The following is an 85,629-nucleotide window of genomic DNA, read 5'->3' as shown; positions in this document are numbered from 1 at the left end:
ACCCACCGCGGACGTTCATGCGGATCAGGCACCGCGGACGTTTCACGCAGATCAGGCACCGCGGACGTTCATGCGGATCAGGCACCGCGGACGTTCATGCGGATCAGCCACCGCGGACGTTCATGCGGATCAGGCACCGCGGACGTTTCACGCAGATCAGGCACCGCGGACGTTCATGCGGATCAGGCACCGCGGACGTTCACACGGGCCGGCCTCCATGGTCGTTCACGCGGGTCAAGTCCCGGTCGTCAACGCGGGCCCGCCGCCGCTCAGTCGTTCAGCAGCGACAGGTCCTCCGACGTATGCGGAACGGCGACCGTCCCCCGGTCGTCCGGGAGCGTCTGCACCGTGAACATCGGCACGCCTCCCTTCGGGAGTTCCAGCATCCGGGACGCGTGCACGGCGCCGCCCGACTTCGGTACGACCGTCACGGCGTATCCCCCCTTGACACCCGACGGGACCGGTGGGGCAACGGACATACTGCTGCCGCCCTTGACCGTGTACGTCTTGCTCACGGCAGTACCGCCCCGGCTTCCCGCCGAGGAGATGACCTTCACCGTCGCCGTCCTGCCCGGTGCCACGAGGGAGAGGACCGACCCCTTGGCACGGTTGTCGGCGGCGGTGGCGCGCTCCTCGATTGCCGTCGTCGCGGGGATGAAGGCCGTCTCGCGCTTGCCCCCCTTGCCGCGCGTGACGCGCACAGCGGCCACGAACGGGGCCGGGGAGCTGCCTTCGGCGGGGCTCAGAATCAGCGAGCCGGGCTCGCCCTTCGTAACGTCGCCGAGGTCCACGGAAGTCGTCATGCCGCTCTTGACGTTGAGCGTCTCGTGGCCGGCCGGGGTGATCGGCCGGGACGGCGTGGCGAGCCGCACCTTCAGGTCGGCGTCCTCGTCGCCCGTCGCCAGCGCCACCAGCTCCACGGACGTGGCGTCCGAGGGGATGCCGGGCAGCACGGCGGACCCGGACGGATCGGCGGCGGACGGCAGCCAGTCGCCGCCGCGCTTGTCGTCGGTGGACTGCACGGAGGCGCCCACGCGGCCCGCGCGCGCGACGACATGCAGCGCGGCTCCGTCGGTCCGCTCGTCGGTCACGGTCGAGAGCAGCACCGGGATGCTGGACCGGGCCGGGACCGTGATCTCCTCCCCAGCAGCGGTCTTCAACGCGCCCTTGTTCCCGTACATCTCGAGGTCCACGACGGCCGCCGTGTCGTCGGGGTTGGTGAGGTGGATGTAGTCCTGCCGTTCCCTTGCGGTGGAGACACCCGGGAACCAGAAGTCGGTGTCCGGAGCCGTGCAGGCGGTGCCGGAGACCGAACGCCCGCTGCCCGAAACGATCACCGTGGTCTGCTGAGTGCTCCAGCCGGGCGCGAGCGCTCCGTCGGCCGTGCCGATCAGCGCCGGGGCCTCCGGGTCGGAGGTGGTGGCGGTCACCGGCGCGCCCGGCTTCTTCACTGCCACGACCGGCTTCGGCTCGCCGCCCTTGCCTTTCCGCTCCTCCTTGCCGTCCTTCTCCTTCGGCTCGCCGCCCTGCGCCTTCTCCGCGGCCAGCAGGTCCGCGCCGGCCTTCTGCGCGGCCGAACCGCCGCCCTCCCCCTTCGGCGTGAAGGAGGTGTACGTCGTCTCGGCCAGGTCGGACGTGGACGGCGCGGGGCACAGCAGCGCCGAACGCTCGACGGGCAGCCGGGCGGTGGTTGCGCGGGAGCCGACCGAGGCGTCGCCCGGGGCGGTGAGCGCGGCCACCCCGGTGGCCGCGGCCAGTGCCGTGGCCGCGGAGATCAGGGAGAGGGTCGTGCGGTTCACTGCTGGTCGCTCCCGTCGCGGCGGGGGCCGGGCTCGGTGCCGTCCCCGTACGTCGTGTCGCCGTACGCCCTCTGCCCGTAAGCGGGATCGCGGTAGTCAGGACCGCCGTACCCCGGATCCGGCTGGACCGGACCGCCGTAGGCTGCCGGATCGCCGTAGGCCGGGCCCCCGGGATCCGGGTTCGCATGGTTCCCATGGCCCGGGTCACCGTGGTTCCCGTGGGCGGCCGGACCACCGTGGTTCCCGTGGGCGGCCGGACCACCGTGGTCTCCATGGCCCGGGTCACCGTGGTTCCCGTGAGCGGCCGGACCACCGTGATTCCCATGGGCGGCCGGGTCCCCCACCCCCTGGCCCTGGTCACCCTGCGGCGGGTAGGCGCCTTCGGAGTAGGGCTGCTGGGCGGAGTAGCCGTACGGGTCGGTGTACTGACCGGCACCGTACTGGCCGTACTGCCCTGCCTGCGGCTCGTAGGTCCCGCCCCCGTAGGCGTCGGCCGGGTAGGGCGCGCCCTGGTACTGGTCCTGATAGCCGGCGTACGACGTCTGCGTCCGGCCCGCGTAGGCCTGCGGATCCCAGTCCCCGTACGGCTGTTGTTGCTGCGGGACACCGGCGTAGGCGTCCTGCCCGGGCGCGCCCGCCGGCTCCTGCGCCCGCGCGGGCTCGCCCGGCCCCGGCGCATCCGGCGCCACCGCTCCTCCGTCCGGACCCTGCGGTCCGGCCGAGGGGTCCTGGGCGGCCTGCGCCGCCTGATCCGCCTCCGCGGCGGCCCGCAGCCTGCGAGCCCGGCGTCCCTCGCCCTCCCCGGCCTGAGCCGGAACGGTGGCGACCGCCGGCTCCTGGTCGGGCATGTCGTCGTCGACGTCGCGCCGCCGGCCGGGAAGTGCCAGCACCAGCACGACGAGCGCGAGGAACCCCTGGGTCCACACCCATGCGGTGCGGGTGAACGGCGTCTCGTAGGTGAGGTCCAACCGGCCGCCGGACGCGGGCAGTTCGAATCCCTGGGCCCAGCCGTCGACGGTCGTCCCGGTGAGCGGCTTGCCGTCGAGGGTGGCCCGCCAGCCCGGTGCGGCCCGGTCCGCGATGCGGAGGATCCGGCCCTCCGTGCCGTCGGGGATGTCGGTGTGGGCCTCGACGGACTGGGCCGCCACGGGCAACGCTTCCGCCACCGTGCCGCTGCCGCCCGTGCCGCCGCCCCCCGCCCGGGCACCCCGAACCGGGAGGATCGTGATGCGTGCGACCTTCTCGTCCACGCGCCACAGGGCGCTGCCGTCCTGCTGGCTGAGCCGGGTCAGCCCGGGCGTCGAGTCCAGCACCCGGCTCATCTCGCGGGGCGCGCCGTCCCGTACGAGCACATAGCGCACCGCATAGCCGCCGAGCTGGCGGGTCTGGTCGGCGCCGGAGCCGGCGACGAGGTTGGCGACGATGCCGTCGAGGCGGCCGTCACCGCCGCTCGCCACGGACAGTTCGGCGTCGCCGAGGCGCGCACCGGACCCGCGCACCAGCGCGTACGAGACGTCGGCCGCCTGCTCGCCGCCGATGACGAGCGTGCGGGGCTGGTCGCGGGTGCCGCTCTCCTCGGCCACGAATGCCGGGACCTGGACCGGTTCGCTCCGCTCGAGGGGGCCGTCGGCCCCGCTGAACATCCATCCGAACGCGGCGAGCACCGGGGCCGCCGCGGCGGCAAGCGCGATCAGGGCCGCGACCGGCTGCCGCCAGCCGAAGTTCTGGGCGGCGACACGCTCGCGGGCACCCTCGGCGCCCACCGTGGCCGCCGTGATGAGCGCGATGCCGTAGACGAGTGTGGCCGGACCCGCCCAGCCGGAGCCGTTGGCGATCGCCGCGAAGAGCAGGCCGGTCAGCGCCACGGCCCAGGCGGTGCGGATGGTCCACTGCCGCTCGCCGCGCAGCAGGGCGGCGAGTCCCGCCAGCACCAGGCCGATCAGCAGCAGTCCGCCCGTGGCCTTCGGTCCGCCGGGGCCGACCGCCAGCAGGTCGAGGGCGGTCGCCGAGCCCTTGCCGTAGTCGAGCCCGGCCTCGCGGAGGAACGCCGACGGGCCGGTCAGCAGGGACAGGGACCAGGGAGCGAGGACGAGCAGGGGTGTCAGCTGCGCAACCGCGAACCGCAGCCCGTAGGCCGTCGGGTTCTCCTGCCGCCGGGCGCGCAGGACCAGCAGGGCGATGCCGAGCACAAGAGCGATCGGCCAGACGATCGGGGTGAAGGCGGTGGTCAGAGTGAGCAGGAGTGCGTAGGCCCATGCAGCGCGCCAGCTCGGTCGCGCGCCCCCGCCGCCCTGTCGCGGCAGCCGGAGTCCGCCCGCCGCCACGGCCGCACGTGCCATCAGCGGCAGCACGACGGCGAGGACCGCGGTGCCCAGTCTGCCGCCCGCGAGCGCGCCGGTGGCCGCAGGAAGGAACGCGTACGCGACGCTGCCCCAGGCGCGCAGCAGCCGGGAGTCGGTGAGGGGCCGGGACGCGAAGTACGCCGTCAGCCCGGCCAGTGGGACCGAGCAGACGAGCAGCAGGGTGACGGCGAGGCCGGTGCTGCCGAACAGCACGGTGGCGAGCGAGGCGACGACGGCGAGGTAGGGCGGCGCCGACTCCGTGCCGCCGACGCCGACCGCATGCCATCCCGCCGTGTACCGCGCCCAGAGTTCGGAAGCGTCGGCCGGGGCGGGCAGGAGGGCTCCGCCGGACAGCGCGCCGGGGCCCAGAAGGCCGCGGCAGGCGATGAGGGAGACCAGCAGCAGGACGAGGAAGAGCACCGGGGCCGGCTTGCGGGCGATCCGCTTCAGCCGCGCGAACTGCTCGATCTCCAGGAAGTCGGCGTCGTCGCCGCCGGGTCCGGATTCCACGGCCCCGTGCCGGCCGCCGGATGCCAGTTCGGGCTCGGACCGGCCGCCGAAGTTCCCCGCGACCGACTCCACGGTGGCCCGCAGGGTCGCTCCGGTCGGCGGGAACAGGTGGCGCAGCTCGCCCTGTTCTACCGCGGCCCGGCCGCGCCGTCTGCGGGCGGCGAGGACTCTGCCCGGCCGCAGCAGGACCGAGAGGAGACCGGTGACCTCGTCCACTGCCTGTCCCGGCACCTTGCCGACGAGATAGGCGAGCGTGCGCAGCAGGGTGCCGAGGACGAGCCGCAGCATCACGTACGGCAGCAGGGCGCCGCGGCTGTTGACGAGCATCGTGTAGACCGCGCCTGCCTTGTCGACGCGGTGCGGGCCGGCGACGGAACGGCCGGCGCAGTCGATGGGGCGCCGCTCGCGCGCGGACGCCTCGGCGTGCCGCAGGACGGCGTCGGGCGCGACGAGCACGCGGTGCCCGGCCGCCTGGGCGCGCCAGCACAGGTCGACGTCGTCACGCATGAGCGGGAGCCGCCGGTCGAAGCCGCCGAGCTCCTCCCATACGTCACGCCGGATGAGCATGCCGGCGGAGGAAACCGAGAGGACGGGCCTGACCTGGTCGTGCTGGCCCTGGTCCTGCTCGCGCCGGTCCAGCCCGGTCCATCGGCGGCCGCTGTTGGCGATGGAGACGCCGACCTCGAGGAGCTGCCTGCGGTCGTACCAGCCACGGAGTTTGGGCCCGATGATGACGGCCGAGGGACTCGCCTCGACGACGCGCAGCAGCTCGGCGAGCGCGCCGGGCTCGGGGGCGCAGTCGTCGTGCAGCAGCCAGAGCCACTGGACAGGCTCGCCGTGCGGCAACTCCGGCATGTCATAGGCCTCGTCCCGCCAAGTGCGCGTGACGGGATCCCAGCCGCTGGGCCGCCTCAGATAGGGCAGGTCCTCCGGCGTGAGCACGCCGGCGGTGCGGACCGCTTCGTCGACGGCCGCGCCGAAGCTGCTGCGGCGGGCGAGGTGGAGCACCCGGTCGGGACCGAGGGTTTCGGTGAGCAAGGCGGCCGATTCGTCGGCGCTGCCGGTGTCGGCGGCGATGACGCTCTGGACGGGGCGCTCCTGGCCGAGGAGGCCGGAGAGCGCTTGGGGCAGCCAGCGGGCGCCGTCGTGCGAGACGAGCACGGCAGTGACGACGTGCCGCGGAAACTCGGGAGCGGCGGCCCCGTGGTGGGCCGTCGGGTGGCTGTGCACGGACATCGAGGTACGGGCCCCTCCGGCCGGGGTACGGGGTCGCCCCCGGAAGACGGCTGTGCTGACTGCGGTTCGACGCGCTCCACCCGCACGGGTGTTGGCACGTCTCGGACGGGCCCCCACACTAACGGCTCGTCCGGACCGGGCCACCGCCCCTGTGGACAACCACCCTGTGGAAAGCAATCCGCCTCCCGTGCGCGGGGCACGGGAGGCGGGCGAGTTGAATTGTCGTGAATGACCGAACCGCCGGACTCATCCCGGGCCGGGGGCGCCCTTCGCCTCGGCTTCTCCGCAACAGCCTTGTCCCGCACGGCGGATGAAAGGCACAGAAGAGAAGACGGCGCCCCGAATCTGCGGGCGAACGCCGGTACCGCACTTCCCCGCCGTCATCCGCGCCCTCGACCGCCGGTCGACGACGACGGGGCCCGGGCCCGCGATACGAACGGGGCCCTGCGGGAACTGCGCAAGGTGCAGGAGCCCCAGGAGCCCGGGCCGGGAGCCGCTTCCGGTGAACGCGGCTCAGACCGCGGCCTTCTTCAGGCGGCGCCGTTCACGCTCGGAGAGGCCGCCCCAGATGCCGAACCGCTCGTCGTTGGCGAGGGCGTATTCAAGGCACTCGGACCGGACCTCGCAGGCAAGGCAGACCTTCTTTGCCTCACGCGTAGATCCACCTTTTTCCGGGAAGAACGACTCGGGATCGGTCTGGGCGCACAGCGCGCGCTCCTGCCACCCGAGCTCCTCGTCCGCCTCCTCGACCAGCAGTTGCTGGAACAGCTCGGTCATGTGCGCCCCTCGTCAGTCTTTGCTTCCCCGTGATGCTGCCGTTACCGATTACGGCCGAACGACACGAGTGAAATTACAAGTGCGCGGATCCAGGCCAGTCAAGCCGAGATCTGCTATTGGGGCCCTTATTCACTCTGCGGAACCAAGGCCATGCGGAAAGTGTTCAAATCGGCATAAACCATGACACCACCGCGGGACCCGCATCCGCGGTCCCGCCCTCCCACAAGAGGACGCAACCTTCGCGGATCCCGTTGCAATCCGATCACGGAAACGAAGCGGATCACGATGAGGTCACGAGACGGCAACGCCGTTTCCCCATAAGGGTGCTGACCGAACGGTGTGCCGCTGTCGCGCGACCTCTCCCGCTCGGACCGTGAACAAACCTTTCAGCAGGGAGGGCAACCGGATGAGGTGAAACATTGCCGCCGAATCGCGCATCAAGTTGACACCGGGCGGCGGAACCGCTCCACTTATGGACATGCCAGTGACGCACGCGCCCTTCCGGACACGGTCTCGCACCTCGTGCGACGCCGCGGTCCGCTGCGCCGTGCTGTCTCACTGTCGCTGTTTCAGCTGTTGATGCCCCCGCGCTCCAGCCATCTGTGCCCAAGACCTTCTCCCAGGGAAACCTCCGCACAATGAACAGCGACGTCCAGATCGCCGGCGATCCGCTTGCCATCCCTCACCTCCTGCCGCCCGCCCCGGCCCACCCGGCCACCGTCGCCGAGTTCTCCGGGCTCGCCCGTACGATCGCAGCCGACCGCGCGAGCTGGGCGCATCTCGTCGAGTACGACGCGACCACCCGCTGGTACCACCGACTGCGCACCGGGCCCGGCTACGAGGTCTGGCTGCTGAGCTGGGTTCCCGGTCAGGGCAGCGGTATGCACGACCACGGCCGCTCGTCCGGTGTACTCACCGTCCTCGAAGGGGAGTTGACCGAGCGCACCGCGCGCGGTGAGCGTGCGCTGGGCGCCGGCGCGCAGCGCGCCTTCGCGCCCGGATATGTGCACGAGGTGGTCAACGACGCGCTGACACCCGCCGTCAGCCTGCACATCTACTTCCCCGGCCTGACCGAGATGACGATGCACACCGCCCAGTGCCGCACCCCCGACGCCCTGGAGGGCGTGCACGCCTGACGCGCCTTCGCCCCGTCCACGACCCGGCCCGCGCTCTCGCGACCGCGAGGAAACGATCGCCCTCCGGCTGACACACTGTCCCCATGCGCATTGTGGTTCTGGCCGGCGGCATCGGCGGCGCCCGTTTTCTCCGCGGTCTCAAGTCGGCCGCTCCCGACGCGGACATCACCGTCATCGGCAACACCGGTGACGACATCCATCTGTTCGGGCTCAAGGTCTGCCCGGACCTCGACACGGTGATGTACACACTCGGCGACGGCATCCATGAGGAACAAGGCTGGGGCCGCGCCGATGAGACGTTCGCCGTCAAGGAGGAGCTGGCCGCCTACGGCGTCGGCCCCGAGTGGTTCGGGCTCGGCGACCGCGACTTCGCCACCCACATCGTCCGCACCCAGATGATCGGCGCCGGTTATCCCCTCAGCGCGGTGACCGAGGCGCTGTGCACGCGCTGGGAGCCGGGCGTGCGGCTGCTGCCGATGACGGACGACCGCGTCGAAACGCACGTACTGATCGACACCGCGGACCTCGCCGGGGGCGACGGCGGCGAGGGCCGCAAGGCGGTGCACTTCCAGGAGTACTGGGTGCGGCTGCGCGCCTCCGTGCCCGCGTACGCCGTCGTGCCGGTCGGGGCCGACCAGGCCAAGCCCGCGCCCGGTGTGCTGGACGCCATCGCCGAGGCGGACGTCGTCCTCTTCCCGCCGTCCAATCCGGTCGTCAGCATCGGAACGATCCTTGCCGTACCGGGAATTCGGGAGGCCATCGCCGACGCGGGCGTGCCGGTGGTCGGCCTCTCCCCCATCGTCGGGGACGCGCCCGTGCGCGGCATGGCGGACAAGGTGCTCAGCGCTGTGGGCGTCGAGTCGACCGCCGCCGCGGTCGCCCGGCACTACGGATCCGGACTGCTCGACGGCTGGCTCGTCGACACGGTCGACGCCAAGTCCGTGGACGAGGTCGAGGCGGCGGGCATCCGCTGCGTGGCCGTTCCGCTGATGATGACGGACCTCGAAGCCACCGCCCGTATGGCCGCGGAGGCCCTCGCGCTGGCCGAAGAGGTACGGGCGTGAGCGGGGGCGCGGCGGAGGTGCCGTCGTACCGGGTGTGGGCGCTGCCCGGGCTCCCCGAAGTCGCGGCGGGCGACGACCTCGCCAAGCTCATCGCCGACGCGGCCACCGTGAAGGGCTTGCCGGGGCTCGCGCACGGTGATGTCCTGGTCGTCACCTCGAAGATCGTCAGCAAGGCGGAGGGGCGGATCGTCGAGGCACGGGACCGCGAGGCGGCGATCGACGCTGAGACCGTACGGGTGGTGGCGCGCCGCGGGCCGCTGCGGATCGTCGAGACGCGGCACGGCTTCGTCATGGCGGCGGCCGGGGTCGACGCGTCCAACACCCCTGCGGGAACCGTGCTGTTGCTGCCCGAGGACCCGGACGCCTCGGCCCGCAGGATACGGGAGGGCGTACGGGACGCGCTGGGTGTGGATGTCGGCGTCGTGGTCACCGACACCTTCGGACGGCCCTGGCGTGACGGACTCACGGATGTCGCGATCGGCGCTTCCGGTGTGCGCGTTCTGGACGATCTGCGCGGCGGAACCGACGCCCATGGCAATCCGCTGAGCGCGACGGTCGTCGCGACGGCCGACGAACTGGCAGCCGCCGGGGACCTGGTGAAGGGGAAGGCCGACGGACTGCCGGTCGCCGTCCTGCGCGGGCTGCCGCACCTCGTGGCGGAGGAACACGGCGAGGGCGCGCGGGCGGTGGTGCGCTCCCCCGCCGACGACATGTTCCGGCTCGGGACCTCGGAGGCCGTACGGGAGGCGGTGACGCTGCGGCGTACGGTCCGGGAGTTCACGTCCGACCCGGTCGACGGCGCCGCCGTCCGTCGCGCCGTCACTGCGGCAGTGACGGCGCCCGCACCGCATCACACGACGCCGTGGCGGTTCGTCCTGCTGGAGTCGGCGGAGGCACGGGAGGGGATGCTCGACGCGATGCGGGACGCGTGGATCACCGATCTGCGCGGGGACGGGTTCTCCGAGGAGAGCATCGCGAAGCGGGTACGGCGCGGTGATGTGCTGCGCAAAGCCCCGTATCTGATCGTGCCGTGCCTGGTGATGGACGGCTCGCACACCTACCCCGACGACCGGCGGAACTCCGCCGAGCGGGAGATGTTCGTGGTGGCGTCCGGAGCGGCCGTGCAGAACCTGCTGGTGGCCCTGGCCGGAGAACGGCTGGGCTCGGCCTGGATCTCTTCCACGATGTTCTGCCGCGAAGTGGTGCGGGAGAAGCTGGGGCTGCCCGGGGACTGGGATCCGATGGGTGCGGTGGCGGTCGGGCATGCGGCGGCGCCGCCGAAGGACCGTCCGGCGCGGGACGCGGCGGCGTTCCTGGAGGTCCGCTAGCCACCGGGCGCCCGACCGGGGTTCAGCGGGCGCCCGACCGGGGTTCAGCGGGCGCCCGACCGGGGTTCAGATCGTGCTGATGTCCTTCGGGGCGAAGCGCGGCGCCCTGCGCGGCGGGGTGCGGCCCGACAGCAGGATCAGCCGGCACGCGCGGTGACGCTGCCCGTCGCCCTGCTCCCCATAAGGGGCGAGGAGTTCGAGCATCCTGGCGTCGTCGGTACCGCGTTCGCCGGTGAGCGCATAGCCGACGATCTTCGGCACATGCACGTCGCCGACCGTGACCGCGTCGGCGGCACCGTTGCTGCGCTGCAGCGTCTCGGCCGCCGTCCAGGGGCCGATGCCGGGGATCAGTTGGAGCCGGTGGAGGGCGGCGGGCAGGTCCATGGACACCGCCTCCTCCAGGCGGCGGGCGACGCGGGCTGCTCGGACGATCGTCGCAGAGCGCTTGCCGTCGACCCCCGCGCGGTGGAACTCCCAGGACGGGAGCATCGCCCAGCCGCGCGCGTCCGGCATCACGTACAGGCGGTTCTGCGGGCCCGGGGCGGGTTCGCCGTGGCGCTGCAGCAGCAGCCGCCATGCGCGGTACGCCTCGTCGCTGGTGACCTTCTGCTCCAGGATCGCCGGCACGAGGGACTCCAGGACCAGACCCGTACGGGTGAGCCGCAGGCCCGGGCGGAGGCGGTGCATCTCGTGGACAAGCCGGTGGCGCGGGACGAACGGCGACGGGTCGTCCTCGGCTCCGAGGAGGGCCGGGAGACCCTCGAGCAGCCAGTCGGCGCCGGGCCCCCACGCCTCCGCCTCGACCTCTCCGCCACGGACGCCCAGCCGCAGCGTGCCCGGCCCCGCGGGCGTACGGGTGGCCCGCCAGATCGAGCCGTCCGGGGTCACGCGGAAAGAGGGGTCGCCGGGGCCGCGGCGCAGGGGCCCGACGGTCAGCCCCAGGTCGAGCGGTCCGGGTGGTGCCCAGCGGCGGGTCGCCGGGGCCGTGTGCCGCCGGGGCGCCGGCACGCGCAGCGCTCCGCCGCGCACAGTGGTGCGCGTGAGCCGGTCGGCGTCGGGGTTCACGGGTCCTTCCTCGGGGTCGCTCTACGAGCCTAGGCCGCATTCCGGACCGCCACTCGTCCGGCCGGCCACTGGTCGGGCCGGTTACTCGTCCGAGGAGAAGCGGATCGCGCGCTCGGGGATCGTTGCATCGCACCACACGCGTACGCCGTCCCGCAGCTCGTTCTCCGGGCCGACCTCCGCGCCGTCGCCGATGACCGCGCCCGCCAGGACCGCACGGGCACCGATCCGGGACCGCGCGCCGATCAGCGAGTCCTGGATCTGCGCACCCGGTTCGACGACCGCGCCGTCGAGGACCGTGGAGCCGTGGACCCGCGCGCCCTCGCCGACGACGGCGCCGGCGCCGATCACGGTGCCCCCGGTCAGCTTTGCGTCGGCCGCGACCCGCGCGCCCTCGAGGACGAGCCGTTCGCCGCACCGCCCGGGGACGGCCGGGGACGGCGCATGTCCGAGGACGAGGTCGGCAGAGCCCCGGACGAACGCCTGCGGGGTGCCGAGGTCGAGCCAGTACGTCGAGTCGACCATGCCCTGGAGGTGTGCTCCGGCGGCGAGCAGGCCGGGGAAGGTCTCGCGTTCGACCGAGACGGGACGTCCGGCCGGGATCGAATCGATCACGGAACGGTTGAAGACGTACGCGCCCGCGTTGATCTGGTCGGTGACGATCTCCTCGGGGGTCTGCGGCTTCTCCAGAAAGGCCGTGACCCTGCCGCTGCCGTCGGTGGGGACGAGGCCGAACCTGCGCGGGTCCTCTACCCGCGTCAGGTGCAGGGAGACGTCCGCACCGGAGGAGGAGTGGGTGTCCACCAGGGCGGGGATGTCGAGCCCGGTGAGGATGTCGCCGTTGAAGATGAGCACCGGCTCGTCGGGGCCCGAGTGCAGGCGCGAGGCGACGTTGCGGATCGCTCCGCCCGTGCCGAGCGGCTCCACCTCGGTGACATACTCGAGGTGCAGGCCGAGCGAGGAGCCGTCGCCGAAGTGCGGCTCGAACACCTCGGCGAGATAGGACGTGGCGAGCACGATGTGCTCCACGCCTGCGGCCCGGGCACGAGCCAACTGGTGGGTGAGGAACGGCACACCGGCCGCCGGGACCATGGGCTTGGGCGTGTGCACCGTCAGCGGACGCAGCCGCGTGCCCTTGCCGCCGACCAGGAGGATCGCTTCTGTCACCGTGTCGTCTCTGCTTCCTGCCGGGCCGGTCGGGGTCGATGCGTCAGTGTATGCAGACGGTGAACCACCGGCGTGGACTGACGCACGTACGTGCGTGGGGAACGGGACGGCCCGCCGGCGCACCGGGGGTTCCGGTGGGTCCGGCGGGCCGGTTCCGTCCCGATGCGGATCAGCGCCCCTGGAGTTTGGCCGAAGTGGACCGGGTGCTGCCGAGCTTGCCGTAGAGCCTGGCTCCGGGGCACTCGGTGACGAAGCCGTCGCGGTGCCCGGAGATGACATTCATGGACACCCGGGTGCCCTTCCTGTACTTGTTGCTGCCGCCCGAGACGAGGGCGACCTTCCCCCGCGGGTTCGCCCCGAACAGGCCGAGCTTCCAGGCCGTCAGCTTGGAGACGCCGGCGACGGCGGCTGCGGGCGGGTTGGAGCTGGAGTACGTCCCGAGGACGGCGATGCCCATGGTGTTGGTGTTGAAGCCGAGGGTGTGCGCGCCCATGACGGGCCTGGCGACGCCGCCGGCACGGCCCTCGTAGATGGTTCCGCACTTGTCGACGACGAAGTTGTAGCCGAAGTCCCGCCAGCCGCTGCTTTTGACGTGGAAGCGGTAGATGCTGCGCAGGATCGCGGGAACCTGCTTGCAGGTGTAGTAGTTGCCGGTCGCGCTGTGGTGGACGAACGCGGCTTTCACGGTCTTGGTGTAGAGGAACTCCCGCTCGCGCAGCTTCTCGTCCGCGCCCCAGCCCGCGCGGGTGACGATGCCCGGGCGTGGACCGATGTACGGGCGGGCGGCGGCGGAGCCGCTGGACCCCGTGACCTCCTCCGCCTCCTGCTCCGTCTCCTCCTTGTCGAGCGGGGTGATCTGGGTGGCCCCCATCGAGGCGAATTCGGCGTTGACCGCGGAGCTGGCCGACTCCTCGGGCGACAGGGTGCGTCCCTTGGGAGCCTCGCTCTCGCTGCCCGGCTCCTCGTCCTCCGGGTCGTCACCGGGGTTGACCAGTTCGATGCGCAGCCCGCCGGGCAGGCCCGCGGGGCCGGAGCGGCCGGACGCGTCCTCGCCCAGCGCCCGTACCTGCACGCCGACGGAGTCGCCGACCCACAGCGGGGCGCTGCTGCCGCGTGCGTGTCCGGAGGTACGTTCCGGCGAGCCCTGGTCGGGCATGTCGTCGTTGTGGGTCTGGATGTCCTGCCAGGGCGACCACTTGTGCGTACCCGCGTCCTTGGTACGCACCTGGGCCCGGCCGTGGAACACCTTGGTGGCGTCGTCCCAGACGATGCCGACGAGCGAGAACGGCTTGACGTCCCGGGCCGCCACTCCCGCCGCGGCGGCACCTTGGGGTACGGCGGCGCGGGCGCGGTCGGAGGCTCCCAGCGGGCCGAGCGGCAGCGACTGGGTGCTGCCGGGCACCCGGGAGGGCTTGGCGGCGCGTTGGGGGTGTGCGGCGGTCGCTCCCGCCGGCAGGGCGAACGGAAGGGCGAGTGCGGCCGCGCAGGCCACGCCGATCGAGGAAGCAAGTAGTGCACGCATGGTTCAGATCGTGGCCATGAACCGACAAATCTGCCATTCGTAACTTGACGGACAGTCTGCGGAACCCTGGTCCCCGATGCGTACGGCCGCCCGGCCCAACCGATCCGGTACGCGTACGCTTGCGCGGGTGAACGCCACCGATCGCACCCCTGCCGACCTGCTGCGATCCGCGCTCGCCGCGGACCCGGCCCGCCCGCTGGTCACCTTCTACGACGACGCCACCGGGGAACGCGTCGAACTCTCCGTGGCGACCTTCGCCAATTGGGTGGCGAAGACGGCCAATCTCCTGCAGGACGACCTCGCCGCAGAACCGGGTGACCGGCTGGCGTTGCTGCTGCCAGCGCACTGGCAGACGGCCGTCTGGGTGATCGCGTGCTCCTCCACCGGCGTCGTCGCGGACGTCGGCGGCGACCCGGCGTCCGCGGACGTGGTGGTCGCCGGACCGGACTCGCTGGAGGCCGCCCGCGCCTGCTCCGGTGAGCGCGTGGCGCTCAGTCTGCGCCCGCTCGGGGCGCGCTTCCCCGAGGCGCCGCCGGGGTTCGTCGACTACGCGGTGGAGGTGCCGAGCCAGGGCGACCGCTTCGCGCCGTACGCGCCGGTGGATCCGGACGCGCCGGCGCTGGCCTTCGCGGGAAGCGGCGAACTGACGGGCGCCCGGATGGTGGAGCGAGCCCGGGCCGACGCGGTGGCGCGCGGCCTCACCCCGGTGTCCCGCCTGCTGTCCGGCCTGCCGTACGACACCTGGGACGGGATGTCGGCCGGGCTGCTGGCCCCGCTGGCGGCCGGGGGGTCGGTGGTGCTCTGCCGGAACCTCGACGAACTGGCCCCGGACGCGCTGGAGCAGCGCCGGGAGAACGAGCGGGTCACCGTCACCGCCGTCTGAGCGCCGCGTCGCGGGCGGGGCGTCTAGGACGAACGGGTCACCTGGGCCGCAGCCTGACGGGTCTTCGCCCTGCCGGGGGCGATGATGGGCCTACGTACAACCATTGGCGTACGTACAACCATGCGAGGCGCTCGGCGGTCTCCTCCACTGACCCGGGGGCCCGTGCGGCATTCGCCGCCCCAACGCCATAAGAGATGGACGCAGACGTGACCGAGAGCGCTGGCACGCCCGACGGCTCGAAGGGTGAAGGTTCCGGGGGACCCGCGCAGAGACGCCGGCGGCGCCTGTTGCGCTGGGGTGCGCTGGGCGCCTCGGTGGTCGTGCTGGCGGCGGCCGGCGCGGGCTGGTGGCTCTACCGGAAGCTCGAGGGCAACATCACCACGGACACGGGCACGGCCGCCGAGCTGAAGCGGTACGAGCGGGAGCGCCCGGCCCCGATGGTGCACGACGCCGAGAACATCCTGCTCATCGGTTCCGACAGCCGCGCCGACAAGAACGCGAAGTACGGCCGCGACAGCGGCACCCAGCGCTCGGACACCACGATCCTGCTGCACCTGGCCGCCGACCGGAAGAGCGCGACCGCCGTCAGCATCCCGCGCGACCTGATGGTCGAGGTGCCGCGCTGCCGCGCGCCGGGCGGTAACGAGAACGAGGGGCGCTTCGACCAGTTCAACTCGGCGTTCGAGCTGGCGGGTGCGGCCTGCACGATCCGTACGGTGGAGAACCTCACCGGCATCCGCGTCGACCACCACATGATCGTGGACTTCACCGGCTTCAAGCGGATAGTGGACGCGGTGGACGGCGTCGAGGTCTGCCTGAAGGAGCCCATGGACGATCAGGAGGCGCATCTGAAGCTGCCCGCGGGCCGCCAGAAGCTCGACGGCGAGGAGGCACTGGGGTACGTACGGGCCCGCTACAGCCTGGGCAATGGCAGCGACACCGAGCGGATGGAGCGGCAGCAGCAGTTCCTCGGCGCACTGGTGAAGAAGGTGCAGAGCAACGGCGTCCTGCTCAACCCCGCCCGGCTCTACCCGGTGCTGGACGCGGCGACGTCCTCGCTGACCACCGACTCCGGCATGGACTCGCTGCGCGAGCTGTACGAGCTCGTGCGCAGCCTGCGCCATATCCCGACCGAGAAGGTGCAGTTCATGACATTGCCGCGCCGACCATACTCACTCAATGCAAATCGGGACGAACTCGCACAACCTGATGCGGCACAGCTGTTCAATCTGTTGCGGAACGACCTGGACGTAAAAGTGTCCTCCGGGCCGGAGGGCGCGCAGGAGCGGAAGCCGGGCGCCTCCTCGGACGGACCGGGCGGTGAGCCCACCGGAACGGCACCCACGTACAAGGGCACGACTGCCGCCGGCGGCACATGCGGATAAAGAAACCGAAGGGTTCAGGAAAGACTCGAAGAGATTGCACGGATTGCCCAGTTGTAGGGGAGTGGAATTTGTCACCGGCGTCGCTGAACGCTGAACTGGGCGGATAGTGTGAGCGATCCCGTGGACAGCGACGGAGGATTCAGACAGCCGTGGACGCGCAAGGACGTGGGCGGGCGGGCGACATCGACCCCGCGGACCAGTGGGTGTTGAACCCTGACACCGGCGACTACGAGCTGCGACTGGGGCCTCCCGCAGAGCACTCGGCGCCTCCCACCCAGCGCAGAGCGGCGAACGGGGCAGCCTCCCGTACGAACGGCGCGGCCTCCCGTACGGGTGCCCCGGCGACCCAGCCCTCGCGCCGTCGGCGCGATGTGCCGCCGCAGCGCAAGCGGACCGAACCGACGCCGAGCCGCCGCAAGCCCAAGCCGAACGCGGAGGGCAAGAAGAAGGCGCTGTACTGGACGGGTGGCGTGATGGCCTTCGTCCTGGTCGCCGGAGGCAGCGGAGCGCTGTACCTCTACCAGCGCTTCAACGGCAACATCAGCAAGATCGACGTGGGTGACGCCGGTAGCGGCAGCGCGACGAGCGACGGCCCGGTGAACATCCTCGTCATCGGCACCGACGTGCGGACCGGCAAGGGCAACCAGGGCTACGGCGACTCCGGCAGCGTCGGCCACGCCGATACCTCGATCCTCTTCCACGTCTCGAAGGACCGTACCAACGCCACGGCGCTGAGCATCCCCCGCGACCTGATCACCGATGTGCCCGCCTGCCCGACCAAGCAGAAGGACGGCTCGACCAAGACCATCCCGGGCACGCAGCAGACGCGCTTCAACAACAGCCTCGGCCAGGAGGGCCGCGACCCGGGCTGCACGATGCGCACGGTCAAGAAGATGACGGGACTGTCGGTCGACCACTTCATGATGGCCGACTTCAACGCGGTGAAGACGCTTTCGTCGGCGGTGGGCGGCGTGGATGTGTGCCTGGGCAAGGACATAAACGACCCGGACTCGCATCTGAAGCTGTCCAAGGGCCACCACACCGTCGAGGGTGAGCAGGCCCTGGCCTTCGTACGGACCCGCCATTCCGTGGGCCTGGGCGGTGACTTGAGCCGGATCGAGATCCAGCAGCAGTTCCTCAGCTCGATGATCCGGAAGATGAAGTCCGACGACACCCTGACCGATCCGCGGAAACTGTTCGGCCTGGCCGAGGCCGCCACCAAGGCCCTGACCGTCGACACCGGGATAGGCAGCATCGACAAACTGCGGCAGCTCGCCCAGGACGTGGGCCGGGTCAACCCCAAGAACATCTCCTTCGCGACCATCCCGGTGCTCGACAATCCCGCCGAGAAGGTCCCGAGCACCGTCGTCCTCAACGAGAAGCCGTCGGAGCAACTTTTCTCGATGATCCGGAACGATGTCTCGCTCACCGAGGTCAAGAAGAAGGAGAAGGCGAAGGAGGCGGCGAAGCTCAAGGGACCGAAGGCCGATCCCTCCGAGGTACGCGTCGAGGTGCTGAACGGCGGGGGGCCGTTCGGCGCCGCACAGGACACCGTCGACTGGCTGCAGAACAGCGAGAACGTGCTGAAGTCCAGCAACGGTGGCAATGCAACGGGACCGAAGCAGAAGAAGACCACGCTGAAGTACGCGCCGAACCAGGCCGACCAGGCACGCCGCCTCGCCGACATGATGGGCCTGCCCGCCTCCGCACTGAAGCCCGGCACCGAGGACGCCGAGCCGAGGGCGGACATGACCCTCACCCTCGGCGCGGACTTCAAGGGCGCGGGCACACCGCTGTCCGGTCCGGCGAAAGCGCCGGACGAGGTCAAGAAGGTGAACGCGGCCAAGCAGGTCTGCGCCAAGTAGCCAGGCCCGCCCGGGGCCTGGACCACGACCATGTGAACGGGGGAAGCCATGCGACAGGACAGCGTTCGTGTTCCGGGACCGCGCAGTGGCCCCGGAGCCGAAGAGCTGGGCTGGGACGACGGCCTCTACGAACGGGACGGCGGAGGTCGTGATCCTTCGCCGCCCGGCGGGGGGCACCGCCGCGGCGGCCCCAAGCGTGGGGGCCCGAAGAAGGGCAAACGCCGTGTCCTGCGCTGGTTCGCCGCCACGGTGTCGCTGCTGATACTCGTGACGGCGGGGGCCGGATACCTCTACTATCGGCACCTCAACGGCAACCTCGGCAAGGACGACCTCAACCTCGGGGACAGCAAGCTCGACAAGAGCACGCCGAACGCCGCGGGCCAGACCCCCCTCAACATCCTGCTGCTGGGCTCCGACAGCCGTAACTCCAAGGAGAACGTCCGGCTGGGCGGCGCCCGCGCCGAACGGGGCCGCAAGCCGCTGGCCGATGTGCAGATGCTGCTGCACGTCTCGGCCGACCGCAGCAGCATGTCGGTGCTCAGCGTGCCGCGCGACACCAGGGTGACCGTCCCCAAGTGCACCGACACCGATGACGGCCGGGTCTACCCGAAGACCAGCGCGACGATCAACTCCAGCCTCCAGAACGGCGGCCCGGGCTGCACGGTGGCCACCTGGGAGGAGCTGACCGGAGTCCCGATCGACCACTTCATGATGATCGACTTCGCCGGTGTGGTGGACATGGCCGACGCCGTCGGCGGCGTCCCGGTCTGCGTCGACAACAACGTCTACGACAGCAAGTCCGGACTCCGCCTCAGGAAGGGGGAGTCGGTCGTCAAGGGCGAACAGGCACTGCAGTGGCTGCGCACCCGCCACGGCTTCGAGGACGGCAGCGACATCGGCCGGGCCAAGGCCCAGCACATGTACATGAACTCGATGGTGCGTCAGCTCAAGGCTGGCACCAAGCTCACCGACCCCGGCAAGCTCCAGGACCTCGCAGAGGCGGCCACGAAGGCGCTCACGGTCGACCGCGGCCTCGGCACGGTCAAGAAGCTCTACGACCTCGGCAACGACCTCAAGCGGGTTCCGACGGGACGCATCACCATGGCGACCATGCCGTGGGTGCCGGACCCGCAGAACGCCGCACACATCGTGCCGAAGCCGGACGACGCGGACCGGATCTTCTCCATGCTGCGCAACGACACGGCGCTCGACGGCAAGGACAAGAAGAAGGGTCCCAGGAAGAGCCCCGTCCCCAGTGACCCGGCGGCGCCGAAGGCCGAGATCCCCGTGACCGTCCAGAACGGCACCGGTACGGCCACCCAGGCCGCCGTCACGGGCCGGGCCGCGCTCATCGCCGACCGGCTCTCCCAGCTCGGGTTCACCCAGGCCGCGGCGGATGCGACTCCCAAGTCCCGTGCGGACACCACGATTTCGTACCGCAACGGCTCGCAGCGCGGCGACGCGCTCGCGGTGGCGAAGGCGCTCGGGCTGCCCCCGGGCGCGGTCCGGCACTCCTCGTCCGTGCCGCAGATCACCGTGGTCCTCGGGGCCGACTGGCGCACCGGGACGACCTATCCGAAGTCGGCTGACGGCTCCGGCGGCCCTGACGGCGGGAAGGCTCCGGAGAGTGCGGACACGCTCAACGGCAATGACAAGTCGGCCTGCATGAAGGTCAACCCGGCGAACGTCCAGTAATCCGTAGGGCACTTGACGACCCGTAGAACACGAGCACCGATGCGTACGACACGAGCACAGCGGCCGGCGGTGGCCTCCCCCTGAGGAGGCGCACTGCCGGCCGCTGAGGTCGTGTGCCGACGTGCCGACGTGCCGCGTCAGGCTGGGGTGACGACCGCCGGGCGGCGACTGGCGATGACCTTCCGCGCCAGCGCCCGCGGGCTCGTCAGGAATCCCCAGCCCCAGGACATGTGCATCGTGGCCAGCGCCACCGGGATGCGCAGCCGCGCCGCGAGCGGCAGGCCGCGGCCCGCCGGGACCGATCCCGCGACGATCGCCGCGAGATAGCCGGCCGGGACGGCGAAGCCCCACGCGAGGGCCGGTACGCCCGCGGACAGTCCTGCCGCGCCCGCCACGAACCCCGCCGCGACGGCCGTCAGGGCGGTCGGCGGGGCGAGGTAGCGGAGGTTGATCGAGCCCTCGTGGTAGCGGGCCACCACATGCCGCCAACGGCCGTAGTCCTTGTACTGCTTGGCCAGGGCACGCATGCTCGGCCGGGGCCGGTAGGAGACCTTGAGCTCGGGCGAGAACCAGATCAGGCCACCCGCCTCGCGGATCCGGAAGTTCAGCTCCCAGTCCTGGGCACGGATGAACTCCTCGTTGTAACCGCCCTGCTGCTCCAGCGCCTCGCGCCGGAAGACGCCCAGGTACACGGTCTCGGCCGGGCCCGCGGCGCCGCCCGTGTGGAAGGCCGCATTCCCCACGCCGACCTTCGAGGTCATGGCGGCGGCGACGGCCCGCTCCCAGTCGTTCTCACCCTCGGCGTGCATGATGCCGCCCACGTTCTGCGCGCCGGTCTCCTTCAGCAGCCGTACGGCCGTGGCGATGTAGTCCGGCGAGAGCATCCCGTGGCCGTCCACCCGCACCACCACCGGGTGCCGGGACGCCTTGATCGCCGCGTTGAGGGCGGCGGGCGTACGGCCCGTGGGGTTGGGCACCGTGTGCACCCGACCCCAGGAATTCGACGCCGTCTCGCGCACCAGCTCGGCGGCGATCTCGTCCGTACGGTCCGTGGACGGGCCGAGGGCGATCACCACCTCCAGCGCGCCGGCGTACTCCTGCTCCAGGATGTGGCGCACCGAATTGCGCAGGTGTCGTTCCTCGTTGAGCACCGGCATGATCACGGAGACGGCCGGAGCCCGGGGTTCAGGGGATGCGTTCATCGTGCCTCACGTTACCGCGAACGGAGGACACGCCCGTACGCGGCCGAGTGCAGCCCCGGCCGCCGGCGGCGTGGGTCCTCGGCCGGGCGTACCGCTCGGGCCTAGCGTGGCGCCGGTCGCCCCTGCTCCGCCGAGGAGTCCTTCTCTTGACCGCACCGGTTCGCGCACCCCGGTCGCAGCCCCGCACCCGCGCCCGAATCCGCCGCGTCCCCGGGCCCCGCCGCCCCCGCTGGGGGCTGCGGCTGGCCACGGGCGTCTCCGCGCTGCTGCTGGCCGCCGGCGGCTGCGGGCACGCGGTGGTCTCCCGGCTGGACACGTCCATCGGCCGCATCGACCCCTTCGAAGGACTGAACAACCGGCCCCGCGGGAGCGACGGCCAGAACTTCCTGCTGGTCGGAACCGACGGGCGCGACAAACTGACCCCGGAGCAGCGGAAGCGGTACCACCTCGGCGGTGCGCCCTGTCACTGCACCGACACGATCATGCTCGTCCACCTCTCCGGGGACCGGGGGCGGGTCAGCGTCATCAGCATTCCGCGCGATTCCTACGTCAAGCTCCCGGCGCACACCGACCGGGCGACCGGTGAGCGGCTGCCCACCCGGCCCGGCAAGATCAACGCCGCGTACGCGCAAGGCGGTCCGCAACTGACCATCCGCACCGTCGAGGACATGACCGGGCTGCACATCGACCACTACCTCGAGGTGGACTTCACCAGCTTCATGGAGACGGTCGACGTGCTCGGCGGGGTCGAGATCTGCTCGGCCCGCCCGATGCGAGACCACTACACGGGGCTGGACCTCCCTGTCGGCACGAGCCGGCTGGGCGGCGGCGAGGCGCTGCAGTACGTACGCTCCCGGCACATCGACGGTGCAGCGGACCTCGGCCGGATGCAGCGCCAGCAGCGCTTCCTCGCGGCATTGGTGGCGAAGGTCACCGGCGGCGGTGTGCTGATGAACCCGGCGAAGTTCCATCAGGTCGCCACCACGCTCCTCGGCTCCGTCCGCGCGGACCGCGGCTTCGGCACGGACGAGATGGTGGACATCGGGCGGGCCATGCGGCACTTCGAGCCGTCCTCGTCGGAGTTCGTCTCGGTGCCGGTCGCCGATCCGAACCATCCGGTGCCAGGCCTGGGGGCGACCGTGAAATGGGACACGGAGAAGGCCGGGAAGATCTTCCGCGCGCTGCGCGCCGACCGGCCGCTGGCAGCGCGCGCCGCTCACCGTCGGGCCCCCGCGCTGGTCGATGTGGCGCCCGAGCGCATCCAGGTCCGGGTCGACAACGGCACGGGGCGCGAGGGCCTCGGGCACCGCGTGACCCGTGCTCTGCGCGCCACCGGGTTCGTGACCTCCGGCGCCCCTCGTGACGCCGGCTCCACCCGCCGCACCGTCGTCACGTACGACCCGGGCTGGGACCGGTCGGCGCGTACGGTCGCTGCCGCACTGCCGGGCGCACGGCTGAGGGCCGAGTACGGGAACGGCCCGGTGATGAAGGTCACGGTCGGCGAGGACTTCCGGCAGGTGCGGAAGGTGCGCGCGGAGGATCCGGTTCAGCAGACCGCGGGCCCGGGGGATGCGGATGTGACGGCGGTCACCGGCGACCAGGTGCTCTGCGAGTAGCGGGCCGGGGGCCGCTACCGCACCCAGAGGACCGACGGCGGGCGTGAGTCCCGGGGGCCGCTACCGCACCCAGAGGACCGACGGCGGACGTCAGTCGCCGATGCCCTCGGCGAGGCGCTTGGCGCGCAGTTCCTTGATGGCGCGGCGGCGCGCGAGCCGGTGCGTACGCCGGATCTGGGCTTCCTGGTAGCGACGCTTGTCGCGCTCGGTCTCCGGGATCACGGCGGGCACCGCGCGCGGCTTGCCGTCGGAGTCGACCGCCGCGAAGACCAGATAGGCGCTGCCGACCTGGGTGGCGGGGGTGGACTCGTTCCAGCGCTCGGCCATGACGCGCACGCCGATCTCCATCGAGGACCGGCCGGTCCAGTTGCACTGCGCCTTCACGTGCACGAGGTCGCCGACATGGACGGGCTCGAGGAAGACCATCTCGTCCATGGAGGCCGTGACCGCGGGCCCGCCCGAATGCCGCCCGGCCACCGCTCCCGCCGCGTCGTCCACCAGTTTCATGATCACGCCACCGTGGACGGTGCCGAGGAGATTGGTGTCGCTCGCCGTCATGATGTGACTGAGGGTGGTACGGGAAGCGGAGGTGGGCTTGCCCGGAATCGCTTCTTCCGCGGCCGCTGCCTGATCAGTCATGCCCACCACCCTATGCGGCGAAAAACCGTGACCCCGCCTCTGTGCCTTTGCATCAGATCTGCTACAGCGGCGGTGCGATTCGCCACTCTCCCTGTATGACAGTCGGCCCGAGAAGGCACACTGCCGGGTATGAACGAGTGGCCTCCGGGATGGACCGGCGACAGCAGGGGCGGCTACGGGCGCGGCAGCGCCGGCCGTCCGGAGTCCGCGCGCACCATGCGCCACATCCAGCGTGGCGGAGGTGACAGCGGATACGGCGGGTACGGCGGAGGCCCGTACCGGGCCGAGCCGCCCATGCCGCCCGGCATGTCGCCGCACCGCCCCGCCGTCCCGGGCCAGCGCGGGTACGACTACGACGACTACGCGGACGACGGCTACAACACGGGCCAGGTCTACGGCGGTGGCCGCGGCGGCGGCGACGGCTACGACCCCTACGGCCGCCCCGCCCCGAACTGGCGCCGCCGCTTCAAGATAGGCACCCTGACGCTGCTCGTCGTCTTCCTCGGTGTCTCCATCGCCACGTACTTCTGGGCCGACTCCAAGCTCGACCGTGAGGTCGATCTCAGCAAGGTCATCGAACGGCCGGAGGCCGGCTCGGGCACCAACTACCTCATCGTGGGCTCCGACTCGCGCGAGGGCATGTCCGCCGCGGAGAAGAGGAAGCTCCACACCGGCTCCGCCGAGGGCAAGCGCACCGACTCGATGATGATCCTGCACGTCGGTGACAACGGCAGCACCATGGTCTCGCTCCCCCGCGATTCGGACGTGGAGATCCCCTCCTTCCGCGGCTCGGAGTCCGGCAAGCTCTTCCCGAACGAGGGCCGGCACACCAAGCTCAACGCGGCGTACGCGGAGGACGGCCCGGAGCTGCTCGTGCGCACCGTCGAGGCCAACACCGGTCTGCGCATCGACCACTACGCGGAGATCGGCTTCGGCGGCTTCGCCAAGATCGTGGACTCGGTCGGCGGCGTCGAGATGGACATCCCCAAGGGCTTCAAGGACGAGAAGTCCGGCGCGGACTTCAAGTCGGGCACCCAGACCCTCAACGGCGAGCAGGCGCTGGCCTTCGTCCGGACCCGCTACGCACTGCCCGGCAGCGACCTGGACCGTACGAAGAACCAGCAGAAGTTCCTCGCGGCGCTGGCCAATCAGACCGCCACACCGTCGACCGTGCTCAACCCGTTCAAGCTCTACCCGACCATGGGCGCGGGTTTGGACACCCTGATCGTCGACAAGGAGATGGGCCTGTTCGACCTGGCGGAGATGTTCTGGGCGATGAAGGGCGTCACCGGCGGCGACGGGAAGTCCATGAACATGCCGATCTCGGGCAACACCCCGAACGGCAACCTCCAGTGGGACCGGACCAAGGTCAAGCAGCTCGTCCAGCAGCTCAAGAACGACGAGAAGGTCACGGTCACCAGCAACCGCTAGTGCCGACGGCGCACGGCGTACGAAGGCCCCGGACCGCGGGCGGTCCGGGGCTTTCGCGTGCCGCAGCCCCCGCCGGGGCGGGTGCCTACTTCGGCAGGTTGCGCGCCATCACGATCCGCTGGACCTGGTTGGTGCCCTCGTAGATCTGCGTGATCTTGGCGTCGCGCATCATGCGCTCCAGCGGGTAGTCGCGCGTGTAGCCGTAGCCGCCGAGGAGCTGCACCGCGTCGACGGTGACCTCCATGGCGACGTCCGAGGCGAAGCACTTGGCGGCGGCACCCTGGAAGGTGAGGTCGCTGTCGCCGCGTTCGGACTTGGCGGCGGCCGCGTACGTGAGCTGGCGGGCGGCCTCGATCTTCATCGCCATGTCGGCGAGCATGAACTGGATGCCCTGGAAGTCGGCGATCGGCTTGCCGAACTGCTTGCGCTCCTGGACGTAGACCTTGGCGTAGTCCAGGGCGCCCTGCGCGATGCCCAGCGCCTGCGCGGCGATGGTGATGCGGGTGTGGTCGAGGGTCTTCATGGCGGTGGCGAAGCCGGTGCCCTCGGCGCCGATGATGCGGTCGGCGGGGATGCGGACGTTGTCGAGGTAGACCTCACGGGTCGGCGAGCCCTTGATGCCGAGCTTCTTCTCCGGGGCTCCGAAGGAGACGCCCTCGTCGCCCTTCTCGACGACGAACGCGGATATCCCCTTGGAGCGCTTCTCCGGGTCGGTCACAGCCATGACCGTGTAGAACTCGCTGACGCCGGCGTTGGTGATCCAGCGCTTCACGCCGTTGAGGACGTAGGAGTCGCCGTCGCGCACGGCCCGGGTCTTCATGCCCGCGGCGTCCGAGCCCGCGTCCGGCTCGGAGAGGCAGTACGAGAACATCGCGTCGCCCTTGGCGAGGGGGCCAAGGTACTTCTTCTTCAGCTCCTCGGAGCCGGAGAGGACGACCGGCATGGAGCCCAGCTTGTTCACCGCGGGGATCAGGGACGAGGACGCACAGACGCGGGCGACCTCCTCGATGACGATCACGGTGGCCAGCGCGTCGGCGCCCGCACCGCCGTACGACTCGGGTACGTGCACGGCGTGCAGGTCGTTGGTGACCAGCGCGTCCAGCGCCTCCTGCGGGAAGCGGCCCTCCTCGTCCACCTCGGCGGCGAAGGGTGCGATCTTCGCCTCGGCGAGCGAGCGCACCGACTCACGGAGCATGTCGTGCTCCTCGGACGGCCGGTAGAGGTCGAAATCTGTCGAGCCCGCCAAGGTGTCCTCACTCCCCAGAGCTGCTAACTACCGTTAAGTAACTCGATTCTAGGGGCGGGCATGGGCCGGGCATACGTGAGCTTCACGTGAGCTTGGTGACAGCTCGCTCCCTTCACCGGCCACGTGCCCACCACGGGGCCCGACTATGCTCGGGGCCGCAGTCCAGCCCGACGCCCCGTGGAGCACGCATGGCCCCGAAGATCACTGTGATCGGCACCGGATACCTCGGTGCGACGCACGCCGCCGCCATGGCGGAGCTGGGCTTCGAGGTCCTAGGGGTGGACATCGTCCCGGAGAAGGTCGAGATGCTCGGCGAGGGCCGGGTGCCGATGTACGAGCCGGGGCTGGAGGATCTGCTCGCCCGGCACGTCCAGGGCCTGGAGGGCTCCACGGGCCGGCTGCACTTCACCACCTCCTACGAGGAGGCCGGCGCCTTCGGCGACATCCACTTCGTCTGCGTGAACACCCCGCAGAAGCACGGCGAGTACGCCTGCGACATGAGTTACGTCGACGCCGCCTTCGAGTCGTTGGCCCCCCGGCTCACCCGCCCCGCCCTCGTCGTCGGCAAGTCCACCGTGCCGGTCGGCAGCGCGGCCCGGCTGGCGAAGCGGCTGGCCGAGCTCGCCCCGGTGGGCGAGGATGCGGAGCTGGCCTGGAACCCCGAGTTCCTGCGCGAGGGCTATGCCGTGCAGGACACCCTCCACCCGGACCGGATCGTGGCCGGTGTCACGAGCGAGCACGCCGAGAAGCTTCTCCGCGAGGTCTACGCGAAGCCGATCACCGAAGGCTCGCCCTTCGTCGTCACCGACTTCCCGACCGCCGAGTTGGTCAAGACCTCCGCCAACTCCTTCCTCTCCACCAAGATCTCCTTCATCAACGCGATGGCCGAGGTCTGCGAGGCGGCCGACGGCGACGTGGTGAAGCTGGCCGAGGCCATCGGCTACGACGACCGCATCGGGAGGAAGTACCTCCGCGCCGGGATCGGCTTCGGCGGCGGCTGCCTGCCCAAGGACATCCGCGCCTTCATGGCCAGGGCGGGCGAGCTGGGCGCCGACCAGGCCCTGACCTTTCTGCGCGAGGTCGACTCGATCAATATGCGCAGTCGCGCCCGCATGGTCGAGCTGGCCCGCGAGGTGCTGGGCGGTGGCAGCTTCCTGGGCAGGCGGGTCGCGGTGCTCGGCGCGACCTTCAAGCCGGACTCCGACGACGTACGGGACTCCCCCGCCCTGAACGTGGCCGGGCAGATCCATCTCCAGGGCGGCCAGGTCACGGTCTACGACCCCAAGGGCATGGACAACGCTCGCCGCCTCTTCCCCACCCTGGGCTACGCCGCGACCGCGCTGGACGCGGCCCGCGGCGCGGACGTGGTGCTGCATCTCACCGAGTGGCGCGAGTTCCGTGACCTGGACCCCGCGGCGCTGGGCGAGGTCGTCGCGGAGCAGCGGATCCTGGACGGGCGCAACGCGCTGGACCCGGACGTGTGGCGCGAGGCGGGCTGGACGTACCGCGCCCTGGGACGCCCACGGGCCTGACCGGGCCCCGCCCTGGCCGGGCGTCAGGTGGGGTCGGCCGCCCGCCGCGGTGATCCGGTGCCGGTGCCGTCCTTGCGGTCGGCCCGGCGAGTATGGACGTAGAGCGCACTGCGGTCACCGATGTCCACCGGGCGCGGCAGCGGGAGCTCGTAGCGGACCGGGCGGCGGTGGTCGGCGATTGGCGCTCGGCGTTGTAGACCCGGTTGAAGCGCCACAGCATGCGGGCGAAGTTGGTCTGCCCGCGCAGCAGGTTGCCACCGAGGCCCCGAGGGCCCCGAGCGCGGTGGACAGACCCAGATCTGCCCAGGGCCTCGGGGCGGAAGGAGGCGATCTCCTTGTGCAGCGCCGCGGGCCGAAGGACCTGGAGGTCCACCACGCGTACGTCGTGACCTGCCTCGCGAGCGGCACCGGCCACCCGCTCCAGCCCCAGCGGTTCCAGCCGCAGGAAGATCTCGGAGTACATCAGGGGGCTGGGGTGGACGAGCAGCAGACGTAGGGGGTGACCTCGGTCCTTCGGGGGCGGTGGCGGCACTAGCCGTCCAGGCGCCCGATCGTGACCGTCGAGGGGGCGCGGCGGTGCTGGGTCGACCGAGCGGTGAACTCCGTGTCACGCATCATCCGGAGGGTGTTCTGCCAGGTCAGCTTGGCCAGGTCGGCTTCGGACCAGCCGCGCTCCAGCAGCTCCGCGATCAGCTTCGGATAGCCGGAGGCGTCCTCGAGCCCCGCCGGGTGCGGGCTGCCGCCGGTGTCGTAGGAGCCACCGAGGCCGACGTGGTCCGGCCCGGCCACGACTCTGATGTGGTCGAGGTGGTCGGCCACGTCCGAGACGGTCGCGACGCCCGCCCCCTCCCCGCACACGTACTCCGACTCGAAGGTGACCTTGCAGACGCCGCCGCCGGCGGCCATGCGCTCCAGCACGTCGTCCGGCACGTTCGCGGGGTGGTCGCTCATGGCGAGGGCCGCGGAGTGGGAGAAGACGACCGGGGCCTTGCTGACGGCGATGGCCCGGCGCATGGTGGCGGGCGAGCTGCCGGAGAGGTCGATGAGCATCCCGATCCGGTTCATCTCCCGGACGACCTCCTCCCCGAAGAGGGTGAGTCCGCCCGCGCGCGGCTCGTCGGCCGCCGCGTCCGCCCACGGGGTGTTCCGTCCCTCGGCGAGGGCCATGCGTCGCACGCCCAGCTTGAACAGCGATCGCAGCGCGCCCAGCGAGCTGTCGATGCACTGCCCGCCGCCCGCGGCCAGCAGCGAGGCGATACGGCCGCGCTTGCGGGCCTCGATCATGTCGTCCGCGGTGAGTGCCAGCCGGAACGCCTCGGGGTACGCCCGGATCAGGGCGTGCACAAACTCGATCTGCTCCAGCGCGACACTGACCGCACGGTCCCCGACGACGACGTCGGGAACGGCGACCGACCAGAACTGCGCGGCCACATGCCCCGCCCGGAGCCGGGGAATGTCCGTGCTCACCCCGCCCTCCCCGGTGTCGAGGTCGAAGCGGGTGGGGGTCAGTTCGTGGCCGGACCGCAGCCGCAGCTCCCAGGCGAGCCCGTTGAAGCCGTCCGCCACCGGATGCCGGGCGAGGAACACCCGGGCCCGCGCCGCCGTATCGGGTGCCCCCGGGTCGGGCGTGGGCTCCACCTCGTCACCGGCCGGTGCGGCCGGGGCGCCTGAGGGGGCGAGCGCGTCCAGGAGGGCAGGGGCGAGGTTGGCCATGGCGCGGACTCCGTGCTCGGCGATCGAGGTACGTCGTCACCTTGGCACGGGGGTCCGGGCGTTTCGCGGTGGGAGAGGCGTACGGGTGGTGCGGCGGCGGCCGGGCCCGGCGGGTCTCCTGCGTCCTCGCCCGCCGCAGCGCCTGACAGCGCGTCAGCCGTCCAGCTCCTCGATGGTCGCGTTCGAGGGGGTACGGCTCGGGTCGGACTGGATCCCGCGCGCCACGTCCTCGGCGGAGCGCAGGACCCGTACGGCGTTGTGCCAGGTCAGCTTGGCGATGTCGGCCCGGGACCAGCCGCGGCGGAGCAGCTCGGCGATCAGGTTCGGATAGCCGGAGACATCGTCCAGGCCCGATGGCGTGAAGGCCGTGCCGTCGTAGTCGCCGCCGATCCCGATGTGGTCGACACCCGCCACCTCACGCATGTGGTCCAGATGGTCGGCCACGGTGGCCGCGGTCGCGACCGGGCGGGGATGGGCCTCCTCGTAGGCGCGCTGGACCCTCAGGCCGGCCTCCGTGGTGTCGAGCGGGTGCAGACCGTTGGCCCGCATGTTGGCGTCGGCCCCCTGGGTCCACTCGATCGCGGCGGGGAGGATGAACTTGGGGACGAAGGTGACCATGGCGACACCGCCGTTGTCCGCCAGGCGGTCCAGCACGTCGTCGGGGACGTTGCGCGGGTGGTCGCAGACCGCGCGGGAGGAGGAGTGCGAGAAGACCACGGGGGCTTCGGTGACCCGCAGCGCGTCGCGCATGGTGTCGGCCGAGACGTGCGAGAGGTCGACCAGCATCCCGGTCCGGTTCATCTCGGTGACGACCTCCTCGCCGAAGCGGGTGAGGCCGTGTGCCTGCGGCTCGTCGGTCGCCGAATCCGCCCACGGGATGTTGTCGTTGTGGGTGAGCGTCATGTAACGCACGCCGAGGGTGTGGAGCGCGCGGAGCGTAGCCAGGGAGCAGTTGATGCTGTGACCGCCCTCGGCGCCCATGAGCGAGGCGATGCGGCCCTCGCCGCGGGCGGTTTCCAGGTCGTCGGCAGTCAGCGCGCGGCGCAGATCGGCCGGGTAACGCTCGATCAGCCGCCCTACGACATCGATCTGTTCGAGGGTGGCGCTGACGGCCGCGTCCCCGCTCAGGTCGCTACGGACGTACACCGACCAGAACTGCGCGCCCACACCACCCGCCCGCAGCCGCGGGATGTCGGTGTGCAGGTGTGCGCTCTGATCGGTGGCGATGTCGCGCCGGCCGAGGTCGTAACGGACCTGCTCGCGCAGGGCCCAGGGCAGGTCGTTGTGACCGTCGACGACGGGGTGGGCCGCGAGCAGTTCGCGGGCGAGGTCGCCGTGGTCGGTCATCGCCCCGGCCCTCACCGGCCGAAGCCGAAGCCGGTGCTGCCCTCGACCTTGGCGCGCAGCCGCTTGCCCTTCTCGGCCGCCTGCTCGCCCAGCTCCTCCTGGAACTTCCGCATGCGACTCAGCAGTTCGGGATCGTGGGCGGCCAGCATCCGCACCGCGAGGAGGCCTGCGTTCCGGGCGCCCGCGACGGACACGGTGGCCACCGGGACCCCGGCCGGCATCTGCACGATGGAGAGCAGGCTGTCCATGCCGTCGAGGTGCTTCAGCGGCACGGGGACGCCGATCACCGGCAGCGGGGTCACCGAGGCGAGCATGCCGGGCAGGTGGGCGGCGCCGCCCGCGCCCGCGATGACGGCCTTCAGGCCGCGCTCGGCGGCCTGTTCGCCGTAGGTGAGCATCTCGCGCGGCATGCGGTGCGCGGAGACGACGTCGACCTCGTACGGCACTTCGAACTCGTCGAGGGCCTTGGCCGCGGCCTCCATCACCGGCCAGTCCGAGTCGGATCCCATCACGATCCCGATGACGGGGGACGCCCCCCTGCGGTCCAACTCAGTCATTCCAGCAGTGTCCCTCGCAGATAGTCGGCGGCGTGCCGGGCGCGCTCGCGCACGTCGTCCAGATCGTCGCCGTAAGAGTTGACGTGCCCGACCTTACGGCCGGGCTTCACGTCCTTGCCATACATATGGATCTTGAGCTGCGGATCCCGGGCCATGCAGTGCAGATACGCGGAGTACATGTCGGGGAAGTCGCCGCCGAGGACGTTGGCCATCACGGTCCAGCGCGCGCGGGGGCGGGGGTCGCCGAGCGGCAGATCGAGCACGGCCCGTACGTGGTTGGCGAACTGCGAGGTGACAGCGCCGTCCTGGGTCCAGTGGCCGGAGTTGTGCGGGCGCATGGCCAGCTCGTTGACCGCGATGCCGTGGGTGCCGTCCGGCTCGACGGTCTCGAACAGCTCGACCGCCAGGTGCCCGACGACGTCCAGTTCCTTGGCGACGGTCAGCGCCAGCTCCTGCGCCCTCAGCGACAGTTCCTCGGACAGGCCGGGGGCCGGGGCGATCACCGTGTCGCAGACGCCGCCGACCTGGATCGACTCCACGACCGGGTAGGCGACGGCCTGGCCGTGCGGGGACCGTACGACGTTGGCGGCCAGCTCTCGGACGAAGTCGACCTTCTCCTCGGCGAGGACGGGGACTCCGGCCTTGAACGGGTCGCCCGCCTCCGCGGCACTGTTCACCACCCAGACGCCCTTGCCGTCGTAGCCGCCGCGGACGGTCTTGAGGACGACGGGGAAGCCGTCGCCCTCCTCCGCGAAGCGCGCCGCATCGGCCGGATCCGTCACGATCCGGTGGCGCGGGCACGGGATGCCGATGGCCTTCAGCCGGGACCGCATCACGCCCTTGTCCTGGGCGTGGACCAGTGCCTCGATGCCGGGGCGGATCACGATCCCGTCGTCCTCCAGCGCGCGCAGATGCTCGGTGGGCACATGCTCGTGATCGAAGGTGATCACATCGCAGCCCTGTGCGAAAGCACGAAGGGTGTCGAGGTCGCGGTAATCACCGACGACGACGTCGCTGACGACCTGCGCCGCAGAGTCCTGCGGACTGTCGCTGAGGAGCTTGAACTTCAGGCCGAGGGGGATGCCCGCCTCGTGGGTCATGCGGGCGAGCTGGCCGCCGCCGACCATGCCGACTACCGGGAACGTCACTCACCCAGGGTATCCGCACTCCCGGACCGCCTCCGCCGCCGGTTCGGACGATCCTCCATGTGAGTCCATGTGAAGAAGTCCATATGAGACGGCCGGTCATTCGCGGGTGTCGGCCAGCGGCGAGAGATGCCCCTGGTTAGCATGAGGAACCGGGCAGAGCCGGATCCATGCCAACTACGGAGCCATACGATCACTATGAGTGAACGGCGCACAGGTCGTTCGCGGCTGGAGCAGCTGAAGCAGCTCACACGCGAACTCGCCAAGTTCGGGACCGTCGGCGCCGTCGGCTTCCTGGTCAACTTCGTCGTGTTCAACCTGTGCATGCACGTGATCGGCCTGGCCGTGGTGCGCTCCGGGGTGATCGCCACCTTCATCGCGATCTGCACGAACTACGTCGGCAACCGCTACTGGACCTACCGCGATACGGACAAGAGCCGCCGCACCCGCGAGCTCACGCTCTTCTTCCTCTTCAGCGGCGTCGGCCTGGTGATCGAGAACGGCATCCTGGCGATCTCGCACTACGGCTTCGGCTTCACCTCGACCGTCGCGGACAACATCGCCAAGAACGTGATCGGCCTCGGCATCGCCACGGTCTTCCGCTTCTGGTCGTACCGCACCTGGGTCTTCCGGGGCGCGCCCGGCCGCGAGGCCGTCGCCACGGCCGAATCGTTCCTCGAGCAGGACGCCCTCAACCGGACGAAGTGATCTCGTCCGGCTGGACCGCCTCACGGCTCAGGAAGAGCGCGAAGACCGGCGGGCGCTGCTGGAGCAGTTCCAGCCGTCCGCCGTCCGCCTCCGCGAGGTCCCTGGCCACCGCCAGTCCGAGCCCGGTCGAGTTCCGCCCGCTGACCGTCCGTTCGAAGACCCGTGAGCCCAGGTCAGGCGGGACACCGCGGCCCTCGTCCGTGACCTCGACCACGACCTGGTTGCCGGTGACGCGGGTGCGGATGGCGACCGGACCGGCGCCGTGCATCAGCGAGTTCTCGATCAGCGTTGCCAGGACTTGGGCGACCGCGCCCGGGGTGCCGACGGCCCGCAGGCCCTTCCTGCCCGAGCCGACGATGATCCGCCCCGCGTTGCGGTAGGCCGGCCGCCACTCCTCGATCTGCTGCTTGACGACCTCGTCGAGGTCGAAGCCGACGGCCGATCCGCTGTGCGGATCACGGGAGTTGGTCAGCAGCCGCTGGACGACATCGGTGAGCCGCTCGACCTGCCCCAGTGCGATCGACGCCTCGTCCTTCACGGTCGCCGGGTCATCGGTGGCGGTGATCTCCTCCAGCCTCATGGTGAGCGCGGTCAGCGGCGTACGGAGCTGGTGGGACGCGTCGGCCGCCAGCCGCCGCTCGGCCGTCAGCATCCGCCCGATGCGCTCGGCGCTGGCGTCGAGGACGTCCGCGACGCGGTCCAGCTCCGGGACGCCGTACCGCCGGTGGCGGGGCCGCGGGTCGCCGGAGCCCAGTCGCTCGGCGGTCTCGGCGAGGTCGGTGAGCGGGGCGGTGAGCCGCCGCGCCTGGCGTACGGCGAGCAGGACGGCGGCGACGACGGCGAGCAGGGCGACCGCGAGGATGATCAGCAGCGTACGGCCGATCTCGCCGCTTACCGTGCTCGCGGGCTCCTGGACGACGACCGTCTCGCCCTCCTCGCCGCGCTCCGTCGCCTCGATGACATCGCCAGAGGGCCGCGTCCCGACCTCGACGGGCGCCTCGCCGGGCATCTCGATGCGGGCGTAGCGGTTGGGCGTGATCTGGTTGTTCAGCACCGGGGCGCTGACCCGCTCGCCGCCCAGCAGGCGGCTGTCGACGATGCTGACCAGCCGTACGGCCTCGGAGTCGACGCTCTCCTGGGCGCTGCTCTCGATCGTCCGGGTCTCGACGATCACCAGGGAGATGCCGAAGACGGCGATCACGACGAGGACCACGGCGAGCGTGGAGTTGATCAGTCGGCGGCGCACGGGGCCCTCCGGGCAGGCTCGGAGCGCACTAGCTCTTCTCGAACCGGAAGCCGACGCCGCGCACCGTGGCGATGTAGCGCGGGTTCGCGGCGTCGTCGCCGAGCTTCTTGCGGAGCCAGGAGATGTGCATGTCCAGGGTCTTGGTGGAGGACCACCAGGTGGTGTCCCACACCTCGCGCATCAACTGGTCGCGGGTGACGACCCGCCCCGCGTCCCGTACGAGGACGCGCAGCAGGTCGAACTCCTTGGCGGTGAGCTGCAACTCCTCCTCGCCCATCCAGGCCCGGTGCGACTCCACGTCGATCCGGACGCCGTGAGTGGCCGGCGGCTGCGCCTGGGTGTCGGCCGCGCCGCGGCGCAGCAGCGCCCGTACGCGCGCGAGGAGCTCGGCCAGCCGGAAGGGTTTGGTGACGTAATCGTCGGCGCCGGCGTCCAGACCGACGACGGTGTCCACCTCGTCGGCCCGCGCGGTCAGGACGAGGACCGGGAATCCGTGGCCCTCCGTTCGGAGCCTGCGGCAGACCTCGAGACCGTCCATGCCGGGCAGGCCGAGGTCGAGGACGAGGAGGTCCACTCCCCCCTGCAGCCCGGCGTCGAGGGCGGTCGGACCGTCTTCGCGCACCTCGACCTCGTAGCCCTCGCGACGCAGGGCCCGGGCCAGCGGTTCCGAGATGGAGGCGTCATCCTCGGCGAGCAGTACTCGGGTCATGGACCGATGGTAGTCCGCACGGCCGCCGAGCTGGGGCTATCCGGGAATGCACCGGGACAGGGGAGGCTGGAGGGCGGGCCGGCGTCGAGTGGGCCGCGTGCATTCCGCGTTCACTTGTGACATTGGTCTCAAGGCCTTCCATATGCCTCTATGACGTGACGTAAGGTGTGCGCGCGTCCAAAAGCACTTCAGGGGACCTTTGGCAGTGTTCGCACGCCGGAGGTCTCCTTCGTCTGTGCGCAGAACCGCCATTTCCCCCCACACACGGGCGCTTCACCACTGTGGAGCGTCCCGAACCCACAAGGACCGACCATGGCGTCCAGCCTGACGAAGGGATCAGCGCAGCAGGAGAGCCCTGCCGGCGGCAAGACCTTCTTCGGCCACCCGCGCGGACTGGCCACTCTCTTCATGACCGAGATGTGGGAGCGCTTCAGCTTCTACGGGATGCGGGCCCTGCTCGTCGTCTATCTGATCGCCGACGGCCCCGACGCCAAGCCCGGCAGCCAGGGCGGCGGCCTCGGGATGTCCGAGGCCAACGCGGTGGCCATCTACTCCGTCTACCTGGCGATGGTCTATCTGCTCGCCATGCCCGGCGGATGGTTCGGCGACCGCGTCTGGGGCCCGAGGAAGACGGTCACCATCGCGAGCGCCGTCATCATCTCCGGTCACCTCGCGCTCGCACTGCCCGGCCAGGCCTCGTTCTTCACGGGCCTGGCGCTCGTGGCACTCGGCTCCGGTCTGCTGAAGGCCAACATCTCCACAATGGTCGGCCACCTCTACGACGGACCCCAGGACCCGCGCCGCGACGGTGGCTTCACCGTCTTCTACATGGGCATCAACCTCGGTGCCTTCGCCGCCCCGCTGGTCATCGGCACAGTCGGCCAGAAGGTCGGCTGGCACTACGGCTTCGCGCTCGCCGCGCTCGGCATGGCACTGGGTCTGCTTCAGTTCCTGATCGGCTCGCGCCACCTCAGCGGGAAGAGCAGCGTCGTCACCTCCCCGCTCTCGACCGAGGAGCGCAACTCCACGCTGCGCAAAGGCCTCCTGTGGCTGGCGGTCGCCGCCGTCTTCTACGGCGTCGTGTACTTCTCCGGCCGCTTCACCCTCAACTGGGCGCTGGTGCCGATCACTCTGCTCGGGCTGATCATTCCGACCGCGGTGCTGTTCCGCATCAAGCGCGACAAGGAGCTGTCGGCCACCGAGCAGACCAGGATGAGCGGCTACATCTGGTTCTTCGCCGCCGCCGCCGTCTTCTGGATGATCTACGACCAGGGCGGTTCGACGCTGGCCGCGTTCGCCGAGACCAAGACCTCGGACTCGCTGTTCGGCCTGAACTTCCCGTCCTCCTGGTTCCAGTCGCTCAACCCGCTGTTCATCATGGCCCTGGCCCCGGTCTTCGCCTGGCTGTGGCTGGCGCTGGCGCGGCGCGACCGCGAGCCCGGCACCACGGTGAAGTTCGGCGGTGCGCTGCTGCTGGTCGGTGCCTCGTTCTTCGTCTTCGTCGTGCCGATGCTGATGGCCGAGGACGGCGCCAAGGTCAGCCCGATGTGGCTGGTCTCGATATACATGATCCAGACGATCGGCGAGCTGTGCCTGTCCCCGGTCGGCCTCTCGGTGACCACGAAGATGGCCCCGGCCAAGTACGCCAGCCAGATGATGGGTGTGTGGTTCCTCGCCGTCACCGCGGGCGACTGCGCCACCGGCCTCCTCTCCCTGGGCGGTGTCGACCTCAGCGGGGCCGGCGTCGTCGGGGCCGAGGCGGCCCTGGCGGTCCTCGCCGGATTCGCGGTCTACATGTACCGGCGGAAGGTCGCGGCACTGATGGGTGACGTGCACTGACGTCCGTACCGTCCGTACCGTCCACACCGTCCGTACCGCCTCCGCTGAGGCATGAGGCATGAGGCATGAGGCGGCCCCGGCGAGCGCCGGGGCCCCCTCGCCGTCAACGGGACGGGGTGCAGCGGGAGTTGGCGTCACTGCGGTACGTGTACGGGGACGCCTGCGGCTCAGCGGGTGCCGCGGAGCCTGCTCCACGGGGTGAACGTGAAGACCGCGCCGCCCAGCAGGATCACCGTCCCGGCGACGAGGCCGAGCGCGCGCAGCCCGCCGTTGTCGTTCGCGCCGGTCTCGGCGAGGCCGCCTCCCGAGGCGGAGCCGCCTGCCGTTCCGCCCGCCGCGCCACTCGTGCCGGACCCGCCCGTGGACGAGCCGCCGGAGGCGCCGCCCGGCTGTTCGGAGGTGTCGAGTTCGAGCGAGACGCCCGGGTCCTTGGCCGGGGTGCAGGTGGTGGTCGTGCCGAGGGCCTTCACGGTCAGGACGCCCGGGGTGAGGGTCGCCTTGCCGGTGGCGCCGGGCTTGTACGTGCCCTTGAGGTCGGGAATCTCGATCGGGTCACCGGACTTGATGGGCTCCTTGTTGGTCGGGCCCTCGACGTGGACCGTGCCCTTGTCGGCGCCGCCCAGCTTCACCTCCATGGACGGCTTGACCGAGTCCGCGGGGATGTCGGCCGGGCTGTCCATCACGGATTTGCTGAACTTCACCGTCAGGTCGAAGTCACCGCCGTTCTTCTTGGCGTCGATCCTTACGGGGGAGGTCGCTTCCTTGTCGCCGATGGGGGTCTTGCACTTGTACGGGACGTCGACCTCCTTGCCCGTGTAGTTCGTGCCGTCCGGATCGCCGCCACCGCCGGTGGTCCCGCCGGACGAGGAGCCGCCGGAGTCCGAACCGCCGTCCGTCCCGCCGGTGGAGCCACCCGTGGAACCCCCGGTGTCCCCGCCGGTCGAACCACCGGTCGTACCGCCCGAGGTGGTGCCGCCCGTCGTGCCGCCGCCGTCGGTCACCTTGATCGTGGCCGCAGGCTTGACCTCCTCCTTCGCGGAGCACTTTGTGTCCGTGGAGATGGGCTTGTTGACGTTGATGTTGTAGAAGCCCGGTGCCAGCGTCACCTCACCGGCCTTCTCCAGCTTGAGCGTGCCCTTCATGTCCGACAGCACCATGGGGCTGTTCTTGGGTATGGGCGGGTTCTCCCGCGGCCCCTCCACGGCCAGTTCACCGGTCTGGGCGCCCGTCACCGTGATCTTCCCGGTCGGCTGGACGGTGTCCTTGGCCAGGTCCAGGATGTCCGGGTTCTTGGACGCGGCCTTCACGGTCTTCCACACCACCTCCACCGTGTCGCCCACCTTCGCCGTCTCCGGGGCCTTGATGTCCACCGTGGTGGTGCCCTGCACCGGTGGCAGGCCGGAGATCGGCGGCGGGAGACACTCCGTGGCGTAACTGGCCTCTGCCGCCTGTGCCGGGCTCGCGGCGATCAGGAGCCCCGCACCGCCGAGCATCAGCGCGACCCCGGCCGCGCTCACCCTCCGTTGCGTCTTCACGAGCTTCCTTTCGACGAGGAACGGTCTTCTGACGGTGCGGAGACTTGCTCCTCCCGGGACGGGAGGGTGTCGGGGGTGAACCAGGGCAGGGCGGTGGCGCCTTCGCCCACGTCCGCGGCGCCTTCGCCCGCTCCCGCGGCGCCTTCGCCCACGCTCCCCGCACCTGCCGCCGCGTCATCCGTCCTCGGGCCGCGGTGCGCGGCGTGCCCGGCGTCCCGTCGGCCCGAACGACCGCGGATCCCCGTACGGCCACCGTCTCGCGTACGGCCACGGCTTCTCGTACGGTCACGGCCTCTCGTACGGGCGGACAGGTGCGGTCGGACGCGGTCGACGGCCGCCATACCGGTCCGGAAGACCGCGGCGGGCACGACCACGCACAGCAGGACCCAGAAGAGCGTGACGCCCCAGGGGCGTTCGACGCCCCACGGCTGTTCGGTGAGCACCTTGTTCCCGTACTTCAGCGAGACGAGGTAGTCGCCGTGCGCCCCCGCGGCCAGTTGTACGGGCAGCTCGATCCGGGCCCTCTTCCCCGGCTCGACGGCCCCCCGCCACTGCTGCTCCTCCCACTGCGGCGCGAACACCCCGTGCGAGGTACCCATGCGGAACACCGGGTTACGGGCGGGCGCCGTGCCGAGGTTGGCGACGGTCAGCACGAGCCGGCGCTGTGGCGGCGCGCCGAACCAGGTGAGCAGCCCGCTCGACCCCTCCAGCCGGGCCGTGAGCACGGCGAGCCGCCCGGTGCCCTCCTCCTCGGGGAGCGGGGCGACCGGATGCCCGGCGACCTTCAGTGGGGCGTCGTACGAGGCGGCCTCGCCGGTGACGGTGGCGACGTGTACGACACAGGGGCAGGGCTTGGGCGGTTCGGCGACGGGCAGTTCGCGGGTGAAGGTGCCGTCGCGGCGGGTGGTGACGGCCCGGCCGTCGGCGTTGGCGCAGGCGTTGGTGCCGCCGATCATGTTCTGGCCGCAGATGAGGAGGGTGAGCAGCGTGCGGGGGCGCCAGCCCTTGCCCGTGACGGTGATCGTCCCGCCCGCTCCCGCCTCTGCCTCGGAGAGCCGGACGCTCGGCCCGTCGTCGGCTTCAGCGATGGTGGCGGCGGCCCCCGAGGCGGGGAGGAGAACGAGCGCCAGCACTGACAGGACTGCGAGGACCGCCGTGGCAAACCGTACGGCCGGTGGCGCGCCCGGCCCGCAGCCCCTCCTCATCGCGGGCCCTCCGATCCCGCCCGGGCCAACTCCCTTGCGCCGCACATCTCGTGCTCGCGGGTGCGCGTGCCTCGCTGCTCTCCGCCGTCGGCCACGTGCCCGGCTTCACGCCTGCGGCGCCGACGCCGTACGTACCAGCCGCCTGTCCCCGTGGCGAGGAGGCCGAGCAGCAGAAGCACGGGAGCCGTCCAGGCGAACGGGGCGTACGAGGTTGTGGCCGAGGCGCGGGCACCGCCCGCCGCAGTGGCGGTGAGCGTGACGTCCGCCGGGTCGAACCGGGGCGCCCCTGGCCACCTCTCGGTGAGCCGGACCCGGGCGCCGGGCAGCAGTTCCACGGAGAGGTCGCGGGCCGGACGGAGCAGGGTCCCGCCGCAGAACAGGCCGTCGGCGCGGACCGTGAGACGGGGCGCGAGCGCGGTGTTGCCCCGGTTGACGAGCGCGTAGCGGATCCCGGCGCCGTCGCCGGTGCGCACGACGGACACGTCCTCGACCGACAGGGCCGCCACCGTGGGGCCGGTGACCCGCAGATGGAGCCGTACGCGCGCTTCCCCGCCGCCGGTCACCACGATCGCGGCGGGGTGGTCGCCGGGGACGGCATCGGACGGGACGGTCACGGTGAAGGGAATGTCGGCGCGGGTGCGGGGCGGCAGCTTCACCTTCGTGGACGCCAGGCCGACCCATGCGCCCGAGGGAGTGTTCCGGTCCGGGCCGCGAACGGCGGCGGCCCCCGCGTCCCCGGTGTGGCCGTCGGCGCCGCGCAGCCGGACGGTCCGGGCGTGCGTGCCGGAGTTGGTGACGGTGACGGTGTCCTTCAGCACGGTGCCCGGCCGCCCCTCCAGATAGAAGTACGACCGTCCGCCGGTGCTCGGTCGGCTGCCGCCCCCGGACGCGGGCGCGGCCGACCAGTCGGAGTTCGCTGAACCCGGTGCCGACACTGAGGCCGCCGGGGGCGCCACGGGCGCCTGCACCGATGGGGACACCCCGGGCCCTGCGGGTGCCCGGGCCGGTGTGGGCACCGGTGCCGCATGCGCCGGGACCGTGGCGCAGAGTGCCGCCACCGCCGCCGGCACCGACGCGAGCGCCATCGCTGTCCTCCGTGCCCTGTGGGTCCGGGACTGCATCGGCGGCTCCTCGCCTGCTCGCTCGCTGATCAATACTGCGGGTGGGGAAGGGGGTTCGCCGGTCCGAAGCCGGCGCCTGCCCGGGCTCCGTGGTCCGGCCGGTACGGGGTGGGCCACGCGGTCCGGTTGGTACGGGGTGGGCCCGAGCCACGCGGTCCCACCCGTACAGGTGGGACCGGGCCGTCGGCGGTGCGTGGGCCCCGGCCGCGCACCGCGTCCCGTTCGCTAGGCCGCGGGCCGCTGTCCGCGGCGGGTCAGCCAGAGCACTCCGGCCACTCCGGACAGGAGAACCGTTCCGCCGAGCGTGCCGAGCGCGACTGCCGTATCGGCCGGGCCGGTCTGCGGCAACTCCTCGCCGTCCGACGGCGCGGCCGCCCCGCCGCCCGAACCCTTCACGTCGAGCGTCAGCGACGGCTTGGGGTTGTTCGCCGGGGTACAGGTCGTGGTGGTGCCCAGCGCCTTGATCGTGAGCGTCGAGGCAGTGAAGGTGACCTTGCCGCTCGCTTTGGGGGCGTAAGTACCCGACAAGTCGGTGATTTTGATGGGGGTGTTGGCGGGGATGGCCTCGGCGTTCGGCGGCCCCGAGACGCGGAGGGTGCCGTTCTCGGCGCCGCCCAGCTTGATCAGCGCGCTGGGGTTCATCGCTCCCTTGCCCAGTTCCACGGGGCTGGAGGAGACACCCTTCTCGAAGGTCATGGTCAGTTTGTAGGAGCTACCGTTCTTGACGCTCTTGATGTCGATCGGCGATACCGCACCCTTGTTGCCGATCGGCGTCTTGCAGCGGTAGTCCACGTCCACCACATCGGCATGGGCCATGGGGGCGGCCAGCAGGACCGCGGCCCCGGCCACGGCGGCTGCGGCCACCGCGAGCGCTCCCCCGCGGGCGGCCGGCCGGCTCTTCGTACGGGACACCTCGGGATCCCCTCTCGTCGGTTGTCGCCGCGCGCGATTTACTGACGACACATCAGATTCGCGCGCCGACAGTACGCCGGGGACCTTGGAGAGGGAAGACAAAGAACACGCCGGATCGGCGTGTTCGTAAAAGACGGCCTGCGGGGCGGGGCGGTCGCTAGGCGGGAGCGGCGAGCTCCGCCCATACGGTCTTGCCGACCCCGTCGGCGTTCCGCACGACCCCCCAGTCCAGACACAGCCGCTGGACGATGAACATGCCGTGGCCGCCGGGCCGGCCCGCGCGGTGGGGCGTACGGGGGGCGGGGGAACCGCTGCCGAGGTCCACGACCTCCAGGCGCAGCACTTTGCCCGTGCAGCCCACGCGCAGTTCCTCGGGACCGTCGGCGTGCAGGCACGCGTTGGTGACGAGCTCGGAGACGACGAGCAGCACGTCCTCGGCGGCGGCGCGCTGGTCGCCGGTGGCCGCGGGCAGCCAGCCCCAGTCGTACAGGGCCTGGCGGGTGAAGTCGCGGGCACTGGGAACGATCCCGCTGGCGCCATTGAGATCGAGCCTGCGCACCTGGCCGGACGCGGACACTGGTGGGGAAGCACCGCCCGACTCCGGGCCGCGATCACCCGGCGAGTACGGCCGCGTGGTGCTCATCAGCGCTTCACCTCACCGATTCGCCGATACACAGGTAATGGTCACCTGACAGATTCATCAGATTCAGCAGTCTCCTGCCCGACCTGTCGGCGGGAACACCCACTTCTTCGATACGGAACGTGTGACGCACATAACGCGCACGTCACGCCGAGAGCAGGCGGGCAGAGGGGACGGGTCAGTCGGCCGGCGAGTCGGCCAGCGCCTCGTCGAGCGTGTCGTGGACGGTGAAGACCGCCTCCGCGCCCGTGATCTCGAACACCCGCGCAACGACCGGGAGCATGCCCACCAGATGGACACCGCCACCCGCCGCCTCGGCCTTCAGCCGGGCGCCGAGCAGTACATTCAGCCCGGTGGAGTCGCAGAACTCGAGCCGTGAGCAGTCCACTACGAGGCGGGGTCGCCCCTGGTCGACGCATCCCTCCAGAGGCTCCCGCAACAGCTCGGCGGTATGGTGATCGAGCTCACCCGCCGGCGTCACGACAGCGCTCGACCCCTGGTGCCGAACCTCGACCTGGAGCCGGCCCCTGTTGGTACTGCCGACCATCCCGCGGTCCATGCGCACCCCTTCTGGTTGCTTGCGACGGCGCACTCCGAACCCTACGCCTTCGATACGCGGTCCGGTAGACGAACATCCCCTCGAAAGGGACATAGCGCATCAGCCCGACCTTGCTTTCCCCTGGCCGGACCGGTAGGGAAGTAGGAACACGTTCGACAACTGCCGGCTCGGAGGCGCCGCACACCGCAGGAAGAGACATCGGCACCGGCAGCCATATGCCGAGAATGATGGAGGAGACCATGTCACCCCGGCTCGACGAGCCGCGCACCGCTGACGATCGCCATGTGCGGCGGTCCGCGACGTCGACAACCTCCCCCACCCTCCGGCGGGAGGAAACCCACATCGGGCAAAGGAATTCCGAAATCCCGGCGGCCCTCGAAGCCGACGAGGACCCGGACTTCGACGCCGACCGGGGTCGCGAGGAGGACCTCTTCGCGGACCTCCCCGAAATCCCTCCGTACGACGAGGTGGCCCCGCTCGACGCCCGGGCCCTGTCCAAGACCCTCTTCGCGCGCCTGGAGTCGCTCGAGGAAGGCACCCACGAGTACTCGTACGTGCGGAACACACTGGTCGAGCTCAACCTCGCACTGGTGAAGTTCGCCGCCTCCCGCTTCCGCTCCCGCAGCGAGCCGATGGAGGACATCGTCCAGGTCGGCACCATCGGACTGATCAAGGCGATCGACCGGTTCGAGCTGAGCCGCGGGGTGGAGTTCCCCACCTTCGCGATGCCGACGATCATCGGTGAGATCAAGCGGTTCTTCCGCGACACGAGCTGGTCGGTACGCGTCCCGCGGCGGCTGCAGGAGCTGCGCCTCGACCTGGCCAAGGCCGGCGACGAGCTGTCGCAGAAGCTCGACCGGGCCCCCTCGGTTGCCGAACTCGCCGATCGCCTCGGCCTCACCGAGCAGGAGGTCGTCGAGGGCATGGCCGCGAGCAACGCGTACACCGCGAGTTCGCTGGACGCCCAGCCCGAGGAGGACGACACCGAGGCCGCGCTGGCGGACCGTCTCGGCTACGAGGACCACGGTCTCGAGGGCATCGAGTACGTGGAGTCCCTGAAGCCGCTGATCGCGGAGTTGCAGCCGCGCGACCGAACGATCCTCTCGCTGCGCTTCGTGGCGAACATGACGCAGTCCGAGATCGGAGAGGAACTCGGCATCTCGCAGATGCACGTGTCCCGGCTGCTGACGCGCACGCTGAACAGACTCCGCAAGGGTCTGATGATCGAGGAGTGAGGTGACCGCGGGAGCGTCCGTCGCGCTCCAGGCGCCTGCCGACGTCGAAGCGCCCCCGAGACCGGTTCAGCCGGACTCGGGGGCGTTCACGCGAGGGACGAAGCAGGCGGCGCTCGCCACGGCCAGTACACATCCGGCAACGATCAGCAGCACCACGGGCGCCCGTACGTTCTCGTGGAGCATCCAGGCGCCGAGCAGGCCGCCCATGATCATGGTCCCCACCGTCGCCGCTCTGCGGGCGGTGTGCACAGCTCCCGAGGGGATCCTCGTGTCGCGTCCGAGGGACGAGCCGCCGAGGAGCGCGGTCATCGAGCGGGTGAGCACGGTCGTCGACATGTCGGGGACCGGCGCCCGCAGCATCGTGACGTTCCGCATCCCCATCGCCACGGCCACGAGCGCGATCACCGCATAGTGCCGGGCGGTGAGGGGCGCGCCGAAGGGCTCCAGCTCCCAGGCCACCAGACCCGCCACCGCCAGCAGGACGGCCTCGGCGACGAGGGAGAGCACATACCAGCGCCGCCCTTCGATGTCCATGCGCGACTCCAGGCGGGCGGCGATCACGGCGCCCGCGGCGAAGCCGCAGAGCGAGGCGACCGGCGGCCAGACGGCCATGCCGGGGGTCCCGCCGAGGGCGAACGCAAGGAAGAGGGTGTTGCCGGTCTGCACGGCCGTGAAGGCCGGGCCGAGGGCGATGAAACTGACGGCCTCGATCATGCCCGTGGTCAGCGTGAGCGCCATCATGAGCATGGTCCGGTCGGGCTTCCGCTTGAGCTGCACGGGCGGAGCTCCGTTCAGACCGGGTCGGGGACGAGCTCGCCGCGGCGCCAGACCGCGGCCGCGAGCGGGACGCCGGGCCGGTAGGCGAGATGGACGTGCGAGGGGGCGTCCAGCAGCACCAGGTCGGCGCGGGCGCCGGGGGTGATGCGGCCAACGTCCGTACGGCGCAGGGCCGCCGCACCGCCCGCGGTCGCCGACCACACCGCCTCGTCCGGCGTCATCCCCATCTCCCGTACGGCGACGGCGATGCAGAAGGCCATGGAGCTGGTGAAGGACGAGCCGGGGTTGCAGTCGGGCGAGAGCGCCACTGTGGCGCCCGCGTCCAACAGGCGGCGCGCGTCGGGGTATTGCGCCCGGGTGGAGAACTCCGCGCCGGGCAGCAGGGTCGCGACTGTGTCACCGTTCGCGAGGGCGTCGACGTCGGCGTCGGTGAGGTGCGTGCAGTGGTCGGCGGAGGCCGCGCCGAGTTCGACGGCGAGCTGGACGCCCGGCCCGTAGGAGAGCTGGTTGGCGTGGACGCGCGGGGTGAGGCCGCGGGCGGCACCGGCGGTGAGTACGGCGCGGGCCTGGTCCCCGTCGAACGCGCCCTTCTCGCAGAAGACATCGATCCAGCGGGCGTAGGGGGCGCAGGCGTCGAGCATGGGGCCGGTGACGAGGTCGACGTAGGCGGCCGGGTCGCCGGCGAACTCGGGGGCGACGATGTGCGCGCCGAGATAGGTGACTTCGTCGGTGTGTGCGGCGGCGATGCCCAGGGTGCGCGCCTCGTCCTCGACGGTGAGGCCGTAGCCGGATTTGATCTCGAGGGTGGTGGTCCCTTGGCGCAGCGCCTCGTGGACATAGCGGCCGGCGTTGGCGTGGAGTACGTTGTTCGAGGCGGCGCGGGTGGCGGCGACGGTGGTGCGGATGCCGCCCGCGGTGTATTCGCGGCCCGACATACGGGCGTTGAACTCCTCGGTGCGGTCGCCGGCGAAGACGACGTGGGAGTGGGAGTCGACGAACCCGGGGATCACGGCCCGGCCCGCGGCGTCGATCCGGTTGTCGGTGGCGGGTGCTTTGCTGGTCTCACCGACCCAGGCGATGCGGTCGCCCTCGATGACGACGGTGGCGTCCCTGATCGGTCCGAGGGGGCCCGTGGCGGGGGTGGCGCCCTCGGCGGAGGCGCCCACGGCGGAGGCGAGGGAGGGGTCGTTGGTGACCAGACTGGCGATGTGGGTGATGGCGGTCGCGGTGGCCATGGGCGCGCTCTTCTCCAACCGTTGGGTGTGCGTCGGGACCGCGGTATGCGTCGGAGCCGCGGCGTGCGCCGGGTCGGCGGTGCGCGCCGGGTCCGCGGCGGTCGTGAGGTCCGCTGCGGTCTCGTCCGCGCGGGTCGTGGCGTCGTGGCGGTGCGTCGGGCCGGTTTGGCCCGCCAGAGCTGTGAGGCCGTCAGGCTCTCAGGGCTGCGATCGCTCCGGCCAGCGATTGGGGGACGTGCGGGACGAGTTGGTGGATCCCCTCGCGGACGATGTGACGCCCTCCGACCACGGTGTGCCGGACATCCGCGTTGGTCGCCGCGAATATGGCCGTCTCGGTGGCCAGCCGGGGCAGCGGTCCCACGGTGCGGACGGAGTCCAGCCCGATCGTGGTGAGGTCGGCGAACGCGCCCACCTCGATGCGGCCCGCCTCGTGCCAGCCGAGGGCGGCGTGGCCGTCGGCGGTCGCCGCCCGCATGAGCTGAGAGGCCGTCCAGTGTCCGCGGGTGCGCGTACGGAGCCGCTCGTCGAGCTCCATCGCGCGGGCCTCCTCGAGCAGATCGATGACGGCGTGGCTGTCCGTGCCGAGGCTGAGGGTGCTGCCCTTGTCCTGGAGCTGTTTGGCCGGGCCGATGCCGTCGGCGAGGTCCCGCTCGGTGGTCGGGCACATGCACACGCCTGTGGACGAGCCGCCGAGGAGGGCGATGTCCCCCGCGGTGAGGTGGGTGGCGTGGACGGCGGTGGTGCGCGGGCCGAGCACGCCGTGGTCGGCGAGCAGCCGGGTGGGGGTGCAGCCATGGGCCCGTCGGCAGGCGTCGTTCTCCGCGATCTGCTCGGACAGATGGATGTGGAGGGGCGTCTCGTTGTCCGCCGCCCACGCTGTCACGGTCCCCAACTCGGCGGCGGGGACGGCGCGTACGGAGTGGATGGCGGCGCCCAGCCGCGCGTGCTCGCCCAGCACGTCACGGGGGAAGGCCGAGACGCGCTCCGCCCATCCCTCCGCGGTGCCGTCGCTGAACCGCAGTTGGTGGCGGTCCGGCGGCGCGCCGCTGCGGCCCGTTCCGAAACCGGAGGTCAGATAGCAGGTGTCGAGAAGAGTGATGCGGATGCCTGCGGTGGCCGCGGCGGCGACCAGGGCCTCGCCCATGGCGTTGGGGTGGGCGTAGCGCTCGCCGGCCGGGGCGTGGTGCAGATAGTGGAATTCGCCGACGGCGGTGATCCCGGCCAGGGCCATTTCGGCGTACACGCCCTTGGCCAGGTCGAAGTAGGTATCGGGGGTGAGCCTGGCGGCGAACTGGTACATGATCTCGCGCCAGGTCCAGAAGGTGCCGGAGCCGACCTGGACCGTGCCGCGCAGGGCGCGGTGGAAGGCGTGCGAGTGCGCGTTGGCCAGACCCGGGATGGTCAGCCCGGGCAGGCCGACCGAGCCGGGTGGCGCGGTGGGCGTGTCGGGGCGCACGGTCGTGATCCGCCCGTCGGAGCCCGTCTCGATCAGGACCCGCTGCTCGACCGTGCCGTTCAGCCAGGCGTGTTCGGCCCAGTAGGTCTGCGGTGTCAGCGACACGCGAGCCCCTCCAGTACGTCGGCGAGTGCGGTGACACCGGCGACGCAGTCGTCCTCGGCGGCGCTCTCGGCAGGCGAGTGCGAGACGCCGGTGGGATTCCGTACGAACAGCATGGCGGTGGGCACCGAGGCCGACAAAATACCGGCATCGTGGCCCGCTCCGGTGGGCAGTACGGGGACGGGCGCGCCGTCCGCCGCCAGCAGAGCCGCGAGTTTGTCGCGCAGCCCGTGCTCGAATTCCACCACGGGGGTGAACGACTCCCGGGTGACACTCACCTCGACGCCGTCGCGCGCGCCCCATTCGGCCGCTGCGCGCTCGATCTCGCCGACGACGGTGGCGAGCGTGTGCTCGTCCGCGGCGCGGGAGTCGAGCCAGCCGCGGACGAGAGAGGCGATGGCGTTGACGCCGTTGGGTTCGACGCCGACCTTGCCGAAGGTGGCGAGCGCACCGGCGCGCGCCGCCTTCTCGCGGGCTGCGAGCACGGTGGCGGCATAGGTGAGCATCGGGTCGCGGCGGTCCTCGATCCGGGTGGTGCCGGCGTGGTTGGCCTCGCCGCGGAAGTCGAAGCGCCAGCGCCCGTGGGGCCAGATCGCCGAGGCGACGCCGACGGCATGGCCCGTACGGTCCAGAGCGCGGCCCTGTTCGACGTGGAGTTCGACGAACGCGCCGATGCGGGCGAGGCGTTCGGGGTCGGGGCCGATCGCCTCCGGGTCGTACCCCGCCCGTTCCATCGCCTGCGCGAGGGACACTCCGTCGGCGTCGCGCAGGGCGTGCGCCTGCTCGGCGCCGAGCTGCCCGGCGGTCAGCCGGGAGCCGACGCAGGCGAGACCGAAGCGGGCGCCTTCCTCGTCACCGAAGTTGACGATGGCGAGCGGGCGGTCCGGGGCGGCTCCGCGCGCCCTCAGTTCGTCCAGTGCGGCGAGGGAGGAGACGACGCCGAGCGGGCCGTCGTACGCGCCGCCGTCCGGCACGGAGTCGAGATGCGATCCGGTGACGACGGCGTTCCCGGCCTCCGGATCCCCGTACCAGGCCCACTGGTTGCCGTTGCGGTCCAGTTCGTAGGTCAGGCCGCGGGCTTCGGCCTGCGCGCGGAACCAGGCGCGGCAGTCGGCGTCGGCGGGGGTCCAGGCGTAGCGGCGGTAGCCGCCCGTGGCCGCGTGTCGGCCGATGGGCAGGAGGTCGGCCCACATGCCGTGGAAGGAGGGCGGCGCGGGCGTCTGCCGGCGCCCGCCCGGGCGGCCGGTCATTCACCCTCCCGCATCGGGATGCGGACCCCGCGGTCCCGGGCGACCGCGTCGGCCGACTCGTAGCCCGCGTCCACATGGCGGATCACGCCCATGCCCGGGTCGTTGGTCAGCACCCGGCGGATCTTCTCGCCCCCGAGCGGCGTGCCGTCGGCGACCGTCACCTGACCCGCGTGGATCGAGCGCCCCATGCCCACGCCACCGCCGTGGTGGAGGGAGACCCAGGAGGCGCCGGAGGCCACGTTGACCATCGCGTTGAGCAGCGGCCAGTCGGCGATCGCGTCCGAGCCGTCGAGCATGGCCTCCGTCTCGCGGTACGGGGAGGCGACCGAGCCGCAGTCCAGGTGGTCGCGGCCGATCGCCAGCGGTGCGGTCAGCTCGCCCGAGGCCACCATGTCGTTGAAGCGCTCGCCCGCGCGGTCCCGCTCCCCGTAGCCGAGCCAGCAGATACGGGCCGGAAGACCCTGGAAGTGCACCCGCTCCCCGGCCATCCGGATCCAGCGGGCCAGCGACTCGTTCTCCGGGAAGAGGTCGAGGATCGCCTTGTCGGTCGCCGCGATGTCCCTGGGGTCGCCGGAGAGGGCCGCCCAGCGGAAGGGGCCCTTGCCCTCGCAGAACAGCGGGCGGATGTAGGCGGGGACGAAGCCGGGGAAGGCGAACGCTCGCTCGTATCCGGCGAGTTGAGCCTCGCCGCGGATCGAGTTGCCGTAGTCGAAGACCTCCGCCCCGGCGTCCATGAAGCCGACCATGGCCTCGACGTGCTTGGCCATGGACGCACGGGCGCGCTGGGTGAAGTCGGCGGGCTTCTCGGCCGCGTAGGAGGCCATGTCGTCGAACTCCACGCCGATCGGCAGGTATGCGAGCGGGTCGTGGGCGGAGGTCTGGTCGGTCACGATGTCGATGGGGGCGTTCATCGCCAGCAGTTGCGGGAGGAGTTCGGCGGCGTTGCCCAGCACCCCGATCGACAGCGGCTCGCGCCGGTCGCGCGCCTCGACGGCGAGCCGCAGCGCGTGGTCGAGCGAGTCGGCCTTCACATCGAGGTAGCGGTGCTCGATACGGCGGTCGATGGCGCGCGGGTCGCAGTCGATGCAGATGACGACGCCGTCGTTCATGGTGACGGCGAGCGGCTGGGCGCCGCCCATGCCGCCGAGGCCGGCGGTGAGCGTGATGGTCCCGGCGAGCGTGCCGCCGAACCGCTTGGCGGCGACGGCGGCGAAGGTCTCGTACGTGCCCTGGAGGATGCCCTGGGTGCCGATGTAGATCCAGGAACCGGCCGTCATCTGGCCGTACATGGTCAGCCCGAGGGCCTCCAGCCGCCGGAACTCCTCCCAGTTCGCCCAGTCCCCGACGAGATTGGAGTTGGCGATGAGGACGCGGGGCGCCCACTCGTGGGTCTGCATGACGCCGACCGGGCGTCCTGACTGGACGAGCATCGTCTCATCCTGCTTGAGCGTGTGCAGGGTGCGGACCATGGCGTCGAACGAGCGCCAGTCGCGGGCCGCCTTGCCAGTGCCGCCGTAGACGACGAGCTGGTCCGGATGCTCGGCGACCTCGGGGTCGAGGTTGTTCTGCAGCATCCGCAGGGCGGCTTCCTGCTGCCATCCCAGAGCGCTCAGTTCCGTACCACGCGGTGCTCGCACGGGTCGCGGTCCTGACATGAGCCCAGCCTCCCTGCCATCGATTGGATTGAGCTATTCACATCCTCCCGAGATGAATAGACGTAGTCAACAGGGCCCCTCGCAGTGCTACGCCGATCAGCCTGCCCGGTCGGCCGGCGGCGGGCGCGGACACCGACGTGGTCTCCGCCCCTGGGACACGCCCCATCGGCGGCCGGCCCGGCACAACGGGCGGTACGCGCCCCGCACAGGGGGCGAAGGAGCCCCGAGCAGCAAGGCATGCTGCCGGGAGACGGCGGTCCCACCGCCCTGGTACGGGTAGAAGGCTCGTACGATTCGCGACACTGCCCGCTACAGCGTGAATCCGGCGGGGAACGGGTCACGCGGATCCAGCAGGTATTGGCCCATGCCCGTGATCCAGGCCCGCCCCGTAACCGTGGGCACGACGCCGTCCCGCTCCCCTACCCGCGCCGTCCCCGTCAGGCGCCCCGTGAACCGCGTCCCGATGAGGGACTCGTTGACGAAGTCCCGGCCGACCTGCAGCTCCCCGCGCGCATGAAGCTGCGCCATACGCGCGCTGGTGCCCGTGCCGCAGGGGGAACGGTCGAACCACCCCGGGCGGATCACCATCGCGTTGCGCGCGTCCGAGGCGGGTCCGCCGTCCGGCGCCGGAGCGCCCGGAGCCGTGAACTGGACATGGCGGCAGCCGGTGATGCCCGGGTCCTCGGGGTGGACGGGTGTGCGCCGCCGGTTGATCTCGTCCATGATCGCCAGACCGGCGGCCATCATCCGGTCCTTGTGCGTCCGGGAGAACGGGATGCCGAGCCGGTCGAGCGGTGTGATCGCGTAGAAGTTGCCGCCGTACGCCATGTCGTAGCGGACCTCTCCGAGGCCGTCCACCTCCACGACGGCGTCGAGTTCATGGGCGTACGACGCCACGTTCCGCAGTGTGACGGCCTCGGCTCGGCCGTCCCGTACGGTGACAAGCGCCTCTACCAGGCCCGCCGGGGTGTCCAGCCGCACCGTCGTCACCGGCTCGGTCACCTCCACCATGCCGGTCTCGACGAGGACCGTGGCCACGCCGATCGTGCCGTGCCCACACATCGGCAGACAGCCGGAGACCTCGATGAACAGTACGCCCCAGTCGGCGTCCGGCCGGGTCGGCGGCTGGAGGATCGCGCCGCTCATGGCGGCGTGCCCGCGCGGCTCGTTCACCAGCAGGCGGCGGACGTGGTCGAGGTGCTCGACGAAGTGGAGGCGCCGCTCGGCCATGGTCGCGCCGGGCACCGGGCCGATGCCCCCGGTGACGACGCGGGTGGGCATGCCCTCGGTGTGGGAGTCGACCGCGTGGAAGCAGCGGGCGGCTCTCATCGGAGGTCCTCGTGCGGGGCGGTGGCATTGGCCGCGGCGGATCCGTTCGGGCCGGAGAGCGCCTGCGCCGCGGCCAGGGCCTGCGTCGCGGCCAGGGCCTGCGCCGCGGCCAGGGCCTGCGTCGCGCGCTTCATATCGGCGTCCACTTCCGCCAGTTGGCCGGGCGAGAGCGGCCCGCGTGGCGGCCGGCACGGACCGCCGTACCGACCCACCAGGTCCATACCCCGCTTGATCGCCTGCACGAACTCGGTACGGGAGTCCCACCGGAAGGCGGCGACAAGGGGCTCGTACAGCTCCCGCGCCTCGGCGAGCCGCCCCGCGCGGGCGAGGGCGAAGAGACGGGCGGACTCGGCGGGGAAGACGTTCGGGAACCCGGCGAACCAGCCCGTGGCGCCCATGAGAAGCGCCTCCAGGACGAGGTCGTCCGCGCCGGCGACGACGGCGAGATCCGGTGCCTGCTCCCGGATGTGGAGCACACGCCGTACGTCGCCGGAGAACTCCTTGACCGCGACCACGTTGTCGATGGCCGCGACCTCGCGGAGGATCTCCGGGGTCAGATCGACCTTGGTGTCGAGCGGGTTGTTGTACGCCATGACCGGCAGGCCCGCCTTCGCGACCTCCTCGAAGTGGTGCACGATCTCTGCGGTGTTGGCGCGGTAGAGGGTGGGCGGCAGGCAGAGCACGCCATCGGCGCCGTCCTCAGCGGCGGTCTCGGCGTGACGGCGCGCCTGGTGCGCACCGGCGGCGTGCACACCGACGACGACGAGCGCGTCCCGGCCGACCGCCTCGACCGCCGTACGGGCGACGGCGCGCCGCTCGGCGTCGCTGAGCGAGGAGTACTCGCCGAGCGAGCCGTTGGGGCCGACGCCGTCGCAGCCGTTGTCGATCAGCCAGCGGCAGTGGTCGGCGTAGGCGTCGAGGTCGGGTCGAAGGCCGGCGGGGGCGGCGGCGTCATCGGCGTACGGGAGGGCGGTCGCGACGATGACGCCGGTGAGGCGTTGGGCGTGGGTCTCGGCGTCGGGACGGTGGCCGGGCTGGGGGTGGGCCTGGGCGGGCTGGGGCATTCTCTCCTCCGAATGGTCCGGCGGTCTGCGGGTGTCGTCACGGTTTTCCGGGTCACGCGCCTCCCCGGTCGCGTATCGCCGGGCATGGGTCCTCCGGCTCGCCGGCCCCGGGCTGACGAAAGCCCTCCGGCCGACGGGGTGGAGTCCTCCACCTCACCGGCCCTTGGCCGACGGGGGCCTCCGGCCAACGGGGGTCCTCCACCTCACCGGCGCCCGGCCTGACGACCCTCCAGCCGACGGGCGCCCTCCCCCGACGGAGGTCCCCGGGCTCACGGATGCCCCCCGCTCACAGGCCCCCCGGCTCACAGGCCCCCGGCTCACGGGTCCTCCGACCGGGCCCGGCTCCCAGGTCGCCCAGGCGGACCGGCTGGGCGAGCGGGCGCCGGTGCGATTCGGGGACGCCCGCCAGCTCGGCCGCGGTGCGACCGCAGACGCGCCCTTGGCAGACGCCCATGCCCACGCGGCTGGTGAGCTTGAGCGTGCGCATACCGTCCGCGCCACGGTCCTCGACCGCCGCCCGTAGATCCCCGTACGTGACCTCCTCGCAGCGGCAGACGACCGTGTCGTCGGTCAGCCAGCTCCGCCAGCCCGGGCCGACCGGGTGGGCCGCGGCGAGCGCGGCGGCGAAGCGGCGTCCGGACCGTACGCGGGCAGCGGCCGAGCGGCGTCCGTACGTCGACGAGGCTGCGGCGGGCGCCCCGTCGGCGAGGCCGTGAGCCGCGGCCGCGCCCGCCACCTCCCCCTCCGCGGCGGCGAGTTCGGCTCCGCCGATGCCGGTGATCTCACCTGCCGCGTACACCCCCGGAACGGAGGTGGCCTGGGTGTCGTCCACGGCCACGAACCGGCCGTCCCGGAGGGCGCATCCGGCGGCCACGGCCAGTTCGAGCTGGGGAGTGAAGCCGTAGCCGACGCAGACGGTGTCCGCCTCGACACAGCGGCTGCTGCGGACGGTCCAGTCCCGCCCCAGGCGTGCGAGGGTCACCGACTCGACGCGGTCGCGCCCGTGGGCGGCGACGACCGCGGTGCGCGTGCGGTAGGGGACGCGGTGCCGGGCCAACCGTGCGGCGTGGGCGGCCAGTTCGGGAAGCTTGGAGCGGCCGTCGCGGAGGGCGGCGAGAGGGCTGCGCAGCCAGCCGGTGGGCGACCCGGCCTCGTACACCCCGGCGAGGTCCGCGCCGGCGGAGAGCAGCGCGGAGGCCACCGGCAGCAGGAACGGACCCGTGCCCGACAGGAGGGTCCGGCCGCCGGGCGGGATCCCCTGTCCCTTGACGAGGGCCTGCGCGGCGCCCGCCGTGACCACCCCGGGCAACTCCCAGCCGGGGAACGGCAGAACGCGGTCATAGGCGCCGGTGCACAGGATGAGAGCGCCCGCCCGGAAGGTCCGTACGGGGCGTGCGGCGTCGGCGGGGCCCTGCTGGGTGTGGACCAAGGTGCCGTCCGGCCCTTGTTCGATCGCCCAGACGGAGGTGCTGGGCCGGTGATCGATACGGGGATGGGCATCGAGGGCCGCTTCGCGAGGTGACGGGGACCGCCGGCCGACGAGGGGCCGGCGGTCGTGCTGGCCCCCGGCGCGCGGGGCGTTGTCGAGCAGGACCACCGGGGCTCCGGCGTCCGCCGCGGCGAGTGCGGCGGACGTGCCCGCGGGCCCGGCGCCGACGACGACGATCATCGGTCCTCCTCGTCGTCGGGAGCGGTGCGGGTGCGGATGGTGTCGCCAGGGGAGGCCTGGCGCAGGCAAGCACGGACGTCCGGGAGGCCGTTGACGGTGACGAGGCAGTCGTGGCAGACACCGATGCCGCAGAAGACGCCGCGCGGCCGGCCGCCGTGGCGCGTGGTCCGCCAGGACCGGCGGCCCGCGGCGAGGAGGATCGCCGCGACGGTGCGGCCGGGCATGAAGGCGTGCGGCTCGCCGTCGATGGTCACGGTCGGCATGGTTCCTCCTCGGTCGATCCCAGCCCGGTCGATCCCTGCCCGGTCGGTTCCTCCCCGCTCGGTTCCTCCCCGGCCGGTTCCTCCCCGGTCGATCCCTCCGCGGCCGACAGGCCCGGCCGGCCCACCCGGAACGGCTCTGGGGCGAGGTGCGGGGGCTCCCCCGTGTACAGCTCCGCGAGCAACTCGCCCGTGGCGGCGGCCAGTCCGATGCCGGCGCCTTCGTGTCCCGTGGCGTGCCACAGTCCCGGGCGGCGCGGGTCCTCGCCGATGACCGGCAGATGGTCGGGGGTGTACGGGCGGAAGCCGCCGTAGGCGCGCATGGCATGGACGTCCCGCAGGGCGGGGAAGAGGACCGCGGCCTTGCGGGCCAGCTCGCGCAGAACGTCGAGGCGCACCCGCTCGTCGAATCCCGTGCGCTCCCGGCTCGACCCGATGAGCACCGTTCCGGCCCGGGTCGACTCGACGACCGTCGAGGTCCGCAGCCCGGCGTCGCCGCTGCCCACCGCGGAGGCGTAGTCGGAGTCGTAGACCTTGTGCCGTACGGTGCCGGGCGGCAGCGGGGCTGTGACCAGGACCAGGCCGCGGCGGGGCAGGACGGGCAGCGGGGTGCCGGCCGTCCGCGCGAACGAACCGGCCCACGGGCCACAGGCGTTGACCACCGCGCCACACGGGACGGGGCCCTCCGCGGTGACCAGGGCGCACACGCGCCCGTCCGTGCCGTGGTCGACCCCGGTCGCCCGGACGCCCGTACGAACCAGGCCGCCGCGGGCGCGCACCGCGGCGAGCAGGGCCGTGGCCGCGAGCACCGGCTGGAGCTGGGCGTCCTCGGGCCAGAACGCGGCTCCACGCGCCCGTCGGGTCACCCCCGGCTCGTAGTAGGGGACTTCGGACGCGGAGAGGTCGCGGACCTCGACACCGGTCTCGCGATGGGCGGCGGTGAAGGCCCGCAGACCGGGCAGATCGCGGTCGGCGAGGGCGACGACGAGTCCGCCCTTGCGCTCGTACTCGCACGCGGCCGTGCGTGGTCCGAGCTCCTCGGCCAGCTCCGCGAGCAGGACGGGCCAGCGGCGCAAGGAGGCCTGGACGAGGGCGAGTTCGGGCCCGGGCGCCTTGTCGGAGACCAGGAGGTTGCCCTCACCGCACGCGGTCGTGCCGGAGGCAAGCGGCCCGCGGTCGAGGACCGTGACGCGTACGCCGCGCCGGGTGAGGGACTCGGCGCAGGCGGCACCGGCGATGCCACTGCCCACGACGACCACGTCGGGGTGTTGCCGGAGGACGTGCATGCACCGCACCGCCGTTCCCTGGCCCTCGGGAATCGTTCTCTTCAGAGAACGGGAACGACGCTAATGAGGCGGGCCCGCCGGGTCAATACCCGCGCCGTCCGGGTACTCCAGCAACAGCACCGAGACCACCGGGACTTCGCCCGCGGTCTCATAGATGTGCGGGCGTGAGCCGGGCAGGCAGACGTAGTCGCCGGGCCCCAACTCGTAGGGATCCTCCGGCGGCCCGACCCGCAGCACGCCCTCGGTGACCACGACATGTTCCAGGCCGGGGTGGCCGTCCGAGTGCTGCCGCTCCCCGGGCCGCACCCGCTGGTCGTAGACCTCCAGCACACCGCCCCGGGGCTCGACCCGGCGCAGCAGCCGCAGATCGACGGCCTCGCTGCTGAGCACATCGAGGCCGGCCCCGCGTACGAGCAGCACGTCCGGCTCGGTCCGCTCGACGAGGAGATCGGAGACCGGGACCCGCAGAGCGTTCGACAGAGAGAACACCGTCTGGATGGTGGGGTTGCCGTGTCCGGCCTCGAGCTGCGAGAGGGCGCTCTTGGCGACGCCGGACCTGCGGGAGACCTCGGAGAGCGAGAGGCCGCGCTCGGTACGCAGCGCGCGGAGGTTGGCCCCCAGCATGCGCCCCGCCTGTCCCTGTGCCCCGTTCACGGCTCCTCCTCGCTCGGCGGGCCGCCACTGTAACGAGCCGCGCGCCCGGAAACGATGGGCAGATCCGGCACGGGGGTGGTGGAGTGGGCCCATGAGCACCAAGGGTTCCGCGGGACGGCAGGACGACGAGCGGCGCGACGGACGAAGCGAAGGCGGCCGAAGCGAAGGCGGCCGAAGCGAAGGCGGCCGAAGGGAAGGCGGCCGAAGGGACGGCGGCAGGGCCGGTGTCGACGGCCGCGGACAGGACGGGAACGGCCCCGTCGCCCGCCGTGAGCGGGCCGTGCGCTCGGCCGTGGAGCAGGGCCTGATCACCGAGGCGTCACCGGTCGTGGGGCTGCTGGACGTGACGGGGATCCGCGGGGCCGCGGCCTCGCTGCGCACCGCGTTCGACGAGGTGACGACCCCCGGCACCCCGGTCCTGCATGCGTTCGCCGTCAAGGCCGCATCGCTGGTCCCGGTACTGCGGCTGCTCGCCGACGAGGGGCTCGGCTGCGAGGTCGCGAGCCCCGGGGAGCTGGCGCTCGCGCGGGCCGCGGGTCTCCCCGCGTCCCGTACGGTGCTCGACTCCCCCGCCAAGACGCACGCCGAGCTGCGCGAGGCCCTGGACCTCGGGATCGCCCTCAACGCTGACAACTGGGAAGAGCTGGCCCGCCTCGACGCCCTGGTGGCGGACCGGGTCGGGCCGCCCCCGGTGGGCCTGCGCATCAACCCGCAGATCGGCGGCGGCGCCATCGACGCGCTGTCCACCGCCACCGCAACGTCGAAGTTCGGGGTGCCGCTGCGCGACGACGGACCGGACGGGGGGACGCCGGACGAGGTCAGGGGCCGGGTCGTGCGCGCCTTCCTGGACCGCCCCTGGCTGACCCGTGTGCACGTCCACAGCGGCTCCCAGGGCATGGAGCCCACGGCGATGGCGGCGGGCGCCCGAGCCGCGTACGCGCTCGCCGAGGAGATCAATGCGACGGCCGGGCGCCGCCAGGTCGACACCCTCGACATCGGCGGCGGTCTTCCGGTCGACTTCGGCTCCGACGCGCCCCCGGACTTCGCCGGGTACGCCCGGCTGCTGGCCACCACCGTGCCCGGACTGCTCGACGGGCGGTACGGCCTGGTCACCGAGTTCGGCCGCTCGCTGCTCGCCAAGAGCGGCCTCGTGCTGGCCCGCGTGGAGTACGCCAAGTCGGCGGGCGCGCGGACCATCGCCGTCACGCACGCGGGCGCCCAGGTCGCCACCCGTACGGCCTTCGCCCCGCAGTCCTGGCCCCTGCGCGTATGCGCGTACGACGCGAAGGGGCTGCCCAAGGGCGGGCCCACGGTGGCGCAGGACGTGGCGGGCCCCTGCTGCTTCGCGGGTGACCTGGTGGCGGAGAACCGTCCGCTGCCGCGTCTCGCCGCGGGCGATCTGGCCGCCCTCCTCGACACCGGCGCGTACTACTTCTCCAACCACTTCGCGTACAACAGCCTTCCGCGGCCCGCCGTGTACGGGTTCACCGACGACCCGTCCGTTCCGGGGGGCGTGCGCTTCGCGCTCGCGCGCCCGCAGCAGACGGTCGAGGAGATCGTCGCCGAGAGCGGCGCGGCGCAGCGCGACGCACTGACCGGCGGACTCCTCCGCGGCTGACCCGCCGAGCCCGCCGGCGGCGCGTGCTGCGCGCCTCTCATCCGGCGGGTACGGGGCGCATCGGCGTGATCTGCTACGACATGGCGAACGAGCGCAGCCTTCCGCTCGGCGTGGCCCGCGTCCTCCCGCACCGCAGGACGCCCGTCGCGGTACGCGTTCACGCTCCCGTACCGGCCGGGACCGTACACGTCACTCCACGAACAGCCCGCGCGCCGTCGCCTGCGCGTCGAAGTCCTCCAGGCGGGACTGGGCGTCGGGCAGCGCGTCGCACATCGATTCCAGCAGGACCCGGCCGAGCATCATGGGCGCGCACGCGGTGTCGAAGGCGAGCCCCGTGCCGACAGCCGCAGGCAGCAGTACGTCACTGAGCGCCGCGACCGGGGCGAAGGCGCTGTCGGCGACGGTCACCACGTTCAGACCGGCGTCGCGTGCATGGCCGAGCGCATCGACGACCTCACGCGGGTGGCGGGGCAGCGCGAAGCACAGCAGGGCGGTCGCGCCGGCGCGCCGGGCCGCGTCGATGCGGTCGGCGAGCATGGTGCCGCCCTCGTCCAGCAGCCGTACGTCCGGGTGGACCTTCGCCGCGAAGTACGCGAAGCCGCGCGCCTGGGCGGAAGCGGCGCGCAGTCCGAGCACGGGCAGCGGGCGGGAGGCGGCGAGGATACGGCCCGCCCGCTCCACCGGTCCGGGGTCGGCGAGGGCGGCGGCCAGGTGCCGGAGGTTCTCGATCTCGGCCTGCACGGCCTGTTGGTACTCGGTGTACGCCTCCGCCCCCTCCGCCCGCTCCGGGGGCGCGACCTCGCGCAGGTGCTTGCGCAGCGCGGGATAGCCGTCGAAGCCGAGGGCGACGGCGAAGCGGGTCACCGACGGCTGGCTGACTCCGGCCAGTTCGGCCAGCTCGACGCTGGAGAGGAACGGCGCGTCCGCCGCGCGCCGCACCATGCAATGCGCGATGCGCCGCTGCGTCGGCGTCAGCCGGTGACCCTCGAAGAGCTTCTGCAGCCGGGCGGAGGCACCGGCCGCACCGGCGTCCCCGACGCCGGTCCCGCCCTCGTCCCGGTGGCCCATGTCGTCGCCCTCCCGTCGGTCGCCGCCTCGCCGCGCACCGCATGCGTCCGTCGCGGATCGGCACCCCGCGGGCCGCGCCGTGAAGCGCGTCCCGTCACGGGCCCGACTGCCATTACGTCACCCGCAAGCTATTCAGTCACCACAAACTCTGCATGACCATATACAAGCCCGGCAAGGCCGGTCCGTGCGGAACGGGCGCCCGTCCCGGCAGGCGGTGGACCACGCCCCCGGCACACGACGGCAGGCCAAGCGGCGAAACGGATCCGCTCGGGTGAGGTGGCGCCCGGCGCCCGGGATAAGCGGCAAGGATGGAAGGGACAAAAGCCGCATCGGGATGTGAGAGGGGTCGTGCGATGCCCAGGGCTGTCCGGTTCGACGAGTACGGCGGGATCGACGTGCTGCGGGTGGAGGAGGTGGAACGCCCCGCACCCGGCCCGGGGGAGGTTCTCGTCGAGGTGAAGGCCGCGGGGATCAACCCCGGCGAGGCGGCCATCCGCGAGGGCCGCCTGCGCGACGTCTTCCCCGCGACCTTCCCCTCCGGCCAGGGCAGTGACCTCGCCGGCGTCGTGGCGGAAACGGGCGAGGGCGTGGGCGGGTTCGCGCCCGGGGACGAGGTGCTCGGCTTCACCGAAAAGCGGGCCAGTCACGCGGACTTCGTCCTCGTTGAGGCCGGGAACCTGATCATGCGGCCTTCGGGCATCCCCTGGGAGGCGGCGGGCGCGCTGTTCGTCGTGGGCGCGACCGCCTATGCCGCCGTACGAGCCGTGGCGTCGGGGCCGGGTGACACAGTGGTCGTCTCCGGCGCGGCGGGCGGCGTCGGCTCGCTCGCCGTGCAGCTGGCTCGCCACACCGGCGCGACCGCGATCGGCCTGGCGAGCGAGGCGAACCACGCATGGCTGTCCGACCACGGCGTGATCCCCGTGAGCTACGGCGAAGGGGTCGCCGACCGCATCCGGGCCGCGTCCGGCGGCTCGGTGGACGCCTTCATCGACACCTTTGGCGCCGACTACGTCGAACTCGCCATCGAGCTGGGCGTCGCCCCGGACCGCATCGACACCATCATCAACTTCGCCGCGGCTCAGAAGTACGGGGTGAAGACGGAGGGCAACGCGGCCGCCGCCAGCTCCGACGTGCTCGCCGAACTGGCCCGGATGATCGACCAGGGCGCGCTGGAGCTACCGGTCGCCAGGACCTATCCCTTGGACCAGGTCCGCGAGGCCTTCCGCGAGTTGGAGCAGCGCCACACCCGCGGGAAGATCGTGCTCAAGCCCTGACCGCGCCCCGCCGCAACCGCCCACACCACCCGGCACCCGCCGCATCGCCCTTCCCGTACGGCACCCCGAGCCCCGCCTCACAGCGGCGGCAGCAGCTTCTTCTGCGGCTTGCCCATCGCGTTGCGCGGCAGGGCATCGAGGAAGACGACGCGCCGCGGCCGCTTGTGGACGGAGAGGTGGGCCGCCACGTGGTCGGTCAGCTCCCGCTCCGTGATGCCGTCTGCGACGACGTACGCGACGATCTGCTGGCCGAGGTCGTCGTGCGGGGCGCCGACGACCGCCGCTTCCCGGACCGCCGGGTGGTCGAGCAGCGCGTTCTCGACCTCGCCCGCGCCGATGCGGTAGCCGCCCGACTTGATGAGGTCGGTGGAGGCGCGGCCGACGATGCGGTGGAAGCCGTCGGGCCCGACCGCGGCGATGTCGCCCGTACGGAACCAGCCGTCGTCGGTGAAGGAGTCCGCCGTCGCCTCGGGGCGGCCGAGGTAGCCCGTGAACAACGTCTCCCCGGCGACCTGGAGTTCACCGATCCCGGCCCCCTCCTCCGCCACGACGCGCGTGCGTACGCCGGGCAGCGGCGAACCCACGCACCCCGGCCGGCGCTCACCGCTCGCCCGCGCGGAGAGCGTGATCAGCGTCTCCGTCATGCCGTAGCGCTCCACGGGCCGGTGGCCGGTCAGCGACTCCAGGTCGCGGAAGACGGGCGCGGGCAGCGGCGCGCTGCCGGAGACGAGGACGCGGGCACCGGCGAGTTCGCGGGCCGCGGTCGCGTCGCGGGCGACGCGCCCCCACACGGTCGGGACGCCGAAGTAGAGGCTGCCGCCCGCCGCCGCGTACGCCTCCGGGGTCGGGCGGCCGGTGTGCACCAGGCGGCTGCCGACCCGCAGCGCGCCGAGGACACCGAGCACCAGTCCGTGCACATGGAACAGCGGGAGGCCGTGGACCAGGGTGTCCTCCGGGGTCCACTCCCACACCTCGGCGAGGGCGTCGAGGTCGGCGGCCAGCGCGCTCCGGGGCAGCAGAGCGCCCTTCGGGGCGCCGGTCGTGCCGGAGGTGTAGAGGATCAGAGCGGTCGAGCCGGGGTCCGGCTCCGGCTCGGTCCACGCCGCGCGCTCGGCGACGTCGACGGGCAGGGGCCGGATGCCGGGCGGCAGCGGCGCGCCGTCCCCGGCGCCCTCCGCCCCGCGCAGCAGCAGCTCGGCACCCGAGTCCCGCAGGATGTGGTCCCGCTCCGCCGGTCCCGAATCGGGCGGTACGGGCACGACCGGTACCCCGGCCAGCAGGCCGCCGACCACCGCCGCGACCGTCTCCAGCGATGCCTCGGCCCGTACGGCGACGGCCGCGGCCCCCGCGATACGGCCCGCGACCGCTCCGGCGGCACCCGCCAGGTCCTCGCGCGAGCAGGACCGCCCGGCCACGGTGATCGCGTCGGGGCGATCGGCGACGCCGGGCCCGGAAGCCGAACGGCCGGACGCGTACGGCCCGGTCAGCGACGACAGCAGGACCTCGGACACGCACGCTCCTTCTCCCGGGGACCTGCCCCATCATTCCTGGGAGCGGATTCCGGGGGCTACCCCTACCGACACCCTCCTGCGGTGACCGTAACGTGCCGGTCATGGACGCCCGCGACAACGACCTGAAGAAGGATCTCGACGCGACCGTGCGCGCCCGCAGGGAACTCGGGTCCGACTACGAGGCGGAGCTCATCGAATCGTTCCTGGAGAAGGTCGAGCAGCGGCTGGACGGGACGCTCGACCAGCGGATGCGCCGCCGGCTCGCCGAGCACCAGATGGTGGTCGCGCGTGGTTCGGCCCCGGACCCGTCCCGCGGGCCCGGAGGCGGCAGCACCTTCGGCGAGCGGTTCGGCTTCGGCCTCGTCTCGCTGGTTCTGGCCGTGCCGCTGTCGGCGATCGGCGTGGTGAACGAGGGACTGCCGGGGCTGGTCGTCGCCTGGGCGGGCATCGTCGGTGTGAACGCGGTGCACGCGGCGGGCCGGCTGCCGTGGCGGCGCAGGAAGCCGGGGGGAGACGGCGCCCCGTACTGAGCGCGGGCGGTCTCCCCGCCGGGCGGCGACGGTGTGCCGGAGAGCGACGCCCGAGACCCGTCGCCCGGGGCGCGGAGACGGACGCCGGAAAACCGGACGGCCCGTGATCACGGATCACGGGCCGTCCGGCGGTGGGGGGTCGGCGGGGACCGCCGCACCCCGGCTCGCGCCGGGGGCGGGACGACGGCGGTCCCCGCGATGGACGCGGGCCGGGTCAGGGCCGGTCACCTCCACGTCCGTTCGGCGGCCAGGAGGTCCGGGAGCCGCTCCGGAGGTCCATGGCGCCGCTTTTCGGGCGCCGGCGCGTGCGCCGCAGTGCGGGTGGTGTGCGGTGGGCTCGTACCGCCCGCCCCCGTACGCTCGTGCCGACGTCCTCCAATGTGCCGGGCCCGTGTTAAGTGCGTGCTGCGCGCACATGACACATGCGTACCGGTTGCGTGCCACCAACGGCGCGGCGCGATACGGGAGTTGCAAGAACCGGACCGCGCCGCGCCGACCCCTCGGCGATTCCGCTGCCGCCCCTACTTGGTGGCCTTGGCGAGGAAGGCCAGCAGGTCCTGCCGGCTCACCACACCGGTCGGCTTGCCCTCGACGAGGACGATCGCCGCGTCGGCCCCCTCCAGCACCGACATCAGATCCTCGACCCGCTCGCCTGAGCCCACCTGCGGCAGCGGCGGGGACATGTGCTTCTCCAGCGGGTCGCCGAGTGACGCGCGTTGCGCGAACAGCGCGTCCAGCAGCTCCCGTTCGACGACCGAGCCGATGACCTCCGCGGCCATCACGTCCGGGTGACCAGCGCCGGGCTTCACGATGGGCATCTGCGAGACGCCGTACTCGCGCAGCACTTCGATGGCCTCGCCCACCGTCTCGTCCGGGTGCATGTGGACGAGCGAGGGCAGCGCGCCCTCCTTGTACGCCAGCACGTCCGCGACACGGGCGGACGGCTCGCCCTCCTCGAGGAAGCCGTAGTCGGCCATCCACTCGTCGTTGAAGATCTTCGAAAGGTAGCCGCGGCCGCTGTCGGGCAGCAGGACGACGACCACATCGTCGGGACCGAGATTCTCGGCCACCTTCAGCGCCCCGACGACGGCCATGCCGCAGGAGCCGCCGACGAGCAGGCCCTCCTCCTTGGCGAGCCGCCGCGTCATCTGGAAAGCGTCCTTGTCGGACACCGCCACGATCTCGTCGGTGACCTTCGGGTCGTACGCGGTCGGCCAGAAGTCCTCGCCGACGCCCTCGATCAGATACGGCCGCCCGGATCCGCCCGAGTAGACCGACCCCTCAGGGTCCGCGCCCACGATCCGCACCCGGCCGCCGGAGATCTCCTTCAGATAGCGGCCGGTGCCGGTGATGGTGCCGCCGGTGCCGACGCCCGCCACGAAGTGCGTGATCTTCCCCTCGGTCTGCTCCCACAGCTCTGGGCCGGTCGTCTCGTAGTGCGACCGTGGGTTGTTGGGGTTGCTGTACTGGTCCGGCTTCCAGGCGTTCGGCGTCTCCCGGACCAGCCGGTCGGAGACGTTGTAGTACGAGTCCGGGTGCTCGGGGTCGACGGCGGTCGGGCAGACGACGACCTCGGCACCGTACGCCCGCAGCACATTGATCTTGTCCGTGGACACCTTGTCCGGGCACACGAAGATGCAGCGGTAGCCCTTCTGCTGGGCAACGATCGCCAGCCCCACACCGGTGTTGCCCGACGTCGGCTCGACGATGGTGCCGCCCGGCTGCAGCGCCCCGGACTCCTCCGCGGCCTCGATCATGCGCACGGCGATGCGGTCCTTCACGGAGCCGCCGGGGTTGAAGTACTCGACCTTGGCCAGGACGGTCGCCTGGATCCCCTCGGTCACGCTGTTGAGCTTCACCAGCGGGGTATTGCCGACGAGCTCAATCATCGAATCGTGATAATGCACGACGTTCTCCAGGTCAGGCGGGGTATCCGCGGGTCGGGTGGCAGCCGCACTCGTACGGCCCGTGCGGTCAGCCTATTCCGACGGGTCGCACGGCAGCAGAGCCATGGCAATCTGGCCCGTACCCGCCGTACGGGGGCGTTGCGCGACCCGCCACAGCGGGCAACCAGCAAGTAACGGGGCGTACCGCAGCCCTGATGCGGCATACGTAGGGCAGGGCATGGCAGTGCGAGAGGCGGGCGGGAGGCGGGCGGCAGATGTCGATGTCGAGGGCGAGGGTGGCACGGCGGATCGCGGCCGCGGCGGCGTACGGCGGCGGCGGGATCGGGCTGCTGGGCGGGGCGGCGATCGGACTGCTGCTGACCGAGGTGCAGCTCGCACGGCGTTCGGTGGGCGGCTCGGGGGACGTGCCGCCGATCGCGGACGGACGCTACGGGGCGGTGTTTGCGCCGCACACGAACCAGCGGCCGCTCAGGCTCGCTCTGGCCGGGGACTCCACAGCGGCGGGCCAGGGCGTGCACCGCCCCCGCCAGACGCCGGGGGCGCTGCTCGCGTCGGGTCTCGCGGCGGTCGCCGAGCGGCCCGTGGACCTGCGGACGGTGGCACTGCCGGGCGCGCAGTCCGACGATCTGGAGCGCCAGGTCACGATGTTGCTGGGGGCGCGCCCGCCGGCCTCGCCGGGGGAACCCGCACCCGGAGAGGGTCCGAAGGCGGACAGCAACCGGGTCCCCGACGTCTGCGTGATCATGATCGGCGCCAATGACGTCACCAATCGCATGCCACCGGCCCGCTCCGTGCGGCTGCTCGCTGACGCGGTGCGGCGGCTGCGCGAGAAGAACTGCGAGGTGGTGGTCGGCACGTGCCCCGACCTCGGCACGATCGAGCCGGTCTACCAGCCGCTGCGCTGGCTGGCGCGGCGGCTGAGCCGGCAGCTCGCCGCGGCCCAGACGATCGGGGTGGTCGAACAGGGCGGCCGTACGATCTCGCTGGGCGACCTGCTCGGCCCCGAGTTCGAGGCCAACCCACGGGAACTGTTCGGACCGGACAACTACCACCCCTCGGCGGAGGGTTACGCGACGGCCGCGATGGCCGTCCTGCCGACGCTGTGCGCGGCGCTGGGTCTGTGGCCGGAGGCGGAGCGGCCGGAGGCCGCGCGCCGCGAGGGCATCCTGCCGGTCGCAGAGGCGGCTGCGCAGGCGGCTTCCGAGAGCGGTACGGAGGTGGCGGCCGCGGCACCGGTGGGGATCCGCGGGCCCTGGGTGCTGCTGAAGCACCGCCGCCGGCGTCGGCTTCCGGCTGCCGAAGCGGCTCCCGGGGAGACCACCGCGGGCACCCCTGCCTCGCTGCGCACGCCGGAGGCGTGAGCGCTGGACCCGGCTCATCCGCAGACGTGAGCGCTGGACGCGACAGGGCAAGGCCGACCACGCACCCCGCGGCGGCGGAGGGCGGGGCCCTCCGCCGCCGCCTTTGCATCCGCGCCCGCCGCGGGCGACCCGGTGGCACACTGGAAGTGAGCAAGCGCTTAGAAAAGAGGCCCGTGTCACAGCACACAGGCCGTGACCTCCGCCGTACGTGCAGGTAACTTCCCAGACAGTCCGCCGAATCCCCGCCCTCAGGGAGCCGTGATGCCCGAAGCCGTGATCGTCTCTGCCGCCCGTTCGCCGATCGGCCGGGCCTTCAAGGGTTCCCTGAAGGAGGTCCGCCCTGACGACCTGACCGCCGAGATCATCCAGGCCGCGCTCGCCAAGGTCCCCGAGCTGGACCCGCGCGACATCGACGACCTCATGCTCGGTTGCGGTCTCCCCGGCGGCGAGCAGGGCCACAACCTCGGCCGGATCGTCGCCGTGCAGATGGGCATGGACCATCTGCCGGGCTGCACCATCACCCGTTACTGCTCCTCGTCCCTGCAGACGTCCCGGATGGCCCTGCACGCCATCAAGGCGGGCGAGGGTGACGTGTTCATCTCGGCGGGTGTCGAGATGGTCTCGCGGAGCGTGAAGGGCACCTCCGACGGTCTGCCCGACACCCACAACCCGCTGTTCGCCGAGGCCGAGGCCCGTACGGCCGCCCGCGCCGAGCAGGAGGGCACCGGCTGGCACGACCCGCGCGAGGACGGCGCGGTCCCGGACGCGTACATCGCCATGGGCCAGACCGCCGAGAACCTGGCCCGCTTCAAGGGCATCACCCGCCAGGACATGGACGAGTTCGGCGTCCGCTCACAGAACCTCGCCGAGGAAGCCATCGAGAAGGGCTTCTGGGAGCGCGAGATCACCCCGATCACCACCCCCGACGGCACGGTCGTCTCCAAGGACGACGGCCCGCGCCCCGGCGTGACCCTGGAGGGCGTGCAGGGCCTGAAGCCCGTGTTCCGCCCCGACGGTCTCGTCACGGCCGGCAACTGCTGCCCGCTGAACGACGGCGCCGCGGCGCTGGTGATCATGTCCGACACCAAGGCCCGCGAGCTGGGCCTGACGCCGCTGGCGCGCATCGTCTCCACCGGAGTCTCCGGACTCTCGCCCGAGATCATGGGCTACGGCCCGGTCGAGGCGTCCAAGCAGGCGCTGGCCCGCGCGGGGCTGAGCATCGACGACATCGACCTGGTCGAGATCAACGAGGCGTTCGCGGCGCAGGTCATCCCCTCCTACCGCGACCTGGGCATCGAACTCGACAAGCTCAATGTCAACGGCGGCGCCATCGCGGTCGGCCACCCCTTCGGCATGACCGGCGCCCGCATCACCGGCACGCTCATCAACTCCCTCCAGTTCCACGACAAGCAGTTCGGCCTGGAGACCATGTGCGTCGGCGGCGGCCAGGGCATGGCCATGATCATCGAGCGGCTGAGCTGACCACCCTGAGCGCCCCGCGCGCCTCACGCGCCCCACACACCTCATCGTCGTGACCGAATCTCCCCCAGGATGTGATGTACATCCTGAGGGAGATTCGTTTCAGCAGGTCAGAGTGGCCGCATGGACGAGCGTACGGGCTGTGCTCGCGCCCGATTCATGATGTTATGCACTGACAGCGGGCGGCAGCCCGCGGCAACCTGAGGTAGGAATTCGGGGGACCTCATCCACATCCGGGAGTACGTCAGTGAGCGCCATGTCCGTTGCCCTGCTGCTGGCGGCTGCCACGGCCACGGCCGTCGGTGCCGCCGCCCTGCACGCCGCACGGGGGCTGCGCAAGCAGCTCTTCGCGCTGCGCGCAGAGCTCGCCGACCGGCCGGCGCAGGCCGGAACCGCTTCCGTACCGGCGGCTCGCAGGACCCCCGCCGAGGAGATACGGGCCGCGGTCGCCGACGCGCTCGCCGAGGAGCGGAAGCGGGAGCTGGCGGAGGCCCGCGCATTCTGGGCGGCACAGGAGGCGCGTGACGCGGCGGACCCGCCCCCGATGCTCGGCAGCCCGGGCCCGCTGGGTGACCAGGCTCCGGTCTATCTACCGCGTCAGGCCGACTTCGCGGGCCTGGAGCCGTTCCTGGGCGCCGAACTCGCCGAGGTGGCCGAGGTCCTGGAGAGCATCGAGGCCGTGGACGCCTCCATCGACGCGTACGAGCAGGGCGGCACGACGGCCGGCCCCGCCACCGACAGCGGCCCCGCCGAGACCGAGGAGTCGCCGGAGCGGGCGGCCGCGCGCCGCCGCCACCCCTCGAACCCGGACAACCAGCGCGAGCAGGGATCGCCCGCGGCGCCGGCCTTCGCCGACCACGACCGCACGATGGACCGGCTTGAGCAGCTCGCAGCGGACGCGACTCCCCTGACGGACGTACGTCCCGGCCCCCTGGGCACGCTGGATGTCTACGTCTTCGCGGACGGCACGACGATCTGCATGACACCGGGTCACCGCGAGACCGCCGAACTCCTCGCGCAGGCGCTGCGGGAGGACAAGACCCCTGTCCTTCTGGGCGGATCGGGCATTTCGGGCGCCTATGCACTGACCTTTGCATACGGGGATGAAGGTGAAGGAACGGTCTATATCCTTGCGGACCGGGTCATAGCATCCCTCTGAGCGCTCCGGCACTCCCACCGGTCACCCCCGTCGTCCCCCGTCGAACAGGGATCCCAGAACTCCCGGGCCCGGTCCCGCGCGCCGGCCGTTCCTGCCCGGCACTGGGCTTCTTGGCGGACTACGCCACCGTGAAGACGGGTCCCTAGACGTGCCCGGCGGCCTTCTCCACGAGCGCAAGGGCCTCCTCCAGTTCCTCGGCGGAGGCCGTCCGCAAGGCTTCGGCCAAATCGTGGCCGGCCACGGCGACCTGGTCGGCCACCGCGAACATCCCCGCGTCCGGCATCGGCCAAGGGTCCTCGCCGGGGAATTCCAGGCGGTGCGCACGCGCCGCCAACTCCCGCGCCAGCGCCAGCCCTTCCGCCGCGGCGCCCCGTTGCAGTCTGCTCTGGGGGGCGGCCCGCAGCCGGTCGGCGAGATGATCCACGGCAGTCACCAGAGGCGTCACATCGAGCACGGCGCGAGCCTATGCGCCTCCCCCTGCCTGTTGCCAACAGGCGAACACTCAGGCACGGTGTCGTGAAGGACCACACCTGGGCCAGGCTCATGACCCGGCAATGGACGCGTCCGGAGGCGCCGATGTCCCAAGTCTTCTCCGAAGAGACCCACCGGAACCTGCTCTCCCGTATCCCTCAGTGCACCGGCCGAGAAGTCTCCGACTGGCTTCGCACCGTCGATGAAGGCCCCGCCCTCTTCCGTTTCGAAGAAAAGGTCAACTGGCTGCGTGGCGCGCACAACCTCGCCTACGGCCATGCCAAAGCGATCATTCACGAGTACGACCTGCGGCGCGCCGCGCGGAAGCTGCTCTAGCACCCACCGAGGTCACCGCCCCGAGCGAGAAAGACGAAAGGGCCCGGAGGCAACGCCTCCGGGCTTTTCGCCGTGTCCAGGTGTCCGGCGGCCCGATGGCACGGGCCGCCGGACGGCGGTCAGTCGCCGCGCAGGATCGAGATCAGGCGCAGCAGCTCCAGGTAGATCCACACCAGGGTCATGGTGAGGCCGAAGGCGGCCAGCCAGGACTCCTCGCGGGGGGCGCCGTAGGCGATGCCGTCCTCGACCTGCTTGAAGTCCAGGGCGAGGAAGCAGGCGCCGAGGATGACGCCGATGACACCGAAGAGGATGCCGAGACCACCGCTGCGGAAGCCCAGTCCGTCACCACCACCGAAGGCCATGAACAGCAGGTTCACCGCGGTCAGCAGAAGGAAGCCGATCGCGGCCCCCATCACGTAGCGGTAGAAGCGCTGATTGACCCGGATCAGGCGCGTCTTGTAGGCGATCAGGACACCGACGAAGACGGCCATCGTGCCGAGCACGGCCTGCATCGGGGCGCCTTCGAACCGCTCGTTGATCGCCCCGCTCAGCGCGCCCAGGAAAAGACCCTCGAAGGCGGCGTACGCGAGGATCAACGGCGGCGAGGGCCTGCGCTTGAACGCCTGCACCAGGCCCAGGACCATCGCGACGAGGGCGCACACCAGGGCGAGCCCCAGGGGCAGGCGCATCATCCATGCGACAGCCGCACCGACCACGACGGTGCCGAGCGTGATGCCCGTCCGCATGACGACGTCGTCCATCGTCATCCGGCCGGTCTGCGGCGGTGCTACCGGGGGCGCACCCTGCACCGAGCCGTCCGGCTGGGCATGCGGGTTGCCGGACTGCGGTGCGTACGGATTGCCCGAAGTGTACTGATTTCCAGTGGCGTACGGGTTGCCCTGCTGAGCTGCGGCGGGGCCCCCGGCCTGCTGCGCCGCGTTGAAGCTCGCGAAGCCATTGTCGCGGCTGAATCCCCGTCGCGAGAAGACCGGGTTGCTGCTCCTCATCTCACTCCTCCATGGCCGCCGGGCGCGACCTTGCCACAAGAGTAATGGGTGGGCAAAGAATGCACCCTAGTACCAGAGGAGGATCTTTGGGAAGGAAGCCCTGAGACCGGGCCCCCTGCCTGGTGTACGCCCGGAAATATGCGAGTGCCCGGAGCCGGACTTGAACCGGCACGGCCCGATTGGGCCAGTGAGGTTTAAGCTCACCGTGTCTACATTCCACCATCCGGGCAGGGTCCCGGACTCTGACGGTCCCCCCAGGGCGCACGCAGAGCTTATCCGGCTTCATCCCCCGAACTCCGGCCGGGGAGTGCGAGGTTGTCTGATTTTATTGGCAACTGAGAAAGCGTCAGGCGCGTGGTACCTGCGGTAGGCACATGCGTGGACGGGGTGTGCACCTCCGCCTCGCCTCCCCGGGATTGACGAAAAGTCGTCGCCCTTCTCAGGGGGACCCTCGGGGGTCGCGGTCATCCCCAAGGAGGACACCGGGCCTCCGGGTACCTCCCTGGGCTGCCCCAGGAACCGGAACGTGGGCTGATCCTGACGGGCCTTCCGGCCGGGACGATGGAATCCGTCCATCCGCCCCCCGGACCGACAGGAGACCGTCCGTGACCACCACCCCCTACGGCGTCCAGACCGCCGCCCGCACCGCCGCCGTAGCCGCAAGGGCCACGGATCTGACGAAGGTGTACGGCCAGGGCGAGACCCAGGTGGTCGCCCTGGACCACGTGTCCGTCGAGTTCCGGCAGGCCGAGTTCACCGCCATCATGGGCCCCTCGGGCTCCGGCAAGTCGACGCTCATGCACTGCGTCGCCGGCCTGGACACCGTCTCCTCCGGCTCCGCGCGCATCGGCGAGACGGAGCTGACGTCGCTGAAGGACAAGCAGCTCACCCGTTTGCGTCGCGACAAGGTCGGCTTCATCTTCCAGGCCTTCAATCTGCTGCCCACGCTCAACGCCCTGGAGAACATCACCCTGCCCATGGACATCGCGGGCCGTAAGCCCGACCGGCAGTGGCTGGACCAGGTCATCGAGACCGTCGGCCTGTCCGGGCGCCTCAAGCACCGCCCGACGGAACTGTCGGGTGGTCAGCAGCAGCGCGTCGCCGTCGCGCGGGCCGTCGCGGGCAAGCCCGAGATCATCTTCGCGGACGAGCCGACCGGCAACCTCGACTCGCGCTCCGGCGCCGAGATCCTGGGCTTCCTCCGCAATTCCGTACGGGCGCTGGGGCAGACGATCGTGATGGTCACTCACGACCCGGTCGCCGCCGCGTACGCCGACCGCGTCATCTTCCTGGCCGACGGCCGGATCGTCGACGAACTGCGCGAACCGACGGCCGACTCCGTCCTGGACCGCATGCTGCGCATCTCCGGCGGGACCACTGCCGCCCCCGTCTCCGCAGCCACGAGCCGGACCCGCTGACCGCGCACGCCGACCGCCACCGGCCCGACCCCAGGACTCGAGAACCATGTTCCGTACTGCCGTGCGCAATGTACTCGCGCACAAAGCCAGGCTGATGATGACCGTGCTCGCCGTCATGCTCGGCGTCGCGTTCGTCTCCGGCACCCTCATCTTCACCGACTCCGTGGGCAACGCCTACAAGAACCGGTCCGCGAAGAGCTTCGCAAACGTCTCCGTCGCCATGCGCTCCAACGGACCGTCCGCGGCCTACGGCGGGTTCGACGAAGGAGGCGGCGAGGCCAAGAAGGATCCCGTCCTCACCGAACGGCTGCTCAAGAGGATCGAGGACCTGCCGGGCGCCCGGTCCGCCACCGGCACCGTCACCGGCTTCACCGCACTCGCCGACAAGGACGGCAAGCTCGTCGGCCAGGGATGGGGCAGCAGCGGCGCCAACTACTACCCGGGTCCCGGCGGCGAGGACGACCGCTACACCTTCACCGACGGCCGTGCCCCCAAGGCGCCGGACGAGATCGCCATCGACAGCCGTACCGCGGAGCGCGCCGGCTTCGAGCCCGGTGACACCGCCCGCGTCTCCACGGACGGCCCCGTCATGAAGCAGCGGATCACCGGCGTTTTCGACACCGACGACGGCAGCGTCGCGGCGGGCGGCAGCCTCGTCCTCTTCGACAACACCACCGCCCTGAAGGTCCTCGACACCGGCGGCGAGTACAACGAGATCACCGTACGGGCCGAGCCCGGTGCCTCCGACGCAGCGCTCAAGAGCGCCGTCGAGAAGATCGTGCCGAAGGACATCGAGGTCACCACCGGCAAGGTGCTGGCGGACGAGCAGGCCGAGGACATCGCCCAGGACACCAAGCAGATGAGCCAGGTGCTCCTCTACTTCGCCGGCATCGCGCTGTTCGTCGGAATCTTCCTCATCGCCAACACCTTCACCATGCTGGTCGCCCAGCGCACCAAGGAGCTGGCACTGCTGCGCGCCATCGGCGCGACCCGCCGTCAGGTGACCCGCTCGGTCCTCCTCGAGGCCCTCCTCATCGGCCTGGTCGCCTCGGTGACCGGCTTCCTGCTCGGCAGCGGCGTCGCCGTCGCCATGCGCGCCGGGGTGAACGCCATGGGCGCCGCACTGCCCGACGGCCCGCTCGTCATCGCCCCGAGCACCGGGCTGTACGCGCTGCTGGTCGGCGTCGTCGTCACCATCCTGGCCGCGTGGCTGCCGGGCCGCCGCGCCGCGAAGATCCCGCCGGTCGCCGCGATGAACAGCGTGCACGCCACCCCCACCACCCGCGGCCTCGTCGTGCGCAACACCATCGGCTCCGCCATCACCGCCCTCGGCACGGCCCTGGTGTTCATGGGCACGCAGGGCTCCCCGGGCAGCGTCCTCGCGACCGGCGCCGGACTCGTCCTCATCGGCGTCATCGTGCTCACGCCGCTGCTGTCCCGCCCGGTCATCGCGGCCGCGGCTCCGGTGCTGGCCCGCTTCGGGGTCTCCGGCAACCTGGCACGGAGGAACGCGGTCCGCAATCCGCGCCGTACCGCCGCCACCGCCGCGGCCCTGATGATCGGTCTCACCCTCATCACCGGCATGACCGTCCTCGCCACCTCCATGCAGGCGGCGATCGACAAGATGGCGGTGGACTCCCTGAAGTCCGACTACGCGATCACCATGGCCAACTTCAACGGCCTGTCCCCGGACGTACGTTCGAAGCTGGACAAGCTCCCCGGGGTCGAGGCGACCAGCCCCTTGCGGTCCTCGTACGGTGAGGCCGGCGGCACGTCCGCACGGATGACGGGCGTCGACCCGCGCACCGCACCCGAACTGCTCAACTTCGACTTCAGCAGCGGCTCGTTCGCCGGCCTGACCGCCAAGCGGGCCCTGCTCGACCAGAAGCTCGCCGACGAACTGCACCTCTCCGTGGGCGACTCCGTCGGGTACAGATTCGAGGACGGCAAGACCCGGGCCGTGAAAGTCGGCGGGATCTACGAGGGCAACGACATGTTCCAGGGCCTCTACGTCCCGACCTCCGTGGTGAACCCGCACCTCGACAAGGTCGCCGACGACCAGGTGCTGGTGAAGATGAAGGGCGGGCCGTCGGATGCGGCCGAGACCGCCATCGTCGATGCCCTCGGCAAGAATCCGGCCATCTCCGTGAAGGACAAGCAGGCCATCAGCGACGACTTCGCCAAGGCGATCAACCTGCTGCTCAAGATGCTCTACGGGCTGCTGGCCATGGCGATCCTCATCGCGGTGCTCGGTGTGGTCAACACCCTCGCCATGTCGGTCTTCGAGCGGAAGCACGAGATCGGGATGTTGCGGGCGATCGGCCTCGACCGCTCCCGGGTCAAGCGGATGGTCCGTCTGGAGGCCGTGGTCATCTCGCTGTTCGGCGCGGTCCTCGGCATCGGTCTCGGCCTCTTCATCGCCTGGGCCGCCGGGACCTCCATCTCCGGCACGGTCACCACGTACACCATGAAGATCCCGTTCGCGGAGATCGGCATCTTCCTCGGCATGGCCGCGCTGGTCGGCGTCCTGGCCGCGCTCTGGCCTGCGCGCCGGGCGGCCGGGCTCAACGCCCTGGAGGCCATCAAGGCGGAGTAGCCGCGCCCCGGAACACGGCGCCGGCCGGGACGGGATCCGTCCGGGCCGACGCCGTCTCCGCGGGTCAGGGGCGCCAGTCCCGTGTCCTGAGCGGCAGAGCGGATGCGCCGGAGGCGGGCGTACGGGCCGCGAGGACCTGGTTGACGCCGATCCGGTTGCGTTCGAAGGAGAGCGCGGAGGCCGCCATGTAGAGCTTCCAGACGCGAGCCCGACCCGGCGAGGTGAGCCGTACGGCCTCGGCCCAGTGCGTCTCGAGGTTGTCCACCCATCGACGGAGCGTCAGCGCGTAGTGCTCGCGGAGCGATTCCACGTCGCGTACCTCGAACCCGGACTCCTCCAGGAGCGAGACAGTCCGGCCGAGGGGCGCCAGCTCCCCGTCCGGGAAGACGTACCGGTCGATGAACGCGTCGACGTGGTAGCTCTCCTCGTTCGTCACCGGGCGGCGCGCGATCTGGTGGTTGAGCAGGCGCCCGCCGGGTTTCAGCAGGGAGTGCAGGCTCCGCGCGTACTCCAGGTAGCGTGCGGAGCCGACGTGCTCGGCCATGCCGATCGAGGAGATCGCGTCGTAGGGGCCGTCGTTCACGGTGCGGTAGTCCTGGACGCGGATTTCGACCCGGTCGGTGAGGCCCTCGTCGGCGACGCGCTTGCGGGCGTAGGCGGCCTGCTCCGCGGAGAGGGTGATGCCGGTGGCGCGCACCCCGTACTCGCGCGCGGCGTGCAGCACCATCGAGCCCCAGCCGCAGCCCACGTCGAGCAGCCGGTCCGCCGGTCCGAGGCCCAGCTTCCGGCAGACCAGGTCGAGCTTGGCGCGCTGGGCCGCTTCGAGGGTCGAGCCTTCCTCCCAGTAGGCGCAGGAGTAGACCATCGACGGCCCGAGCACCCGCTCGTAGAAGTCGTTGCCGACGTCGTAGTGGTGGCTGATGGCAGCCTTGTCGCGGCGCTGGCTGTGCAGCACGCCGCTTCGGCGGCGCGCCTCCTCCCGCGGCGGGACGGGTGGAAGGCCGGGTCCGGCGAGGGAGATCAGATCGCGGGCGGCGGCGCGCAGGGCTGGGTCGCGGAGGGCAGCGATGGCGGTGAGGGCGCCACGGCCCTTGCCGGCGGCCGGACTTCGCTCCCAGAACAGCCCGGCGAGCCGGTCCAGTGTCTCGTACAGATCGCCGTCGATGGCGAGTTCACCGGCGACCCAGGCCCTGACGAGCCCGAGTTCGCCCGGCTGCCAGAGCACGCGACGCAGGGCGCGGCGGTGGCGTACGACGAGTGTGGGGGCGCCGGGCGGGCCCGCCTCGGTGCCGTCCCAGGTGCGGATACGGACGGGGAGCGGAGCTCCCAGGAGTTCCTCGGCAAGAGCGGTGAGCCGCTGCGCGGCATCGGCCATGTCGTACACCTCCATGCGGCGGGACCGACGGGACTTCACCTTCGCCTACGTCAACTGAACGAACACCCTTCGCAGTCCTGTTGTCACGTATGCGAACAGCAAAAACCCGCCGATATCCATATGCCGTCGGGTACCGGGAGCCGCGTCCGTACGCCGAAAACACCCGAAAGGGCGCCCGCACCACGGATGGCGGGCGCCCTTCGGGCGCGGAGTGCGTGGCTCGCGGCCGGGCGGCCGCGCACCGGATCAGCCGGCCGTGGCCTTCTCCGAACCGGCCTTGGCCTTCTCGGCACCGGTCTTGGCCCTCTCGGGCCCGGCGACCGGCACCGCGCTCGCGGCGACGGGGCGGGCGGCCTCGTAGAACTCCTCGCGCGGGTTCTCCATCGCGCCGAGCGAGACCACCTCGCGCTTGAGGAACATGGCGAGCGCCCAGTCGGCGAAGACCCGGATCTTCCGGTTCCAGGTCGGTACGGCCAGGCCGTGGTAGCCACGGTGCATGTACCAGGCGAGGCGGCCGCGGAGCTTGATCTTCACCTTGCCGACGACGACCATCGCGACGCCCTTGTGGAGGCCCAGCCCGGCGACGGCACCCTTGTTGGCGTGCTTGTAGTCCTGCTGCGGGAAGCCCCGCATCCCGGAGATCACGTTGTCGCCGAGGACCCTGGCCTGGCGCAGCGCGTGCTGGGCGTTCGGCGGGCACCACTTGCCCTCGCCGGCGGCGACATCGGGCACCTGGGCGTTGTCGCCAGCGGCCCAGATGTAGTCCGTGCCCTTGACCTGCAGGGTGGGCGCGGTGTCGACGTGGCCGCGCGGGCCAAGCGGCAGACCGAAGCGGGAGAGCGCCGGGTTGGGCTTGACGCCCGCGGTCCACACGATGGTGTTGGAGTCGACCTCGAGCCCGTTGGCCAGCACCACGTGGCCGTCGATGCACGAGTTCATCGAGGTGTTGAGGTAGACCTCGACACCTCGCTTCTGGAGGTGCTCCAGGCCCCAGCGGCCGAGCTCGGGACCGACCTCGGGGAGGATCTTGTCGGCGGCGTCGACGAGGATGAAGCGCATGTCCTCGCGCTTCACGTTCGTGTAGTACTTCGCCGCGTCCCGCGCCATGTCCTCGACCTCGCCGATGGTCTCCGCGCCGGCGAAGCCGCCGCCCACGAAGACGAACGTCAGGGCCTTGCGGCGGACATTCTCATCGGTCGTCGAGTCGGCCTTGTCGAGCTGCTCGAGGACGTGGTTGCGCAGGCCGATGGCCTCCTCCACGCCCTTCATGCCGATGCCCTGCTCGGCGAGTCCGGGGATCGGGAAGGTGCGGGAGACGGCGCCGAGCGCGACGACGAGGTAGTCGAACGGCAGCTCGTAGGCCTCACCGACGATCGGGGCGATCGTCGCGACCTTGCGGTCCTGGTCGATTGTGGTGACGCGGCCGGTGAGGACCTCCGCCTTGGGGAGCACGCGCCGCAGGGGGACAACGACGTGACGAGGGGAGATGCTGCCTGCGGCGGCTTCAGGGAGGAAGGGCTGGTACGTCATGTACGAGCGGGGGTCGACGACCGTGACGGTCGCCTCGCCGTACCGCATCTTCTTCAGGATGCGGCGCGCTGCGTACAGGCCTACGTACCCACCGCCTACAACGAGGATCCTGGGACGCTCCGTGGTGCTCATGATTCGAGTATCCAGCACCCCTATGGGGGGTGCTCGTGAGCCCCTTCACAAGCACCCCCCGACCTTCTGCTACACTGCCCCGCCGCTGCGACCGAGCCGACGACGCCGGCCGGGAACTCCTTTGCGGGCAAGGCTGTTGAGTGCGCCTCTGAACTGGTCTTGTGCACAGCCGTACGACTCCGGACACCCCCGGGACACAGTGCCGCAACCCCGAAGAGACATGATCCTTGAGCGCGGCGGCGCTCGGCTGCGCCGCTTATCCGGCCCTTACGTGGCCCGGCCGGGTCCGCTGGAGCACTTTTTCATGTGAAGAGTTTCACGAACTTTCTTCGGCGGGGGTCCGCGGGCGGCCGCCACGGGCCCGGTTCCAGCCCGGACCGCTTCTGTACCGGGCCGGACACCGGCGCCCGTCGCGACTGCGGTCCACCGCTGAGCATCACCGGATGTCTCGCCCTATCGTGAAAAGCATCGGACAGTCGGGATACATCAGCCCACCATTGCGTTCAGAGGCGATCGGCATGGACGAAAACGACGCCGAGAACACCGAAGAACACGCCGAGAACACCGAAGAAGAGGACGAGTTCGCCAGGGGCGGGTTCGACGACGAGGCGAATGGCGAGGACACCGGCGAGCAGGTCTCCGGACCGTCCACCGACCCGGACGTCCTCCTCGACGTCCCGGTGGTCAAGGTCGACGAGATCTCGCTGGACGTCGAGGACCTGCGGGCACGGGTGTCGCTCCAGGCGGATGTGCTCGACCTGCTCAAGCTCGGCGTCGGAGCGGACGTGTCGCTGGGCGGCCTGCATCTGGACATCAAGGGCGTCGAGGCCCAGGCCCTGCTCAAGGTGCGGCTCCAGAATGTCGCGGCGATCATCGGCCGGGTGCTGACCACGATCGACCGCAATCCGGAGGTCCTGGAGCAGCTCGTGTCCAGCCTCGGTACCGGGGTGGAGCAACTGGGAGGCGGTGCGGGCCGCGCCGCAGGCGAGCTCGGGCGCGGGGCGGGAAAGGCCCTGGAGGACGTCGGCGACCACGCCGGAGAAGCGGTCGAGAGCGTCGGAAAGGGCGCCGGCAAGACCGTCGAGGACGTCGGGGAGACCGCCCAGGACGTCGGAAAGAGCGCCGGCAAGACGGTCGAGGACGTCGGCGAAACCGCGGGCAAGACCGTCGAGGACGCCGGCGAAAACACGGGCAAGACCGTCGAGGACGCCGGCGAAAGCGCGGGCAGGTCCGCGGAAGGCGCTGCCGGGGAAGCCGTCGAAGGGGCCAGGAAGACCACGCGCGGCGGCACGGAGCGCAGCAGGGGCGAACGCGGCAGAGGCGAACGCGGCGGTGCCGAGCGCGGCAGCGGCGGGACCCGCCGCCCGGCCCGCCGACGGGAAGGCGAGCGCAGATCCGGCGGCCGGCCGCCCTGAAACGAGGTGTCCGTCGACCCCGCCACCGATCTCCACGACATCGAGTTGCGCACCCTCGTGTCGGCGGACCGGCTGCGCTTCCGGGCCCCACCGCGAACGGACGTCCGGTTCACCGGCGCCACGGGCCGGGACGCGATGTCCCGTGCGCGCCGCAGCAACCTCCCCGAACCCGTGCAGACAGGGGAGGCCTACCGGGATGTCCGCGTCGCGTACGTGCTGGCGAATCGGCTCTGCACCGCGGAGAACAACACCGCGGAGAACAACACCGCCCAGAACAACACCGCAGAGGCCCGCGCCGCGGAGGCCCGCACCGCTGAGGCGGCCGAGGAGGGTGGCGGAGCGGTCGGCTAGCCGCCGCGTCCGCGGCGCCGCACCTCCCCGCCCGCGCGCCCGCCGTGTCTCAGGCGAGGCTCCAGGCGATGCCGTCCAGGATGTCGTGCTCGCTGACGACGACCTCCCGCGCTCCCGTCCGTTCCATGATCGCGAGCAGCACCATGGCGCCCGAGGCGATCACATCCACCCTGCCCGGGTGCATCACGGGGATCGCGGCCCGCTCGTCGTGCGTCGACGACAGGAGGTCGGCGGTGATCTCCCGGACCCGGTCCACGGAGACCCGCGCGTGGTGGATCGCCTCCGAGTCGTACGCCGGTAGGCCGAGAGCGATGCCCGCGACCGTGGTGACCGACCCTGCGAGCCCCACGAGCGTACGGGCCTCGGCCAGCGGCACGCTCTCCTCGGCGAGGTCCAGAGCCGCGTCGATGTCCGCCCTTATGGCGTCGGCCTGGGCGGGCTCCGGAGGATCGGTGACCCGCCCGTCCTGTACGAGGTGACGCTCCGTCATGCGGACGCAGCCGATGTCGACGGAGCGTGCCGCCCGTACGTGATCGTCGCCGACCACGAACTCCGTCGAGCCGCCGCCGATGTCGACGACGAGATACGGCTTCTGGAAGCGCTTCGCGCCCTCTTCCGGGCCCGACAGCTCCTTGGTGGCGCCGGTGAAGGAGAACTCCGCTTCCTGGTCACCGCTGATCACCTCGGGCTCCACGCCCAGGATGTCCACCACGCCGCGCACGAACTCCTCGCGGTTCTCGGCATCGCGCGAGGCGGAGGTGGCGACGAACCGCGTGCGCCGGGCGCCGAGTTCGCGGATCACCTCCGCGTACTCGCGGCATGCGGTGAAGGTGCGCTCCAGGGCCTCCGGCGCGAGCCGGCCCGTACGGTCCACGCCCTGGCCGAGGCGCACGATCGTCATCCGCCGGTCCAGCTCCTTCAACTCACCGGTGGCCGGATCGGCGTCGGCGACCAGCAGGCGAATGGAGTTCGTACCGCAGTCGACAGCGGCGACCCGCGTCATGCGCCGTCCTCCTTGTACTCCTGCGCGTCCGCATCCTGCTCCTGCGCGTCCGCGTGCTGCTCCCGGGTTTCCGCGTCCTGCTCCTGGCCGCCCGGCGGGCAGGACACGCACGGTCCCTTGCGCCACCACTCCGGCAGCAACGCGAGGGCCTCGTCCCCCAGCGGATTGACGCCCGGACCCGCTGCCAGGGAGTGGGCGACCAGGACGTGCAGGCACTTCACGCGGTCCGGCATGCCGCCCGCGCTCGGGAAGCCCTCCAGCACCTCGACGGCGTCGCGGCGCCGGATGTAGTCCTCGTGCGCGGCACGGTACGCGGCCGCCAGCTCCGGGTCCTCCCCGAGGCGGGCGCTCATGTCCTTCATCACGCCCTCCGCCTCCAGCGTGCCGATGGCGGAGGCCGCGCGCGGGCAGGTCAGGTAGTAGAGCGTCGGGAAGGGCGTGCCGTCCTCCAGGCGCGGCGCGGTCTCCACCACGTCGGGCAGCCCGCACGGGCAGCGGTGCGCGACGGCGCGCAGACCGCGCGGCACACGGCCCAGTTGCTCGCCGATCGCCTTGATGTCGGCGTCGGTCGGCGGGGTGGGGTCGGTCTGGGGAGGGGGCGTGTCCATGCCTGCGCAGATCTCTTCGGTCGGATAGGGAAGTCGGGTACCGGGACGTGCCCGGGACGGTGAGGGAACCGCGGTCAGTAGCGGGAGTCGACCCGGTCGACCGCCGTCAGTCGCGGGAGTCGACCCGGTCGACGCCCTCCCAGAGGTTGCTGTACCAGGCGCGGTCGGCCATGCCCTGGCCCCGCGGCCTGCTGCTGTCGTACGAGCCGCCGCCGACCACGGTGTAGCCGGTCTCGCCGGGCTTGAGGAAGTGCAGATGCTCGCGGGCCTGCCGCTCGACGTACGCCGGGTCCTGCCAGCGCGCCTTCTCGTCGCGCAGCTTCTCCACGGCCCTGCGCGCCTGCTCGGCCTCGCGCTGCTGCTCGGCGATCTCCGAACGCTGGGAGACCCACTGCCGCATCGGGTAGGCCAGGGCGACGACGAGCGAGCAGACGACCAGCGCGAGGAGCGCGGCCCGGCCGGTCAGCCGGCTGCGCCGGGGGGCTCTGCGGGCCTGGGCCCGGTAGACCCGGGCGGCGGCCTGTTCGCCGAGCGCCTTGAGTCTGGTCGCGGTGGAGAACCGCTCCCGGTCCGCGCCCACGTCGCCTCCCTGCTGTCGGATACGGACGTCCCCGGCCACGGTACGGGACCGCAGCCGGGGACGGACGAAGGCCGGAGCAACCGGCCCGCGGGCTTCGTACCGCCCTCGGGACCGGTGCTCGTGCGCGGTCAGCCCTTGAAGCGCGGGAAGGCGCTGCGGCCGGCGTAGACCGCGGCGTCGTCGAGGATCTCCTCGATGCGCAGGAGCTGGTTGTACTTGGCGACGCGCTCGGAGCGGGCCGGGGCGCCGGTCTTGATCTGGCCGCAGTTGGTGGCGACGGCCAGGTCGGCGATGGTGACGTCCTCGGTCTCGCCGGAGCGGTGGGACATCATGCACTTGAAGCCGTTGCGCTGGGCGAGCTCGACGGCGTCGAGGGTCTCGGTCAGCGAACCGATCTGGTTGACCTTGACCAGCAGCGCGTTGGCGGTGTTGTTCTCGATACCGCGGGCGAGGCGCTCGGGGTTGGTGACGAACAGGTCGTCGCCGACGAGCTGGACCTTGTCACCGAGCTGCTCGGTGATGGTCTTCCAGCCGTCCCAGTCCTCCTCGTTCAGCGGGTCCTCGATGGAGACCAGCGGGTACGCGTCGACCAGTTCGGAGTAGTAGGAGGTCATCTCGGCGGCGGTACGGGTCTTGCCCTCGAACTCGTACACGCCGTCCTTGTAGAACTCGGTGGCGGCGACGTCCAGAGCGAGGGCGATGTCCTGACCGGGCTGGTACCCGGCCTTCTTGATCGCCTCGACGATCAGGTCCAGTGCCTCGCGGTTGGAGTCCAGGTTCGGGGCGAAGCCGCCCTCATCGCCGAGGCCCGTGGACAGGCCCCGCTCCTTCAGCACGGACTTCAGGGTGTGGTAGATCTCGGCGCCCCAGCGCAGCGCCTCGGAGAAGGACTCGGCGCCGATGGGCGCGATCATGAACTCCTGGATGTCCACGTTGGAGTCGGCGTGCGAGCCGCCGTTGAGGATGTTCATCATCGGGACCGGCAGCAGGTGCGCGTTCGGCCCGCCGAGGTAGCGGAAGAGCGGCAGGTCGGAGGCCTCGGAGGCGGCGTGCGCAACGGCCAGGGAGACACCGAGGATCGCGTTGGCGCCGAGGGAGGACTTGTCCGGGGTGGCATCCAGGTCGAACATCGCCTGGTCGATCAGCCGCTGCTCGGTGGCGTCGTAGCCGACCAGCTCCGGGCCGATCTGCTCGATGACGGCGAGCACGGCCTTCTCCACGCCCTTGCCGCCGTAGCGGCTCTTGTCACCGTCGCGGAGCTCGAGGGCCTCGAACGCTCCGGTGGAGGCACCGGAGGGAACGGCGGCACGACCGGTGCTGCCGTCGTCGAGGCCGACCTCGACCTCGACCGTGGGGTTGCCTCGCGAGTCGAGGATCTCGCGGGCTACGACGACGTCGATGGACGGCACGAGCATCTCCTTCTGGGATCTGACGCTGGGACGCGGGACTCGGTGAGCCCGTCGCTCGAGGACTCGGTGAGTCCGTCTCTGCGGCATGAGCCTAACCGCCCTCGGATCCTCGGCCGTTCTCTGCCCGCCCCCCGAGACGAAAAGGCCCCCAAAGGCCCGTAAAGGGGATCTTTGGGGGCCGTGGATCCGCCTGCGGTCCCGGCCGGCCCGGCCGACCCTGGGCGGGCCGGGCCGGTCACCGGGTCAGCTCAGGTGGAGACGCTGGCCGGGAAGGATCAGATCGGCCCGCTCGACGGTGTCCTTGTTCAGCTCGTAGAGCTTCTTCCAGCCGCCCTCGACGCCTTCTGCCTCGGCGATCGAGCCGAGGGTGTCACCGGGCTTGACCTCGTACGCGCCGTCGCCCTTCTTGACGGGCGTACCGGCCGGGCCTCCGCGATCGCTGCGGTCGGCGCGCGCCTCGGCACCCCCTGCGGAGGAGCGGGCGGTGTCCACGCCGGCATCCGCGCCGCCTGTGGTCAGGCCGCCGGCGCCTGCGCAGGACCAGGCACCGGGCCCCTGCAGGTCGAGCAACCTCTCGGCGGTGGCGATCTGCTGGTCCTTGGTGGCCAGGTCGGCGCGGCGTGCGTACCGGTGACCACCCGCGGCGGACCAGCTCGACGCCGAGAACTGCAGCCCGCCGTAGTAGCCGTTGCCGGTGTTGATGTGCCAGTTGCCGCCGGACTCGCACTGGGCGACCTTCTCCCAGGTTCCGACGGAGGCCGCGTTCGCCGAGTCGGCGCCGAAGAGCGGTACGGCGACCGCGGTGCCGGCGACACCGGCGAGGGCTGCGATACGGGCCATGGTGGATGGGCGGCGGTGCGCGCCCCGGGTGCCCTTGTTGCCGGAAAGCAGCATGAACATCTCCTCACCGACGCCTGCGAGGTGAGCTGTCGGGTTCGGGCTGTGAGCGGCCCGGCCCGGTGCTCGCGCACCGGGTCTTCACCCCTAGCCGTCCGGTCCTCTGTCGCGGTCCGTCCGGCACTTACCTTGGGTCCCCCGCTCCTGCCTCCGGCGCTCGCGCGTCGACTGTCCTCCGGCCACCGGCAGGATTCGGCGTGATGGTCGGCGGCGCCCGCCGTGTGGCGAGCGGTTCGACGGTAAGCACACAAGTCCCACCGGTTCAAAAACCGACATCCAGCACCAGGAGGCCCTGATTTTCCCTCTGTTGCCCTTATCCGTGCAGGTCGGGACAGGTGCGGGCGCATCAGGCGGGCGCAATAGGCGCGTTGGGCCGATGAGATGCTTCTCTCAGTCGCCGCACACTGGGGCACAGGTGCGCGAACTAGCCCTTCGATCCCCTGAGATCAAGCTTCTGACCAGGGAGAATAAGGTCCGGGTCGCTGCCGACCACGGACTCGTTGGCCTCGTACAACGCGGGCCAACCACCCGCGAGCGAGTGCTTTTCGGCGATTTCCGACAGACTGTCACCCGGTCGGACGGTGTAGTCGCCCCTCTGTCCCGCGCGGGCGGAGTCGCCGCGGGAGGCGTGACGGCCGCTCTCGCGCCCCTCACCCTCGCCCGTTCCGCGGTCCGTGCCACTCCCGGCTTCCTCGTCCGCGGGAGCGCCGCGGTGCTTGCCGGTGACGGAACCGCCGGAGGGAGCGGCCGATTCGGAGCCGCCGGGCTCCTGCTCGTAACCCCCGGACGGCGCGCCGTACCCCGTACGGTCCTCCGTGTCCTGGTCGCGCGGATCGGACCCCGAGGTCCCGGGCTCGGCGGAATCCGGGCCGGCCACGGGGGACTCGCCGGGCAGCAGGGTCCCGATCGGCCGCGACAGATCGATGCCGGGGTCGATGTCAGGGGCCTCGCCGTCGTCGGTGAGGCCGGCGTCGAGCGCGCACTGCGGCCACGCCTGGGGCCCCTTGGCGGCGAGGATCTTCTCGGCGACGGCTATCTGCTGGGAACGGCTGGCGAGGTCGGCCCGTGGCGCGTAGTCGCGGCCGCCGAACTCCTCCCAGGTGTCCTGGGTGACCTGCAGCCCGCCGAAGTAGCCATTGCCCGTGTCGGCGCTCCACAGACCGCCGCTCTCGCACTGAGCGACCCGGTCCCAGGTCTCGGTGTCCGCGGCCTGCGCACCGCCCGCCGCCAGCAGCGGCAGGGCGATCGCCGAACCCGTCACGCCAGCCGTGACGAAGATGGCCGGGGCTTGACGAGGACGGCGGTGCCGGCCGGTCGCGGAACGCATGCGGAGCCTTTCGAGCGACGGTGAAGCGGAGTGCGGCATGAAAGTAGCGAGGCCGAACCGCCGTCACAAGTCGATGTAGTGGAGATCACGCGAAGATCACATAGTTGAAACCGACTCAGTTTTGGGAGGGGATGAACTCCACCGGAAGCGTGCGCAATCCACGCATGATGAGCCCTCCGCGCCATCGCAAATCGGTAGGTTCCGCCGCGAGTCGCACGTCGGGAAGACGCCGGAAAAGCGTGGCGAGTGCGGTCTGCGCCTCCAGCCGGGCGAGCGGAGCACCCAAACAGTAGTGAATTCCGTGTCCGTAGCCGAGGTGCTGGTTGTCGCGGCGGGCGAGGTCGAGCGTGTCCGGGTCGGTGAAGCGGGCGGGATCCCGGTCGGCGGCGGCGAGGACGACGAGGACGGGGTCTCCGGTGGCGACGCGCTGCCCGCCGATGACGACAGGCTCGGTCGCGAACCGCCAGGTGGCGATCTCCACCGGACCGTCGTAGCGCAGCAGTTCCTCGACGGCGCTCGCGAGCAGTGCCTCGTCGCCCCCTACGAGGGCCCGATTGAGCAGTTCCCGCTGACCGGAGTTGCGCAGCAGTGCGTACGTGCCGTTTCCGATGAGATTGACCGT

General features: G+C 71.5%; 70 protein-coding genes, 1 tRNA gene, 1 pseudogene and 1 riboswitch (1 of these 73 cut by a window edge). Of the genes and pseudogenes, 24 read left to right on the top strand and 48 right to left on the bottom strand.

What is annotated here, in order from left to right:
* Window positions 1-269: 269 nt before the first annotated feature.
* The 3 genes from AB0M26_RS01995 to AB0M26_RS01985 all read right to left on the bottom strand — a co-directional run bounded on the left by AB0M26_RS01995 (window position 270) and on the right by AB0M26_RS01985 (window position 6,664).
* The gene (locus AB0M26_RS01995; protein ID WP_365252907.1) at window positions 270-1,799 is read right to left on the bottom strand and encodes a DUF5719 family protein; all 1,530 of its coding nucleotides are present in this window, start codon (window positions 1,797-1,799) and stop codon (window positions 270-272) included.
* A complete protein-coding gene (locus AB0M26_RS01990) occupies window positions 1,796-5,887 on the bottom strand; it encodes a glycosyltransferase (protein WP_365252904.1) in 4,092 nt (1,363 codons plus the stop codon). Before AB0M26_RS01990 ends, AB0M26_RS01995 begins: the two co-directional genes overlap by 4 nt.
* A 513-nt stretch (window positions 5,888-6,400) precedes the next feature.
* Window positions 6,401-6,664 carry a WhiB family transcriptional regulator gene (locus tag AB0M26_RS01985; RefSeq protein WP_004952403.1) on the bottom strand — a complete coding sequence of 88 codons (264 nt, stop codon included), beginning with the start codon at window positions 6,662-6,664 and terminating at the stop codon, window positions 6,401-6,403.
* A 638-nt stretch (window positions 6,665-7,302) separates the two neighbouring features.
* On the opposite strand from AB0M26_RS01985, the gene AB0M26_RS01980 reads away from it, so the two are divergent.
* From AB0M26_RS01980 to AB0M26_RS01970, 3 genes are all read left to right on the top strand, one after another.
* A complete protein-coding gene (locus AB0M26_RS01980; RefSeq protein WP_365252900.1) occupies window positions 7,303-7,800 on the top strand; it encodes a cysteine dioxygenase family protein in 498 nt (165 codons plus the stop codon).
* A gap of 83 nt (window positions 7,801-7,883) precedes the next feature.
* Window positions 7,884-8,864 (top strand): 2-phospho-L-lactate transferase, encoded by a 981-nt coding sequence (cofD, locus tag AB0M26_RS01975; protein WP_365252897.1) that lies wholly within the window; start codon window positions 7,884-7,886, stop codon window positions 8,862-8,864.
* Entirely contained in the window at window positions 8,861-10,192 is a 1,332-nt protein-coding gene (locus AB0M26_RS01970; protein WP_365252894.1) for a coenzyme F420-0:L-glutamate ligase, read from the top strand. The genes cofD and AB0M26_RS01970 overlap by 4 nt, the downstream gene beginning before the upstream one ends.
* Before the next feature lie 66 nt (window positions 10,193-10,258).
* On the opposite strand, the gene AB0M26_RS01965 is transcribed toward AB0M26_RS01970, so the two are convergent.
* The 3 genes from AB0M26_RS01965 to AB0M26_RS01955 all read right to left on the bottom strand — a co-directional run bounded on the left by AB0M26_RS01965 (window position 10,259) and on the right by AB0M26_RS01955 (window position 13,943).
* Complete coding sequence (locus AB0M26_RS01965) at window positions 10,259-11,206, bottom strand: DNA-3-methyladenine glycosylase 2 family protein (RefSeq protein WP_365253033.1); 948 nt, start codon at window positions 11,204-11,206, stop codon at window positions 10,259-10,261.
* A gap of 132 nt (window positions 11,207-11,338) precedes the next feature.
* The gene (locus AB0M26_RS01960; RefSeq protein WP_365252891.1) at window positions 11,339-12,421 is read right to left on the bottom strand and encodes an NDP-sugar synthase; all 1,083 of its coding nucleotides are present in this window, start codon (window positions 12,419-12,421) and stop codon (window positions 11,339-11,341) included.
* 169 nt (window positions 12,422-12,590) lie between these two features.
* Window positions 12,591-13,943 (bottom strand): N-acetylmuramoyl-L-alanine amidase, encoded by a 1,353-nt coding sequence (locus AB0M26_RS01955; protein WP_365252888.1) that lies wholly within the window; start codon window positions 13,941-13,943, stop codon window positions 12,591-12,593.
* A 127-nt stretch (window positions 13,944-14,070) separates the two neighbouring features.
* On the opposite strand from AB0M26_RS01955, the gene AB0M26_RS01950 reads away from it, so the two are divergent.
* The 4 genes from AB0M26_RS01950 (at window position 14,071) to AB0M26_RS01935 (ending at window position 19,771) form a co-directional block, all read left to right on the top strand.
* Window positions 14,071-14,826 carry a TIGR03089 family protein gene (locus AB0M26_RS01950; protein WP_365252885.1) on the top strand — a complete coding sequence of 252 codons (756 nt, stop codon included), beginning with the start codon at window positions 14,071-14,073 and terminating at the stop codon, window positions 14,824-14,826.
* Window positions 14,827-15,020: 194 nt separating this feature from the next.
* A complete protein-coding gene (locus AB0M26_RS01945) occupies window positions 15,021-16,211 on the top strand; it encodes an LCP family protein (RefSeq protein ID WP_365252882.1) in 1,191 nt (396 codons plus the stop codon).
* Between the two features lie 149 nt (window positions 16,212-16,360).
* The gene (locus tag AB0M26_RS01940; RefSeq protein ID WP_365252879.1) at window positions 16,361-18,076 is read left to right on the top strand and encodes an LCP family protein; all 1,716 of its coding nucleotides are present in this window, start codon (window positions 16,361-16,363) and stop codon (window positions 18,074-18,076) included.
* Window positions 18,077-18,124: 48 nt separating this feature from the next.
* A complete protein-coding gene (locus AB0M26_RS01935; protein ID WP_365252876.1) occupies window positions 18,125-19,771 on the top strand; it encodes an LCP family protein in 1,647 nt (548 codons plus the stop codon).
* Between the two features lie 137 nt (window positions 19,772-19,908).
* On the opposite strand, the gene AB0M26_RS01930 is transcribed toward AB0M26_RS01935, so the two are convergent.
* A complete protein-coding gene (locus AB0M26_RS01930; RefSeq protein ID WP_365252873.1) occupies window positions 19,909-20,973 on the bottom strand; it encodes a glycosyltransferase family 2 protein in 1,065 nt (354 codons plus the stop codon).
* A gap of 197 nt (window positions 20,974-21,170) precedes the next feature.
* Here AB0M26_RS01930 and AB0M26_RS01925 point away from each other — a divergent pair, with 197 nt between their 5' ends.
* Entirely contained in the window at window positions 21,171-22,589 is a 1,419-nt protein-coding gene (locus tag AB0M26_RS01925) for an LCP family protein (RefSeq protein WP_365253030.1), read from the top strand.
* 90 nt (window positions 22,590-22,679) lie between these two features.
* On the opposite strand, the gene AB0M26_RS01920 is transcribed toward AB0M26_RS01925, so the two are convergent.
* A complete protein-coding gene (locus AB0M26_RS01920; protein ID WP_365252870.1) occupies window positions 22,680-23,228 on the bottom strand; it encodes an acyl-CoA thioesterase in 549 nt (182 codons plus the stop codon).
* Window positions 23,229-23,357: 129 nt separating this feature from the next.
* Here AB0M26_RS01920 and AB0M26_RS01915 point away from each other — a divergent pair, with 129 nt between their 5' ends.
* Entirely contained in the window at window positions 23,358-24,659 is a 1,302-nt protein-coding gene (locus tag AB0M26_RS01915; RefSeq protein ID WP_365252867.1) for an LCP family protein, read from the top strand.
* A gap of 85 nt (window positions 24,660-24,744) precedes the next feature.
* Here the strand turns inward: AB0M26_RS01915 and AB0M26_RS01910 are convergent, their stop codons facing one another.
* Window positions 24,745-25,905, bottom strand: a complete 1,161-nt coding sequence (locus AB0M26_RS01910; RefSeq protein WP_365252864.1) for an acyl-CoA dehydrogenase — start codon at window positions 25,903-25,905, stop codon at window positions 24,745-24,747.
* A 188-nt stretch (window positions 25,906-26,093) separates the two neighbouring features.
* Here AB0M26_RS01910 and AB0M26_RS01905 point away from each other — a divergent pair, with 188 nt between their 5' ends.
* Window positions 26,094-27,437: a UDP-glucose/GDP-mannose dehydrogenase family protein gene (locus AB0M26_RS01905; RefSeq protein WP_365252861.1), complete on the top strand. Its 1,344-nt coding sequence runs from the start codon at window positions 26,094-26,096 to the stop codon at window positions 27,435-27,437.
* 295 nt (window positions 27,438-27,732) lie between these two features.
* Here AB0M26_RS01905 and AB0M26_RS01900 read toward each other — a convergent pair.
* The 5 genes and pseudogenes from AB0M26_RS01900 to AB0M26_RS01880 form a co-directional block, all read right to left on the bottom strand.
* A pseudogene (locus AB0M26_RS01900) lies at window positions 27,733-27,900 on the bottom strand (hopanoid C-3 methylase HpnR); the annotation flags it as partial.
* Window positions 27,901-27,968: 68 nt separating this feature from the next.
* Window positions 27,969-29,150: a dipeptidase gene (locus AB0M26_RS01895; protein WP_365252859.1), complete on the bottom strand. Its 1,182-nt coding sequence runs from the start codon at window positions 29,148-29,150 to the stop codon at window positions 27,969-27,971.
* 153 nt (window positions 29,151-29,303) lie between these two features.
* Complete coding sequence (locus AB0M26_RS01890; RefSeq protein WP_365252856.1) at window positions 29,304-30,497, bottom strand: dipeptidase; 1,194 nt, start codon at window positions 30,495-30,497, stop codon at window positions 29,304-29,306.
* A gap of 11 nt (window positions 30,498-30,508) precedes the next feature.
* Complete coding sequence (gene purE / locus AB0M26_RS01885) at window positions 30,509-31,054, bottom strand: 5-(carboxyamino)imidazole ribonucleotide mutase (protein ID WP_365252853.1); 546 nt, start codon at window positions 31,052-31,054, stop codon at window positions 30,509-30,511.
* Window positions 31,051-32,202, bottom strand: coding sequence for a 5-(carboxyamino)imidazole ribonucleotide synthase (locus AB0M26_RS01880; protein ID WP_365252850.1), 1,152 nt, complete (start codon window positions 32,200-32,202; stop codon window positions 31,051-31,053). The genes purE and AB0M26_RS01880 overlap by 4 nt, the downstream gene beginning before the upstream one ends.
* A gap of 195 nt (window positions 32,203-32,397) precedes the next feature.
* On the opposite strand from AB0M26_RS01880, the gene AB0M26_RS01875 reads away from it, so the two are divergent.
* Complete coding sequence (locus tag AB0M26_RS01875; RefSeq protein WP_365252847.1) at window positions 32,398-32,907, top strand: GtrA family protein; 510 nt, start codon at window positions 32,398-32,400, stop codon at window positions 32,905-32,907.
* Here AB0M26_RS01875 and AB0M26_RS01870 read toward each other — a convergent pair.
* Both AB0M26_RS01870 and AB0M26_RS01865 read right to left on the bottom strand, forming a co-directional pair.
* Window positions 32,891-34,153, bottom strand: a complete 1,263-nt coding sequence (locus AB0M26_RS01870) for an ATP-binding protein (RefSeq protein ID WP_365252844.1) — start codon at window positions 34,151-34,153, stop codon at window positions 32,891-32,893. The genes AB0M26_RS01875 and AB0M26_RS01870 overlap by 17 nt on opposite strands.
* A 28-nt stretch (window positions 34,154-34,181) precedes the next feature.
* On the bottom strand, window positions 34,182-34,862 hold the full coding sequence (locus tag AB0M26_RS01865; RefSeq protein WP_365252841.1) for a response regulator transcription factor: 681 nt from the start codon (window positions 34,860-34,862) through the stop codon (window positions 34,182-34,184).
* 312 nt (window positions 34,863-35,174) lie between these two features.
* On the opposite strand from AB0M26_RS01865, the gene AB0M26_RS01860 reads away from it, so the two are divergent.
* Complete coding sequence (locus AB0M26_RS01860) at window positions 35,175-36,701, top strand: oligopeptide:H+ symporter (protein WP_365252838.1); 1,527 nt, start codon at window positions 35,175-35,177, stop codon at window positions 36,699-36,701.
* Between the two features lie 167 nt (window positions 36,702-36,868).
* On the opposite strand, the gene AB0M26_RS01855 is transcribed toward AB0M26_RS01860, so the two are convergent.
* The 6 genes from AB0M26_RS01855 to AB0M26_RS01830 all read right to left on the bottom strand — a co-directional run bounded on the left by AB0M26_RS01855 (window position 36,869) and on the right by AB0M26_RS01830 (window position 42,673).
* Window positions 36,869-38,194 (bottom strand): hypothetical protein, encoded by a 1,326-nt coding sequence (locus AB0M26_RS01855; RefSeq protein WP_365253027.1) that lies wholly within the window; start codon window positions 38,192-38,194, stop codon window positions 36,869-36,871.
* Between the two features lie 38 nt (window positions 38,195-38,232).
* Window positions 38,233-39,441, bottom strand: a complete 1,209-nt coding sequence (locus AB0M26_RS01850; RefSeq protein ID WP_365252835.1) for a hypothetical protein — start codon at window positions 39,439-39,441, stop codon at window positions 38,233-38,235.
* Window positions 39,438-40,526, bottom strand: a complete 1,089-nt coding sequence (locus tag AB0M26_RS01845) for an LPXTG cell wall anchor domain-containing protein (RefSeq protein ID WP_365252832.1) — start codon at window positions 40,524-40,526, stop codon at window positions 39,438-39,440. Before AB0M26_RS01845 ends, AB0M26_RS01850 begins: the two co-directional genes overlap by 4 nt.
* A 261-nt stretch (window positions 40,527-40,787) precedes the next feature.
* The gene (locus AB0M26_RS01840) at window positions 40,788-41,474 is read right to left on the bottom strand and encodes an LPXTG cell wall anchor domain-containing protein (RefSeq protein WP_365252829.1); all 687 of its coding nucleotides are present in this window, start codon (window positions 41,472-41,474) and stop codon (window positions 40,788-40,790) included.
* Window positions 41,475-41,631: 157 nt separating this feature from the next.
* Window positions 41,632-42,117, bottom strand: coding sequence for an ATP-binding protein (locus AB0M26_RS01835; protein WP_365252826.1), 486 nt, complete (start codon window positions 42,115-42,117; stop codon window positions 41,632-41,634).
* A gap of 175 nt (window positions 42,118-42,292) precedes the next feature.
* On the bottom strand, window positions 42,293-42,673 hold the full coding sequence (locus AB0M26_RS01830; RefSeq protein WP_365252823.1) for an STAS domain-containing protein: 381 nt from the start codon (window positions 42,671-42,673) through the stop codon (window positions 42,293-42,295).
* A gap of 239 nt (window positions 42,674-42,912) precedes the next feature.
* Between AB0M26_RS01830 and AB0M26_RS01825 the strand changes: the two genes are divergently transcribed.
* Window positions 42,913-43,908 (top strand): RNA polymerase sigma factor SigF, encoded by a 996-nt coding sequence (locus AB0M26_RS01825; RefSeq protein ID WP_365252821.1) that lies wholly within the window; start codon window positions 42,913-42,915, stop codon window positions 43,906-43,908.
* A 66-nt stretch (window positions 43,909-43,974) separates the two neighbouring features.
* Here AB0M26_RS01825 and AB0M26_RS01820 read toward each other — a convergent pair whose 3' ends face one another.
* The 11 genes from AB0M26_RS01820 to AB0M26_RS01770 form a co-directional block, all read right to left on the bottom strand.
* On the bottom strand, window positions 43,975-44,685 hold the full coding sequence (locus AB0M26_RS01820; RefSeq protein WP_365252819.1) for a YoaK family protein: 711 nt from the start codon (window positions 44,683-44,685) through the stop codon (window positions 43,975-43,977).
* A gap of 14 nt (window positions 44,686-44,699) precedes the next feature.
* Complete coding sequence (hutI, locus tag AB0M26_RS01815) at window positions 44,700-45,920, bottom strand: imidazolonepropionase (protein ID WP_365252816.1); 1,221 nt, start codon at window positions 45,918-45,920, stop codon at window positions 44,700-44,702.
* 190 nt (window positions 45,921-46,110) lie between these two features.
* A complete protein-coding gene (locus AB0M26_RS01810) occupies window positions 46,111-47,481 on the bottom strand; it encodes a formimidoylglutamate deiminase (protein ID WP_365252813.1) in 1,371 nt (456 codons plus the stop codon).
* A complete protein-coding gene (locus tag AB0M26_RS01805; RefSeq protein ID WP_365253024.1) occupies window positions 47,472-48,671 on the bottom strand; it encodes an allantoate amidohydrolase in 1,200 nt (399 codons plus the stop codon). Before AB0M26_RS01805 ends, AB0M26_RS01810 begins: the two co-directional genes overlap by 10 nt.
* Before the next feature lie 53 nt (window positions 48,672-48,724).
* A complete protein-coding gene (gene hutU / locus AB0M26_RS01800; RefSeq protein WP_365252810.1) occupies window positions 48,725-50,383 on the bottom strand; it encodes a urocanate hydratase in 1,659 nt (552 codons plus the stop codon).
* A gap of 309 nt (window positions 50,384-50,692) precedes the next feature.
* On the bottom strand, window positions 50,693-51,712 hold the full coding sequence (locus AB0M26_RS01795) for a proline racemase family protein (RefSeq protein ID WP_365252807.1): 1,020 nt from the start codon (window positions 51,710-51,712) through the stop codon (window positions 50,693-50,695).
* Window positions 51,709-52,776, bottom strand: a complete 1,068-nt coding sequence (locus AB0M26_RS01790; RefSeq protein WP_365252804.1) for a dihydrodipicolinate synthase family protein — start codon at window positions 52,774-52,776, stop codon at window positions 51,709-51,711. The genes AB0M26_RS01795 and AB0M26_RS01790 overlap by 4 nt, the downstream gene beginning before the upstream one ends.
* Window positions 52,777-53,062: 286 nt before the next feature.
* A complete protein-coding gene (locus AB0M26_RS01785; RefSeq protein ID WP_365252801.1) occupies window positions 53,063-54,445 on the bottom strand; it encodes an FAD/NAD(P)-binding oxidoreductase in 1,383 nt (460 codons plus the stop codon).
* Window positions 54,442-54,708 (bottom strand): (2Fe-2S)-binding protein, encoded by a 267-nt coding sequence (locus AB0M26_RS01780; protein WP_365252799.1) that lies wholly within the window; start codon window positions 54,706-54,708, stop codon window positions 54,442-54,444. The genes AB0M26_RS01785 and AB0M26_RS01780 overlap by 4 nt, the downstream gene beginning before the upstream one ends.
* The gene (locus tag AB0M26_RS01775; protein ID WP_365252796.1) at window positions 54,696-55,991 is read right to left on the bottom strand and encodes an FAD-dependent oxidoreductase; all 1,296 of its coding nucleotides are present in this window, start codon (window positions 55,989-55,991) and stop codon (window positions 54,696-54,698) included. Before AB0M26_RS01775 ends, AB0M26_RS01780 begins: the two co-directional genes overlap by 13 nt.
* Window positions 55,992-56,051: 60 nt before the next feature.
* Window positions 56,052-56,645 (bottom strand): XRE family transcriptional regulator, encoded by a 594-nt coding sequence (locus AB0M26_RS01770; protein WP_365252793.1) that lies wholly within the window; start codon window positions 56,643-56,645, stop codon window positions 56,052-56,054.
* A gap of 91 nt (window positions 56,646-56,736) precedes the next feature.
* Here AB0M26_RS01770 and AB0M26_RS01765 point away from each other — a divergent pair, with 91 nt between their 5' ends.
* The gene (locus AB0M26_RS01765; protein WP_365252791.1) at window positions 56,737-58,263 is read left to right on the top strand and encodes a diaminopimelate decarboxylase; all 1,527 of its coding nucleotides are present in this window, start codon (window positions 56,737-56,739) and stop codon (window positions 58,261-58,263) included.
* A gap of 189 nt (window positions 58,264-58,452) precedes the next feature.
* On the opposite strand, the gene AB0M26_RS01760 is transcribed toward AB0M26_RS01765, so the two are convergent.
* The gene (locus tag AB0M26_RS01760; protein WP_365252788.1) at window positions 58,453-59,331 is read right to left on the bottom strand and encodes a MurR/RpiR family transcriptional regulator; all 879 of its coding nucleotides are present in this window, start codon (window positions 59,329-59,331) and stop codon (window positions 58,453-58,455) included.
* Window positions 59,332-59,684: 353 nt separating this feature from the next.
* Between AB0M26_RS01760 and AB0M26_RS01755 the strand changes: the two genes are divergently transcribed.
* Complete coding sequence (locus AB0M26_RS01755; protein WP_365252785.1) at window positions 59,685-60,605, top strand: NADP-dependent oxidoreductase; 921 nt, start codon at window positions 59,685-59,687, stop codon at window positions 60,603-60,605.
* Window positions 60,606-60,682: 77 nt separating this feature from the next.
* Here AB0M26_RS01755 and AB0M26_RS01750 read toward each other — a convergent pair whose 3' ends face one another.
* A complete protein-coding gene (locus AB0M26_RS01750; RefSeq protein ID WP_365253021.1) occupies window positions 60,683-62,092 on the bottom strand; it encodes an AMP-binding protein in 1,410 nt (469 codons plus the stop codon).
* A 125-nt stretch (window positions 62,093-62,217) separates the two neighbouring features.
* Here AB0M26_RS01750 and AB0M26_RS01745 point away from each other — a divergent pair, with 125 nt between their 5' ends.
* Window positions 62,218-62,646 (top strand): hypothetical protein, encoded by a 429-nt coding sequence (locus AB0M26_RS01745; protein WP_365252782.1) that lies wholly within the window; start codon window positions 62,218-62,220, stop codon window positions 62,644-62,646.
* 521 nt (window positions 62,647-63,167) lie between these two features.
* Here AB0M26_RS01745 and AB0M26_RS01740 read toward each other — a convergent pair.
* Window positions 63,168-64,553 (bottom strand): cystathionine beta-synthase, encoded by a 1,386-nt coding sequence (locus AB0M26_RS01740; protein ID WP_365252779.1) that lies wholly within the window; start codon window positions 64,551-64,553, stop codon window positions 63,168-63,170.
* A gap of 254 nt (window positions 64,554-64,807) precedes the next feature.
* On the opposite strand from AB0M26_RS01740, the gene AB0M26_RS01735 reads away from it, so the two are divergent.
* The 3 genes from AB0M26_RS01735 (at window position 64,808) to AB0M26_RS01725 (ending at window position 68,552) form a co-directional block, all read left to right on the top strand.
* The gene (locus AB0M26_RS01735; protein WP_365252776.1) at window positions 64,808-65,914 is read left to right on the top strand and encodes an SGNH/GDSL hydrolase family protein; all 1,107 of its coding nucleotides are present in this window, start codon (window positions 64,808-64,810) and stop codon (window positions 65,912-65,914) included.
* Between the two features lie 261 nt (window positions 65,915-66,175).
* The gene (locus AB0M26_RS01730; RefSeq protein ID WP_365252773.1) at window positions 66,176-67,396 is read left to right on the top strand and encodes an acetyl-CoA C-acetyltransferase; all 1,221 of its coding nucleotides are present in this window, start codon (window positions 66,176-66,178) and stop codon (window positions 67,394-67,396) included.
* Window positions 67,397-67,649: 253 nt separating this feature from the next.
* Window positions 67,650-68,552, top strand: coding sequence for a hypothetical protein (locus AB0M26_RS01725; protein ID WP_365253018.1), 903 nt, complete (start codon window positions 67,650-67,652; stop codon window positions 68,550-68,552).
* Between the two features lie 142 nt (window positions 68,553-68,694).
* Here the strand turns inward: AB0M26_RS01725 and AB0M26_RS01720 are convergent, their stop codons facing one another.
* Complete coding sequence (locus AB0M26_RS01720; protein WP_365252770.1) at window positions 68,695-69,006, bottom strand: hypothetical protein; 312 nt, start codon at window positions 69,004-69,006, stop codon at window positions 68,695-68,697.
* A gap of 122 nt (window positions 69,007-69,128) precedes the next feature.
* Between AB0M26_RS01720 and AB0M26_RS01715 the strand changes: the two genes are divergently transcribed.
* Complete coding sequence (locus AB0M26_RS01715) at window positions 69,129-69,359, top strand: DUF4287 domain-containing protein (RefSeq protein WP_360845145.1); 231 nt, start codon at window positions 69,129-69,131, stop codon at window positions 69,357-69,359.
* Window positions 69,360-69,478: 119 nt separating this feature from the next.
* On the opposite strand, the gene AB0M26_RS01710 is transcribed toward AB0M26_RS01715, so the two are convergent.
* Both AB0M26_RS01710 and AB0M26_RS01705 read right to left on the bottom strand, forming a co-directional pair.
* On the bottom strand, window positions 69,479-70,366 hold the full coding sequence (locus AB0M26_RS01710; protein ID WP_365252767.1) for a Bax inhibitor-1/YccA family protein: 888 nt from the start codon (window positions 70,364-70,366) through the stop codon (window positions 69,479-69,481).
* 145 nt (window positions 70,367-70,511) lie between these two features.
* Window positions 70,512-70,595, bottom strand: a tRNA-Leu gene (locus AB0M26_RS01705).
* Window positions 70,596-70,971: 376 nt separating this feature from the next.
* Between AB0M26_RS01705 and AB0M26_RS01700 the strand changes: the two genes are divergently transcribed.
* Both AB0M26_RS01700 and AB0M26_RS01695 read left to right on the top strand, forming a co-directional pair.
* Entirely contained in the window at window positions 70,972-71,784 is an 813-nt protein-coding gene (locus AB0M26_RS01700; protein WP_365252764.1) for an ABC transporter ATP-binding protein, read from the top strand.
* A gap of 46 nt (window positions 71,785-71,830) precedes the next feature.
* Window positions 71,831-74,380, top strand: a complete 2,550-nt coding sequence (locus AB0M26_RS01695; RefSeq protein ID WP_365252761.1) for an FtsX-like permease family protein — start codon at window positions 71,831-71,833, stop codon at window positions 74,378-74,380.
* A 64-nt stretch (window positions 74,381-74,444) separates the two neighbouring features.
* Here the strand turns inward: AB0M26_RS01695 and AB0M26_RS01690 are convergent, their stop codons facing one another.
* Together AB0M26_RS01690 and AB0M26_RS01685 are read right to left on the bottom strand one after the other, a co-directional pair.
* Window positions 74,445-75,755: a cyclopropane-fatty-acyl-phospholipid synthase family protein gene (locus AB0M26_RS01690; protein WP_365252758.1), complete on the bottom strand. Its 1,311-nt coding sequence runs from the start codon at window positions 75,753-75,755 to the stop codon at window positions 74,445-74,447.
* Between the two features lie 246 nt (window positions 75,756-76,001).
* Complete coding sequence (locus AB0M26_RS01685; protein ID WP_365252755.1) at window positions 76,002-77,417, bottom strand: NAD(P)/FAD-dependent oxidoreductase; 1,416 nt, start codon at window positions 77,415-77,417, stop codon at window positions 76,002-76,004.
* A gap of 518 nt (window positions 77,418-77,935) precedes the next feature.
* Between AB0M26_RS01685 and AB0M26_RS01680 the strand changes: the two genes are divergently transcribed.
* Complete coding sequence (locus tag AB0M26_RS01680) at window positions 77,936-78,832, top strand: hypothetical protein (protein ID WP_365252752.1); 897 nt, start codon at window positions 77,936-77,938, stop codon at window positions 78,830-78,832.
* Between the two features lie 6 nt (window positions 78,833-78,838).
* Entirely contained in the window at window positions 78,839-79,183 is a 345-nt protein-coding gene (locus AB0M26_RS01675) for a hypothetical protein (protein WP_365252749.1), read from the top strand.
* 49 nt (window positions 79,184-79,232) lie between these two features.
* Here the strand turns inward: AB0M26_RS01675 and AB0M26_RS01670 are convergent, their stop codons facing one another.
* The 7 genes from AB0M26_RS01670 to AB0M26_RS01640 form a co-directional block, all read right to left on the bottom strand.
* Window positions 79,233-80,186 (bottom strand): Ppx/GppA phosphatase family protein, encoded by a 954-nt coding sequence (locus tag AB0M26_RS01670; RefSeq protein WP_365252746.1) that lies wholly within the window; start codon window positions 80,184-80,186, stop codon window positions 79,233-79,235.
* Window positions 80,183-80,794 carry a DUF501 domain-containing protein gene (locus AB0M26_RS01665; RefSeq protein WP_365252743.1) on the bottom strand — a complete coding sequence of 204 codons (612 nt, stop codon included), beginning with the start codon at window positions 80,792-80,794 and terminating at the stop codon, window positions 80,183-80,185. Before AB0M26_RS01665 ends, AB0M26_RS01670 begins: the two co-directional genes overlap by 4 nt.
* A gap of 106 nt (window positions 80,795-80,900) precedes the next feature.
* On the bottom strand, window positions 80,901-81,374 hold the full coding sequence (locus AB0M26_RS01660; RefSeq protein ID WP_365252740.1) for a septum formation initiator family protein: 474 nt from the start codon (window positions 81,372-81,374) through the stop codon (window positions 80,901-80,903).
* Between the two features lie 128 nt (window positions 81,375-81,502).
* On the bottom strand, window positions 81,503-82,789 hold the full coding sequence (gene eno / locus AB0M26_RS01655; protein ID WP_365252736.1) for a phosphopyruvate hydratase: 1,287 nt from the start codon (window positions 82,787-82,789) through the stop codon (window positions 81,503-81,505).
* Window positions 82,790-83,026: 237 nt separating this feature from the next.
* Window positions 83,027-83,677 (bottom strand): transglycosylase family protein, encoded by a 651-nt coding sequence (locus AB0M26_RS01650; RefSeq protein ID WP_365252733.1) that lies wholly within the window; start codon window positions 83,675-83,677, stop codon window positions 83,027-83,029.
* A gap of 2 nt (window positions 83,678-83,679) precedes the next feature.
* Window positions 83,680-83,888, bottom strand: a riboswitch (cyclic di-AMP (ydaO/yuaA leader).
* Between the two features lie 216 nt (window positions 83,889-84,104).
* Window positions 84,105-85,007 (bottom strand): transglycosylase family protein, encoded by a 903-nt coding sequence (locus AB0M26_RS01645; protein WP_365252730.1) that lies wholly within the window; start codon window positions 85,005-85,007, stop codon window positions 84,105-84,107.
* Between the two features lie 115 nt (window positions 85,008-85,122).
* Window positions 85,123-85,629, bottom strand: the final stretch of a protein-coding gene (locus AB0M26_RS01640; RefSeq protein WP_365252727.1) for a cytochrome P450. It continues 786 nt past the right edge of the window; 507 of the gene's 1,293 nt are visible here — the last part of the coding sequence; its start codon lies beyond the right edge, outside the window; its stop codon occupies window positions 85,123-85,125.

Source organism: Streptomyces sp. NPDC051776 (assembly GCF_040681345.1).
Taxonomy (GTDB): domain Bacteria; phylum Actinomycetota; class Actinomycetes; order Streptomycetales; family Streptomycetaceae; genus Streptomyces.
This window is presented reverse-complemented; position numbering and strand designations above follow the sequence as displayed.

Coding starts and splice junctions, on each gene's coding strand:
- AB0M26_RS01990 (WP_365252904.1), bottom strand. CDS start 5,887: ATGTCCGTGCACAGCCACCCGACGGCCCACCACGGGGCCGCCGCTCCC.
- AB0M26_RS01985 (WP_004952403.1), bottom strand. CDS start 6,664: ATGACCGAGCTGTTCCAGCAACTGCTGGTCGAGGAGGCGGACGAGGAG.
- AB0M26_RS01980 (WP_365252900.1), top strand. CDS start 7,303: ATGAACAGCGACGTCCAGATCGCCGGCGATCCGCTTGCCATCCCTCAC.
- cofD (WP_365252897.1), top strand. CDS start 7,884: ATGCGCATTGTGGTTCTGGCCGGCGGCATCGGCGGCGCCCGTTTTCTC.
- AB0M26_RS01955 (WP_365252888.1), bottom strand. CDS start 13,943: ATGCGTGCACTACTTGCTTCCTCGATCGGCGTGGCCTGCGCGGCCGCA.
- AB0M26_RS01945 (WP_365252882.1), top strand. CDS start 15,021: ATGGACGCAGACGTGACCGAGAGCGCTGGCACGCCCGACGGCTCGAAG.
- AB0M26_RS01935 (WP_365252876.1), top strand. CDS start 18,125: ATGCGACAGGACAGCGTTCGTGTTCCGGGACCGCGCAGTGGCCCCGGA.
- AB0M26_RS01930 (WP_365252873.1), bottom strand. CDS start 20,973: ATGAACGCATCCCCTGAACCCCGGGCTCCGGCCGTCTCCGTGATCATG.
- AB0M26_RS01920 (WP_365252870.1), bottom strand. CDS start 23,228: ATGACTGATCAGGCAGCGGCCGCGGAAGAAGCGATTCCGGGCAAGCCC.
- AB0M26_RS01915 (WP_365252867.1), top strand. CDS start 23,358: ATGAACGAGTGGCCTCCGGGATGGACCGGCGACAGCAGGGGCGGCTAC.
- AB0M26_RS01905 (WP_365252861.1), top strand. CDS start 26,094: ATGGCCCCGAAGATCACTGTGATCGGCACCGGATACCTCGGTGCGACG.
- AB0M26_RS01895 (WP_365252859.1), bottom strand. CDS start 29,150: ATGGCCAACCTCGCCCCTGCCCTCCTGGACGCGCTCGCCCCCTCAGGC.
- AB0M26_RS01890 (WP_365252856.1), bottom strand. CDS start 30,497: ATGACCGACCACGGCGACCTCGCCCGCGAACTGCTCGCGGCCCACCCC.
- purE (WP_365252853.1), bottom strand. CDS start 31,054: ATGACTGAGTTGGACCGCAGGGGGGCGTCCCCCGTCATCGGGATCGTG.
- AB0M26_RS01875 (WP_365252847.1), top strand. CDS start 32,398: ATGAGTGAACGGCGCACAGGTCGTTCGCGGCTGGAGCAGCTGAAGCAG.
- AB0M26_RS01865 (WP_365252841.1), bottom strand. CDS start 34,862: ATGACCCGAGTACTGCTCGCCGAGGATGACGCCTCCATCTCGGAACCG.
- AB0M26_RS01860 (WP_365252838.1), top strand. CDS start 35,175: ATGGCGTCCAGCCTGACGAAGGGATCAGCGCAGCAGGAGAGCCCTGCC.
- AB0M26_RS01855 (WP_365253027.1), bottom strand. CDS start 38,194: ATGCTCGGCGGTGCGGGGCTCCTGATCGCCGCGAGCCCGGCACAGGCG.
- AB0M26_RS01850 (WP_365252835.1), bottom strand. CDS start 39,441: ATGAGGAGGGGCTGCGGGCCGGGCGCGCCACCGGCCGTACGGTTTGCC.
- AB0M26_RS01845 (WP_365252832.1), bottom strand. CDS start 40,526: ATGGCGCTCGCGTCGGTGCCGGCGGCGGTGGCGGCACTCTGCGCCACG.
- AB0M26_RS01835 (WP_365252826.1), bottom strand. CDS start 42,117: ATGAGCACCACGCGGCCGTACTCGCCGGGTGATCGCGGCCCGGAGTCG.
- AB0M26_RS01830 (WP_365252823.1), bottom strand. CDS start 42,673: ATGGACCGCGGGATGGTCGGCAGTACCAACAGGGGCCGGCTCCAGGTC.
- AB0M26_RS01825 (WP_365252821.1), top strand. CDS start 42,913: ATGTCACCCCGGCTCGACGAGCCGCGCACCGCTGACGATCGCCATGTG.
- hutI (WP_365252816.1), bottom strand. CDS start 45,920: ATGGCCACCGCGACCGCCATCACCCACATCGCCAGTCTGGTCACCAAC.
- AB0M26_RS01805 (WP_365253024.1), bottom strand. CDS start 48,671: ATGTGGGCCGACCTCCTGCCCATCGGCCGACACGCGGCCACGGGCGGC.
- hutU (WP_365252810.1), bottom strand. CDS start 50,383: ATGTCAGGACCGCGACCCGTGCGAGCACCGCGTGGTACGGAACTGAGC.
- AB0M26_RS01795 (WP_365252807.1), bottom strand. CDS start 51,712: ATGAGAGCCGCCCGCTGCTTCCACGCGGTCGACTCCCACACCGAGGGC.
- AB0M26_RS01790 (WP_365252804.1), bottom strand. CDS start 52,776: ATGCCCCAGCCCGCCCAGGCCCACCCCCAGCCCGGCCACCGTCCCGAC.
- AB0M26_RS01785 (WP_365252801.1), bottom strand. CDS start 54,445: ATGATCGTCGTCGTCGGCGCCGGGCCCGCGGGCACGTCCGCCGCACTC.
- AB0M26_RS01780 (WP_365252799.1), bottom strand. CDS start 54,708: ATGCCGACCGTGACCATCGACGGCGAGCCGCACGCCTTCATGCCCGGC.
- AB0M26_RS01775 (WP_365252796.1), bottom strand. CDS start 55,991: ATGCACGTCCTCCGGCAACACCCCGACGTGGTCGTCGTGGGCAGTGGC.
- AB0M26_RS01765 (WP_365252791.1), top strand. CDS start 56,737: ATGAGCACCAAGGGTTCCGCGGGACGGCAGGACGACGAGCGGCGCGAC.
- AB0M26_RS01760 (WP_365252788.1), bottom strand. CDS start 59,331: ATGGGCCACCGGGACGAGGGCGGGACCGGCGTCGGGGACGCCGGTGCG.
- AB0M26_RS01755 (WP_365252785.1), top strand. CDS start 59,685: ATGCCCAGGGCTGTCCGGTTCGACGAGTACGGCGGGATCGACGTGCTG.
- AB0M26_RS01745 (WP_365252782.1), top strand. CDS start 62,218: ATGGACGCCCGCGACAACGACCTGAAGAAGGATCTCGACGCGACCGTG.
- AB0M26_RS01735 (WP_365252776.1), top strand. CDS start 64,808: ATGTCGATGTCGAGGGCGAGGGTGGCACGGCGGATCGCGGCCGCGGCG.
- AB0M26_RS01730 (WP_365252773.1), top strand. CDS start 66,176: ATGCCCGAAGCCGTGATCGTCTCTGCCGCCCGTTCGCCGATCGGCCGG.
- AB0M26_RS01725 (WP_365253018.1), top strand. CDS start 67,650: ATGTCCGTTGCCCTGCTGCTGGCGGCTGCCACGGCCACGGCCGTCGGT.
- AB0M26_RS01715 (WP_360845145.1), top strand. CDS start 69,129: ATGTCCCAAGTCTTCTCCGAAGAGACCCACCGGAACCTGCTCTCCCGT.
- AB0M26_RS01710 (WP_365252767.1), bottom strand. CDS start 70,366: ATGAGGAGCAGCAACCCGGTCTTCTCGCGACGGGGATTCAGCCGCGAC.
- AB0M26_RS01695 (WP_365252761.1), top strand. CDS start 71,831: ATGTTCCGTACTGCCGTGCGCAATGTACTCGCGCACAAAGCCAGGCTG.
- AB0M26_RS01690 (WP_365252758.1), bottom strand. CDS start 75,755: ATGGCCGATGCCGCGCAGCGGCTCACCGCTCTTGCCGAGGAACTCCTG.
- AB0M26_RS01685 (WP_365252755.1), bottom strand. CDS start 77,417: ATGAGCACCACGGAGCGTCCCAGGATCCTCGTTGTAGGCGGTGGGTAC.
- AB0M26_RS01680 (WP_365252752.1), top strand. CDS start 77,936: ATGGACGAAAACGACGCCGAGAACACCGAAGAACACGCCGAGAACACC.
- AB0M26_RS01670 (WP_365252746.1), bottom strand. CDS start 80,186: ATGACGCGGGTCGCCGCTGTCGACTGCGGTACGAACTCCATTCGCCTG.
- AB0M26_RS01665 (WP_365252743.1), bottom strand. CDS start 80,794: ATGGACACGCCCCCTCCCCAGACCGACCCCACCCCGCCGACCGACGCC.
- eno (WP_365252736.1), bottom strand. CDS start 82,789: ATGCTCGTGCCGTCCATCGACGTCGTCGTAGCCCGCGAGATCCTCGAC.
- AB0M26_RS01650 (WP_365252733.1), bottom strand. CDS start 83,677: ATGCTGCTTTCCGGCAACAAGGGCACCCGGGGCGCGCACCGCCGCCCA.
- AB0M26_RS01645 (WP_365252730.1), bottom strand. CDS start 85,007: ATGCGTTCCGCGACCGGCCGGCACCGCCGTCCTCGTCAAGCCCCGGCC.